Origin of the sequence: Methylobacterium sp. NFXW15, from assembly GCF_049887755.1 — a bacterium.
In the GTDB taxonomy this organism is placed as follows: Bacteria; Pseudomonadota; Alphaproteobacteria; order Rhizobiales; family Beijerinckiaceae; genus Methylobacterium.
Genome location: NZ_JAGEKG010000008.1, coordinates 170,504 through 279,652, shown reverse-complemented (window position 1 = coordinate 279,652; position 109,149 = coordinate 170,504). Strand labels below are relative to the sequence as shown.

92 protein-coding genes, 1 tRNA gene, 1 rRNA gene, 1 other RNA gene and 2 riboswitches (1 of these 97 running past the window's edge) are annotated in these 109,149 nt (G+C 68.8%); of the genes, 54 read left to right on the top strand and 41 right to left on the bottom strand.

The features are described 5' to 3' along the window. Positions 1-113 (top strand): 5S ribosomal RNA (rrf, locus tag J4O73_RS18900); the annotation flags it as partial. A 62-nt stretch (positions 114-175) separates the two neighbouring features. Beyond that, positions 176-251: transfer RNA gene (locus J4O73_RS18895), tRNA-Ala, on the top strand. Between the two features lie 65 nt (positions 252-316). Here J4O73_RS18895 and J4O73_RS18890 read toward each other — a convergent pair. From J4O73_RS18890 to J4O73_RS18880, 3 genes are all read right to left on the bottom strand, one after another. Then, positions 317-547, bottom strand: a complete 231-nt coding sequence (locus J4O73_RS18890; RefSeq protein WP_426219810.1) for a hypothetical protein — start codon at positions 545-547, stop codon at positions 317-319. Positions 548-1,274: 727 nt separating this feature from the next. Continuing rightward, positions 1,275-2,003, bottom strand: a complete 729-nt coding sequence (locus J4O73_RS18885) for a sugar transferase (protein WP_426219808.1) — start codon at positions 2,001-2,003, stop codon at positions 1,275-1,277. A gap of 1,557 nt (positions 2,004-3,560) precedes the next feature. Then, on the bottom strand, positions 3,561-4,379 hold the full coding sequence (locus J4O73_RS18880; RefSeq protein ID WP_426219806.1) for a hypothetical protein: 819 nt from the start codon (positions 4,377-4,379) through the stop codon (positions 3,561-3,563). A gap of 393 nt (positions 4,380-4,772) precedes the next feature. Here J4O73_RS18880 and J4O73_RS18875 point away from each other — a divergent pair, with 393 nt between their 5' ends. The 9 genes from J4O73_RS18875 to murD all read left to right on the top strand — a co-directional run bounded on the left by J4O73_RS18875 (position 4,773) and on the right by murD (position 15,048). Continuing rightward, the gene (locus J4O73_RS18875) at positions 4,773-5,213 is read left to right on the top strand and encodes a VOC family protein (RefSeq protein WP_426219805.1); all 441 of its coding nucleotides are present in this window, start codon (positions 4,773-4,775) and stop codon (positions 5,211-5,213) included. A gap of 52 nt (positions 5,214-5,265) precedes the next feature. Further along, positions 5,266-5,659: RNase P RNA component class A (gene rnpB / locus J4O73_RS18870), an RNA gene on the top strand. A 403-nt stretch (positions 5,660-6,062) separates the two neighbouring features. Next, entirely contained in the window at positions 6,063-7,109 is a 1,047-nt protein-coding gene (gene rsmH / locus J4O73_RS18865; protein ID WP_426219834.1) for a 16S rRNA (cytosine(1402)-N(4))-methyltransferase RsmH, read from the top strand. After that, entirely contained in the window at positions 7,106-7,516 is a 411-nt protein-coding gene (ftsL, locus tag J4O73_RS18860; RefSeq protein WP_378973395.1) for a cell division protein FtsL, read from the top strand. Before rsmH ends, ftsL begins: the two co-directional genes overlap by 4 nt. Positions 7,517-7,643: 127 nt before the next feature. After that, positions 7,644-9,428 carry a peptidoglycan D,D-transpeptidase FtsI family protein gene (locus J4O73_RS18855; protein WP_426219832.1) on the top strand — a complete coding sequence of 595 codons (1,785 nt, stop codon included), beginning with the start codon at positions 7,644-7,646 and terminating at the stop codon, positions 9,426-9,428. Continuing rightward, positions 9,425-10,885 carry a UDP-N-acetylmuramoyl-L-alanyl-D-glutamate--2,6-diaminopimelate ligase gene (locus J4O73_RS18850; protein ID WP_426219803.1) on the top strand — a complete coding sequence of 487 codons (1,461 nt, stop codon included), beginning with the start codon at positions 9,425-9,427 and terminating at the stop codon, positions 10,883-10,885. Before J4O73_RS18855 ends, J4O73_RS18850 begins: the two co-directional genes overlap by 4 nt. Continuing rightward, the gene (locus J4O73_RS18845; RefSeq protein WP_426219830.1) at positions 10,882-12,342 is read left to right on the top strand and encodes a UDP-N-acetylmuramoylalanyl-D-glutamyl-2,6-diaminopimelate--D-alanyl-D-alanine ligase; all 1,461 of its coding nucleotides are present in this window, start codon (positions 10,882-10,884) and stop codon (positions 12,340-12,342) included. The genes J4O73_RS18850 and J4O73_RS18845 overlap by 4 nt, the downstream gene beginning before the upstream one ends. A 46-nt stretch (positions 12,343-12,388) precedes the next feature. Further along, a complete protein-coding gene (gene mraY / locus J4O73_RS18840; RefSeq protein WP_426219801.1) occupies positions 12,389-13,474 on the top strand; it encodes a phospho-N-acetylmuramoyl-pentapeptide-transferase in 1,086 nt (361 codons plus the stop codon). Between the two features lie 212 nt (positions 13,475-13,686). After that, positions 13,687-15,048, top strand: coding sequence for a UDP-N-acetylmuramoyl-L-alanine--D-glutamate ligase (gene murD, locus J4O73_RS18835; RefSeq protein WP_426219799.1), 1,362 nt, complete (start codon positions 13,687-13,689; stop codon positions 15,046-15,048). Between the two features lie 8 nt (positions 15,049-15,056). Here murD and J4O73_RS18830 read toward each other — a convergent pair whose 3' ends face one another. Beyond that, a complete protein-coding gene (locus J4O73_RS18830) occupies positions 15,057-16,529 on the bottom strand; it encodes a methyl-accepting chemotaxis protein (RefSeq protein ID WP_426219797.1) in 1,473 nt (490 codons plus the stop codon). Between the two features lie 171 nt (positions 16,530-16,700). Between J4O73_RS18830 and J4O73_RS18825 the strand changes: the two genes are divergently transcribed. From J4O73_RS18825 to J4O73_RS18770, 12 genes are all read left to right on the top strand, one after another. Then, entirely contained in the window at positions 16,701-17,876 is a 1,176-nt protein-coding gene (locus J4O73_RS18825; protein WP_426219795.1) for an FtsW/RodA/SpoVE family cell cycle protein, read from the top strand. After that, a complete protein-coding gene (murG, locus tag J4O73_RS18820) occupies positions 17,873-18,982 on the top strand; it encodes an undecaprenyldiphospho-muramoylpentapeptide beta-N-acetylglucosaminyltransferase (protein ID WP_426219794.1) in 1,110 nt (369 codons plus the stop codon). Before J4O73_RS18825 ends, murG begins: the two co-directional genes overlap by 4 nt. Positions 18,983-19,024: 42 nt before the next feature. Continuing rightward, positions 19,025-20,428: a UDP-N-acetylmuramate--L-alanine ligase gene (murC, locus tag J4O73_RS18815; RefSeq protein WP_426219792.1), complete on the top strand. Its 1,404-nt coding sequence runs from the start codon at positions 19,025-19,027 to the stop codon at positions 20,426-20,428. A 223-nt stretch (positions 20,429-20,651) separates the two neighbouring features. Next, positions 20,652-21,578 carry a UDP-N-acetylmuramate dehydrogenase gene (gene murB, locus J4O73_RS18810; RefSeq protein ID WP_426219790.1) on the top strand — a complete coding sequence of 309 codons (927 nt, stop codon included), beginning with the start codon at positions 20,652-20,654 and terminating at the stop codon, positions 21,576-21,578. A 34-nt stretch (positions 21,579-21,612) separates the two neighbouring features. Continuing rightward, positions 21,613-22,533, top strand: coding sequence for a D-alanine--D-alanine ligase (locus J4O73_RS18805; protein WP_426219789.1), 921 nt, complete (start codon positions 21,613-21,615; stop codon positions 22,531-22,533). Next, positions 22,500-23,462 (top strand): cell division protein FtsQ/DivIB, encoded by a 963-nt coding sequence (locus J4O73_RS18800; RefSeq protein WP_426219787.1) that lies wholly within the window; start codon positions 22,500-22,502, stop codon positions 23,460-23,462. Before J4O73_RS18805 ends, J4O73_RS18800 begins: the two co-directional genes overlap by 34 nt. Positions 23,463-23,521: 59 nt before the next feature. Next, entirely contained in the window at positions 23,522-24,844 is a 1,323-nt protein-coding gene (ftsA, locus tag J4O73_RS18795) for a cell division protein FtsA (RefSeq protein WP_426219785.1), read from the top strand. Between the two features lie 95 nt (positions 24,845-24,939). Then, on the top strand, positions 24,940-26,727 hold the full coding sequence (gene ftsZ / locus J4O73_RS18790; RefSeq protein ID WP_426219783.1) for a cell division protein FtsZ: 1,788 nt from the start codon (positions 24,940-24,942) through the stop codon (positions 26,725-26,727). Positions 26,728-27,144: 417 nt separating this feature from the next. After that, entirely contained in the window at positions 27,145-28,092 is a 948-nt protein-coding gene (gene lpxC / locus J4O73_RS18785; RefSeq protein ID WP_426219782.1) for a UDP-3-O-acyl-N-acetylglucosamine deacetylase, read from the top strand. A 210-nt stretch (positions 28,093-28,302) separates the two neighbouring features. Further along, entirely contained in the window at positions 28,303-29,184 is an 882-nt protein-coding gene (locus J4O73_RS18780) for an outer membrane protein assembly factor BamD (RefSeq protein WP_426219780.1), read from the top strand. A 180-nt stretch (positions 29,185-29,364) separates the two neighbouring features. Further along, positions 29,365-31,032 carry a DNA repair protein RecN gene (gene recN / locus J4O73_RS18775; protein ID WP_426219778.1) on the top strand — a complete coding sequence of 556 codons (1,668 nt, stop codon included), beginning with the start codon at positions 29,365-29,367 and terminating at the stop codon, positions 31,030-31,032. Positions 31,033-31,170: 138 nt separating this feature from the next. Then, positions 31,171-31,368 (top strand): hypothetical protein, encoded by a 198-nt coding sequence (locus J4O73_RS18770; RefSeq protein WP_426219776.1) that lies wholly within the window; start codon positions 31,171-31,173, stop codon positions 31,366-31,368. 5 nt (positions 31,369-31,373) lie between these two features. Here the strand turns inward: J4O73_RS18770 and J4O73_RS18765 are convergent, their stop codons facing one another. Continuing rightward, entirely contained in the window at positions 31,374-31,619 is a 246-nt protein-coding gene (locus J4O73_RS18765) for a hypothetical protein (protein ID WP_426219774.1), read from the bottom strand. A 320-nt stretch (positions 31,620-31,939) separates the two neighbouring features. Here J4O73_RS18765 and pstS point away from each other — a divergent pair, with 320 nt between their 5' ends. From pstS to phoB, 6 genes are all read left to right on the top strand, one after another. Further along, entirely contained in the window at positions 31,940-32,980 is a 1,041-nt protein-coding gene (gene pstS / locus J4O73_RS18760) for a phosphate ABC transporter substrate-binding protein PstS (protein WP_426219773.1), read from the top strand. 100 nt (positions 32,981-33,080) lie between these two features. Beyond that, the gene (gene pstC / locus J4O73_RS18755; protein WP_426219771.1) at positions 33,081-34,055 is read left to right on the top strand and encodes a phosphate ABC transporter permease subunit PstC; all 975 of its coding nucleotides are present in this window, start codon (positions 33,081-33,083) and stop codon (positions 34,053-34,055) included. A 13-nt stretch (positions 34,056-34,068) separates the two neighbouring features. Beyond that, positions 34,069-34,962 carry a phosphate ABC transporter permease PstA gene (pstA, locus tag J4O73_RS18750; protein WP_426219769.1) on the top strand — a complete coding sequence of 298 codons (894 nt, stop codon included), beginning with the start codon at positions 34,069-34,071 and terminating at the stop codon, positions 34,960-34,962. 71 nt (positions 34,963-35,033) lie between these two features. Then, positions 35,034-35,816 (top strand): phosphate ABC transporter ATP-binding protein PstB, encoded by a 783-nt coding sequence (pstB, locus tag J4O73_RS18745; protein WP_378975626.1) that lies wholly within the window; start codon positions 35,034-35,036, stop codon positions 35,814-35,816. A 31-nt stretch (positions 35,817-35,847) separates the two neighbouring features. Next, positions 35,848-36,561: a phosphate signaling complex protein PhoU gene (gene phoU / locus J4O73_RS18740; protein ID WP_378973435.1), complete on the top strand. Its 714-nt coding sequence runs from the start codon at positions 35,848-35,850 to the stop codon at positions 36,559-36,561. Positions 36,562-36,771: 210 nt separating this feature from the next. Beyond that, the gene (gene phoB / locus J4O73_RS18735) at positions 36,772-37,467 is read left to right on the top strand and encodes a phosphate regulon transcriptional regulator PhoB (RefSeq protein WP_426219767.1); all 696 of its coding nucleotides are present in this window, start codon (positions 36,772-36,774) and stop codon (positions 37,465-37,467) included. Position 37,468: 1 nt separating this feature from the next. On the opposite strand, the gene J4O73_RS18730 is transcribed toward phoB, so the two are convergent. Genes J4O73_RS18730 through J4O73_RS18715 form a run of 4 tightly spaced genes read right to left on the bottom strand, consistent with a single transcriptional unit; the run spans position 37,469 to position 42,636 of the window. Further along, the gene (locus J4O73_RS18730; protein ID WP_426219765.1) at positions 37,469-39,613 is read right to left on the bottom strand and encodes a protein-disulfide reductase DsbD family protein; all 2,145 of its coding nucleotides are present in this window, start codon (positions 39,611-39,613) and stop codon (positions 37,469-37,471) included. A gap of 31 nt (positions 39,614-39,644) precedes the next feature. After that, on the bottom strand, positions 39,645-41,471 hold the full coding sequence (locus J4O73_RS18725) for a M24 family metallopeptidase (RefSeq protein WP_426219763.1): 1,827 nt from the start codon (positions 41,469-41,471) through the stop codon (positions 39,645-39,647). Positions 41,472-41,513: 42 nt separating this feature from the next. Further along, the gene (locus tag J4O73_RS18720; protein ID WP_426219761.1) at positions 41,514-41,687 is read right to left on the bottom strand and encodes a ribosome modulation factor; all 174 of its coding nucleotides are present in this window, start codon (positions 41,685-41,687) and stop codon (positions 41,514-41,516) included. A 31-nt stretch (positions 41,688-41,718) separates the two neighbouring features. Then, positions 41,719-42,636, bottom strand: coding sequence for a 50S ribosomal protein L11 methyltransferase (locus J4O73_RS18715; protein ID WP_426219759.1), 918 nt, complete (start codon positions 42,634-42,636; stop codon positions 41,719-41,721). 533 nt (positions 42,637-43,169) lie between these two features. Here J4O73_RS18715 and modA point away from each other — a divergent pair. From modA to J4O73_RS18690, 5 genes are all read left to right on the top strand, one after another. After that, positions 43,170-43,979, top strand: coding sequence for a molybdate ABC transporter substrate-binding protein (gene modA, locus J4O73_RS18710; RefSeq protein WP_426219757.1), 810 nt, complete (start codon positions 43,170-43,172; stop codon positions 43,977-43,979). 234 nt (positions 43,980-44,213) lie between these two features. Further along, on the top strand, positions 44,214-44,906 hold the full coding sequence (modB, locus tag J4O73_RS18705; protein WP_426219828.1) for a molybdate ABC transporter permease subunit: 693 nt from the start codon (positions 44,214-44,216) through the stop codon (positions 44,904-44,906). After that, the gene (modC, locus tag J4O73_RS18700) at positions 44,903-46,015 is read left to right on the top strand and encodes a molybdenum ABC transporter ATP-binding protein (RefSeq protein ID WP_426219755.1); all 1,113 of its coding nucleotides are present in this window, start codon (positions 44,903-44,905) and stop codon (positions 46,013-46,015) included. Before modB ends, modC begins: the two co-directional genes overlap by 4 nt. Before the next feature lie 115 nt (positions 46,016-46,130). Further along, positions 46,131-46,598 (top strand): TadE/TadG family type IV pilus assembly protein, encoded by a 468-nt coding sequence (locus tag J4O73_RS18695; protein ID WP_426219754.1) that lies wholly within the window; start codon positions 46,131-46,133, stop codon positions 46,596-46,598. Then, a complete protein-coding gene (locus J4O73_RS18690) occupies positions 46,595-48,238 on the top strand; it encodes a TadG family pilus assembly protein (RefSeq protein WP_426219752.1) in 1,644 nt (547 codons plus the stop codon). Before J4O73_RS18695 ends, J4O73_RS18690 begins: the two co-directional genes overlap by 4 nt. Positions 48,239-48,424: 186 nt before the next feature. On the opposite strand, the gene J4O73_RS18685 is transcribed toward J4O73_RS18690, so the two are convergent. From J4O73_RS18685 to J4O73_RS18670, 4 genes are all read right to left on the bottom strand, one after another. Next, entirely contained in the window at positions 48,425-49,585 is a 1,161-nt protein-coding gene (locus J4O73_RS18685; RefSeq protein ID WP_426219826.1) for a M20 aminoacylase family protein, read from the bottom strand. After that, positions 49,585-50,805: a GNAT family N-acetyltransferase gene (locus J4O73_RS18680; RefSeq protein ID WP_426219750.1), complete on the bottom strand. Its 1,221-nt coding sequence runs from the start codon at positions 50,803-50,805 to the stop codon at positions 49,585-49,587. The genes J4O73_RS18685 and J4O73_RS18680 overlap by 1 nt, the downstream gene beginning before the upstream one ends. 231 nt (positions 50,806-51,036) lie before the next feature. After that, positions 51,037-51,786: a glycerophosphodiester phosphodiesterase family protein gene (locus tag J4O73_RS18675; protein ID WP_426219748.1), complete on the bottom strand. Its 750-nt coding sequence runs from the start codon at positions 51,784-51,786 to the stop codon at positions 51,037-51,039. Next, positions 51,783-52,259: a RidA family protein gene (locus J4O73_RS18670; protein WP_426219746.1), complete on the bottom strand. Its 477-nt coding sequence runs from the start codon at positions 52,257-52,259 to the stop codon at positions 51,783-51,785. The genes J4O73_RS18675 and J4O73_RS18670 overlap by 4 nt, the downstream gene beginning before the upstream one ends. A gap of 253 nt (positions 52,260-52,512) precedes the next feature. On the opposite strand from J4O73_RS18670, the gene J4O73_RS18665 reads away from it, so the two are divergent. From J4O73_RS18665 to J4O73_RS18650, 4 genes are all read left to right on the top strand, one after another. Next, positions 52,513-53,703: an aspartate aminotransferase family protein gene (locus J4O73_RS18665; RefSeq protein ID WP_426219744.1), complete on the top strand. Its 1,191-nt coding sequence runs from the start codon at positions 52,513-52,515 to the stop codon at positions 53,701-53,703. Positions 53,704-53,728: 25 nt separating this feature from the next. After that, positions 53,729-54,712 (top strand): ornithine carbamoyltransferase, encoded by a 984-nt coding sequence (gene argF / locus J4O73_RS18660; protein ID WP_426219742.1) that lies wholly within the window; start codon positions 53,729-53,731, stop codon positions 54,710-54,712. Positions 54,713-54,818: 106 nt separating this feature from the next. Beyond that, positions 54,819-55,808: an Hsp33 family molecular chaperone gene (locus J4O73_RS18655; RefSeq protein ID WP_426219740.1), complete on the top strand. Its 990-nt coding sequence runs from the start codon at positions 54,819-54,821 to the stop codon at positions 55,806-55,808. A gap of 226 nt (positions 55,809-56,034) precedes the next feature. Beyond that, positions 56,035-57,276: a hypothetical protein gene (locus tag J4O73_RS18650; protein ID WP_426219738.1), complete on the top strand. Its 1,242-nt coding sequence runs from the start codon at positions 56,035-56,037 to the stop codon at positions 57,274-57,276. Between the two features lie 50 nt (positions 57,277-57,326). On the opposite strand, the gene speG is transcribed toward J4O73_RS18650, so the two are convergent. The 3 genes from speG to apaG are packed head-to-tail and all read right to left on the bottom strand — an operon-like array spanning position 57,327 to position 59,510. Next, entirely contained in the window at positions 57,327-57,893 is a 567-nt protein-coding gene (gene speG, locus J4O73_RS18645; RefSeq protein ID WP_378973473.1) for a spermidine N1-acetyltransferase, read from the bottom strand. Further along, positions 57,890-59,059, bottom strand: a complete 1,170-nt coding sequence (argE, locus tag J4O73_RS18640) for an acetylornithine deacetylase (protein ID WP_426219736.1) — start codon at positions 59,057-59,059, stop codon at positions 57,890-57,892. The genes speG and argE (J4O73_RS18640) overlap by 4 nt, the downstream gene beginning before the upstream one ends. Positions 59,060-59,117: 58 nt before the next feature. Then, positions 59,118-59,510, bottom strand: a complete 393-nt coding sequence (gene apaG / locus J4O73_RS18635) for a Co2+/Mg2+ efflux protein ApaG (RefSeq protein WP_378973477.1) — start codon at positions 59,508-59,510, stop codon at positions 59,118-59,120. A 224-nt stretch (positions 59,511-59,734) separates the two neighbouring features. Here apaG and J4O73_RS18630 point away from each other — a divergent pair, with 224 nt between their 5' ends. Then, positions 59,735-60,832 carry a 2'-deoxycytidine 5'-triphosphate deaminase gene (locus tag J4O73_RS18630; RefSeq protein ID WP_378973479.1) on the top strand — a complete coding sequence of 366 codons (1,098 nt, stop codon included), beginning with the start codon at positions 59,735-59,737 and terminating at the stop codon, positions 60,830-60,832. Between the two features lie 7 nt (positions 60,833-60,839). Here J4O73_RS18630 and J4O73_RS18625 read toward each other — a convergent pair whose 3' ends face one another. The 7 genes from J4O73_RS18625 to J4O73_RS18595 all read right to left on the bottom strand — a co-directional run bounded on the left by J4O73_RS18625 (position 60,840) and on the right by J4O73_RS18595 (position 71,727). Next, a complete protein-coding gene (locus J4O73_RS18625) occupies positions 60,840-61,823 on the bottom strand; it encodes an HD-GYP domain-containing protein (RefSeq protein WP_426219734.1) in 984 nt (327 codons plus the stop codon). A gap of 176 nt (positions 61,824-61,999) precedes the next feature. Continuing rightward, on the bottom strand, positions 62,000-62,725 hold the full coding sequence (gene pgl, locus J4O73_RS18620) for a 6-phosphogluconolactonase (RefSeq protein WP_426219732.1): 726 nt from the start codon (positions 62,723-62,725) through the stop codon (positions 62,000-62,002). A 23-nt stretch (positions 62,726-62,748) separates the two neighbouring features. Continuing rightward, positions 62,749-63,729: a phosphogluconate dehydrogenase (NAD(+)-dependent, decarboxylating) gene (gnd, locus tag J4O73_RS18615; RefSeq protein WP_426219730.1), complete on the bottom strand. Its 981-nt coding sequence runs from the start codon at positions 63,727-63,729 to the stop codon at positions 62,749-62,751. A gap of 179 nt (positions 63,730-63,908) precedes the next feature. Continuing rightward, positions 63,909-66,758, bottom strand: coding sequence for a bifunctional transaldolase/phosoglucose isomerase (locus J4O73_RS18610; RefSeq protein ID WP_426219728.1), 2,850 nt, complete (start codon positions 66,756-66,758; stop codon positions 63,909-63,911). A gap of 237 nt (positions 66,759-66,995) precedes the next feature. Beyond that, positions 66,996-69,071: a transketolase gene (gene tkt, locus J4O73_RS18605; protein WP_426219726.1), complete on the bottom strand. Its 2,076-nt coding sequence runs from the start codon at positions 69,069-69,071 to the stop codon at positions 66,996-66,998. A 21-nt stretch (positions 69,072-69,092) separates the two neighbouring features. Then, positions 69,093-70,952 (bottom strand): glycoside hydrolase family 15 protein, encoded by a 1,860-nt coding sequence (locus J4O73_RS18600; RefSeq protein ID WP_426219724.1) that lies wholly within the window; start codon positions 70,950-70,952, stop codon positions 69,093-69,095. Between the two features lie 88 nt (positions 70,953-71,040). Further along, positions 71,041-71,727, bottom strand: coding sequence for a hypothetical protein (locus tag J4O73_RS18595; RefSeq protein ID WP_426219722.1), 687 nt, complete (start codon positions 71,725-71,727; stop codon positions 71,041-71,043). A 197-nt stretch (positions 71,728-71,924) separates the two neighbouring features. Here J4O73_RS18595 and J4O73_RS18590 point away from each other — a divergent pair, with 197 nt between their 5' ends. The 8 genes from J4O73_RS18590 (at position 71,925) to cysG (ending at position 83,152) form a co-directional block, all read left to right on the top strand. After that, on the top strand, positions 71,925-72,512 hold the full coding sequence (locus J4O73_RS18590; protein WP_426219720.1) for an ANTAR domain-containing response regulator: 588 nt from the start codon (positions 71,925-71,927) through the stop codon (positions 72,510-72,512). Then, positions 72,509-73,498, top strand: a complete 990-nt coding sequence (locus J4O73_RS18585) for a CmpA/NrtA family ABC transporter substrate-binding protein (RefSeq protein WP_426219718.1) — start codon at positions 72,509-72,511, stop codon at positions 73,496-73,498. Before J4O73_RS18590 ends, J4O73_RS18585 begins: the two co-directional genes overlap by 4 nt. 151 nt (positions 73,499-73,649) lie before the next feature. Next, a complete protein-coding gene (locus J4O73_RS18580; protein WP_378973491.1) occupies positions 73,650-73,799 on the top strand; it encodes a hypothetical protein in 150 nt (49 codons plus the stop codon). A 293-nt stretch (positions 73,800-74,092) separates the two neighbouring features. After that, on the top strand, positions 74,093-75,361 hold the full coding sequence (locus J4O73_RS18575) for an NAD(P)/FAD-dependent oxidoreductase (RefSeq protein WP_426219716.1): 1,269 nt from the start codon (positions 74,093-74,095) through the stop codon (positions 75,359-75,361). Positions 75,362-75,371: 10 nt separating this feature from the next. Then, positions 75,372-77,159: a NirA family protein gene (locus J4O73_RS18570; RefSeq protein WP_426219714.1), complete on the top strand. Its 1,788-nt coding sequence runs from the start codon at positions 75,372-75,374 to the stop codon at positions 77,157-77,159. Then, positions 77,156-78,760 (top strand): sulfite reductase subunit alpha, encoded by a 1,605-nt coding sequence (locus tag J4O73_RS18565; RefSeq protein WP_426219712.1) that lies wholly within the window; start codon positions 77,156-77,158, stop codon positions 78,758-78,760. Before J4O73_RS18570 ends, J4O73_RS18565 begins: the two co-directional genes overlap by 4 nt. 165 nt (positions 78,761-78,925) lie before the next feature. Further along, positions 78,926-81,586 (top strand): molybdopterin-dependent oxidoreductase, encoded by a 2,661-nt coding sequence (locus J4O73_RS18560; protein ID WP_426219710.1) that lies wholly within the window; start codon positions 78,926-78,928, stop codon positions 81,584-81,586. A 90-nt stretch (positions 81,587-81,676) separates the two neighbouring features. After that, positions 81,677-83,152: a siroheme synthase CysG gene (gene cysG / locus J4O73_RS18555; RefSeq protein WP_426219708.1), complete on the top strand. Its 1,476-nt coding sequence runs from the start codon at positions 81,677-81,679 to the stop codon at positions 83,150-83,152. Positions 83,153-83,179: 27 nt separating this feature from the next. On the opposite strand, the gene J4O73_RS18550 is transcribed toward cysG, so the two are convergent. The 4 genes from J4O73_RS18550 to J4O73_RS18535 all read right to left on the bottom strand — a co-directional run bounded on the left by J4O73_RS18550 (position 83,180) and on the right by J4O73_RS18535 (position 87,621). Next, a complete protein-coding gene (locus J4O73_RS18550; protein ID WP_426219706.1) occupies positions 83,180-84,634 on the bottom strand; it encodes an MDR family MFS transporter in 1,455 nt (484 codons plus the stop codon). Between the two features lie 7 nt (positions 84,635-84,641). Then, positions 84,642-85,910, bottom strand: a complete 1,269-nt coding sequence (gene purD, locus J4O73_RS18545) for a phosphoribosylamine--glycine ligase (protein ID WP_426219704.1) — start codon at positions 85,908-85,910, stop codon at positions 84,642-84,644. Positions 85,911-86,006: 96 nt separating this feature from the next. Beyond that, on the bottom strand, positions 86,007-86,315 hold the full coding sequence (locus J4O73_RS18540) for a hypothetical protein (RefSeq protein ID WP_426219702.1): 309 nt from the start codon (positions 86,313-86,315) through the stop codon (positions 86,007-86,009). Positions 86,316-86,394: 79 nt separating this feature from the next. Beyond that, complete coding sequence (locus J4O73_RS18535; protein WP_426219700.1) at positions 86,395-87,621, bottom strand: oxalate decarboxylase family bicupin; 1,227 nt, start codon at positions 87,619-87,621, stop codon at positions 86,395-86,397. Positions 87,622-87,783: 162 nt separating this feature from the next. Here J4O73_RS18535 and J4O73_RS18530 point away from each other — a divergent pair, with 162 nt between their 5' ends. Further along, positions 87,784-89,040: an efflux RND transporter periplasmic adaptor subunit gene (locus J4O73_RS18530; RefSeq protein ID WP_426219699.1), complete on the top strand. Its 1,257-nt coding sequence runs from the start codon at positions 87,784-87,786 to the stop codon at positions 89,038-89,040. Between the two features lie 12 nt (positions 89,041-89,052). Here the strand turns inward: J4O73_RS18530 and J4O73_RS18525 are convergent, their stop codons facing one another. From J4O73_RS18525 to J4O73_RS18505, 5 genes are all read right to left on the bottom strand, one after another. Next, positions 89,053-89,988, bottom strand: coding sequence for a dihydrodipicolinate synthase family protein (locus J4O73_RS18525; protein ID WP_426219697.1), 936 nt, complete (start codon positions 89,986-89,988; stop codon positions 89,053-89,055). A gap of 161 nt (positions 89,989-90,149) precedes the next feature. Beyond that, positions 90,150-92,390, bottom strand: a complete 2,241-nt coding sequence (locus J4O73_RS18520; protein WP_426219695.1) for a xanthine dehydrogenase family protein molybdopterin-binding subunit — start codon at positions 92,388-92,390, stop codon at positions 90,150-90,152. 10 nt (positions 92,391-92,400) lie between these two features. Next, complete coding sequence (locus J4O73_RS18515; RefSeq protein ID WP_426219693.1) at positions 92,401-93,441, bottom strand: FAD binding domain-containing protein; 1,041 nt, start codon at positions 93,439-93,441, stop codon at positions 92,401-92,403. After that, positions 93,438-93,929: a (2Fe-2S)-binding protein gene (locus tag J4O73_RS18510; protein WP_426219691.1), complete on the bottom strand. Its 492-nt coding sequence runs from the start codon at positions 93,927-93,929 to the stop codon at positions 93,438-93,440. Before J4O73_RS18510 ends, J4O73_RS18515 begins: the two co-directional genes overlap by 4 nt. Positions 93,930-94,061: 132 nt before the next feature. Next, positions 94,062-94,319, bottom strand: a complete 258-nt coding sequence (locus J4O73_RS18505) for a hypothetical protein (RefSeq protein ID WP_426219689.1) — start codon at positions 94,317-94,319, stop codon at positions 94,062-94,064. Positions 94,320-94,471: 152 nt separating this feature from the next. On the opposite strand from J4O73_RS18505, the gene J4O73_RS18500 reads away from it, so the two are divergent. The 3 genes from J4O73_RS18500 to J4O73_RS18490 all read left to right on the top strand — a co-directional run bounded on the left by J4O73_RS18500 (position 94,472) and on the right by J4O73_RS18490 (position 97,529). Further along, complete coding sequence (locus J4O73_RS18500) at positions 94,472-95,728, top strand: sensor histidine kinase (protein ID WP_426219687.1); 1,257 nt, start codon at positions 94,472-94,474, stop codon at positions 95,726-95,728. A gap of 201 nt (positions 95,729-95,929) precedes the next feature. After that, entirely contained in the window at positions 95,930-96,343 is a 414-nt protein-coding gene (locus tag J4O73_RS18495) for a hypothetical protein (protein WP_426219685.1), read from the top strand. Positions 96,344-96,368: 25 nt separating this feature from the next. Continuing rightward, a complete protein-coding gene (locus J4O73_RS18490; RefSeq protein WP_426219684.1) occupies positions 96,369-97,529 on the top strand; it encodes a hypothetical protein in 1,161 nt (386 codons plus the stop codon). A 194-nt stretch (positions 97,530-97,723) separates the two neighbouring features. Here J4O73_RS18490 and J4O73_RS18485 read toward each other — a convergent pair whose 3' ends face one another. The 6 genes from J4O73_RS18485 to J4O73_RS18460 all read right to left on the bottom strand — a co-directional run bounded on the left by J4O73_RS18485 (position 97,724) and on the right by J4O73_RS18460 (position 104,037). After that, positions 97,724-99,367 (bottom strand): DEAD/DEAH box helicase, encoded by a 1,644-nt coding sequence (locus J4O73_RS18485; protein ID WP_426219682.1) that lies wholly within the window; start codon positions 99,365-99,367, stop codon positions 97,724-97,726. Continuing rightward, the gene (gene cobF / locus J4O73_RS18480) at positions 99,367-100,176 is read right to left on the bottom strand and encodes a precorrin-6A synthase (deacetylating) (RefSeq protein ID WP_426219680.1); all 810 of its coding nucleotides are present in this window, start codon (positions 100,174-100,176) and stop codon (positions 99,367-99,369) included. Before cobF ends, J4O73_RS18485 begins: the two co-directional genes overlap by 1 nt. Positions 100,177-100,189: 13 nt before the next feature. After that, positions 100,190-100,315: a hypothetical protein gene (locus J4O73_RS18475; protein WP_426219824.1), complete on the bottom strand. Its 126-nt coding sequence runs from the start codon at positions 100,313-100,315 to the stop codon at positions 100,190-100,192. 90 nt (positions 100,316-100,405) lie between these two features. Then, positions 100,406-101,527 (bottom strand): DSD1 family PLP-dependent enzyme, encoded by a 1,122-nt coding sequence (locus tag J4O73_RS18470; RefSeq protein ID WP_426219678.1) that lies wholly within the window; start codon positions 101,525-101,527, stop codon positions 100,406-100,408. Positions 101,528-101,545: 18 nt separating this feature from the next. Further along, positions 101,546-102,682 (bottom strand): pyridoxal-phosphate dependent enzyme, encoded by a 1,137-nt coding sequence (locus J4O73_RS18465; protein WP_426219677.1) that lies wholly within the window; start codon positions 102,680-102,682, stop codon positions 101,546-101,548. 95 nt (positions 102,683-102,777) lie between these two features. Next, the gene (locus J4O73_RS18460; protein ID WP_426219675.1) at positions 102,778-104,037 is read right to left on the bottom strand and encodes a D-amino acid dehydrogenase; all 1,260 of its coding nucleotides are present in this window, start codon (positions 104,035-104,037) and stop codon (positions 102,778-102,780) included. A gap of 66 nt (positions 104,038-104,103) precedes the next feature. Continuing rightward, positions 104,104-104,220, bottom strand: a riboswitch (glycine riboswitch). Position 104,221: 1 nt separating this feature from the next. Continuing rightward, a riboswitch (glycine riboswitch) is annotated at positions 104,222-104,323 on the bottom strand. A gap of 132 nt (positions 104,324-104,455) precedes the next feature. On the opposite strand from J4O73_RS18460, the gene J4O73_RS18455 reads away from it, so the two are divergent. Continuing rightward, complete coding sequence (locus tag J4O73_RS18455) at positions 104,456-104,923, top strand: DoxX family protein (RefSeq protein WP_426219673.1); 468 nt, start codon at positions 104,456-104,458, stop codon at positions 104,921-104,923. Between the two features lie 128 nt (positions 104,924-105,051). Here the strand turns inward: J4O73_RS18455 and J4O73_RS18450 are convergent, their stop codons facing one another. Together J4O73_RS18450 and argE (J4O73_RS18445) are read right to left on the bottom strand one after the other, a co-directional pair. Further along, positions 105,052-105,660 carry a glutathione S-transferase gene (locus tag J4O73_RS18450; protein WP_426219671.1) on the bottom strand — a complete coding sequence of 203 codons (609 nt, stop codon included), beginning with the start codon at positions 105,658-105,660 and terminating at the stop codon, positions 105,052-105,054. A 72-nt stretch (positions 105,661-105,732) separates the two neighbouring features. Continuing rightward, positions 105,733-106,905 carry an acetylornithine deacetylase gene (gene argE / locus J4O73_RS18445; protein ID WP_426219669.1) on the bottom strand — a complete coding sequence of 391 codons (1,173 nt, stop codon included), beginning with the start codon at positions 106,903-106,905 and terminating at the stop codon, positions 105,733-105,735. Positions 106,906-107,054: 149 nt separating this feature from the next. On the opposite strand from argE (J4O73_RS18445), the gene J4O73_RS18440 reads away from it, so the two are divergent. Beyond that, positions 107,055-107,693 carry a L,D-transpeptidase gene (locus tag J4O73_RS18440; RefSeq protein ID WP_426219667.1) on the top strand — a complete coding sequence of 213 codons (639 nt, stop codon included), beginning with the start codon at positions 107,055-107,057 and terminating at the stop codon, positions 107,691-107,693. 135 nt (positions 107,694-107,828) lie between these two features. Next, positions 107,829-108,059 (top strand): hypothetical protein, encoded by a 231-nt coding sequence (locus J4O73_RS18435; protein ID WP_426219665.1) that lies wholly within the window; start codon positions 107,829-107,831, stop codon positions 108,057-108,059. Between the two features lie 10 nt (positions 108,060-108,069). Here J4O73_RS18435 and ggt read toward each other — a convergent pair whose 3' ends face one another. Further along, positions 108,070-109,149 carry the 3' portion of a gamma-glutamyltransferase gene (ggt, locus tag J4O73_RS18430; protein ID WP_426219663.1) on the bottom strand. The gene runs 690 nt beyond the window's last position, so only the last 1,080 of its 1,770 coding nucleotides appear in the window; its start codon lies off the right edge, out of view; the stop codon is at positions 108,070-108,072.

The following is a 109,149-nucleotide window of genomic DNA, read 5'->3' as shown; positions in this document are numbered from 1 at the left end:
GGTGGCTCGAGCGGCGTGCCCAGAACCCGATCCCATCTCGAACTCGGCCGTTAAACACGCCAGCGCCCATGGTACTGTGCCTCAAGGCACGGGAGAGTCGGTCGCCGCCAGACCCGCACAACGCAAGAAACAAACCATTCCCTCTTATCGGATTTCGCCTCTGGGCGAAAAGGTTGGGGCCTTAGCTCAGCTGGGAGAGCGCTTCCATGGCATGGAAGAGGTCATCGGTTCGATCCCGTTAGGCTCCACCAATCCTTCACGATTGTAGACATCCTCACTACGAGGCGGCCTTGAGCCGTTGGCGGTGCGTTGGACCTCAGGTCTCGCCCGGCAACGGCCGCATCAGCATGCCGATGAGGAAGGCCAACTCGCCGCAGACGAGCAACATCACACCCCGCCGGACGCCCGTGCCGAAGCCGAGATTGTAGACGGCATAGCCGTAGGCGAGTTCGGCGCATACGATCGGAACGAAGACCGCCAGCATCCAGACGGCACCGAACCGGCCGAGCACCAGCCCGACCAAGGTGTTCAGCAACATCCCCTTCATGCCGTACGCAACTCCCGGAAGGTTTCGCTGGCGTCCTTGAGCCGCCGATGAATGGATAGGCGCGAGAGGGTGGAACTCTCTCGCTGGATCATGCGTAGGAGGAGAGGAAGGACGGCCTTACAGACCCCTTCTATCGTCGGCTGGGCGCGTGCGCCATTTCAGGAACTTACCGACCGCGACGCCGAGAGGCACCGACAGGGCGACCCACATTCGGGCAAAGCGCAGAACTTTCCGCATGTATGTCCCTCGACTCAGCTTAGAAGCGCCGGCGGTGCCGACTGCGATTCTCTGAAAGGCGAACAATCGGATTTGGACGGTGTTCCTCGATCACGAACAAAGAGCGGTCCCACCCCCCTGGGAGCCGCCGTCGCGTAAGGCGGAGGCCAAACGGAAGGAGAATGCAGCCATCGCGCTCATCCTTCTGGTCACGATATTTTGCTTAATTTCACCCGTCGCCGGTGGAACTTTAGTGGCAATGATTGTTGCCCTTTCGGGACATTGAGGGCAGAATCCCACGCAACGAAACGTCAAGCTTTCGCGCGTTAAGCGACGAAGCGACATCGCGGGGGGGCAACGTCAATGCACTGGACCGCCGTTATCCTGGCGGCTTATGCGGCCTGTTTTCTGGAAATTTGGCGTCTCTGCGACCAGGCCCCAACGGCTCCGGAGGATCCGACCGGAGGACTTTAGCCTGTAAGCGTCATCTCGACGCTCGCGTTTGGCCGCCTCAGCGGCTGCCGCGCTGAGCGAAGACGATCGGGATGGTCTTGAACAGGATCACAAGATCCCGCCGCAGGCTCCAGCGGGCGGCATAGTCGAGATCGAGGGCGACACGCTCCTCGTAGGACGTGTCGGAGCGACCCGATACCTGCCACAGGCCGGTGACGCCCGGCGGCACCGAGAAGCAGGTGTTAAAGGCAGAACCATAGCGCGCCACCTCGGCCTGAACGATCGGCCGGGGGCCGACGAGGCTCATGTCGCCTCGCAGCACGTTGATCAGTTGAGGCAACTCATCGAGCGAAGTCTTGCGTAGCACCCGGCCGAGCGCGGTCACACGCGGATCGTTGGTGAGCTTCTGCGTGGCGGCCCATTCGGCCCGCGCCGCAGCGTTGTCCGCAAGATGGGTGGCCAGCGCTGCTTCGGCATCGACGACCATCGTGCGGAACTTCAGGCAGCCGAAGGGACGCCCCCCGCGGCCGAGGCGTCGATGGCGGAAGATCGGTGACTTACCATCCCCCATCCACACTGTTACGGCGACGAAAATCAGAAGCGGCAGGAGTAGGAACAGAGCCGAGCCCGCGACGGCAACATCGATGAAGCGCTTTGCCGCAACGCTCAGGCGCCGCTCGAAGCCGGAGACAGCCCGGGGCGTCTTCAGCGAGCCGTTTAAGAAGGAGAAGATGGGCTGCGACGCAAGTGCGGACCGGACTGTCGACTGTCCGTTGGAACGCGGCATGTTCGCAGATCCTCTCGCGGCCGGGAGACGGTTAAGCCATTCTTAATTAGCGCTCCATAACAAACGTGATTGCACTGCACAAGCTAACAGGATGAAATCTGTCCAGTCGTGCCGTGATAGTACTTGGTTGAAATCGGCAATCGGATAGAGATCGATCGCCACAAAGTTCGACATGACTGTAAATAATTCAGAGGCACATTGCCCTTCTTGAGGGTCGTTTTCGCAGTAGCGAGCCCAAGGGGCAATCATGTGTTCGCTCTGTTGCCACTCTCGACCTTCGCTGGAGACGAGGGCGGCATCTCAATGCCGAATCCTATACGCCCGGTGGTATGATTGCGTCTGTCTGCAACTTCGCATTGCAATCACGATGGCGTGCGCCTCTGCACGTTTTGGCTCTCAGTAATAAATACGTATGCGCTCTTCGACTGAGCGGAGGTTAACGCATGTGGCCAATTTAGGGCTGCATTTCGAACGCGCCTCTCGTGACGGAACGGCGTGCGTACTTCGACACAGCTTCAACACCTAAGCATTGGCTGAACGGATCCCGCCGCGATTTCACGGGGGATAGTTCGCAAAGCGCATTTAAAACTTGGATCAATTGCGAGGCATGAATCGTGTGACGGGCGAGCCATCGGCTTAGTCGCCCGGTCTCATAGGCTCGAATTCATCCGATCGGCAGGTGAAGGCTCGCGGTGGGCGGTGCAGCGTGCACGGTTCTATTGATTCCACTTCCAGAGTACGGGCTCGACCAAAGTGTGAAAGGCCACGCCCTGCAAGTGTGATCTTTAATCAACATAAATCTATGAGGCCGGAAAACAGGTAAGAGCCTTCCTTGTGTTGAATGGTTCGCAAAAATAGATCTTATTGAGAAAAAGCCGCCGTCGTTATCCCGTGAACGGGATTTTGTCTGTGAAGTATGCCGCCCCACGGAGCATTACATAGTGTAAATCATTGTCGGTTCCAACGGCGGCTGCGTTCGTGGCAGGCACGTCTCATAGAATCAGAAGGCCACAAACCCACCGATCATGGAGGAAAGCTCACTCTGGACTGTCACGGCAGATCAACGCTTTCGGATCACCTGACGCTCGGGCATGCTTCTCTAGATCCGTATCCGACCGCGTTGAGCCGCCCCCGTCGATGGATTCCCGGCCGTCTTTGCGAGCGCAGCGAAGCAAGCCAGGGAGGCGTACCGTTCTCAAGCGTCCCGCTGCCCTGGCTTGCTTCGCTGACGCTCGCAAAGACGGAGGCACGTGAGCCAGCTTGGTGGAAGACGGCTCTAGCAGGGGCTCAAGGAGCCAAGAACCGCCCGAGTCCATGCGGGCCCCGACCTCTTCGGCATGAAGCTCGTTGACGCCGATCGCCTCGACGATGCGTTGATCGCATCTCTGACGGAGAAGACTCGCGAAGCCGCATGACCCGCTGGAAGCGAAAGGATTGAGCCGTTTGGGTGCAGGGGAGGGCAGGCCGATCGTAAAGGTCCCGCTGTGATCCAAAGCCGCCGCTGCCGGGCGGCTCCGGTAAGAGACGAGGGGCCGTCACCGCTCCCGGCACGGCCGTTCACCGGGTGACCACGCTCGGCTCCTTCGCATTGTGTCGCGGCTGCAGAGCGAGAAGCCCGGCCGAGTAGATCAACGAGATCAGCAGGGCTGTACTCAGGGCGTACGCGGCACCGAAGGACCGGACAGTCAGGTGAAGCGTGAGCAACGTCAAGCCGAAGCCGAACACGCCGCGGATTGCAAGGCTGGCCAATCGGGCCATCGCGGCTCCGCCGAGGCGACGATGCAGGATCACGAAGGTGCTCGTAAGGGTCACCGGGAAGGCGGCGACGATTCCGGTCCGCGCGGGACCCAAAGCCGAACTGACAGCCAGGACGGCAGTGACGAAAAGCGCCACGGCCGCTGCCCGGACGAGGAGGTCGAGCGGTCTTGGTCTGGCGACGACGGGGCTTCTGACCAGCGAGGTTCGCACCGCCATCCGGGTCGAGACGATACCCACCCCATAGACGAGCACGTTGAGCAGAAGCGCCGTCAGAGACGTCCACGACACGGCGGAGATGGCGCAGGCCGCCACAAGCCATGCCAGTGTCGCAGGACCAAGGACCGCCACGAGACCACGGCCAGCAGCCCGCAAAGTGTAGACGGTAAGGAACAGGCCAGTCGCCGCGTTCGCTGCAAAGCCGTTGAGGGCTGCTCTGGCGACGAAGTCAGTATCGTGCTCCAGCGCCATGAACACGTAAGCCGGTCCCGCCGAAACCGGCAGGCTGACGATGAGAGCCCCCCAGACCGGTCCAAGGATCTCCGCCAGCACGGAGGCGAGCACGACCACGGTCCCAGAAATCAATGCCCGGACGAGGGCGGTTACCCAGATGACGGTCAAGGCTGTTCCCAAGCATCGTGTGGCCAACCGTGACCGGCTTCGGATCTCCGGCTTCGCTATAACGAGCGATGAGCAGGAGCCAAGCACCGGATTGGGCTTACGGCCATGGCCGTCTGACGTGGTCCTCTTGCGCCTATGCAGCGGGAATGAGCCTACCTTCCTCCGGAACGAGCGCTAAAGCCGTATCCGACTTGATTGCCTCAGGCCGGAGGCTCTAGCCCATTGTTTTGACGCGCATTCTTGCGACGAACCGGTATCCACTTCGTCGGAATGCGCTCTAGCTAGCAGAAGGATCGCCGTCTTATCCGAAGCGATGGCCCACCCGCGGCGGGCGGGTCAGCGTCGTGCCGGGAAGCAAGACTTCTTATACAACAGCAAGAGGATAGCCTCGCGATGGAATACCTGCACACGATGGTGCGCGTCGCCGACCTCGACCGCGCTCTGGCCTTCTACGTCGATGCGTTCGGACTGCAGGAAGTCCGGCGCGTCGAGAACGAGAAGGGCCGCTTCACGCTGGTGTTCCTGGCGGCGCCGGGGGATGTTGCCCGCGCCCAGGAGACCAAGTCGCCCCTCGTGGAGCTGACCTACAACTGGGACCCCGAGACCTACACGGGCGGCCGGAACTTCGGGCATCTCGCCTACCGGGTCGATGACATCTACGCCCTCTGCGACAAGCTTCAGAAGGCGGGGATTACGATCAACCGTCCGCCGCGCGACGGTTACATGGCCTTCGTGAAGTCCCCCGACGGCATCTCCATCGAGATCCTGCAGAAGGGCGAGGCCAAGCCGCCGCAGGAGCCGTGGGCGTCCATGGAGAATACCGGCACGTGGTAAGGCGGCTTGGCCCTTGACCGCCGGGGCGGCAAGGGCCCATGTCGCCCCCGGATCAGTCGGCCGGGCGGCCGCTCCGGGCTCGCCCGGGGAGGAAAGTCCGGGCTCCATGGAGAGACGGTGCCGGATAACGTCCGGCGGGGGCGACCCCAGGGACAGTGCCACAGAGAGCAGACCGCCCCGGATCCGTCCGGGGTCAGGGTGAAAGGGTGCGGTAAGAGCGCACCGCGGACGCGGCAACGCGGACGGCACGGCAAACCCCACCGGGAGCAAAACCGAATAGGGGCGGCGCGTCCCCCGCGAGGGGGGCAGGCCCGCTCTCCAGGCCAGTCGCCCGGGTTGGTTGCTCGAGGCGGTCGGCAACGACCGTCCCAGAGGAATGGCTGCCACGTCGGAAGGCCCTCGGCCTTCCGGCCCTACAGAACCCGGCTTACAGGCCGACTGATCCGCATATTCACCGAAATCCCCGCATCGTCAGCATGTTGAGCCGCGAAGGCCCTGCGGGAGCCTGGGTGGATTCTCGGGAAAAACACACCATCGGTTAACCTTGCCGGGTTCTAGATCGGCGGACGGCGGGCGCGTCCGGCGCGCGTTGACGACCTTCCGAGGCCCATGATACCCGGCTCCCTCCCGTCAGCGGCGACTATCGGATCGCCGGGCGTCACCTGCGGACCCGCAGGGGTCGTCCGTTCGCGGGTGACTGCGCCCAGCGCCTCCGTCGCCGCTCCCGTCATGCGAGCCGCCCCCGCGCGGTCCGGACCAGGGCGACATGAGAGTGACCGCACGTCCCCACGCTTTCACGACCGTCGTCGGGTGGCCCATGCCGTCCGCTCGTCAGCCCGGTTCACCGACATGAAGGCCCGGCCCGGCCGCGCGCCCGTTCCGGCGTCCGACGCGCCGCACATTCCCGTTTTGCTCGACGAGGTGATCGCGGCCTTGAGCCCGGCCGGCGAGGGCGTGATCATCGACGGCACCTTCGGCGCGGGCGGCTACACCCGCGCCCTGCTTGCCGCTGACCCGGGCCTCCATGTCCTCGCCATCGACCGCGATCCGAACGCGATCGCCGGGGGGCAGCCCCTCGTCGCGGAAGCGCAAGGCCGCCTGAGCCTGATGCCGGGCCGGTTCGGCGACCTCGACGCCCTCGCCGAACAGTCGGGGAAGGGGCCGGTCTCCGGCGTGGTGCTCGATATCGGCGTGTCCTCGATGCAGCTCGACACGCCTGAGCGCGGCTTCTCCTTCCGCCACGACGGTCCCCTCGACATGCGCATGGGCGCCGAGGGGCCGAGCGCGGCCGACATCGTCAACGAGACGGACGAGACCGAACTCGCCGACATCATCTACCATTACGGCGAGGAGCGCCGGTCACGGGCCGTCGCACGTGCGATCCACGAGGCGCGCCGCCGGGGCCGCATCGAGACCACGGCGCAGCTTGCCGAGATCGTGGCGGGCGTGGTCCGGGTCGAGCCCGGCAGCCACATCCACCCGGCCACGCGGACCTTCCAGGGACTGCGCATCGCGGTGAACGACGAACTGGGCGAACTCGTCCGGGCGCTGCACGCCGCCGAGCGGGTGCTGGCGCCGGGCGGACGCCTCGCCGTCGTGACCTTCCACTCCCTCGAAGACCGCATCGTGAAGCAGTTCTTCGCCGCGCGGAGCGGACGCTCGTCGCAGGGCTCGCGGCATCTGCCGTCGCAAGGCGCGCCGGAGCCGCGCAGCCTTCAGCCGGTGACCAAGGGGCCTGTCCTGCCGGACGAGGCGGAACTGGCGCGCAACCCGCGCGCGCGCTCCGCGAAGCTGCGCGCCATGGCGCGCACCGACGCCCCCGTCCCACCGCCGCTGAGCGCCATCGAGACCCTGGCGAGCCTGCCCGACCAACGCCGCGGAGGCGCGCGCCGATGATCCGCCTGCTCAACCTGCTGGCGATTGCCGGGCTCGTCGCCTCGGCGATCTACGCCTACTCGATCAAGTACGACACGCTGTACCAGATGGGGCAGGTGTCCAAGGTCCAGACCGCCCTGCACAAGGAGCGGCAGGCCATCGCGGTGCTGCGGGCGGAGTGGCAGTTGCTCACCCGGCCGGACCGCCTCCAGGCGGCGGTGGAGAAGCACCTCGCGCTGGAGCCGATCGGCATCAGCCATCTCGGCCGGATCGCGGACCTCCCCGCCCGGCAAGAGCGCGGCGATGAGATCGGCCGCCTTCTCGCGGCGACGGCCACGCCCAAGGAAAAGGGCACGCCCGAGCCACGCACCACGGGCGCGATCAGCCGCACCGTGACGACGACCCGTACCCCGACCGCCACGAGGTAATCCCTTGTCCGACGCGCAGGATCATTCGGAGCGCCGGGAGCCGGTTTTCGGCACTGAGGGCGAACAGGTTCCGGCCGCCGCGCCGGAGGCGTCTCCGCCCGTGCCGGAGCAGGACGCCGCGCGGCTGATGCAGGCCGTCGAGGAGGTCATGGCCCCGCGCGATCCGCGCCGGGTGCGCCTGCGCCGCCTTGCCCGGGACATGTTCCGCCTCGCCATCGAGCGCTCGCATGTGCGCGTCGCGCTGGTCGGGCTCGTCTTCCTCGGCGTGTTCGGGGCGATCTCCGCGCGCCTGCTCACCATGGCGATCTTCGGCGAGCCGCCGAGTCAGGAGCACCGGGCGGCGGCCTCGTCCTCGACCGCCTTCCGTCCCGATATCGTGGACCGCAACGGCGAGATCCTGGCCACCGACATCCGCACGGTCTCGGTCTTCGCCGAGCCCGGCAACATCTACGACAAGGACGAGGCGGTCGAACTCCTCACCGCCGTCCTGCCTTCGCTCAACGCCTCGGAACTGCGCGCCAAGCTCGCCTCCCGCAAGGACCGCAAGGGCGCGGGCTTCGTGTGGGTCAAGCGCGAGCTGACCCCGAAGCAACAGGCCGAAGTGCATCGCCTCGGTATTCCCGGCATCGGCTTCCTGCCCGACCACAAGCGCGTCTACCCGAACGGCACGGCCGCCGCCCACATCCTGGGCGCGACGAACCTCGACGGCGTCGGCATCGCCGGCATGGAGAAGTACATCGACTCCACCGGCCTGCAGGCCCTCAACAGCTTCGGCCTCGTCAACAAGCAGGCGGATCTCAAGCCTATCCAACTCTCCCTCGACCTGCGCGCGCAATTCGCCGTGCGCGACGAGCTGGCCAAGGGCATCGAGCACTTCAAGGCCAAGGCGGGCGCCTCGATGATCCTCGACGTGAAGACCGGCGAGGTCATCGCCCTGGTCTCCATGCCCGATTTCGATCCGAACGACCCGAAGGACGCCCTGGCGCCCGACCGGATCAACCGGATGAATGTCGGCGTCTACGAGATGGGCTCGACCTTCAAGGCGATGACGCTGGCCATGGCCCTCGATTCGGGCAAGTACAACGTCAACTCGACGTTCGACACCCGGGGCGGCGTGCTCAATTGGGGCCGCCAGAAGATCCACGAGTATCACGGCACCAACCGCGTCATCACCATGCCGGAGGTGTTCACGCACTCGTCCAACATCGGCTCGGCCAAGATGGCGCTCGGCGTCGGCGTGCCCGGCCACAAGGCCTTCCTGAAGAAGATGGGCCTGACCGACCGCCTGCGCACGGAGCTGCCCGAGAGCGCGGCGCCGATCGTCCCGTCGCGCTGGAGCGAGATCAACACCATCACCATCGCCTTCGGCCACGGCATCGCGGTGGCGCCGCTTCAGGCGGCCATGGCGGTGGCGGCCATCGTCAACGGCGGCGACCTCATCACGCCGACCTTCCTGAAGACCGACCCCGCCTCGATCAAGGATCGCTCGACCCACGTGCTCTCGGCTCAGACGTCCGAGGCGATGCGCTACATCATGCGCCTCAACGCCTTCGAGGGCTCGGCCAAGAAGGCTTCGGTTCCGCTCTACTTCGTGGGCGGCAAGACCGGTACGGCCGAGAAGGTGATCGGCGGGCGCTACAACAAGAACCGGCTGTTCACGACCTTCATGGCGGCGGCGCCGATGAACGACCCGAAATACCTGTTCGTCACCATCATGGACGAGCCGCAGGGCCTGCCGGAATCCGGCGGCTACGCTACCGCCGCCTGGAACTCCGGTGTCGTCACCGGCAAGGTGATCGAGCGCGTCGCCCCGATCCTCGGCCTGCCGCCGCAATTCGAGGCGCCGGTCAGGCCCTTCCCGCAGATGGTGCGGCTCAACGCCTACCACGTGAACCAGCTGGGCGGCCCGTGACCCGGCTCGGCGACCTCTTCCCGGAGGCCACCGGCCCGGCTGCGGATGCGTCCGTCTCCGGTCTGACCGCCGATAGCCGCCGCGTGAGCGCAGGCGGCGTCTTCGTCGCCGTGCCCGGCACGAAGGCCGATGGGCGTCTCTTCGCGGCAAAGGCAGCGCAGGCCGGTGCCGTCGCCGTGGCGGGGGAGGGCGAGCGGCCCGCTGACCTTCCCGAACCGACGGCTTGGATCGCCGTTCCCGATGCCCGCCGCGCCCTGGCGCTGGCCGCCGCGCGCCTCTGCGGCCGCCAGCCGGAGACGGTGCTCGCCGTCACCGGCACCGCGGGCAAGAGCTCGGTGGCCGATTTCGTCCGCCAGATCCTTTCCCGGCTCGGCCGCGACTCGGCGAGCCTCGGGACCGTCGGCATCGTCACGAACCGGGGCGCGCAATACGGCTCGCTCACGACCCCCGACCCGGTCACCCTGCACGAGACCCTGGCCCGTCTCGCCGACGAAGGCATCACCGAGCTCGCCATGGAGGCCTCGTCCCACGGGATCGAGCAGCGTCGCCTCGACGGGGTGCGCCTGAGCGCGGCGGGCTTCACCAATCTCGGCCGCGACCACCTCGACTACCATGCCGACATCGAGGAATACCTCGCGGCCAAGCTCCGGCTGTTCACGGACCTGCTGCCTGCCGGCTGCCCGGCGATCGTCAACGCGGACGGCGCCTTCTCCGACCGTGTGATCGCCGCGGCGGAAGCCGCCGGGCGTCCGGTGCGCACCACCGGCCGGGCCGGGCAAGACATCCGCCTCGTCGCAGCCCGTACGGAGGGCTTCGCACAGGCGCTGACCGTCGAAGCCGGGGGCCGCCGTCACGCGTTGCGCCTGCCCCTCGTCGGCGGGTTCCAGGTAGAGAACGCCCTGGTCGCGGCGGGCCTCGCCCTGGCGGCGCCGGCCGGTGCCGCCGACCCGGACGGCGTGTTCGCCGCCCTCGACCATCTCACCGGCGTTCCCGGCCGCATGGAGCGGATCGGCCTCGCGCGCGGCGGCCTCTGTCTCGTCGATTACGCTCACAAGCCCGAGGCGTTGGAGCAGGTGCTGACCGCGCTGCGCCCCTTCGCGACGGGCCGTCTCGTCGTGGTCTTCGGCTGCGGCGGTGACCGCGACCGGGGTAAGCGCCCGCTGATGGGCGCCATCGCGGCCCGCTTGGCGGACCAGGTGATCGTCACCGACGACAATCCCCGCACGGAGGAGCCAGCCTCCATCCGCCGGGCGATCCTCGATGCGGCGCCGGACGCCGTGGAGATCGGCGACCGCGAGGAGGCGATCCGCCGGGCCGTCGGCGGCCTGGGCGAGGGCGACGTTCTGGTCGTGGCCGGCAAGGGTCACGAAACCGGCCAGATCGTGGGAGATCGGGTGCTTCCGTTCTCGGACCATGAGGTCCTTCGCGCCGCGATCGCCGCGCTTGCTGGGGGCTGACCTTGACCGCACTCTGGACCCCGGACGCCCTTGAAGCGGCCACGGGCGGACGCTGGATCGGCGCGCGCCGTCCGGTCTCGGGCGCCTCCATCGACACGCGCACCCTGGGCGACGGCGACCTGTTCTTCGCGATCCGCGGCGAGGCCCGCGATGGGCACGATTTCGTCGCGCAGGCGCTTCAGAAGGGCGCCGCTGCGGCCGTGGTGAACGAAGAGAAGGCGGACGCCCTCTCGGCGGCGGGTCCCGTCCTGGCTGTGCCGGGGGAGGGTGCCGACCCGGTTCTTACCGCGATGGAGCGGATCGGCCGTGCGGCCCGCGCCCGAAGCGACGCGGAGATCGTCGCCGTCACCGGCTCGGTCGGCAAGACCGGCACCAAGGAGGCCTTGCGCCACGTCCTGTCGGGACAGGGCGCGACGCACGCCTCGGCGGCCTCCTACAACAACCATTGGGGCGTGCCGCTGACACTCTCCCGGATGCCGCAGGACACGCGCTACGGTGTGTTCGAGATCGGCATGAACCATCCCTACGAGATCCTGCCGCTGACGCGCATGGTCCGGCCGCAGGTGGCCCTCGTCGTCACGGTCGAGCCTGTTCACATCGAGCATTTCGCGTCGGTCTCGGCCATCGCCGACGCCAAGGGCGAAATCTTCGCCGGGCTCGAACCCGGCGGGGTGGCGGTGATCAACCGCGACAACCCGCATTATGCTCGCCTCGCCGCCCATGCCATGGCCTCCGGTGCGGGGCGGATCGTGAGCTTCGGCGAGCATCCCGAGGCCGATGTCCGCGCCAACAGGATCGTTCTCCGCCCGGACCTGTCCGTGGTGGATGCGGTCGTGATGGGCGAGCCCGTCACCTACAAGCTCGGCACGGCCGGGCGGCACAGCGCCCTCAATTCGCTGGGCGTGATGGCGGTGATCCATTCGCTCGGCGCGGACCTTGCCGCCGCCGCCCTCTCGCTCGCAGCCCTCTCGCCTCCCGTGGGCCGGGGCGAGCGTACCGCCCTGGAGCTGCCCGGCGGCACCGCCTGGCTGGTCGATGAGAGCTACAACGCCAACCCGGCCTCGGTCCGCGCCGCCCTGGCGACGCTCGCCGGGATCGAGACCGGACCGCGCGGGCGCCGCATCGCCGTGCTCGGTGACATGCTGGAACTCGGACCGACCAGTCCCGACCTGCATCGCGGCCTCGCGGAGGCGGTCGAGGCGGCACGGATCGACCTCGTCTTCGCGGCCGGGCCGCTCACCCGCAACCTCTACGAGGCCCTGCCCGTCAGCCGCCGTGGGGCGGTGGCCGAGACCTCGGCGGACCTCGTCGAGCCCCTGACGCGAATCCTGCGGCCCGGCGACGCCGTGATGGTGAAGGGCTCCAACGGCAGCCGCATGGGCCGGATTGTCGAGGCGCTCAAAGGCCGTTACGCCGCAGCGCACACGCGCCGCGAGTCCATCGTCGCCATTCCCTGAGCGGTTTCGCCGCCACCCTGCCTGAACAGAGGGGCCGAGCGCCCGGATGCTTTACCTTCTCTCGGAACTGAGCAGCACCTTCACGCCGCTCAACGTCTTCCGCTACATCACCTTCCGCGCCGGCGGTGCGATGTTCACGGCGGGCCTGTTCGTGTTCTGGTTCGGGCCGTGGATCATCTCCCTGCTGCGCCTGCGCCAGGGCAAGGGCCAGCCGATCCGCGAGGACGGCCCGCAGACCCATCTGCTGACCAAGCGCGGCACGCCGACCATGGGCGGGCTGATGATCCTGGCGGGCTTCGTGGTGGCGGTGCTGCTCTGGGCGAATCCGCGCAACCACTACGTCTGGATCACCCTTGCGGTGACCCTCGGCTTCGGCGCGATCGGCTTCTACGACGACTACCTCAAGGTAACGAAGCAGTCGCACAAGGGCTTCTCGGGCAAGTTCCGCCTGGGCCTCGAAGGACTGATCGCGCTCGCCGCCTGCGTGACGATCTCGGCGTATTCTCCGCTCTCGCTGCAGAACCAGCTCGCCTTCCCCGTCCTGAAGGACGTGCTCCTCAATCTTGGCCTGCTCTACCCGCTGTTCGGCGCCTTCGTGATCGTCGGCTCGGGGAACGCCGTGAACATGACTGACGGGCTCGACGGCCTCGCCATCGTGCCGGTGATGATCGCCTGCGCGACCTTCGGCGTCATCGCCTACCTCGTCGGCAACTCCTTCACCGCGAGCTACCTGCAGGTGAACTACGTCCGCGACACCGGCGAACTCGCCGTGGTCTGCGGCGCGGTGGTCGGGGCGGGCCTCGGCTTCCTGTGGTTCAATGCGCCCCCTGCCCAGATCTTCATGGGCGATACCGGCTCCCTGGCGCTCGGCGGCCTGCTCGGCACCATCGCCGTCGCGGCCAAGCACGAGATCGTGCTGGCGATCGTGGGCGGGCTGTTCGTGCTGGAGATGATGTCGGTCATCATCCAGGTCGCCTCGTTCAAGCTCACGGGCAAGCGCGTCTTCCGCATGGCGCCGATCCACCACCATTTCGAGCAGAAGGGCTGGAAGGAACCGCAGGTCGTGATCCGCTTCTGGATCATCGCCGTGATCCTGGCGATGGCGGGCCTCGCCACGCTCAAGCTGCGGTGAGGCTTTTTCGACGCGCGGGCGTGGTGTAACACCTTCCAACTACGGCCATTCCCGGCACTCGACCTCATTCTGAGGTGCTGCGGAGCAGCCTCGAAGGAGGGTTCGAGCGTGCGCGGCGATCCCTGGAGCCCTCCTTCGAGGCCCGCGATGCGGGCACATCAGGATGAGGGTGGAAGGCGGGATGCGTCTTCATCGCCTTGTGTGAGTTCCCCATGACCCCCGTCACCACCTTCGCGGGCCAGAAAGTTGCCCTGTTCGGCCTCGGCGGATCGGGGCTCGCCACGGCGAGGGCCTTGATCGCGGGCGGCGCGGAGGTCGTGGCCTGGGACGACGGCGCCGAGGGTGTCGCCAAGGCGCAGGGGGAGGGGATCTCCACCGCCGACCTGCGCGAGCAGGACTGGTCCGGCTTCGTGGCCCTCGTGCTCGCGCCGGGCGTGCCGCTGACCCATCCCGAGCCCCATTGGAGCGTGCGGCGGGCGCAAGAGGCGGGCGTCGAGATCGTCGGCGACATCGAATTGTTCTGCCGGGAACGCCGGGCCATCGCGCCGGGCGCGCCGTTCGTCGCCATCACCGGCACCAACGGCAAGTCGACCACCACGGCCCTCATCGCCCATGTCCTGCGTCAGGCCGGACGTGACGTGCAGATGGGCGGCAATATCGGCACCGCGATCCTGTCGCTGGAGCCGCCGGATGCCGCCCGCGTCCACGTGATCGAGATGTCCTCGTTCCAGATCGACCTGACGCCCACCCTCGATCCGAGCGTCGGCGTGCTGATGAACGTGACGCCCGACCATCTCGACCGCCACGGCACGATGGAGCAATACGCAGGCATCAAGGAACGGCTGATCCGGGGTGCGGACCTCGCGGTGGTCGGCATCGACGATGCGCCGAGCCGCGCCATCGCCGACCGTCGCGCCGAGCGGCTGGTGCGGGTGCATGTCGGCGCCGGTCCCACGCAGGGCGAGGGTCTTCGTGCCGAGGCCGGGATCATTCGCGATGCCGCCGGGGCAGATCTCGCCGACGTGAACGGCATCGGCTCCCTGCGCGGCGCCCATAACTGGCAGAACGCCGCCGTCGCTGTCGCCGTCGCCCAGGCCCTGGGCTTGAGCGCGGACGAGATCCGCGCCGGTCTGGCCTCATTCCCCGGCCTGCCTCACCGGATGGAAGAGGTCGGACGCCGGGACCGGGTCCTGTTCGTTAACGATTCGAAGGCGACCAACGCCGATTCTACCGAGAAGGCGCTTACCGCCTTCCGGGACATCCACTGGATCCTCGGCGGCAAGGCCAAGGACGGGGGCATCTTCCCCTTGGTCCCCTATTTCGAGCGGGTGGCGCATGCCTACCTGATCGGCGCCGCCTCGGACGCCTTCGCCGCGACGCTCGAAGGCGCCGTACCCTATACCCGCTGCGGCACCCTCGACGTCGCCGTGGAGAAGGCCGCGCAGAACGCCGCTGCCTCCGGCGCCCCGGAGCCGGTGGTGCTACTCTCCCCGGCCTGTGCGTCCTACGACCAGTTCCGCAACTTCGAAGTGCGCGGCGACCGGTTCCGGGAGCTGGTGCAGGCGCTCCCGTAAGAACGGGTTCAACGCGCCAGCACCTGCGCCGCCTGCCGCGTGGTGCCGACAGCCTGATTGACCTGCGACACGGCGGCGCCGATCGCGCCGATATCGTCCGTGATGCCCGCGACCGATTGGGCGGCCTCATGCATGTTCCGGGACAGGTCGCGGGTCACCGCATCCTGCTCCTCCACCGCGCCCGCCGTGGTCATGACGTGCTCGCGCATGATTCCGACCGAGGAACGGATCGAATCGAGGGCCGAGACCACCTCCTGCGACACGCCCTGGACGTTGGCGATCTCCGCATTGATCTGGTCGGTCGCGCGGGCGGCTTGGCTCGCCAGCGCCTTGACCTCGCTCGCCACCACCGCGAAGCCGCGTCCCGCGTCGCCTGCCCGGGCCGCCTCGATGGTCGCGTTGAGGGCGAGCAGATTGATCTGCCCGGCGACGGTCTGGATCAGGGAGACGATGCCGCCCATTGCGTCGGTCGCGTCGGTGAGACGGCGCGTATGCCCCTCGACCGCCTCGACCTGCCCCACCGCCGCGTCGGTCGCCTCCCGCGAGCGGACCATGCTCTGCGAGATCTCGCCGACCGCCGCCGCCAGTTCCTCGGAGGCCGCCGCCATGGTCTGCACGCTCATCGACGCCAGGCCCGCCGCCGCCCCGGCCGAATGCGAGGCGCTGCCCGCATGGGACACGGCCGCGTCGATCTCCGCGAAGTTCCGGTCGATCAAGCAGCGCAGATCTTCGAGGAGGCGCATCTGTGCCGTGATGTCGGTGGCGAATTTGACGACCTTTACCGGTCGCCCGCTCGGGTCGAAGATCGGGTTGTAGGAGGCCTGGATCCAGACCTCACGTCCGCCCTTGGCAATGCGCCGATACTGCGCTGCCTGAAACTCGCCGGAGCGCAGACGGTCCCAGAAGGCTTGGTATTCCGGGGTCTCGGCATGCCCGGCCGGGACGAACATCGCATGGTGCCGACCGACGATCTCCTCGCGCTCGTATCCGACCACGGCCAGGAAATTGGCGTTCGCGGACAGGATGTGTCCGGTCAGATCGAACTCGATGATCGCCTGGACCCGATCGAGGGCCGCGAGCTTGGCCGCGTCGTCGGTCTGACGAACGATCTGATCCGTGATATCGGTGGCGAACTTGATCACCTTCACCGGACGGCCCTGACGGTCGAAGATCGGGTTGTAGGAGGCCTGGATCCACACCTCCCGTCCGCCCTTGGCGATCCGGCGGTATTGTGCCGCCTGGAACTCGCCGGAGCGAAGCCGGTCCCAGAAGGCCTGGTATTCGGGCGAAGCCGCGTAGTCCGGCGGGACGAACATCGCGTGGTGTCGTCCGATAATCTCGTCTTGGTTGTATCCGATAACGCCGAGGAAATTGGCGTTCGCGGTCAGGATGCGCCCGGTGAGATCGAATTCGATGATCGCCTGAACGCGGTCGACGGCAGCGAGCTTGGCCGCGTCATGGGTCCGGTGAGCGAAAAGCATGGTCGGCCGGTCTCTCAGGTCTCACAACCACAAATTGAATGCTTTATGTTAAGACCGGGTTACGCTCATCCAGTTGCTGGCTGAGGCCTCTACCGTAGGGAAGCATTTACCATTCGGGGACACTCTCCCGGCTCGCGCCGCAGGACGGCGCCGGGAGGCACTCGCACGCCCATGATGTCTCGCGCCGAACGCACCCCGCTCACGGATTGGTGGTGGACGGTCGATCGCGGCCTCCTCGCCGCGCTCGTCGCGCTGATGGTGGCCGGGCTGGTCTTCCTGATGGGCGGCGGCCCGCCGGTGGCCGAGCGAATCGGCTTGCCGACCTTCCACTTCCTCAACCGCCAGGCGATGTATCTCGCGCCGACGGTCGTCATCATCTGCGCGGTCTCGTTCCTGAGCCTGCGCGGCATCCGTCGCCTCGCTCTGTTCACGTGGCTGATGGGGGTGGTCTTCTGCCTTCTCGCCGTGAAGATCGGGCCGGAGATCAAGGGCGCCCATCGCTGGATCCAGATCGGCTCCTTTGGTCTCCAACCCTCCGAGTTCGTGAAGCCGGCCTTCGTGGTGGTGGCCGCCTGGGCCTTCTCCGAGGGCGCCCAGCGTCGCGACATGCCGGGGGGCATCCTCGGGCTGCTGATCCTGCCGGTGACCATCGTCCCGCTGCTGCTCCAGCCGGATTTCGGGCAGACCATGCTCATCACCATGACCTGGTCGGCGCTGCTCTTCGTGGCGGGCCTGCACCTGATCTGGGTCGGCGCCCTCGGTGTCTTCGGCCTTGCGGGCGTCTTCGCCGCCTACACGTTCTTCCACCACGTGCGGGAGCGGTTCAACAAGTTCCTCGATCGGGGCGATGACGGTTCGGGCGGCGGCTTCCAGGAGTTCTGGTCGCGCGAATCGTTTCGCTCGGGCAGCTGGTTCGGCACCGGGCCGGGGGAGGGCGTCGCCAAGCGCCACCTGCCGGATGCGCATACCGACTTCCTCTTCTCGGTGATCGGCGAGGAGTTCGGCGTCATCGTCTGCCTGTGCCTCGTGGCCCTGTTCGCCTACATCGTGCTGCGTGGCCTCAAGCTCGCCCGGCGCACCGATGACACGTTCTCGCGGCTGGCGATCACGGGGCTGACGACCCTGTTCGGCCTTCAGGCGTGCATCAACATGGCGGTGAACACTCAGCTCATGCCGGCCAAGGGCATGACGCTTCCCTTCGTTTCCTTCGGCGGCTCGTCGATGTTCTCGCTGGCGCTGGGCACCGGCTTCCTCGTGGCCCTCACCCGTAAGCGGCCGCGCACGGTGCTGCTCAGCCAGAAGCCCCCCGGGACCGCGCCGTCCAACGTCGCCGGGGTGATCCAGTGACCGTCCTGACGCCCACCATCCTGCTCTGCGCGGGCGGCACCGGCGGCCATCTCTTCCCGGCCGAGAGTCTCGCCCACGCCCTCCGGGCGAGGGGCGTGCGCGTCGCCCTCGCCACGGACGCGCGGGTCGATTCCATCGCCACGGGCTTCCCGGCCTCGGAGGTCGTCACCATCCGCTCCGCGACGCCGTCCGGCCGCAGCCTGATCAAGCGGGCCACGGCGGTGGTCACCCTCGGCCGTGGCTTCGGCGATGCGGCCAAGGCGATCCGGCGGATCAACCCGGCGGCGGTGGTCGGCTTCGGCGGCTATCCGACCGTGCCGCCGGTCCTGGCGGCGCAACTTCTGCGTGTGCCGACACTGCTCCATGAGCAGAACGCCGTGATGGGCCGGGCCAACACCTTCCTGGCCAAGGGCGCGCGCACCATCGCCACCGGTTTCCGCGAGGTCCGGGGCATTCCCGACAAGGCGACCGCACGGCGCGTCCACACCGGCAATCCTCTCCGTCCGGCCGTGATCGAGGCGATGCGCATCCCCTATCCCGCCTTCGCGGAGGGCGACGTGCTCCGGATCCTCGTGTTCGGCGGCAGCCAGGGCGCGCGGGTCATGGGCGAAGTCGTCCCGCCCGCGCTGGAGCGCCTGCCCGCCGATCTGCGGGCGCGGCTCCACGTGACGCAGCAGGTGCGCGCCGAGGATCTGACGGCCGTGCAGAACCAGTACCTCGCCATGGGCCTCGCCGGGCTGGAGGCGGCGCCGTTCTTCAAGGACTTGCCCGCGCGGATGGCGGCGAGCCACCTCGTCGTCTCGCGCTCCGGCGCCTCGACCGTCTCGGAACTCGCGGCGATCGGCCGCCCGTCGGTGCTGGTGCCCCTGCCGGGATCGCTCGATCAGGACCAAGCGGCCAACGCCGCCACCCTGGAGGCGATCGGCGCGGCCCTGGTCCTGAAGCAGCCCGCCTTCACCCCGGACCGCCTCGCCGCGGACCTCGTGGAGATGATCGAGAACCCGGCGAAATTGACCCGCGCCGCCGATGCGGCGAGAAGCGCAGGCATACACGACGCCGCCGAGCGGCTGGCCGAAGTCGTCATCGAGACGGCGGCCCATCCCTGATCGCCGCTCAACAGCGGCCGGTCCCGCACAGGTCTGAACCCCATGAAGCTGCCCGAACAACTCGGACCCATCCACTTCATCGGCATCGGCGGCATCGGCATGTCCGGCATCGCCGAGGTGATGCGCAACCTCGGCTACACGGTGCAGGGCTCCGATGCCTCGGACAACGCCAATGTCCGGCGCCTCGCCGACAAGGGCATCCGCACCTTCGTCGGCCATGAGGCCGCCAATGTCGAGGATGCCGCCCTGGTGGTGGTCTCGACGGCGATCCGCCGGGACAATCCCGAGCTTCAGGCCGCCCGCGAGCGCCGCCTGCCGGTGGTGCGCCGCGCGGAGATGCTGGCCGAGCTGATGCGGTTCAAGTCCTGCGTCGCGGTGGCGGGCACCCACGGCAAGACCACGACGACCTCGCTGGTCGCGACTCTCCTCGACGCGGGCAATCTGGACCCGACCGTCATCAACGGCGGCATCATCAACGCCTACGGCACCAATGCCCGCATGGGCGCGGGCGACTGGATGGTGGTGGAGGCCGACGAATCGGACGGCACCTTCCTCAAGCTCCCGGCCGACGTGGCGATCGTCACCAACATCGACCCGGAGCATCTCGACCATTTCGGTTCGTTCGATGCGATCAAGGACGCGTTCCGGCGCTTCATCGACAACATCCCGTTCTACGGCTTCGCGGTGATGTGCATCGACCATCCGGTGGTGCAGGACCTCGTCGGCCATATCGAGGACCGGCGGATCATCACCTACGGTGAGAACCCTCAGGCCGACGTGCGCCTGATCGACGTCGATCTGCGCGGCGGCCAGAGCAAGTTCCGGGTGATGATCCGTGACCGGCGCCCCGGCTACCGGATGGAGCTGGAGGACCTCGTGCTGCCCATGCCGGGCAAGCACAACGCGCTGAACGCCACCGCCGCGCTCGCCGTCGCCCACGAACTCGGCGTCCCGGCGGACGCGATCCGCAAGGCGCTGGCCGGTTTCGGCGGCGTGAAGCGCCGCTTCACCCGCACCGGCGAGTGGAATGGCGCGGCGATCTTCGACGATTACGGGCACCATCCGGTGGAGATCAAGGCGGTGCTGAAGGCCGCCCGTGCCTCGACGGACGGTTCGGTGATCGCGGTGGTGCAGCCCCACCGCTACAGCCGCCTGCATTCGCTGTTCGACGATTTCTGCACCTGCTTCAACGATGCGGACACGGTGATCGTGGCCCCGGTCTACGCAGCGGGCGAGACGCCGATCGAGGGCGCCGACCGGGATGGCCTCGTCTCGGGCCTGCGCTCGCGCGGCCACCGCGACGCTCGCGCCCTCGACAGGCCGGAGGATCTGGCGGGCATCGTGGCCGACCTCGCCAAGCCCGGCGATTACGTCGTGTGTCTCGGCGCGGGCACGATCACCCAATGGGCCTACGCGCTACCGGGTGAGTTGGCCGCTCGGGGGTGAGCGACACGTGCGAGAAGACATCGGTCGTGCGGGACACCATCCTCGCCGCGCTTCCCCCCTCTCCCCCCAGGCGGGGAGAGGCAAGCCCGAAGGGCGACGGTGAGGGGGCTTGCCGCGAGACTCGTTCGTCACCGCCCCCTCACCTTCGGCTGCCGCCTCGTTTCGCCGACGACGAGGTCGGCAAGACTCTCTCCCCCCAGGCGGGGAGAGGGGGAGAACACATATGAACGCTCTGCACGACACGATCCGCGCCGCCGCCCCCGATCTTCGGGGGCGGCTGGTGGCGGGCGCGAGCCTGGCCGACCTGACATGGTTCCGCGTCGGCGGCCCGGCGGAGGTGCTGTTCACCCCCGCCGACGAGGACGACCTTGCCGCCCTGCTCGCGGTGCTCGATCCCTCCGTGCCGGTGACGGTGATCGGGCTCGGCTCGAACCTGATCGTGCGTGACGGCGGGATTCCGGGCGTGACCGTGCGGCTCGGCGGCAAGGCGTTCGGGACCATCGCCGTAGACGGCGAGACGATCCGCGCGGGCACGGCGGTGCCGGATATGCGCCTCGCCAAGGCCGCCGCCGAAGCGTCCCTCGACGGGCTCGCCTTCTTCCGGGGCATTCCCGGCTCGGTCGGCGGGGCACTGCGCATGAATGCGGGCGCCCATGGCGGCGAAACCACGGACGTGTTCGTGGAGGCGAGGGGTATCGACCGGCGCGGCGCCCTGCACGTGTTCGACTCGGCTCAGATGGGCTTCGCGTATCGCCACTCCTCCGCGCCGGAGGACACCATCTTCACGCAGGCCGTGTTCCGCGGCCGTCCAGGGGATCGCGGGGCGATCGAAGCGGAGATGGAGCGCGTCACCGCCGCGCGGGAGGCCGCTCAGCCGATCCGCGAGCGGACCGGTGGCTCGACCTTCGCGAACCCCGAAGGCGGCAAGGCGTGGCAACTCGTCGACGCCGCCGGATGCCGGGGCCTGACCCGTGGCGGGGCGCAGGTCAGCGAGATGCATTGCAACTTTCTCATCAACCGCGGCGGCGCCACGGCGGCCGATATCGAAGGGCTGGGCGAGGAGGTCCGTCGCCGGGTCCGCGAAACCAGCGGTGTGGAGTTGCGCTGGGAGATCAAGCGGATCGGCGTGCCCCTGCCGTCCGCATCCTGAGACCGATTCGAACAAGACGACCGGAGCCCGCCCCATGACCCGTCACGTCGCCGTCCTGATGGGCGGAACCTCCTCCGAGCGGGAGGTCTCGCTGAATTCCGGCAAGGCCTGCGCCGATGCCCTCGAAGGCGAGGGGTTCAAGGTCACGCGCATCGATGTCGGGGCCGATGTCGCCACCGTTCTCAGCGCGCTCCGGCCGGACGCGGCGTTCAATGCCCTGCACGGGCCGGACGGCGAGGACGGTACGATCCAGGGCCTGCTCGAAATCCTGAAGATCCCCTACACCCATTCCGGCGTGCTCGCCTCGGCGCTGGCCATGGACAAGGAGCGCGCCAAGATCGTGATGCGGGCGGCGGGCGTCGACGTGCCCGGCGGTCGGGTCGTTAACCGAATGGAGGCCGCCAGCCAGCACGTCCTGCCGCCGCCTTACGTGGTGAAGCCCATCGCGGAAGGTTCGTCGATGGGTGTGATCATCGTGCGTGACGGGCGCTCGCATCCGCCCCAGATCCTCGCCTCCGACGAATGGCGGTTCGGCGAGCAAGTCCTTGCAGAACCTTACATTGCGGGCCGTGAACTGACCTGCGGCGTGATGGGCGACAAGCCGCTCGGCGTCATCGAGGTGAAGGCTGCCACCGAGTGGTACGATTACGACGCCAAGTACGCACCGGGGGGGTCCATCCATGTCCTCCCGGCAGAACTTAAACCAAATGTTTACCACCGGGTCCAAGAGTTGGCGTTAACGGCGCATCGCGCGCTGGGCTGTCGGGGCGTCAGCCGTGCCGACCTTCGCTACGACGACACGCCGGGTGGAACCGGGGCGCTCGTCGTTCTCGAGGTCAACACGCAACCCGGCATGACCCAGACGAGCCTTGTGCCGGATATGGCGGCCCATGCGGGCCTGAGTTTCGGTGAGCTCGTCCGATGGATGGTGGAGGACGCTTCCCTGAATCGCTGAACCCGGGTCCCGCCCGGGCCGCGGGGGTATCCGCGCGGCTCGCCGGCAACCCGCTTCTGCGATTCGCCTCGCGCTTCCCCTCCCGCGCCCTCTCGGTGCGGCGGGTCCGCGGCGGCCAGTCGATGGCCGACCGCCTGCCGCGCGGGACGGGTCTCGTCATCGTCTCGGTCTCCTGCGCGGCCCTGTCGCTGGCGGGTTTCGTCGCCAGCGGGCGCTACGACGCCTTCGTCGCGGAGCAGGGGCGCCCCCTGGATGTCGCCGCGCGGATCGCCGGGTTCGGCGTGAAGCGGGTCACGATCACCGGCATCTCCCGGATGTACGAGCGCGAGGTTCTGGCCGCCGCCGGGATCGACTGGCGCTCCTCCGTGCCCTTCCTCGACGTGAACGAGGCGCGCGAACGGCTCCTGCGGGTGCCGCTGATCGCCCAGGCCTCGGTGCGCAAGATCTACCCCAACGACATCGCCATCACGCAGATCGAGCGCGAGCCCGCCGCTCTCTGGCAGAAGGACGGTGTGATCAACGTGATCGCCGCCGACGGCACGGTGATCGACGCCATGCGCGACGACCGCTACGCGACTCTGCCCCTGGTGGTCGGCGAGAACGCCAACGCCAAGCTGCCGGAATATCTGGCTCTGGTGGCTGCCGCCGGTCCCCTCGCGGAGCGAATCAAGGCGGGCACCTACGTGTCCGGCCGCCGCTGGACCCTCAAGCTCGATGGCATCGACGTGCGCCTGCCGGAGGACGATCCGGCCGGGGCGCTGGCCCGGCTGGTGCGTCTGGAGCGCAACGAGCGCCTGCTGGAGAAGGACATCATCGCCGTCGACCTGCGCATGGCCGACCGGGTGGTGGTGCGCCTGACCGAAGAGGCCGCCGCCGCCCGCGCCGAGGCACAGCAGCAGAACAAGAAGAAGCCGGGGGCGCCGACATGATGCCCCGTACCGCCCTCAGACTTTCCGTCCGTCCCGCCTTTCGCGTCCGGTAGCGTTTCATGCACAGCCAACACGGCCTCACGCCGCGTCTGAAGCCGCTCTCGGCCCGCCGTTCGACGATCCTCTCGGTCCTCGACATCGGTACGAGCAAGGTGGTCTGTCTGATCGCGGAGCTTCAGCCCGCCGAGGCGCTCTCGACGCTCAAGGGGCGCACGCACCTCGCGCGGATCATCGGCATCGGTCACCAGCGTTCGGTCGGCCTCAAGGGCGGCGCGATCGTCGATCTCGAAGCGGCCGAGAACTCGATCCGTCAGGCGGTGCATGCCGCCGAGCGGATGGCCAAGGTCGAGGTTCAGTCGGTCATCGTGAACATGTCCGGCGGGCGTCTCGCCTCGCAGCATTTCCAGGCGCGGGTGAATGTCCGCTCCGGCAGCGTCACCGGCTCGGACGTGGAGCGCGTGCTAGAGACGGCGAGCGCCCATGGCGTCAGCCCCGGCCGGGCCGTGCTGCACGCCCTGCCCACCGGCTACGCCCTGGACGGGCAGGGAGCCGTGATCGACCCCTCGGGGATGATCGGCGAGGCGCTCGGCGTCGACCTACACGTCGTCACCACCGAACTCGCCGCTGCGCGCAACGTCATGCTGGCGATCGAGCATTGCCATCTGGGCGTCGAGGCGGTGATCGCCACCCCCTACGCCGCCGGCCTCTCGGCTCTGGTGGACGACGAGGCCGAGATGGGCGTCTGCGTCGTCGACATGGGTGGCGGCACGACGAGCGTCGGCGTGTTCTCGGGCGGCCATCTGGTCCATTGCGACGCGGTCGCCGTGGGCGGGCACCACGTGACCATGGACATCGCGCGGGGCCTTTCCACCCGCGTCGCGGCGGCCGAGCGGCTGAAGACCCTCTACGGCTCGGCGATCTCGTCTCCGTCCGACGAGCGCGACATGATCGCGGTCCACGGAGTCGGCGAGGAGGAGGGCGACGCCCCGGCGCATATCCCGCGCTCGCAGCTCGTGCGGATCATCAAGCCGCGCGTCGAGGAAGTGGTGGAGCTGGTCCGCGACCGGCTCCGCAACGCGGGCTTCGCCGCCCAGGCCGGGCGCCGCGTGGTGCTGACGGGCGGGGCGAGCCAGCTCGTCGGCCTGCCGGAGGTGGCCCGGCGGGTGATGCAGGGGCAGGTGCGTATCGGTCGCCCCCTCGGGATCCGGGGCCTGCCCGAGGCGGCCAAGGGTCCGGCCTTCTCGGCGTCGGTCGGCTTGCTCGTCTACCCGCAGGTCGCCCACGCCGAATACTTCGAACCGCGCGGCCACGGCGTCTTCGCCGCGACCGGCACGGACCGGTACCTGCCGCGGGTCGTCCGCTGGATCAGGGACAGCTTCTAGGGTTCCGCGCCCCGCGAGGGGCGGGGGCTCAGACGAAAAAACCGGCGCCGCGAGGCGCCACGCGACACACCGAAGTTCAGCAGAGGCTCGACACCATGGCCATCTCCCTCCAGGCGCCGGACATCCGGGAACTCAAGCCCCGCATCACCGTGTTCGGCGTCGGCGGCGCCGGCGGCAACGCGGTCAACAACATGATCGAGGCGGGCCTGCTCGGCTGCGAGTTCGTGGTGGCCAACACCGATGCCCAGGCGCTCACCTCCTCGAAGGCCGAGCGGGTCATCCAGATGGGCCTGAACGCCACACAGGGCCTCGGCGCCGGTTCGCATCCGGAGGTCGGCTCGGCCGCCGCCGACGAGGTGATCGATGAGATCCGCGACCAGCTCTCGGGCGCCCACATGTGCTTCATCACCGCCGGCATGGGCGGCGGCACCGGCACCGGCGCGGCTCCGGTCATCGCCCGCGCGGCCCGCGACATGGGCATCCTCACCGTCGGTGTCGTGACGAAGCCGTTCCAGTTCGAGGGCGTCCGCCGGATGCGCACGGCCGAAGCCGGCATCCAGGAGCTTCAGGCGGCGGTCGATACCCTGATCGTCATCCCGAACCAGAACCTGTTCCGGGTCGCCAACGAGAAGACCACCTTCGCCGACGCCTTCGCGATGGCCGACCAAGTGCTCTATTCCGGCGTCGCCTGCATCACCGACCTGATGGTCAAGGAAGGCCTCATCAACCTCGACTTCGCCGACGTGCGCGCGATCATGCGTGGCATGGGCAAGGCGATGATGGGCACCGGCGAGGCGTCCGGCGAGAAGCGCGCCAACCGCGCCGCCGAGGCCGCCATCGCCAACCCGCTCCTCGATGACGTGTCGATGAAGGGCGCCCGCGGCCTGCTGATCTCGATCACCGGCGGCTCGGACCTCACCCTCTACGAACTCGACGAGGCCGCCACCCGCATCCGCGAGGAGGTCGATCAGGACGCCAACATCATCCTCGGTGCCACCTTCGACGAGAGCCTGGACGGCATCATCCGCGTGTCGGTGGTCGCCACCGGCATCGAGCCGGCCCTGATCTCCGCGAACTCGCCGAACAACCCGGCCGTCGCCGAGACCGAGCAGCGCATCGCCGAGGTGGCCGAGCGCCTGCGCGCCGAGGCCCGTGCCCGCGCGTCCTCGCCGGTCCCGAGCATCCGCACGGAATCGAGCTTCGCCCAGGCCCCCGCTCCGGCTCCGGTCCAGGCTCCTGCCGCCCCGGTCGCCGCCGCCCCGGCCGCGCCGGTCATGGAACCGCGCCACGAGCTGCGTCCCGAGCCGACTCCGGTCACGACCCGCGACGACGTGCTTCTCGCCCCGGTGCCGGCCCGCGCCGCGACCCCGTTCGTGCCGGCTCCCGCCGCGCCGCGCATCGAGGCCGCCCCGCAGATCCATAGCGGCCCGTTCGTGCCGCCGCGTGCCGAGGCTCCCGTCGCGGCTCCCGCCGTGGCCCGCGCCCCGCGCATGCCGCAGATCCACGAGCTTCCCCCGATCGCCCAGACCCAGCTGATGGCGAACCGGGCCGCCGAGGAGGCCGCTCCGGAATCCAAGCGGACTTCGCTGCTGCGCCGTCTCGCCACCGTCGGCTTCGGCGGACGGCGTGACGACGAGACCGCCCCGGCCCCGCGCAACGCCGCGATGCCCACGGCTCCTCAGGCTCCGGCGCCGTATCAGGCTCCGGCCGCCTACCAGCCGCCGATGCCCCAGGCGCCCCGCGCCCCGGTGCCCCCGGCTCCGCAATACCGCCCGGCCCAGGGCAGCCTCGACGGTCAGGGCCGCGCCATGCCGCAGCAGCCGCGGATGATGGACGACGATCAGCTTGAGATCCCGGCCTTCCTCCGTCGCCAAGCCAACTGACGGCTCGCCGACCATCAGAAACCATCCCGGTCTCACGGCCGGGTCGATTCAACCTCACGTTGTGTACTCCTCCCGGAGTGCACGGCGTGAGATCGTTTCGTCAGCTTTATGGCCTGTGTGTATGATGCATGCGTGCCACAGAACGACCGCCGATCCGCCCCGTGTTAACCATTTTTTAAACCCTTGTACGGCCTGCGATTTATGCCGATTCCGATCCGGCTAGGCTTGTAACAAGTGGTAAGAATCCGTGATTTGGCTGGCTTGCGGAGCGCGGCTATAGCTAATCCGGTAAGAACGAACGTACCGCGGGGATACAACCTGTCAGCGGTATAGGGGCATCAAGCAGCGGACGGATCGAGCGCACGCCATCACCCGCCACCGGGTTGGCGACGCCGGATTGCGGCCGAGGGCTCAGGAATGCGAACGAACAATCAGACCACCCTCAAGGCGGCGGCCACCCTCACAGGTGTAGGCGTCCACTCCGGAAACCCCGCCGCGATCACGATTCGTCCCGCTCCCGCCAACCACGGCATCGCCTTCCTCCGAACCAGTACCCCCCTCGGCAACGACCGCCTGATCAAGGCCCATCACGCCCTCGTTTCCGCCACCGAACTCTGCACCGTCATCGGTGACGTCGAGACCGGGGCCGTCGCCACCATCGAGCACCTGATGTCCGCCCTGTTCGGTCTGGGCGTCGACAACGCCCTGATCGAGATCGACGGGCCCGAGCTTCCCATCCTCGACGGTTCGGCCAAGCTCTTCGTGGAGGCGATCGACCGCGTCGGTCTCGCGTCCTGTGGCGCCCCCAAGCGCTGGCTCAAGGTTCTCCGTCCGGTTCGTATCGAGGTCGGCCGCGCCTTCGCCGAACTCCGTCCGATCGACCGGGGCTTCCGCCTCGATGTCGAGATCGATTTCGACAACCCGGTGATCGGCCGCTCGCGCAAGGCCATGGACCTGTCGCCGGCGACCTATCGTCGTGAGGTCGCGGATGCCCGCACCTTCGGCATGATGAAGGACGTGGAGAAGTACTGGAAGGCGGGCTTCGCGCTCGGCGCCTCCCTGGAGAACACCGTCGCCGTCGGCGAGAACGGTGTCGTGAACCCCGAGGGGCTGCGCTTCCCCGACGAGTTCGTCCGCCACAAGATCCTCGACGCGGTGGGCGACCTCGCCCTCGCCGGTCTGCCGATCCAGGGGGCGTACCGCTCCTATTGCGGCGGCCATCGCATGAATGTCGGCGTCCTGTCCGCCCTGTTCTCGGATCGCGCCAACTACGCCATCGTCGAGGCCGCCGCCGGCACCCGCCAGGGCACCCTCGTCGATCTGGGCGCGAGCCTCGGTCTCGCAGCCTTCGCCGCCGACGTCTGAGGCGGCATCCGGGGTCGTCCGGGGCTGTGTCCGGTGGAGCACACTGCACAACCGATGCGGGCCGCCTCACCATCGCCCCTTTCACGCCCAAATCGAGCGTCACGGTTTAACCGCCCGTAAACGGCGGGCTCGGCTCCCTGGAGCCGGAGACCACCACGGGTTGGCATCCCGGCGGCGAAAACCGCTCCGGGTGGGGGAAAGAGCGCGAGAATGCCTGTCACCATTCGTCATCGCGGCCTCGCGGCCCTGGCGGCTCCGCTCGTGGCCGTGCTGGGCCTCGGCCTCGGCGGCTGCGACTTCGATCCCACCGGGATCTTCTCCGAGAAGTACAAGCCGGAAGTCATTCCGGATGTCCCCGCCGACAAGCTCTACAGCGAGGGCTTGGCGAAGATGGAGGACAGCGACTACGAAGGCGCCGTCAAGAAGTTCGACAGCCTCGACAAGACGTACCAGTATTCCGACTGGTCGCGTAAGGCGCTGTTGATGACGGCCTACGCGAATTACGAAGGACAGAAGTACGACGACGCGATCAACGCCTCGAAACTGTACTTGCAGCGGCATCCGTCCAGCAAGGATGCGGCCTACGCGCAGTACCTGATCGCCATGTCGAACTATAAGCAGATCCCGGACGTGACCCGCGACCAGGACCGTTCCGAGAAGGCGCTCGCCGCCCTTCAGGAATTGATCCAGCGGTATCCGACCTCGGAATATGCATCCGACGCCAAGTCGAAGATCCAGATCACCCGCGACCAGCTCGCCGGCAAAGAAATGGATATCGGCCGCTATTATCTGGAACGGCGCAACTTCCCGGCGGCGATCAACCGCTTCCGTGACGTGGTGTCCAAGTACCAGACCACCCGACACGCCGAGGAGGCGCTGGAGCGCCTGACCGAGGCGTACTGGGCGCTCGGCATCCCGCAGGAGGCGCAGAACGCCGCCGCCGTGCTCGGGCACAACTTCCCCGACTCGCCATGGTACAAGGACGCGCATGCGCTCCTCGCCAATAACGGCCTGGAGCCGCGCGAGGAGAAGTCCTCCTTCCTGTCGAAGGCGTTCCGCTCCATCACCGGGCGCACCGCCTCGGCCGAGTAACGACGCATCCAGTGTGTGCGCGAAGGCCCGGAACGAAGGTTCCGGGCCTTTTGCGTTCGGAGCGCCGCGTACGGACGCCGCGAAGTTTTCGGGTGAAACCTATCTCGGCCCGGCTTATGTACGCACTCCGTTCCGGGAAGCGTTTCCGGTTCCTCTCGACTCTGGGATGCCCGCCGCAGCATGCTCGCGCAGCTCGCGATCCGCGACATCGTTCTGATCGACAAGCTTGAGCTGAATTTCCGCGAGGGCCTCAGCGTCCTCACGGGAGAGACCGGCGCGGGCAAATCGATCCTGCTCGATGCCTTCGCCCTGGCGCTCGGCGGGCGCGGCGATGGCCGCCTCGTCCGCTCGGGTGAATCGCAGGGCGGCGTCACGGCGGTGTTCGATGTCGCCCTCGATCATCCGGCCCGGCGGATCGCTGCCGAGGCCGAGATCGACACCGAGGGCGACCTCATCCTCCGCCGCACGCAGATGGCCGACGGGCGGACTCGGGCCTTCGTCAACGATCAGGCAGTGGGCGTGCAGGTACTCCGGGCGATCGGCGCGGCCCTGGTGGAAATTCACGGCCAGCACGACGACCGGGCGCTCGCGGATCCCGCCTCCCACCGGGCGATCCTCGACGCGTTCGGGGGGCTTCAATCGCAGTCGGCCAAGGTCGGGACTGCCGCCCGCGCCCTGCGCACGGCCCGCACCGCCTTCGCCGAGCACAAGGAGAAGGTCGAGACCGCCCGGCGGGAGGCCGACTTCCTGCGCCACGCCGTCGAGGAACTGAGCGAGCTGAACCCGCTCCCGGGGGAGGAGGCGAGTCTCGCCGAGCGGCGCACGGTGATGCAGCAATCGGAGAAGGTCGCCCGCGAACTCAACGAGGCGCTGGACGCCGCTGGGGGCCCGCATTCGGCCGTGCCGCACCTCTCGGCGGCCCTGCGCAAGCTGGAGCGCCGGGCGTCCCTACTGCCCGCTCTGGTGGAGCCGTGTGTCAACGCCCTCGATGCCGCCCTCGTCGCCCTCGACGAGGCGCGTGCGGCCATCGAGAACGCGGTGGCGGAATCCGAGTTCGACCCGCGCGAACTCGAGCGCGTGGAGGAACGGCTCTTCGCCCTGCGCGCCGCTGCACGCAAATACAACGTCGCGGCCGACGATCTTGCGGACCTCGCGGGGCGCTTCGCCTCCGACGTGGCGGCGATCGACGCGGGCGAGGCGGAACTCGCCGTCCTCGCGGCGGCTCAGGACAAGGCCGAGGCCGCCTATGCCGCCGCGGCCGAAGCCCTGAGCGCGGGGCGCAAGAAGGCCGCGCGCAAGCTCGACGCGGCGGTGCAAGCGGAGTTGCCGCCTCTGAAGCTGGAACGCGCCCGCTTCATCACCGAGCTCGTCACCGATCCCGCCTCTCGCGATGCGGCGGGAATCGACCGCGTGGAGTTTTGGGCACAGACCAACCCCGGCACCAAGCCCGGACCGATGATGCGCGTCGCCTCGGGCGGCGAGCTGTCCCGATTCATGCTGGCCCTGAAGGTGGTGCTGGCCGACAAGGGCTCGGCCCCGACCCTGATCTTCGACGAGATCGATACCGGCGTTGGCGGCGCGGTCGCGGATGCGATCGGCCTGCGCCTCGCTCGCTTGGCGGACACGGTGCAGGTCATCGCCGTCACCCATGCACCGCAGGTCGCGGCACGGGCGGCGACACATCTGTTGATCGCCAAAGCGCCGGTCAAGGGAGCGGGGAGGGTAGCCACCCGCGTCTCGACGCTGCCGGTGGAGGATCGCCGCGAGGAGATCGCCCGCATGCTCGCGGGCGCCACGGTCACCGACGAGGCCCGCGCCGCCGCCGCCCGGCTGCTTCAGGGGGCGTGAAGAGGCCTTAGTGTCGCAGTCAGGTCGTTAAGCTTAACGACAGGTTGACGGTAACGAGGAATTAACCAACCTGATCGACGGTGTCCGTCGCTCATTCCGGAAGGAGAGCGAGACGGTTTTCGGTGCGGGATTAAGACCATGAGCCGGATTGTCGCCGAGTCACGGACGCAAGCCCCCTCCGCCAAGTCGGGAACGGGCGTGGATACCGGCCATCTCGGGCAGAGCCTGCGCCGTGTCTACGAGGGTAGCATCGACACGCAGCCGATTCCCGACTCCCAGGTCGATCTGCTGCTGCGCCTGCGCCACAAGGAGCGTGAGCGCCGTCAGGCGGTCTGATCGCGCTACCAGCGCCTCGCGCCGGGTTGGCGGCCGTATTCCGCCGCCCGGATCCGCGTGAGCACCCGATCGAGGTTCAGGAGAAGCCCGGCTTCCTCGCGTGCCGCCTCGTCGGCCTCGGCATCGTCCTTCGCGATCCGCTGCCGGGTCTGGACCAGGGCCAAAGCCCGTTCCAGCGCCTCGCGCTCCTCGTGAAGCTCGCGCCAGGCGGCGTCCGGATCCTGTCCCTCCTGCGCCGTCCCTGTCACCACGCTCCGCGTCCTTCTCGGCCCCATCTCCCGCGGCTTCGGATCCGCGAGTCGATGCGACATCAACGCAGAGGCCCGCGATAGCGTGCCATCCTCTGGAACGCGCCCCGCCGAAACTACATGTCCGATCGGTTTCCAGGCCAGATCGAATCGGAAAATCAGTTTCTTACCGCAGCGCGGAAGGATGCCGCGGGCCAGCTTGTCATAGGCCTGTCATACGACCTTCGTATCGCCCCCGAGCCCGGCCGGAGCTTTCCGCGCCCCTTGGATGTGCGCCGTATCGCCCCAGGGCAGCGGCGCGACTGACCGAGACGGAGACACCCTTGAAACCCTTCGCTTACGCGCTCGCCCTCGGCCTCGCGACGGCCCAGCTCGCCTCTGCGGCCCTGGCGGCCGACATCACCGGCGCTGGCGCCACCTTCCCCTTCCCGGTCTATTCCAAGTGGGCGGAAGCCTACCGCAAGGAGACCGGCACCGGCTTGAACTACCAGTCGATCGGCTCCGGCGGCGGCATCAAGCAGATCCAGGCCAAGACCGTCGATTTCGGCGCCACCGACGCCCCTCTGAAGGGTGAGCAGCTCGCCAAGGACGGCCTCGTCCAGTTCCCGACCGTGATGGGCGGCGTGGTCACCGTGGTGAACATCCCCGGCATCGAGCCCGGCAAGCTGAAGCTGACCGGCGAACTCATCGCCGACATCTACGCTGGCAAGATCGCCAAGTGGTCCGACCCGCGCATCGCCAAGCTGAACGAGGGCGTGAAGCTCCCCGACGCGAACGTGACCCCGGTCTACCGCTCGGACGCCTCGGGCACGACCAACATCTTCACGACCTACCTCTCCCAGGCTTCTGAGGCCTGGAAGAAGGAATTCGGCGCCGCCACCACCATCTCCTGGCCCGTCGGCCAGGGCGGCAAGGGCAACGAGGGCGTCACCGCCACCGTGAAGCAGGTCCCGAACTCGATCGGCTACGTCGAGTCCGCCTACGCCAAGCAGAACAAGCTCGCCTACACGCTGATCCAGAACAAGGACGGCCAGTTCCCCGAGCCGACCGACAAGGCGTTCCAGGCCGCTGCCGCCAGCGCCGACTGGAAGGCCGCTCCGGGCTTCGGCATCTCGCTCACCAACCAGGCGGGCGCCGAGGCCTGGCCGATCACGGCCGCGACCTTCATCCTCGTCTACAAGGAGCCGGCCGACTCGGCGAAGGCCGCCGAGGTGCTGAAGTTCTTCGACTGGGCCTACAAGAACGGCGACAAGCTCGCTTCCGACCTCGACTACGTCCCGCTGCCGGACAACGTCGTCGGCCTGATCCACGACGAGTGGAAGACCATCAAGGGCAAGGACGGCAAGCCCGTCTTCGGAATGTGATCCGGGATATGTGATCCGGGCCGGGAGGGGGCGACACGCCCCCTCCCTCGCATCGCGGACACCTCCGCGATAACAGTCCATCATCTTCAGAGAATCGCGGATGTCCGCCTTGACGCAGTCCCTCGCCAGCGCCGAGACGCGCGCCACCCCGCGCAAGGGGCCGAGCCGGGGCCTCGATGCGTTGTTCCGCGCTTCCTCCTACGGCGCCGCTTTGGTGGTGCTGCTGGTGCTCGCCGGGATCCTCGGCTCGATCATCTACGGCGGCTGGCCCGCCTTCCGCGAATTCGGCTTCGGCTTCCTCACCTCGAGCGCCTGGAACATCGGCACCGAGCAATACGGCGCCCTCGTCGCCGTCATCGGCACGGTCGCCTCGGCGGTCCTCGCCCTGCTGATCGGCGTGCCGGTCTCGCTGGGCATCGCGATCTTTCTCACGCAGCTCTGCCCCGGCTGGGCTCGCAAGCCCGTTGCGATGACGATCGAGCTGCTCGCGGCCGTCCCCAGCATCATCTACGGCATGTGGGGCCTTTTCGTGTTCGCGCCGCTCTTCGCGCGCTTCGTGCAGATCCCGGTCTCGAACCTCGTCGAGGGCATGCCGATCATCGGCACGCTGCTCTACGCCCGCGTTCCTTCGGGCGTCGGCATCTTCACCGCCGGCATCATTCTGGCGATCATGATCGTGCCGTTCATCGCCTCGATCGCCCGCGATATGCTCGACCAGATCCCCACGGTCCTGCGCGAGAGCGCCTACGGCATCGGCTGCACCACCTGGGAGGTCGTGCGCCACGTGCTCGTGCCGGAGGCGGCGGTCTCGATCATCGGAGCCATCATGCTCGGCCTCGGCCGCGCGCTCGGCGAGACCATGGCGGTGACCTTCGTGGTCGGCAACGCCAACCGGCTCTCGGCCTCGATCTTCGATCCCTCGTCCACCATCGCCTCGCGGATCGCCAACGAGTTCAACGAGGCGGACGGGCTTCAGCTCAACGCCCTGATGGCGCTCGGCTGCATCCTGTTCGTCATCACCTTCATCGTGCTGATCATCGCGCGGCTGCTGACCCGCCGCGTTCGGGCCGCCTGAGGAGACCATCGCCATGGACGCGACCAATCCCCTCGTGACGGCTCCGGCGCCGCAGCGCGCCAGCCGCGTCCGGCCCGGCCGCCGGGTGGCGGACCGGATCCTGCGGGTCTCCTGCCTCGTGGCCACGGTGGTCGGGGCGATCGTCCTCGGCTCGATCCTGCTGATGCTGATCGTCCGGGGCGTCCAGGGGTTCACCCCGTCCCTGTTCACGCAGCCGACCCCCGGCCCCGGCTCGGAGGGAGGCGGCATCGCCAACGCGATCCTGGGCAGCCTCGTGCTCACCACGATCGGCATCGTGGTCGCGACGCCGATCGGCGTGATGGCGGGCACCTATCTTGCGGAATACGGGCGGAATTCGAAGCTCGCGGATCTGATCCGCTTCCTCAACGACATCCTGCTCTCGGCGCCGTCCATCCTGATCGGCCTGTTCGTCTACACCCTGATGGTGCGGCCGATGGGGACCTATTCCGGCTGGGCCGGCGGCGTGGCGCTGGCGATCATCGCGGTGCCGGTGATCGTCCGCACCACCGAGGATATGCTGCGGCTCGTGCCGGGCACCCTGCGCGAGGCCGGCGCGGCGCTCGGCGCGCCCCCCTCCGTCGTCATCACCAGCGTGACGTGGAAGGCGGCCTCGGCGGGCATCGTGACGGGCATCATCCTGGCGCTGGCCCGCATCGCGGGCGAGACCGCGCCGCTCCTGTTCACGGCGCTCAACAACAATTCCTGGTTCTCGGCCAACCTCATGGGCGGCGTCGCGAACCTTCCGGTGATGATCTACCAGTTCGCGCTTTCGCCCTATCCGAACTGGCAGGGTCTCGCCTGGGCCGGCGCCCTCCTGATCACCGGGACCATCCTGGCCCTGTCGATCGTCGCCCGCATCGTGATCAAGCCCCAGCGTTCCCGCTGACCCCGCGTGACGTACGATCCCACCACGAGGACATGACGATGAACGCCGCCTCCGCAAGGCCGACAGGTGCCATGGGCCACAACGCCCCTGCCGCCGGCCGGGCCGTCCGCATCGCCGTGAAGGACCTGAACTTCTACTACGGGTCGTTCCACGGCCTGAAGAACGTCAACCTCGACTTCTACGATCGGCAGGTGACGGCGCTGATCGGCCCCTCGGGCTGCGGAAAGTCGACCCTGCTGCGGTGCTTCAACCGCATCTACAGTCTCTACCCGGAGCAGCGCGCCGAGGGGCAGATCCTGCTCGACGGGCGCAACGTGCTCGATTCGAACGTCGACCTGAACGAGCTGCGGTCACGCATCGGCATGGTGTTCCAGAAGCCGACGCCGTTCCCGATGTCGATCTACGACAATGTCGCCTTCGGCCTGCGCCTCTACGAGAAGCTGCCCAAGGCGGAGCTCGACGTCCGTGTCGAGGAATCCCTGCGCAAGTCCGCCCTCTGGGACGAGGTGAAGGACAAGCTCAAGCAGCCCGGCACCGGCCTTTCCGGTGGCCAGCAGCAGCGCCTCTGCATCGCCCGCACCGTGGCGCAGCGTCCGGAGGTGATCCTGTTCGACGAGCCGACCTCGGCCCTCGACCCGATCTCGACCGGCCGCATCGAGGAGCTGATGGAGCAGCTGCGCGACGAGTTCACCATCGTCATCGTCACGCACAACATGCAGCAGGCGGCCCGCATCTCGCAGTACACGGCCTTCATGTATCTCGGCGAACTGGTCGAGTTCGACCAGACCAACAAGATCTTCATGAACCCCACCGAGCGCCGCACCCAGGACTACATCACCGGCCGCTTCGGCTGAGCCACAGATCAGGATTCGCGGAGGTCTCGCCATGCCCGGCCATATCGTCACGTCCTACGACACGGACCTAGAGGACCTGCGCCGGTCGATCTCGGAGATGGGCGGCGTCGCCGAGAAGATGACCGGCGAGGCGACCCTCGCCCTCGCCCGCAAGGACGAGAACCTCGCCCAGGCGGTGATTCTGGCCGACAAGCGGCTCGACACGCTCCAGCGCGAGATCGAGGAGAAGGCGGTCCTGCTCATCGCCCGCCGCCAGCCCATGGCGGTGGACCTCCGCGAGACCATCTCGGCCATCCGCGTCTCGGGCGATCTCGAGCGCATCGGCGACCTCGCCAAGAACGTCGCCAAGCGTGTCACCGCCATCGCCGACCAGTCGCCCGCGCAGAAGATCGTGCTCGGCGTACGCCACATGAGCGACCTCGCCGAGGGGCAGCTCAAGGACGTGCTGGACGCCTATGCGAGCCGTGACATCAAGGCCGCCCACGACGTGTGGGAACGGGACGGCGAGATCGACGCCCTGTACAATTCCCTGTTCCGCGAACTCCTGACCTACATGATGGAGGATCCGCGCAACATCTCGTTCTGCACGCATCTCCTGTTCTGCGCCAAGAACGTGGAGCGCATCGGCGATCACACCACCAACATCGCCGAGACTATCCATTATCTTCAGACCGGCGAGATCTTCATGGGCGAGCGCCCGAAGAACGACGCCTCGAACTACACGACGGTCGTGCCGGGCGCCTAAGAGCTCCTCATAGAACTCCCGTTCACCGGGAGTTCTCCCCCTGGCCTCGACGGCTTAGCGGGAATTTTGTGAGAGGCTCTCAGGCCCGGCAGGACCTGACCCATCGACGGCGCGGCCCTCGCTCAGGAAGGCCGCGCGGCGTAACAGCGTTGCCCGGACCCCTCGGTCGCCTTCGGCCGGGGGCATCCGGCGTGGAATGGACCACCGGCCATGCGTGTCCTGATCGTCGAGGACGAAGAGGCGCTCACCACCCTCCTGCGGTACAATCTGGAGGCAGAGGGCTTCAGCGTCGATTCCGCCGCGCGGGGCGACGACGCCGAGTTGCTGCTCGCCGAGCGCACCCCCGACCTCGTCCTGCTCGACTGGATGCTTCCGGGCCTGTCGGGCATCGAACTCTGTCGCCGCATCCGGGCGCGTCGCGAGACCGAGCGTCTGCCGGTCATCATGCTCACCGCCAGGGGCGAGGAAGGCGACCGGGTACGCGGCCTCGGCACCGGTGCGGACGATTACATCGTCAAGCCGTTCTCGGTGCCGGAATTGCTGGCGCGGGTGCGCGCCCTCCTACGCCGCGCCAAGCCCGCCCATGTCGCCGACCGGTTGGCGGCGGGTGACATCGAGCTCGACCGCACCGGTCATCGCGTCCGGCGCGGCGGCACCGAACTCCATCTGGGGCCGACCGAGTTCCGGCTGCTCGAATTCCTGATGCTCAGCCCCGGCCGGGTCTTCTCCCGCGAGCAATTGCTCGACGGCGTGTGGGGCCACGACGTCTATATCGACGAGCGCACCGTGGACGTGCATGTCGGCCGCCTGCGCAAGGCGCTCAACGGGCCGCGCCAGACCGACCCGATCCGCACCGTGCGCGGCTCGGGCTACGCCTTCGACGAGACCTTCTCCCTCGAAGCGTGATCTAGCGGACCGCGGCCGTGCGGTCGGGGATGGCGGACAGGGCGTCCAGCACTGTGCCCTCCGTGAGGATCTGCGGCAGCACCTGCGGCTCGCCCTGCGTGTAGAGCAGGTAGAGCGGCACGCCGCTGCGGCCGTGTTCTTCGAGCAGACGGGTGATCTCCGGGTTCTGGTTGGTCCAGTCACCCTTCAGGTAGGTGACGCCCTTGGCCCGCATCGCCGCCTGAACGGACGGTCGCGACAGCGAGGTGGTCTCGTTGACGGCGCAGGTGATGCACCACGCCGCCGTCAGGTTCACGAAGACCGGGCGCCGCGCGTCGCGCAAGGTATCGAGCCGCGTCCGGCTGAACGGCTCGGTGCCCTCGGAAGCGGCCTGCGCCGTCGACAGGGCAGGCTGCTGCGACAGGCCGAAGCCCAAAGTCACCACGGCGATGACCGCGAGGCCGGCCAACCCCTGGAAGATTCGCTCCCCGAGGGGAGTCGCGTTGCGGCTGCGTTCCCAGGCCCAGGCCGCGAAGCCCACGAGCACGACGCCGATGAGCGCTGCGAACAGGCCGCGCGCATCGACCTGCTGCGCCAGCACCCAGATCAGCCACGCCGCCGTGGCATAGACCGGGAAGGCAAGCGCCTGCTTCAGCGTCTCCATCCATGCGCCGGGGCGGGGAAGGATCCGTACGGCGCCGGGCCACAGGGTCAGAGCGAGGAAGGGCAGCGAGAGGCCGAGCCCGAGGGCGGCGAACACCGCCAGCGCCACGGCGGGTCCCTGCGTCAGCGCGAAGCCCACCGCCGCGCCCATGAAGGGAGCGGTGCAGGGAGTGGCGACGAGCGTTGCGAGCACGCCGGTGAAGAACGAGCCCGAGAGTCCGGCCCGGCGGGTCAGGCCGTCGCCGATCCCCGCGAATCGCCCGCCGAGGGAGAACACCCCCGACAGGCTCAAACCCACCGCGACGAGCAGATAGGCAAGACCGGCCACGACCGGCGGCGATTGCAATTGGAAGCCCCAACCGAGGCTCGCCCCGCCGCCCTTCAGACCGATCAGCAGCCCGGCAAGCCCAAGGAAGCTCGCGAGCACGCCCGCCGTGTAGGCGAGGCCGTGAAGCCGCACCCGCCCCAGACTCTCGCCCGACTGGCGGACGAGGCCGAGCACCTTGATCGAAAGGACCGGGAAAACGCAGGGCATCAGGTTGAGAATAAGCCCGCCGAGCAGCGCGAGACCGATCGCTGCCAGGAGCGTCGGCTGGTCCGCCGGCTGGGAAGGGGCGCCGGAGGATGCGGGAGTGCTCGCGGACGGCATGGCCGAGGGCACCGCCGCGGGCTCGTCGCCATAGGCGAAGGCGAGGCGCACGACGCCGTTGCCGGTCTCTTCCTCCACCGTCAGCACGCCGGGCAGGGACCCGGGGAAGGTCTTGTCGTCCCCCCGCGCCAAGGTGAGATGCAGACCCTGGTCATCGACGCTCAGCGTCTGTTCGGCGGCGTTGTCGATCGCCGTCTCGCCATAGGGGAAATAGGCAGCGGATTTGATCGAATCCGGCTTCAGGCCGCTCGCGGCGAAATCCAGGCGGATCCGGTCGCCCTCGCGGGAAAGACGCTGTGGCCAGACCGGCGCGACGGGCAGGGCGGCCCGCGCGCGGGCGAACAGGGCAGCGTTGGCCGGATCGGGCGTCGCCTTGCCGACCGGCAGAGTCAGGCTCAGATCGGCCGAGCCCGGAATGCACTCCGTCTCGCAAACGAGATAGGTCAGCTTGCCCGCGAGCCGCACCGGTTCGGCCGGATCGAGGCTCGGCGGCGGCGAGACCGGCACGAGGAGCGTCACCTCGCCCTCGTAGCCGTAGTTCATCAGCGTCGCGATCGGGATGCGGTGCGGCGCGGGCCAGCGGAGGCCCCCGGTGCCGAACCCGGCGGGCAAAGTCCACGTGATCTCCGGCGGAAGGCCGGAATCGCCGGGATTGCGCCAGTAGACGTGCCAGCCGGGCTTCAGCGTCATCGTGACGGCGAGGGTGAAGGGCGTGCCGCCCGCAACCGCCTGCGGCTCCGCCGCGAGGCTCGCCCGCACGAGATCGGCGGGCGGACGCAGGCCCTGAGCCTGGGACGGGCCGAGACTCGAAGCGAAGCCGAGGCAGGCAAGGAGCAGGAGAAGGCGGGCGATCATGCGAAACTCTTCGCGCCGGATTGGGGCCGCATCATGCGCCGAGCGGGGCCGTCGCCGTCTCCAGCCAGTCCCGCGTCGGCGCGTCGAGGAGCGGCGCCAGCGCCTCCCGCACCCGCGCGTGGTAGGAGTCGATCCAGGCGCGCTCGCTCGTATCGAGCAGGGCCGGTTCGATGAGACGGCGATCGTAGGGGGCGAGGGTCAAGGTCTCGAAGCCGAAGACCGGCCGCTCCCCGCCCTCCACCGCACGCGGCTCGACGAGGACGAGGTTCTCGATGCGGATGCCGTAGCGCCCGGTCGCGTAGTAGCCGGGCTCGTTCGAAAGGATCATGCCCGGCTCCAAGGCCACGGTGCCGGTCTTGGCGATGCGTTGCGGCCCCTCGTGCACGGAGAGGAAGGCGCCAACGCCGTGGCCGGTGCCGTGGTCGAAATCGAGCCCGGCCCGCCACAGGGGGAGACGGGCCAGCGCATCGATCTGCGCGCCGGTCGTTCCTTTCGGAAACACCGCGCGGGAGATGGCGACGTGGCCCTGCAGCACGCGGGTATAGCGGTCCCGCATCTCGGGGGTTGGTTCGCCGATGGCGAGCGTCCGGGTGATGTCGGTGGTGCCGTCGGGATATTGCGCGCCGGAATCGACGAGAAACAACTCGCCTGGGCCCACCGCACGGTCGGTCTCCCGCGTCACCCGGTAATGGACGATGGCGCCGTTCGCGCCCGAGCCGGAAATGGTCGGGAAGGACACGTCGCGCAGGTCGCCGCCCGCCGCGCGGAAATCCTCCAACGCTTCGACGGCGGCGATCTCGGTGAGGTTGCCGGAGGCCACCGCGCCGTCGAGCCAGGCCAGGAAGCGCACGACGCTCGCCCCGTCGCGCAGGTGAGCGGCACGGGTGCCCGCGATCTCGGCCCCGTTCTTGACTGCCTTCATGGCGGTGATCGGGTCCTTGCCGACATCGACCGTGCCGCCCGAGGACTCGACGCGCTCCTTCAAGGCGACGGCCCCCGTCGCTCCGTCGAGGCGCACGCGAGCCCCTGAAAGGGCGGCGATCCCCTCATCCAAGTCGAGGCGGGGGCCAATCTCTGCGACGGCTTCGAGGGCCGCATGCAAGGCCGGGTCGATCTCGCCCGAAACGAGATAGAGCCGCGCCCGGCCCTCACGGGGTAGGATCGCGTAGCCCAGCGCCAGGGGCGTGTGGCCGATATCGCCGCCGCGCAGGTTGAAAGCCCAAGCAAGGTTGTGGGGGTCCGAGATCACCAGGGCGTCGCAGGAATCGGCGACGAGTGCCGCCCGCACCCGCGCGAGCTTGTCCGCCGATGATTCCCCGGCCAGGGTCTCGGGCTGGATCACGACCCGCCCGGCGGGAGGCTTCGGGCGGCCCGCCCAGCAGGAGTCGACCGGGTTCTCGGCCAAGGCTCGCAGGGTGCCCCCGGCCTTGGACGCCGCCCGTTCGAGGCGGGCGACGCCGTCCGGCGTGTGCAGCCAGGGATCGTAACCGAGCACTCGGTCCCGGCCGAGATGCTCGGCGATCCACGCCTCGGCATTGCTCTCCGCCAGGGGCACGACGGTGATCAGGCCGGTATCGACCTGCGCGGGCGCCTGGAGGGTATAACGCCCATCGACGACGAGCGCGGCGCTGTCGGCGAGGATCACCGCCGTTCCGGCTGAGCCCGTGAAGCCGGTGAGCCACGCGAGCCGCTCGGCATTGTCGGGGACGTATTCCGATTGATGCTCGTCGGCGCGGGGGACGACGAAGCCGTCCACTCCCGCCTCGCGCAAGGCGGCGCGGAGGGCGGCGATCCGCTCGGGCCCCTTGCGGTGGCCGGGATCGTCGAAAGTCTGAAAGCGGCGGCGGGTCTCGGTCATGACGTGAATCTATCGCCCGGGGCCACCCTCGGGCAACGGATGTCAGGACGCGTCCGGCGTCGGAGTAGTGGGCATCCCGTCATAGCCTTCGAGCCATTCGACCCGCTCGCGCGATTCCGCCGGATAGGGGCATGCATCCTTCGGGCGGCCATGGGTACGGGCACGGGCGCCCTCGGCGATCGGATCGGGCGTCTCGGAGGCGGGTGTGTCGGTCATGTCTCTTGAGATGAGAGGTCTCACCGCCGGGTCAACGTCTCCGCGGCGCCGCGCCGCCCCGGCGCAGGACGAGATGCACCCATCCCTCGATCACGCCGCGCTTCGAGAGCGCGAAGCCCTGGTGGCGATAGGCCGAGAGCACGCCCGGCACGTCCCGCTCGATCAGGCCCGACAGGACAAGCGTACCGCCCTCGGCCACCACCCGGGACAGGCTCGGGGCGAGCATTCGCAGGGGCTTGGCGAGGATGTTGGCGAAGACGAGATCGAAATGGCGGCTGCGGTCGGCTATGCGGTGCCGGGTTCCGGCGGCATGGTAGAGCTTCAGCCAAGGTCCCAGCCCGTTGAGCCGGGCGTTCTCCCGCGCGGTGATCACCGCCTCGACGTCGAGGTCGCCCGCCACGACCGGCTGGCGCAGGTCCTTGGCGGCGGCGAAGGCGAGGATGCCCGTGCCGGTGCCGACATCGAGCACATGGCGCGGGCGGCGGCGCTTGCGCTCGGCCACCAGGGCGCGCAGGCAGCCGAGGGTGGTGCCATGATGGCCGGTGCCGAAGGCAAGCGCGGCTTCGATCTCGATGGCGAGGTCGTTCGTCCGACGCACCTCCCGATCGTGGGAGCCGTGGATCAGGAAGCGGCCCGCGCGCACGGGCTTCAGCCCCTCCAGCGACGCGCGCACCCAATCCTGCTCGGCGATGGTGCGGAACTCCGCCTCGTCGGCCTGTGGGCCGATCACCGGCCGAATCAGTTCGCGGATGAAGGCCTCGTCCGGCTCGTCGGCGAAATAGGCTTCGAGCCGCCACGTCTTGCCGTCCGCATCCTCGAAGGCCGCGACCGCCGTCTCGGTCGGATCGAACATCTCGCCGAGCAGGTCGGTCATGGCCCGCGCCGACCTCTCATCGGTGTCGAGGCGCAGAATGTGAGTCGGTCGGTGGGGAGGCAGACCTTCGAGCATGGCCGCCCTGTTAGCGTGCCTGCTCGCTCTGTCACAGGGGCCTGCGCAAAATCGGGCCAAGTGCGGGACGAGTGCGGGCCATGTGACGGACCGGACTGCGATTCTTTCGCAGCGCTGCCCAGGATTGCGGCATCGTGGTCGGCCGTTGATTAAATGAGCCGGGAACTGCCGCCCGAGGCCGACGTTTTCGGGGGCTTCGGCACGAAATCGTTCAAGGGAAGAGGAAAAGTGAAGCGTTCGAGTCGTCCCCTCCTTGGCCAGACCGGCCCGCATGGGCCGATCGTTCTCGCGCGGAACCCGAATCGCCGCCGCGACGCGCGCTTTGGGGCGCCCCTGCCCGATTCGCCGCTACCGGGCCGCCTTCTGGTCGCCCTTAGTCGCCTCCACCGGGCCGAAACCGCCCCGCCTCACGCAAGTGGCTCCTCGCGGGATGAGACCTGAGCCGACATGACCTCTTGCCGGAATCACGGCCGGTCGTAAGATCACCGCCATAGCCGGCCGGATATAACGGTCGGCGCGGAAGGGGTCCGGCGATGGCGATCACACGGCGCATCTGGCTCGCGGCGGCGCTTACGGCATTGCCGCTGGCATCGAGCCTCCCTGCACGGGCGGCCGAGCCTGTGGTGGTGTTTGCCGCTGCGAGCCTCAAGAACGCTCTCGACGAGGCCTCCGCCCTTTGGACGAAGGATGCGGGCAAGGCGGCGCCACGGATCTCTTATGCCGGCTCGAATGCTCTCGCGAAGCAGATCGAGGCGGGCGCGCCGGCCGATCTCTTCATCTCCGCCGACGAGGCGTGGATGGATTATGCCGACAGGGCCGGGGCCATCCGGCCGGGCAGCCGCTTCAATTTCCTGCGTAACACGCTGGTGTTGATCGCCCCGGCCGATGGTTCGGCCGCGTCCGGGGTGAGCCTCGCGCCCGGTCTCGGCCCGAACCTCGCCAAGGCGCTGGCCGGGGGCAAGCTCGCCATGGCGAATACCGAGGCGGTTCCGGCGGGGAAGTACGGCAAGGCCGCGCTCGAAAAGCTCGGCGGGTGGGACGCCGTGAAGGGGCAAGTGGCGCAGGCCGAGAACGTGCGCGCGGCCCTGCTCCTCGTCGCGCGAGGCGAGGCGCCCTTGGGCATCGTCTACGCCACCGACGCCGCCGCCGATCCGAAGGTGAAAGTGGTCGCCACCTTCCCCGCCGACAGTCACCCGCCCATCGTCTACCCGGCGGCCCTCATCAAGACGTCCACGAACCCGGATGCCGAGGCTTTCCTCGCCTTTCTGAAGAGTGCTCCCGCCCGCGCTTCCTTCCAGAGCCAGGGCTTCACGGTGATCGACGCTCCCGGCGGCGGACTTTGAGGTCGAGACGGGCGGCCCTTCGATCCCGCTCTCTTCCGAACCTTCCAGAGCGGTGGCCAACCGGGTTGAGCCATTCCCGTCGATCAATCACAGGTCGTCATTGCTTCGCTGCGCTCGCAATGACGGAGGTCCGTGAGCCATCGTTCGGATACGGCTCTACGCCGCTTCGCAGCGCCTCAGGATGCGGTAGGTGAGGGGGATCCTGTTGGCGGTGGCAGTGAAACAGACTCCATGATGCTCGGCCTCGGCCCCGAGGAATGGCAGGCCGTCCTTCTCAGCCTGAAGGTGGCGGCCTGTGCCACGATCGTCTCCCTGCCCCTGGGGCTCGGTGTCGCGTGGATGCTCGCCCGCCGCCGCTTTCCCGGCCGGGCGCTGCTCGACGGGCTCGTCCATTTGCCGCTGATCCTGCCACCCGTCGTCACCGGCTACCTGCTGCTCCTGGCCTTTGGCCGTCGCGGCGTGTTCGGCGCGCCGCTGGCCGAGGTCGGAATCGTCTTCGCCTTTCGCTGGACCGGCGCGGCCCTGGCCTGCGCCGTGATGGGGTTTCCGCTGATGGTGCGGGCGATGCGTCTCTCCATCGAGGCGGTGGACGCCCGCCTTGAGGATGCGGCCGGGACCCTCGGGGCCTCGCCGCTCATGGTGTTCCTCACGGTCACCCTACCGCTCAGCCTGCCAGGCTGCCTCGCGGGGGCCGTGCTCGCCTTCGCCAAGGCGATGGGCGAGTTCGGAGCGACGATCACCTTCGTCTCGAACATCCCCGGCGAGACACAGACCCTTCCGTCCGCGATCTACACTCTCACCCAGGTGCCGGGCGGGGAGGGGGCTGCGCTCCGCCTCACCCTCGTCTCGGTCGCCCTGTCGATCGCAGCGCTCCTCGCCTCCGAGGCCCTGGCGGCCAGGGCCGGACGGCGGCTGGGGGCCGGATGAGCGGTGAGCCTGCCATCACCGTGGATGTCCGCTTCCACCGGGGGGATTTTACCTTGGAGGCGGCCTTTTCCGCCGGGCCCGGGCTCACGGCCCTGTTCGGGCGCTCCGGCTCGGGCAAAACCACGCTGATCGATCTGATCGCCGGGCTCGCGCGGCCCGAAGGGGGCCGGATCGCGGTGGCGGGTCACGTCCTCGTCGAGACGCAGCGGCGGCTGTTCCTGCCGCCTCATCGCCGCCGGGTCGGCGTGGTGTTTCAGGATGCCCGGCTGTTCCCGCATCTCACCGTCGCGCAGAACCTCGCCTATGGCCGGGTCTTCGCACGCCTGCCCCATGACCGCGCGGAATTCGCGGCCGTCACGGGCATGCTCGGCATCGAAACGCTTCTCACCCGCCAGCCCGCCGGACTCTCGGGAGGCGAGCGCCAACGGGTCGCCATCGGCCGTGCGCTTCTGGCGCGGCCCCGGCTCCTGCTCATGGACGAGCCGCTGGCCGCCCTCGACGACGCCCGCAAGGCCGAGATCCTTCCCTATATCGAGCGACTGCGCGACGAGGCGGGGGTGCCGATCGTCTATGTCAGCCATTCCGTCGCGGAGGTGGCGCGGCTCGCCGCCACCCTCGTCGTGCTCGACGGGGGCCGGGTCGCGGCGTCCGGGCCCGCCGAGGCGATCCTGCGCCGAGCGGACTTGATCCCGCTCCACGGTGAGCCCGGCGCCCTGCTCGACATGGTGGTGGAGGGCACGGACGAGGCGAGCGGCCTGACCCGCCTCGTCGGCCGGGCGGGGCATCTGCTCGTGCCCGACCTCGCCCGCTCCATCGGTGCGGCGGTCCGCGTGCGGATCCCCGCCCGCGACGTCCTCGTCGCCACGCACGTCCCGCAGGGGCTCTCGGCTCGCAACGCCCTGCCGGGACGGATTGCCGCACTCGTCCCAGACGGAAAGGGTGTCCTGATCGAGATCGACTGCGGGGGGGCCATCCTTCTCGCCCGCCTCACGGAAGCCGCCGTACGCGACCTCGCCCTCGTGCCGGGCCGTGAGGTCTACGCCGTCGTCAAGAGCGCGGCCTTCGACCCGGACGGCTTCGGCACGACCCGCCCCGCTGTCGCGATCTGACGCGATGCTCGGATTTCGGCGCCATAACCTTTAGGCGAGCATACAACCATAAATTAGGATTCAGATTCCACTCTGGGTTGTATTACGCCCAGGTGGCGGCGGCTGGAGCCGACCGATGCGAGTATCCGCCCGACCTTTCGGAAGCCTGAAATCCGATCAGAATCCCTTGCGCGGATGGAGCCGTTGCCGACGGGGCGGATCGGCGGTCGAGTTCGCGCTGATTGCTCCGATGCTGCTTGCCATGGTGGCAGGCATTCTCACTTTCGGCATCCTGCTTGGTGCGGCGCACAACCTGCGGTTGGTAACGGCGGAAGCCGCCCGCGCGTCGATCGCCGGGGTCACCGATGCCGAGCGCGCCACGATTGTGCGGGATACGGTCACGCGCAGCCTCTCCAACGGAGCAATGTTCCGGCCTGGCAGCGTCTCCGTGCAGGTCGGCACGGATGCGACCGACCCGAACGTCACGGTCGTGACGGTGACCCTCGACGCCACGACCCTCGGCCTCGGCCTGTTCTCGCGCCTGCTCCCGTACCTGCCGAATGTGATGTCGAGCACGGTCACCGTCCGACGGGGCGGCCTGTGAGGAACACGCGACTTCTCGGCCGGATCGCGGGGCGATGGGGCTTTGCGCGGGCGAAGGGCGGCAACGTTGCCATCCTCGTGGCGCTGAGCTCCACCATGATCATGGGTGCCGCCGCTGTGGGCATCGATCTCGGCGTCGCGGTTCACATGAAGCGCAAGGCGCAAGGGGCGGCCGATGTGGCGGCCATGCTGGCGGCTGTCGATATCGCCAACGCCGCCCCTCTGGCACGCCGCTCTCTGGCCGATAACGGCTTCGGCACCGCGGCGGCGACGGTCAATCTCGGCACCTACGATTCCACCGCCGCTATCGGCGCGCGCTACACGGATGGCGGCGGGGCCGGCAACGCGGTGCGCGTGAAGCTCACCACCACCGCGCCCGCGACCTTCGTCCGCTTCGTCGGATTGCCGGGGTCCGTCCCGATCACGGTCACCGCCACGGCCGCGACGGCGCAGTTCGCCGCCTTCACCGTTGGGTCGGGCATTGCGGCCGTCGATGGCGGCATCGCCAATGCCGTTCTCGGCTCCCTGCTCGGGGTCAAGCTGTCCCTGCGGGCGGTGGATTACGATGCGCTGGCGGGTGTCCGGATCGATGGCTTGCGTGTCCTCGACGCGCTCGGGGCCAGCCTGGGCCTTCAGAATGCGGGCTACACGCGGATCCTCGCGAGCAACGCCAGCATCGGCCAGATCGTCATGGCCTTGCGGGTCGGCGCGCAAGGCAACAGCACCGCCGTCGCGGCGCTCACCTCCATCCTCAATGCCATGCCCAATCCGGGCAACCTCGTACCCCTCACCCAGCTCGACGCCCTGGCCGATGCGGTCTCGGTGGCACCGGGGCCGGGCCTGCCCGGGCCCTCGGAGCCGTTGATGAGCGTGCTCAGCGCCGCAGCCTCCATCGCCAACGGCCAGAACCAGATCGCCCTCGATCTCGGCGTCGCGGTGCCCGGCCTGCTCTCGACGAAGCTGACTCTCGCCATCGGAGAGCGGAAACGCAGTTCCGGCTGGGTCCGGCCCGGGACCGCCAACGCCACGGTGCGGACGGCGCAGACACGCCTGCTACTGGAGACGACGCTCGCGGCGCCCCTCGGCCTCGGCCAGTTGAACCTGCCGCTCTTCGTGTCGGCTGCTCCGGCCAAAGGCACCTTGCGCAGCCTCACCTGCGGCTCATCCGGCCGGCAGGTGGTGATCGACGGCCAGACCGGGCTCGCCACGCTGGCCATCGCCGAGATCCCACGCAGTGCGATCAACACGGGGGATCTGGGGCCCGACCTGTCGAAACCTGCGACACTCCTGGCCCTGCCGCTTCTTCAGGTGACCGGACGCAGCCAGCTCGTTCTCGGCACGAACACGCAGTCCCTGACCTTCAACGAGGCCGACATCGCCGCCTTCCGGGTTCGCAGCATCGCCTCCGGCGCCATCGCACAGTCGCTGACGAGCAGTCTGCTCGGGAACCTCGTCCTGTCGCTCAATGGGCTCGGGCTCACCCCCCTGTTGCAGCCCGCCCTGTCGGCGACCCTGCTCGCGACGGCTCCGGCCCTCGACCTCGTCCTCGGCTCGGTGATGAAGGTGCTCGGCCTACGCCTCGGCTATGCCGACTACGGCATCGACGGCACCCTCTGCGGACAGGCCGTTCTGGTGCAGTGAACCGAGGCTCAGCCGATCTGCGTCAGGAGGGTGAGTGCGCCGAAGATCAGCACGGCGGCCACGGAGATGCCGAGCAGGATGAGGCTCGCCCGCGATTCCCGCATGTCGGCCGACATGGCGTCTCCCCTTGTTCTTCTCTGGCGGGAAGTGTCCCACCCGCCCCGTGTCCTGTCGAGTCCGTCCCGCTCACGCGGCGGTGCGGCGCTCCACCATTCGCGCCAGAAAGGCGCTGCCGATCGGGATGATCGAATCCTCGAAATTATAGGCGGCGTTGTGCAGCCCCGCGCCCGGCCCCGCTCCGAGCCAGACATAGGCGCCGGGCACGCGCATGGTCATGTCGGCGAAGTCCTCGCTGCCCATGCGCGGGGTGGCGTTGGCATCGACATTCTCGGACCCGAGCAGTTCGGCGGCGACCGCGGCGGCGGCGGCGGCCTGCTCCGGCGCGTTCTCCAGCACCGAGAACACGTCCCGCAGATCCACCTCGATCTCGGCCCCGTAGGCGGCCGCGAAGCCCGCCGCCAACTCGCGGATGCGCGTGCCCGCGAGCTTGCGCACCTCTGCATCGAAGGTGCGGACCGTGCCCGCCATCTGCGCCGTCTCGGGGATGACGTTGTAGGCCGAGCCCGCCATGATCTTGGTGATCGACAGCACGATCGACTTCAGCGGATCCGCGTTGCGCGAAACGATGGATTGCAACGCCTGGGCGAGGCCGGTGGCGACGATGATCGGATCGTTGCCCCGGTGCGGCTGCGCCGCGTGAATGCCCCGACCCCGGATGCGGATATCGAAGAAGTCCGCCGCGGCCATGATCGGGCCGGGGCAGAGCTTGATCTGCCCGAGGCGACCACCCGGCTGGTTGTGCAAGCCGTAGATCTCGTCGCAGGGAAAGCGATCGAACAGCCCGTCCTTCAGCATGGCGCGGGCGCCGCCCAGTCCCTCCTCGGCGGGCTGGAAGACGAACACCGCCGTCCCGTCGAAATCGCGGGTCTCGGCGAGATAGCGTGCGGCGCCGATCAGCATGGTCGTGTGCCCGTCATGCCCGCAGGCGTGCATCTTTCCGGGCACTGTCGAGCGGTAGGGGAGGTTGGTCTCCTCCTCGATGGGCAGGGCATCCATGTCGGCGCGCAGGCCGATCCGGCGGCCGTTGTCGCTGCGGCCCTTCAGCAGCCCGACGACCCCCGTGCCGCCGATGCCGCGATGGACCTCGCAGCCGAATTTTTCGAGGAGGTCCGCAACGATGCCGGAGGTGCGCACCTCTTCGAAGCCGATCTCGGGATGGGCGTGGAAGTCCCGCCGCAGGGCGGTGAGTTCGTCGGCAAAACCTTGGATACGCTCGATCGGGTTCATCATGCCTGCTCGTCGGGGGTGCCGCGCCGGAAGGGGGTGAGGGTGTCGAGGACATCGACCGCCTCGGCCACATGGGCGCGCTCGCGCTGCAAGTAGTCGGCCACCGCCTTCCGCAGGGACGGATCGGCGATGTCGTGGGCGGAATGCATCAGCACCGGGCGGTAGCCGCGGGCGAGCTTGTGCTCCCCCTGCGCCCCGGCCTCGACCCGCTTGAGGCCGCGTGAAATCGCGAAGTCGATGGCTTGGTAGTAGCAGACCTCGAAATGCAGGAACGGGTGGTCCTCGACGCAGCCCCAGTTGCGGCCGTAGAGGGCGGTATCGCCGATCATGTTGATGGCGCCCGCGATGTAGCGGCCCTCGCGCTTGGCCATGATGAGCAGCACGCGGTCCGCCATCCGCTCGGTGAGCAGGGAGAAGAACTTCCGGTTCAGGTAGGGGCGGCCCCACTTGCGGGCCCCCGTATCCATGTAGAACCCGTAGAAGGCATCCCAGACCGCCTCGGTGAGGTCGGCGCCGGTCAGATGCTCGATGGTGATTCCGGGGAGCAGGGCGTCGCGTCGCTCCCGCTTGATCGTCTTGCGCTTGCGAGAGGAAAGGGCGGCGAGAAAATCCTCGAAGCTCGCGTAGCCGTCATTCTCCCAGTGGAATTGCTGATCGGTGCGCTTGAGGAAGCCCGCCGCCCCGGCGCGCTCCCATTCGGCCTCGCGCATGAAGGTGACGTGGATCGAGGACGCCTCGACCTCGCCGCGCAGGGCGCGCAGGCCCGCAACAAGGCCGGCGGTCGCCTCGTCCGGATCAGCGCCGGGGGCGATGAGGAAGCGCGGCCCGGTCACGGGCGTGAAGGGCACGCTCACCTGAAGCTTCGGATAGTAGCTGCCCCCCGCCCGCTCGAACGCGTCGGCCCAGCCGTGGTCGAACACGTATTCGCCCTGACTGTGGGATTTGAGATAGCACGGCGCGGCGGCCAGGAGCGTGCCCTCGCGCTCCACCACCACATGCACCGGCAACCAGCCGGTGCGGCGCGAGACGCAGCCCGATTCCTCCAGCGCCGAGAGGAAGGCGTGGGTGACGAAGGGATTGTGGGTCTCGTCCCCCGCCGCCAGGGTCTCGGGGGACAGGGCGCAGGCATCCCAGGCTTGCGCACCGATCTCCTTGAGCCCCGGAAGGGCTCTCACCGTGAGGGGGGCGGCGTCCGGCGGCGGCGCGGAGGCTTGCTTCATGTCCGCCAGTCTAACGGCCGCCGGGGACGGGGCAAGCGGCGGATCGTTGCAGGAGGGATGAGTCGTTCGGGAAAAGGATCGCTTCGATGTCCCGCGCCCCGCGAAGGACACGCAACACGCCTCTGACAGGCCGATGCTATCGTCTCGCCGTCATTGCGAGCGGAGCGAAGCAATCCAGCAGCGCCACGTTTCGAGGCGTCCCGCCGCCGTGGATCGCTTCGCCGACGCCCCTCAGGGCATGAACCCCTCGAACACCATCTGGTCCGCATGCGCTTGCGCGTGCGCGCGCTGGTCGGGGTTGCGCACCGTCCAGGCCATGACCGGGAGCCCGGCGAGCAGGCGGCCGAGATAGGTCGGCGCGCAGGGGAGGTCGTCCACCCGCCAGGAGAGGAAGTCGGGCCGCGTCTCCTCATAATGCAGGAGGTCGCGCAGGCTGCGGCGCTGGCTATCCGGCATCGTCACGTAGACCGGATCACCCTGATTCGATTCCGCCACGATCCCGCGCGGGATGCGGGCGGGCAGCCCCTCGCGGAGCGTGGCGACAACCTCCGGATCGAAGGATTTCAGTGCCACCAGTCCGTCATAGGCGGCGGCGATCTCGGCCGTGCGGCGGGCAAGGCGCAGGTCGCCGTCATAGGCCGACTTGATCTCCACGATCACCGGCACGGCGCCCGCCACCGCCGCGAGGAACTCCGGCAGGGTCGGGATGCGTTCGGACGAGCCCGCCACGGCGAGCCGTCCGAGATCCGCCGCCGGGGTGTCGCTGACCCGCTCGGTCGCCCCGGTGAGGCGTCCGAGGGCGGAGTCGTGGAACACCATCGCCTCGCCATCGGCGCTGATCTGCACGTCGCACTCGATCGCGAAGCCCCCCGCCACGGCCGCGCGGGCGGCGGCGAGGGTGTTCTCCGGTCGGCCCGCCGCGCGGTCGTGCAGCCCGCGATGGGCGATCGGCCGGGCGGTGAGCCAGCCGAAGCCGGTCATCCCTTGACCTCGAAGATCGCCTCGACCTCGACGGCGGCATCGAGGGGCAGTTCCGCCACGCCGACGGTGGAACGGGCATGCCGTCCGCGATCGCCCAGCACCTCGACCATCAGGTCCGAAGCGCCGTTCATGACGCCGGCCACCGCCGAAAAGCCCGGCGCGCTGTTGATGAAGCCGCCGAGGCGCACGCACTGGACCACCGCCCGGTCGAGGTCGCCCACCGCCGCCTCGAGCTGCGAGAGCAGGTTGAGGGCGCAGAGCCGGGCGGCCTCCTTGCCGGCTTCGGCCGAGACGTTGCCGCCGACCTTGCCGGTATGCTCGGGCGCGATCTTGCCGTCGGCGCCGAAGCAGACCTGACCGGAGATCACCACGAGGCTACCCGTTCGCACGAAGGGGACGTAATTCGCCACCGGCGCCGCCGCCTTGGGCAGGCTCAGACCGAGGGAAGCCAGACGTTCCTTGACCGTGCTCATGCGGATGTTCTCCCAACCGAATCCGCGGGCTCTGGAACACGGGGAGGGTGGCCCGCGCAAGGGGCGGGGCCTGCGCGGCACGGTGCGGTCCGGCCTAGAACAGGGCTGGGTCGCACCCGGCACGGGGCCTACAGGACCCTTGTGCGATTGACAGCACCGGCTCGATTCATAGTAATCGCGCGCGTGCCGCCCGGTGACCGAGGCGGCCTTTTCATTTGGTGCCGCCGACCCCTCGCGCGACGGAGACCGGAACGTGACATCCGCCCTTCTGCCGAACTATGCCCGGGCTCCGCTCGCGTTCGAGCGAGGCGAGGGCGCATGGCTCGTCACGCAGGACGGGCAGCGCTACCTCGATTTCGGGGCGGGCGTCGCCGTGAACGCCCTCGGCCACGCCCATCCGCACCTCGTCTCCGCCCTCACCGAGCAGGCGACCAAGGTCTGGCACGTCTCGAACCTGTTCCAGATCCCCGAGGGCGAGCGGCTAGGCCGTCGCCTCGTGGAGGCGACCTTTGCTGAGGTGGCCTTCTTCTGCAACTCGGGGGCCGAGGCCAACGAGGCCGCGATCAAGATCGCGCGGAAGTACCATGCGGCAGGCGGCCACCCGGAGCGCTACCGGATCGTGACCTTCGAGGGCGCGTTCCACGGGCGCACCCTCGCGACCCTCGCGGCGGGCGGGCAGCAGAAGTACATCGACGGCTTCGGCCCGAAGGTCGAGGGCTTCGATCAGGTGCCGACCGGCGATTTCGCGGCACTCGAGGCCGCGATCGGCCCCGAGACGGCGGCCCTGATGATCGAGCCCGTGCAGGGCGAGGGCGGCGTGCGCGTCATCCCCCCCGCCGATCTGCGCCGTCTGCGTGAGATCTGCGACCGGCACGGCCTCCTCCTGATCATGGACGAGGTGCAGACCGGCATGGGCCGCACCGGCAAGCTGTTCGCCTATGAATGGTCGGGCATCGCGCCGGACATCCTCAGCGCGGCCAAGGGCATCGGCGGCGGCTTCCCGCTCGGCGCCTGCCTCACCACCAAGGAGGCTGCCCGCGGCATGGTCGCGGGCAGCCACGGCTCGACCTTCGGCGGCAACCCGCTCGCCATGGCGGTGGGCAATGCCGTGCTCGACGTGGTGCTGTCGGACGGCTTCCTCGATCGCGTCGCCCATACCGGGCTCGTGCTGAAGCAGAAGCTCGCGGCCCTGCGGGACAAGCATCCGCAGGTCATTGAGGACGTGCGCGGGGAGGGGCTGATGATCGGCCTCAAGCTCGGCGTGCCCAACACCGAATTCGCCGCGGCGGCACGGGAGGCCCACCTCCTCGTGATCCCGGCCGGCGACAACGTCGTGCGGCTGATTCCGCCGCTGATCGTCACCGAGTCGGATGTCGACGAGGCGGTCCGGCGGCTTGATGCCGCCGCGACCGGTTTCGAAGCGCTGCGCGGGGCGGCCGAATAAGGCGCCGCCGGAAAGTCCCTACCCCATGACCTCGAAGACCAACGGCCGGGCCAAGGCCCCGGCCAGTCCCGGCGGCGTTTCCGTCCAGACCCGCCACTTCCTCGACCTCTCGGATTTCTCCGGGCCCGAGATCCGCCGCATGCTCGATTCCAGCGCTGCCATGAAGGCCGCGCGCCGGAAGGGCGAACGCTCGGCCGACCGGCCGCTCGTGGGCAAGACGCTGGCCATGGTGTTCGACCGCCCCTCGACCCGCACCCGCGTCTCCTTCGACGTGGCGATGCGCGAGCTCGGCGGCGAGACGCTGATGCTCACCGGCTCCGAAATGCAGCTCGGTCGCGGCGAGACCATCGGCGACACGGCGCAGGTGCTGTCCCGCTTCGTGGACGCGATCATGATCCGCATCCTCGACCACGGGCAGATGCTGGAACTGGCCGAGCATGCCACCGTGCCGGTGATCAACGCCCTCACCAAGCACTCGCATCCCTGCCAGATCATGGCCGACGTGCTGACCTTCGAGGAGCATCGCGGGCCGATCAAGGGCCGCACCGTCGCGTGGTCCGGGGACGCCAACAACGTGCTGGCGAGCTGGGTCCACGCCGCCGCCCGGCTCGACTTCACCATGAATGTCGCCTGCCCGCCGGAACTGGCACCGCCCGCCTCGCTGATCGCCTGGGCGAAGCGCGAGGGCGCGCGCCTCAACGTCACCTCCGATGCGCGCGCGGCGGTGGACGGTGCGGATGCGGTCGTCACCGATTGCTGGGTGTCGATGGGCGACGACGACGAGAGCCACCGGCACAACCTGCTCTCGCCCTACCGGGTCGATTCCAAGCTCATGGCGGCGGCCAAGCCCGATGCGATCTTCATGCATTGCCTGCCCGCCCACCGGGGTGAGGAAGTCACCGCCGAGGTGATGGACGGGCCGCAATCGGTGGTGTTCGACGAGGCCGAGAACCGGCTGCATGCGCAGAAGGGTATTCTGGCCTGGTGTCTCCAGGCGAACGGCGCTTGAAGACTGCGACCCCAGGGGCGCTGCCCCTGGATCCCGCTGGAAGGGCGCAGCCCTTTGGGAACCCCATGCCGAGTCACCATATGACGGGGGTATTCACGGAGAGACCATGACCGCAGGAACCGAGACCCCCGGCGTCGATGATGCAGTGCTGCCCTTCGCCGTCGAAGCCCTCGATGTGCGCGGACGGGTGGTGCGGCTGGGGCCTTCCATCGACACGATCCTGCGCCGCCACGGCTATCCCGATGCGGTGGCCCGGCTCCTCGGCGAGGCTGCGGCGCTCACCGTGCTGCTCGGAGCGTCGCTGAAATTCGAGGGACGGTTCCAGCTCCAGACCAAGACCGATGGCCCGGTCGAGATGATCGTGGTCGACTTCGAGGCGCCCGACCGGCTTCGCGCCACGGCGCGGTTCGACGCCGCGCGCGTCTCGGCCCTCGGAACCGGCCCGGTGCGCGATGCGGACCTGATCGGCAACGGCCACCTCGCCATGACCATCGACCAGGGTACGGCGGCGAGCCGCTACCAGGGCGTTGTGCCGATGGAGGGCCAGAGCCTTGAGGAGGCGGCCCACCAGTATTTCCGGCAATCCGAACAGATTCCCACCGTCGTGCGCCTCGCCGTCGCCGAATCCGTCGGTGAGGCAAGCGGGGCGTGGCGAGCGGGCGGCCTGATCGTCCAGTTCCTGCCCCAGTCCACCGACCGGGCGCGCCTCGCCGACCTCCCCCCGGGCGACATCCCGGAGGGCCACGTCCATCTCGGCGAGGGTGCGCCGGAGGACGACGCCTGGGTGGAGGCCCGCTCACTGGCCGCGACCATCGAGGACCACGAACTCGTCGATCCCAACGTAACCAGCGAGCGGCTGCTCTACCGTCTGTTCCACGAGCGCGGCGTTCGCGTCTTCGATCGCCAGCCCGTGCATGAGACTTGCCGCTGTTCCCGCGAGCGGGTGATGGGCATGATTCGGTCCTTCAGCCCGGAGGAACGGCGGGAGATGGTGGCCGATGACGGGCGCATCGTCATCACCTGTGAGTTCTGCTCGCGCCGCTACGACCTCGATCCGGCGGAGGTCGAGGCCGAGATCGCGAGCAACGAGGGCTGAGCCTCATCGGGGAGAAGCCCTGCCCTCTCCCTTGGTCGCCGCGTCTTTGGCTCTTCCACGAAGACAAGGCGCAGCCAGACTACGCAGAACCGGCCGATATGGCCAAGCTTACCTCGCGTAACGCTCAAGTCATCGCAAGTGTTGCATGATTTTCTGCGTACGAAAACTTGAACCGTTTTTATGCCCTCGGCGTTGCGAAGCATAATTTTCGACGTGAGGGAACCCCATGACTCAATTCACCACGCGACTGTCCGTGAGCCTTGCCGCGCTTCTGCTGAGTACGTCGGTCTATGCCCAGCAGGGCATGGGCGGCGAGCGCGGTGGCGCCGCCGGCGGACAGGGTGGCCGCCCCGAGGCCGGCATGAAGGCCGAGGGTGGTGCCAAGGCGGGCGGCAACACGGGCGCGATGTCCGGAGCCTCGTCGCAGAAGGAGATGGGCGGCGCAGACCGTCAGGCCGATCGTCAGTCGGGCGGCCAGATGGGCCAGGACCGCGCAGGCCGTGAGGGCGCGAAGGCGGATCGCTCCGCCGACCGCAATGCCCAGGGTGCCGATCGGGATCGCTCCGCTGCCAACGGCCGCAACGGCGAGCGCGACAACGACCGGACGGCTCGCAACGGTAACGACCGTGGCGAGCGCATGGGCCGCGACCGCCGTGACGGCGACCGGGCCGAAGGGCGCAGCGAGTTCCGTGGCAGCCGCACCCAGATCGACAGCCGCAGTGCGCGCTTCGAGGGCGGCTTCCGCCGTGAGGGCCGCTTCGTGTTCATCGGTGGCCAGCGGGTCGTCTATGGTTCGCCGGAATACCGTCGCCTGATCGTCGAGCATCGCGGCCCGCGCGAGCGGTACGTGGTGATCCGTGGCCAGCGGGTCGTGTACGGCTCGCCGGAATATCGCCGTCTCGTCAGCGTCCGTGAGGGTGGCACCCGCACACGCTACGTGACCATCCGTGGTCAGCGCGTCCTGTATGGGTCGCCCGAGTACCGCCGTCTCGTCAGCATTCGCGAGACCGGTCCGAGCGAGCGTTGGGTGGTGATCCGCGGCCAGCGCGTGCGTTACGGCTCGGCCGAGTACCGTCGCCTTTCCGGGGGCGTGGTCGGAGCGAGCTTCGGCACCGAAACCCGCGCGGGAATCCGGACGGATCGCGAGCGCAGCAGCTTCCGCAGCGAGCAGAACCGCCGCGGCGACGTCCAGGCTCGTGGCGAAAACCGCGGCGAGAACCGGGGCGACATGAAGCGCGACGCCAAGAATGACATGAAGAACGACGGTGCCCGCAATGCCGGGATGCGCGGCGAGGGTGATCGCCAGAACAACACGCGCAACGTCTCCGACCGCGACAACGGCGGTCAGCAGGGTGGCATGGAGCGCGGCAATCGCGGTAACGGCGGCGAGATGCAGCGCGGCGGTCGTGGCGGCGCCGAAGGCGCTGGCATGAAGGCCGGCGGCGCGGCGGGCGGTCAGGCCCGCTAAGCCAAGCCAGTCGCGAATGAGAAGGGGTCGGGCGAACGCCCGGCCCCTTTCTATGTCTTCAGCACGGGCTCGTTCGGATCGCCGCCACCGCGCGAGGACAGGTAGTCCGGCTGGAACAGGCACATCCTGATGGCGTCGCGGTAGCGCCCATTCACGAAGAATTCGTCCTTCAGCACGCCCTCGGGGCGGAAGCCGCAGCGCTCGTAGATACGCACCGCCCGTTGGTTCTCGCGATCGACGTGCAGGTAGAGCTTGTGGATGTTCAAGACGCTGAAGGCGTAATCCATCACGATCCGCGTCGCGCGCCACGCATAGCCATGTCCCTGGAAGGACGGGTGAATCGCGATCTGGAACTCGCACCGGCGATGGAGATGATTGATCTCGACCAGCTCGATCAACCCCGCCGGCTCGCCATCGGGCGCGGCGACGATGAAGCGGCGCTCGGTCTGGTTGTGGATGTTGCGCTCGTAGAGTTGCTGCAGTTCGGCGAAGGATTCATAGGCCTCCTCGAACCAGTAGCGCATGATGCTGTCGTTGTTGTTGAGCTGGTGCACGAAGCGCAGATCCTCGCGCTCCAGCGGCCTCAGCTTCACGTGCTCGTTGGCCCGGATGGTCATGCCGCGCACTCCGCGATCAGCCTTCGCAGGAAGGCTTCGCCCGCCGCCAGGGCGTCGAGGGTAATGAATTCGTCGGGCTGGTGAGCTTGGGCGATATCGCCGGGACCGCAGACGACGGTCGGGATCCCGGCCGCCTGGAAGCGGCCCGCTTCCGTGGCGTAGGGCATGGCCACCGTTCGGTTGCGACCGGCGATCCGCAGGGCGAGGCGTTCGGCCTCCGAACCCGGATCCGGCGCGAGGCCGGGAATGTCCACCTCTTCCAGCGTGTCGATGCGGCCGTATTCGCCGTAGCGGTTGAGGCGACGTGCGGTGACCTCGTCCACGGCCTTCGCGAACAGGGCCGGTATCTCGCGCGGATCGAGATCCGGAAGGCCGCGATACTCCCAGTGGAACCGGCATTCCCGCGCCAGGATGTTGCGGGCGGTCCCGCCCTGGATCGTCCCGACATGGATCGTCGTCGCGGGCGGGTCGAACCGGCCGGAGGGGTCACCCCGCTCGATCATCCGGTCGGCGATGCGGTTGAGCGCCGCCACGAGATCGCAGGCGGCGGAGACCGCGTTGGCGCCGAGTTCCGGCCGGGAGGAATGCGCTTCGCGGCCATGGACGGTGGTGAGGCAGGTGACGATGCTCTTGTGCGCGTCCGCCACGTCGAGGCCCGTCGGCTCGCCGACGATGCAGGCGCCGGGGCGGGGCACGTCCTCGCCGAACCGGGCGATGGCATCCATCGGCCCGAGACAGGTGGTCTCCTCGTCGTAGGAGAGGAGCAGGTGAATCGGCCGCGCGAGATCGGCGGCGAGCATGTCCGGCACGAGGGCCAGCGCGGTCGCGCAGAAGCCCTTCATGTCGACCGCGCCGCGCCCGTAGGCCCGGCCGCCCGCGACGCGCAAGGTGAAGGGGTCGGATGTCCACGGCTGGCCCGCTACCGGCACCACGTCGGTGTGGCCCGAGAGGACGATGCCGCCCTCGCGCTCGGGGCCGAGGGTTGCCAGGATCGCGGCCTTCGTGCCGCTTGCATCGGGAAACCGGCGAACGGGCACGCCCCATCCGTCCAGATAGGCGCAGACCGCATCGATCAGCGCGAGATTGGATTTGTCGCTCTCGGTGTCGAAGGCGACGAGCCGTGCCAGCATCTCGAGCGGTGTCAGCCGCTCGCCGTTCGAAGCCATGATCCCTCCGGGGCCGCCCGTCTCACGCGCTCCCCGACGGTCGGCGCGGCGGCTGGTCTCAGTGGAGGCTGCGGCGGACGTGCGGGCTATCGAGCGAGAAGGCGGGAATCTCGGCCTCGAAGCTCTCGCCGGCCACGGTCGCCATGGTGTAGCTGCCGGCCATCAGCCCGTCGGGAGTCGTGAGCGGGCACCCGCTCGTGTAGCAGAAGGACTCGCCGGGCTCCAGAACGGGCTGCTTGCCGACCACACCGACGCCACGCACCTCCTGGCAGGCGCCGCGCCCGTCGATGATGCGCCAATGGCGCGAGCGGAGCTGCACCTGCTCTTCGCCGTTGTTTACGATCTCGACCGTGTAGGCAAAGAAGTAGCGGCTCTCGTTCGGGGAGGATTCCTCCTCCACGAAACGCGGCTGCACCGTCACGCTAATTCCCCGGGTCTCGGCCGTGTACATTGCCTTACAGGGTCCCTCGAGACAGGCGACTCGGCGATGACAGCCTTCGCCGCATCACGACCTTGGTGGTAGTTGGCGCGTGAATCGGCGTCAATTGCGGCGGATTACGTCGCAGCGCAAGGCTAGGTTCCACCCCGCTTCGGCACCGCACGCATTAAATGAGCCTTAGGGATGTGGGCGGACAATGAGGGGCGCGGTCGGCCGCCGCGCGACGGGAGCGGGCGATGCAGGCGGGCGCGAATTCGATGGGGGAGGGCATCCTCCCGGCCCAGGCGATCGACGCGCTCACCCGCGCGGGCGGCATCCTGCCCGCTACTCCGTTCGCGCCGGACCAGATCCAGCCCGCAAGTCTCGACCTTCGCCTCGGGCAGCGGGCCTACCGGGTGCGCACGAGCTTCCTGCCCGGCGCATCGCGCAGCGTCGAGACCTGCGTCCAGCACCTGTCTTTCCACGCCATCGACCTGCGGCCGGGCGCGGTGCTGGAAACGGGCTGCGTCTACATCGCGGAACTGCAGGAAAGCCTCGCGCTCCCCGCCGATCTCGCCGCTTCGGCCAACCCCAAGAGCTCGACCGGCCGGATCGATGTGTTCACTCGTGTGATCACGGACCGGGCCGAGGCGTTCGATCAGGTCGCGCCGGGCTATTCCGGGCCGCTCTATGCCGAGATTTCGCCCCGGACCTTCCCCGTCCTGGTGCGGACGGGTTCACGCCTTTCGCAGATCCGTTTTCGCCGGGGCCAGCCTCGTCTCGGCGAGGCGGACCTCGCCGCCTTGCACGCGCGCTCGCCGCTGGTGAACGTCGCCTCGCCCTCGCTTCAGGGCGGGGTGGCTGTCTCGGTCGACCTCGCGGGCTTCGACGGGCTGATCGGCTACCGCGCCAAGCGCCATACCGGCCTCGTGGATGTCGATGCGCCGGGCAAGCACGGCATCGACGCCTTCTGGGAGCGCCTGCCCTCGGATGGCAGCGCGAGCCTGATCCTCGATCCCGGCCAGTTCTACATCCTCGCCTCCAAGGAGGCGGTTCAGGTGCCCCCGGACCATGCTGCCGAGATGGTGCCGTTCGATCCGCTGGTGGGCGAGTTCCGCGTTCATTACGCAGGCTTCTTCGATCCCGGCTTCGGCCATGCCGAGGCGGGGGGATCGGGGGCGCGGGCGGTCCTGGAAGTGCGCTCCCGCGACGTTCCCTTCCTGTTGGAAGACGGCCAGATCGTCGGCCGCCTCGTCTACGAGCGCATGGCCGAGAAGCCCGCAACCCTCTACGGGGCGGGCGCGGGCTCGAACTATCAGGCGCAAGGGCTGAAGCTGTCCAAGCACTTCGTGTGAGACGTCGCTACCCCTGCGACACGGCCCGTCCGAAGGAATGGACGAGGGCCATGTCGAGCTTGCCCTCCATGCCGCGCATGACGGCGAGGGCCTCCTCGGTCGGCATCGGTGCGCGATAGGGGCGGTGCTCCACCAGCGCCGCGTAGATATCGCAGACGGTGATCAGGCGAACGATGTCGGGAATCGCGTCGCCCGCCAGACCATCGGGATAGCCGCTGCCGTCGAGCAATTCGTGATGGTGCCGGACCACGGCGAGGATCGAATCGTCGTAGCCGCCGGCCTCCACGAGGATGGCGTGGCCGAGTTCGGCATGGGTGCGCATGATCGCCCGCTCCTCGGCATCGAGCGCCCCGGCCTTGTTCAGGATGGCGATGGGGATGCGCGCCTTCCCGACATCGTGGACGAGGGCCGCACGCACCAGATGCTCTCGGTCGCGGCGGCCGAAGCCGAGTTCGATCGCGAAGGTCGCGGCCAACCCCGCCACGAGCAGGCAATGCTGGTAGGTGGCGTCATCATAGACACGCACCGTGTCGAGCCACGCCCCGAGCCCGGCCTCGCCGACTGCTCCGAGGATCGGGTCGAGCCCGTGCTCGACGAGCATCGGATCAACCTTCCCCGTGAGCCGGGCCGAATCGAGCATGCCCGCCAGGACAGCCCCGGCCTCGTCGGCAGCCTGCGCGATCACCGCGCTGCGTCCCTGCTGCCGGGTGCTCCGGACGAGGTCGGGGAGGGGGCTTTCCAGATGCGCGCGCATCGCGTCCGCCACCAGATCGGCGGGCGTATCGACGGGAAGGCTCAGGCAGGCGCCCAGGCTGCGGGCTACGGAGAGGCTGCGCTCGCCGAGGTTGCGCATCAGAAACACGCGCGGCAGGTGCGGCGCCTCGGCGATGAGCGCGCGCAGGCCGCGCAACTGCAACGGCTGCAACAGGTCGAGATCGGCGACGAAGCCGATGCAGTCGCCAGCGGGCGCCACGGCGGCCGCGTCGCGCACATGGCAGGGAGCGATCTCCCCCAGCGCCCGCACGAGGTCGAGGTGCTGACCGGGCCGGTCGGTGAAAAGGACGAGCGTACCCAGGCGCGGCGCCTTCGAAGAAGCGGCCGACGACGACGTTCGCCGGCCTCGATGGGCGACGCTACCGCAGCATCCTTAAGCGAGGGTAGTGGCGGCTAACCCGCCGCCGCTTCGTCGAGCAGCCACGCCACCTGGGCGCCCCGCACATGCCCGGCGGGGAGGTCCTCCCCGGCGGCGAGGCGGGCGAGCGGTGTGCGCTTGCCCTCCCCTGTGACGAGAAACAGCACGTGTCGGGACGAGAGCAGGGCAGGCCGGGTCAGGCTGATGCGCGGCACGAAGGGAGCGAGGCCCGCTTCGGGCACCGCCACGGCCAGGGCGCTGCTCTCCCCCGCCTCCGGCTTGCCCGGGAAGAGCGAAGCGGTGTGCCCGTCCTCGCCAAGGCCGAGTAGCACAAGGTCGAACAACGGTCTGGCCGGGTCCAGCGTGTCGGCGCCGTAGAAGTCGAAGAGCGTCTGCTCATAGGCCCGCGCGCCGGCCTGGACACCCTCGTCCGAGGGGATGAAGTGCAGATGGGTCGGCGGAATCGGGCTGCCGTGTCCAAAGGCCTCGCGCACCATGCGCACATTGCTGCGCTCGTCGTCCCACGGCACGGCGCGGTCGTCGCCGAAGAACCAGTGGACCTTGGTCCACGGCACCCGTGCCGCGTATTCGGGCCCCGCCAGTAGCGCATAGAGGCGCTTGGGCGTCGAACCGCCCGAAAGGCAGATCGCGATGCGCTCCCCTCCGGCCTCGCCGCAGGCGGCGATCAGGCGCTCGGCGGCCTCACGAGCCACCGCGTCGGCATCGGGCAGGACATGCGTTCCATCGGGGAGCGTCGCCATGCAATCCTCAAGACTGTGATTGTTCAGGACTTTTTGGGTTCCTGGTGGCCGCCGAAGCCCTTGCGCATCGCGGAGAGGAGCTTGTCCGCGTAGGAGGCATCCTCCCGCGAGCGGAATCGGCGATAGAGGGCTGCCGAGAGGACGGTGGCCGGGACGGCCTGTTCCACGGCGGCGTTGATGGTCCAGCGGCCCTCGCCGGAATCCTCGACCCAGCCGGAGAAATCCTCGAGGCTCTCGTCACCGGCCAGAGCCTGGGCGGTCAGGTCAAGGAGCCAGGACGAGACCACGCTACCCCGCCGCCAGACCTCGGCTATGTCGCCGAGGTTGAGGTCGAAGCGCCGTTCCTGCGGCAGGGACTCGGCGTTGGCGTGGCGGAGGATGTCGAACCCCTCCGCATAGGCCTGCATCAGACCGTACTCGATGCCGTTATGGACCATCTTCACGTAATGGCCCGCGCCGGTCGGCCCGGCATGGATGTAGCCCTGCTCCGCGCGGGCATCGCGTCCCTCGCGTCCCGGCGTGCGCGGCACGTCGCCGATGCCCGGCGCCAGGGTCGCGAAGATCGGATCGAGCCGGTCCACGGCGGACTTGTCGCCGCCGATCATCATGCAATAGCCGCGCTCCAGGCCCCAGACGCCGCCGGACGTGCCGACATCGACGTAGTGGATGCCCTTACCCTTGAGTTCCTGGCCCCGGCGCACGTCGTCGCCGTAGAAGGAATTCCCACCGTCGATGATGCAGTCGTCGGATTGCATCAGGGACCCCAGCGACTGCACCGTTTCCTCGGTGATCGCGCCCGCCGGAAGCATCACCCAGGCGGTGCGCGGCACCTCGAGCTTCGACACGAGGTCTTCGAGACTCGTTGCGCCGGTCGCGCCTTCCTTCACCAAGTCCTCGACGGCTTGCGTGTTCCTGTCGAACACCACCGCCTTATGCCCGTCCCGCAGCAGCCGCCGGACGATGTTGCCGCCCATCCGGCCGAGGCCGATCATGCCGAGTTGCATCGTGTGGCCTCCTTACGAAGGGGATTCCCGGACACGGTTCGAACCCGAGACGACCCCGTCATTGCGGGCGGAGCGACGCAATCCAGCAGCGCCCCCGCCGAAGATGTCCCGCCGCCCTGGATCGCTTCGCTTGCGATGACGGCGGCGGGGGAGTGGCCGGGGGAGCCCCCGGCTGTCGTCTAGGCCACCGCGGCCTTCAGCGCCGCCGCGATCCGGGCCAGTCCGGCCTCCGTCTGACCGGCCTTCAGATGGACCCGGAGCGCCCGTCGTCCGCGCTCGGCCAGCACCGCGAAATCGCCCCGCGCCTGCGCGGCGACCACCGTCGAGAACCCGAGCGAACGCCCGGGGATCGGCAGGTCCTCCCTGGCATCGCCGGTGATCTGCAGGAACACGCCGGTGTTCGGTCCGCCCTTGTAGGCCTGGCCGGTCGAGTGGAGGAAACGCGGCCCAAATTCGAGGCAGGTCGCATACCGCTTCGCATCGCGGATCGCGAGCCGTGCCTCCTGAAGCACGGCGTGGTTAGCCTCGTTGCGGGGGATGTAGGCGAGGAGGGCGACGTAATCGTCTTGCCGCGCCCGCGCGAGATGGGCCCTGATGGCGACGTCGAGCCCGTCCCGCGCCTGCGGCAGGGCCTCGGCATTCTTCGGATCGGCGTAGAGGGCCAGCACCTCGTCCTCGAAGATCGGCGTCTCCGAGGGGAGGGCACCGCTCTTCTCGGCCTCGGCGAAGAGCTTCTTCGTCTCGATCTTACTCGCTTCCACGTCCGGCTGATCGAACGGATTGATCTCCAGGATCGCTCCGGCCACCGCCGTGGCGATCTCCAGCCGGTAGAATTCCTGCGGCAACTGCTCGACGCCATCGAGGCCGATCCGGGCGATCGGGTGCCCATCCTTCTCCAGGGCGGAGAGGGCGGCATCCTGAGCGGCGTCGGCTTGGCTGTCGAGGCGCAGGTACAGGAAGAACCGGTCGTGCCCGTAGACGGCCGGGACGCCTGCGGGCTCCCCGTCCACCGGGATCAGGCCCTTGCCGACCTTGCCGGTCGATTCGGCGATGAGCTGCTCGGCCCAAGCGCCGAAGCTCGCGATGCCGGGGGAGGCGATCACTGTCACCTTGTCCCGGCCCTTGAGCGCCGCCGTACCCATGGCGGCGCCGAGCAGCACGCCGGGATTGTTGTGCGGCGGCACGGCCGGACCGCAGGAACGGACCATGATCCGCGCCCGGTCGAGCAGATCCTTGACGTCGAGGCCCATCGCGGCGGCCGGCACGAGTCCGAAGGCCGAGAGCACCGAATAACGCCCGCCGATCTGCTTCTTGCCGTAGAAGATTTTTTTGAAGTTTTGGGCCTGAGCAGCCCGCTCCATATCGGAGCCGGGATCGGTGACGGCCACGAAATGGTCCCCGACCTTCTCGCCGATGGTCTGCTTCACCCGGTCGTAGAAGTAATCGCGAAAGACGTTCGGCTCCAAGGTCGAACCCGACTTCGACGAGACGATGAACAGCGTCTTGGCGAGGTCGATCTCGGCTTCGACCGCGCGCACTTCGTCCGGATGGGTCGAATCGAGGATGCACAGCGCCGGATAGCCCGGACGCTGACCGTAGGTGAGGCTCAACACCTCCGGGCCGAGGCTCGACCCGCCCATGCCGAGCACCACGGCATGGGTGAACCCCTCACTCTTCACCCAATCGGCGAAGGCGGCGTAGTCGGCGGCCTTCTCGAGCTCCTCCTCCACGATGTGGAGCCAGCCGAGCCAGCTCGCCTCGTCGGCGCCGGTCCAGACCGTGGCGTCCTTGGCCCAGAGGCGGCGGATCGCACCGCTGGCGCGCCACGCCTCCACGGCCTTGGCCGCATCGGCGCTCAGGATATCGCAGAGGGCGAGCGCCTGCGGGTCGAGGCGGGCGCCGAGGAGGGCGACGCGCTTGCCCGCCACCGCGCCGAGCAGGTTGTCGGCGGCGTCGATGAAGAGCTGCACGCCCTCCTCGACCAGTTGCCGGGCCACGGCCTCGATGTCGATGCCCGCGCGGGCAAGGCCGTTCATCACTGCCTCGGCGCCGGGCACGTCCTCCTCGATGGTCGCGCGGACCTCACCGTGGTCGCGGAAGGCGGCCATGGTCGCGGGGGGCATGGTGTTGACGGTGTTCGGGCCGATCAATTCCTCGACGTAGAGCACGTCGGAGTAAGCCTTGTTCTTGGTGCCCGTGGAGGCCCAGAGCAGACGCTGCGCCTTGGCGCCCTTCTCGGCGAGGGCCTGCCATTGCGCCTCGGCGAAGATGCGCTTGTAGCGCTGGTAGGCGAGCTTGGCGTTGGCGATCGCGACCTTGCCCTTGAGGGAGCCGAGCGCGATCTTTTCATCGGGGTCGTTCGCAGCGGCGATCTTCTCGTCGAGCATCTTGTCGACGAGGCTGTCGATGCGGCTGATGAAGAAGCTCGCCACGCTCGCGATGCGCGAGACGTCATGCCCCCCCTTGGCCCGCTCCTCGATCCCCGCCACGAAGGCACGGGCGACGGCCTCGTAGGCCTCCTGCGAGAAGAGCAGTGTGACGTTGATCGAGATGCCTTCGGCGGTGAGTTGCCGGATCGCCGGGATCCCCTCCGGCGTGGCGGGCACCTTCACCATCAGGTTGTCGCGAGCGACGGCCTTGTGCAGGCGGCGGGCCTCGTCGAGCGTCGCCTGCGTATCGAGGGCGAGGTAGGGGGAGACTTCGAGGCTCACATAGCCGTCGGCGCCGTCGCTCGCCTCGTAGACCGGGCGCAGCACGTCGGCGGCGGCCTGGATGTCGGCGATGGCCAGCCCCTCGTAGAGGTCGATGACGCGGCTGTCGCCGGTTTCCTGAACGGCCTTCAGGCTGGCATCGTACTCGTCCGAGTGGCCGATGGCCTTCTCGAAGATCGCCGGATTCGAGGTGACGCCGCGCAGGCCGTCCTCCTCCACGAGCTTCTTCAGCTCACCCTTCTCGATGAACCCTCGGGCAACGAAGTCGAGCCAGACGGCCTGATCCTGTTCTGCGTGCAGGGCCTTGAGCGCGTTCATGTCCGAGCCTCGTCTATCCATCGCAACTCACCCACGAAGGGGGCATTGCGAACTTCCGGTCTTCGTGCCCATCCCGCCCTTCACCTCATCCTGAGGTGCGGCTTAGCCGCCTCGAAGGAGGCCTCCAGAGATCGTGGAGCCTGCTGAAGCCCTCCTTCGAGGCCCGCCAAGGCGGGCACCTCAGGATGAGGAGAAAGGTTGGGACGGGCGTCGCTCCCGTCCCGGGGGTGGATGTCCTCAGTGCTTGTGCTTGGCCACCTGCGCCTTCGCGGCCTCCAAAACCTTCTCGGGGGTAAACCCGAACTTGGTCAGGAGATCCTTCAGGGGCGCGGAGGCGCCGAAGGTGTTCATGCCGATCACCGTACCCTCCGAGCCCGCATAGCGGTCCCAGCCGATCACGCTACCCTGCTCGACGGCGACGCGGGCCTTCACGGACGGCGGCAGCACCGAATCGCGGTAGCCCTGGTCCTGACGCTCGAACAGGTCCCATGAGGGCATCGAGACCACGCGGGCCTTCACGCCCTCGGCCTTCAGCGCCTCGTAGGCGCCGATGCAGAGCTGAACCTCGGAGCCGGAGCCCAGCAGGATCACCTCCGGCGTGCCTTCGCAGTCGGCGAGCACGTAGGCGCCCTTCGCCGTGCCGGCGGCGGCTCCGTATTTCGACCGGTCGAGGGTCGGCAAGGCCTGACGCGACAACGCGAGGACGGCGGGCTGATTCTTCAAAGAGAAGATCACCCGATAGGCTTCCGCCACCTCGTTGGCATCCGCCGGGCGCAGCGTGACGAGGCCCGGAATGCAGCGCAGGGACAGCAATTGCTCCACCGGCTGGTGGGTCGGTCCATCCTCGCCCACGCCGATCGAGTCGTGGGTGAAGATGTGGAAGATCGGCAGTTCCATCAGCGCGGCGAGCCGCACCGGGGGACGCATGTAATCGGCGAAGACGAGGAAGGTCGCGCCGTAGGCCCGCAGGCCCACGAGGCCGAGGCCGTTCACGATCGAGCCCATGGCATGCTCGCGCACGCCGAAATGGACGTTGCGGCCGCCCGGGTTGAGCGGGGTCAGCGAGCCCGCGCCCTCGAAGGTCAGGTTCGACTTGTTCGACGGGGCGAGGTCGGCCGAGCCGCCGAGCAGGAACGGCACGTGCTGCGCGATGGCGTTGAGCACCTTGCCGGACGATTCCCGGGTGGCGAGACCCTTGGCATCCGCCTCGAAGACCGGGATGTCCTTGTCCCACCCCTCGGGGAGGCGGCCTTCGAGGAACGCGTCCAACTGCTCGGCATGGGCCGCGTCGGAGTCCTTCGCCTTGGCGAACAGGCCCTGCCATTCGTCATAGAGCGCCGCGCCGCGCTTGCCGATGCCGTCCCGGAAATTCTCCTGGACGCCGTCCGGCACGAGGAACTGCGAATCTTCCGGCCAGCCGTACGCGCGCTTGGCGCCTTTCACCTCGTCCTCGCCCAGCGCATCAGAGTGCGCCTTGGAGGTGCCCTGCTTCTTCGGGGCGCCGTAGCCGATCACCGACTTGAGGATGATCAGCGTCGGCCGGTCACGGTTGCTCACGAAGGTGTCGAGGGCGTTCGTGATGGCGTGGATGTCGTTGGCGTCGGCGACACGCAGCACTTCCCAGCCATAGGACAGGAAGCGGGTGGCGACCTCCTCACCGAAGGCGAGTTCGGTATGACCCTCGATGGTGATGGTGTTGTCGTCGTAGATCCAGCACAGGTTCGACAGGCGCAAGTGCCCGGCGATGGAGGCGGCCTCCGACGCGACGCCCTCCATGAGGTCGCCGTCCGAGCACAGGGCGTAGACGTTGTAATCGAACAGCGGCAGCCCCGGCCGATTCAGGTGCTTACCGAGGAAGCGCCCGCCCATCGCCATGCCGACGGAGTTCGCGACACCCTGGCCGAGGGGGCCGGTGGTGGTCTCGACGCCGGTGGTGAAATGGTATTCCGGGTGGCCCGGCGTGCGGCTGTCGATCTGGCGGAAACGCTTGATCTCATCGAGGCTCACGGCTGGGGCGTTGCCGCCGTCCTTCTCCGCCACGTTGGCGAGATGGAGCAGCGCGTAGAGCAGCATCGAGGCGTGGCCGCAGGAAAGCACGAACCGGTCGCGGTTCGGCCAATGCGGGTGTGCCGGGTCGTAGCGCAGGTAGCGATTCCACAGGGTGTAAGCGACCGGCGCCAGCGCCATCGGGGCGCCGGGATGGCCCGAATTCGCCTTCTGCACCGCGTCGATCGTCAGGGTGCGGATCGTGTTGATGCAGAGCGTGTCGATCTCGGCAAGCTCGGCGCGGGCGGGGGTATCGGCTCCGCTCATGATGTCACGTCGTCCTATTCTCTAGCTCGACCGCCGCGCCGCCTCGCGGCGGTGTACGGCGGGGGGCGCACCGTCAGATTTACCGCCCTGTTTCTCGGCCGGCCCTTCGCCACGGGCATAGCTGAGGAGCGTGTTGACGAGGGCCACGTGGGTAAATGCCTGCGGGTAATTACCCACAAGTCGCTCGGCTTGCACGTCATACTCCTCGCTGACGAGCCCGAGATCGTTACAGATCCCCAGGAGGCGGTCGATCAAGGCGCGGGCTTCTTCGCGCCGCCCAAGGCCGATGAGGTTGTCAGCATACCAATAGGTGCAGGGCAGGAAGGCTCCCTCGTTGCCCGATAAACCGTCAGTCGTCTGTCCCTCGGTCTCGTAACGCAGGATGAACCCGTCGCGCATCAGCCCCTTTCCGATGGCCTCGACGGTGCCGACCACGCGTGGGTCGTGCTGCGGCAGGAAGCCGGTATGGGCGATCAGGAGCAGGCTCGCATCGAGGGCCTTGGCGCCGTAGTACTGCACGAAGCTGTTGAGCTCGCGGTCGAATCCCTTCTCGCAGACCTCGGCGTGGATCTCGTCGCGAATCGCCCGCCAGCGCGAGATCTGCTCCTGCGTGGCGCTGCCCACGTTGAGCTCCTGCATCCGCAGGGCGCGGTCGAAGGCGACCCAGGCCATGACCTTGGAATGGACGAAGTGGCGGGATCCACCGCGCACCTCCCAGATGCCCTCGTCCGGCAGGCGCCACGCCTTCTCCAGGTGGCCGAGCAGGGCGAGGCCGACGCGGCGCCCGTCCTCGCTCACCGGCAGGCCGCGGGAATGGGCTTGGTAGAGCGCGTCGAACAGCTCGCCGTAGACATCGAGCTGGAATTGCGCGGCGGCGGCGTTGCCGATGCGGACCGGCTTCGAATTCTCGTAGCCCGGCAGCCAATCGAGGGTGATCTCGGGCAGCAGGCGCTCGCCCGCGATGCCGTACAGGATGTGCGCCTGTTCCGGGTTGCCCGCCACCGCGCGCAACAGCCAGTTCAGCCACGCGCGGGCCTCCTCGATATAGCCTCCGTCCATCAGGGCGATGAGCGTGAGGGTCGAATCCCGCAGCCAGCAGAACCGGTAATCCCAGTTGCGCTCGCCGCCGAGCCCTTCCGGCAAGGAGGCGGTGGGCGCCGCGACGATGCCGCCGGTCGGCTGGTAGATCAGCGCCTTGAGGGTCAGGAGGGAGCGCTGGAGCAGCCCGTCCCAGGGCGTTCCTCCCACGCACCGCTTCGACCAGGCGCGCCACGCGCGGTCGGTATCCGCCAGCATGTGCCGGGGCTCGATCGGCGGCGGGTCGGGCTCGTGCGAGGCGCCGTAGCTCAGGACGAAGCGGCGATGCTCGCCCGCATGGATCGTGAACTCCCCGAGCGTCGTCTGGCGGTCGGTGCCGTGCAGGGGCACGTCGGTCCGCATCACGACCTTGTGTGGCCCGGAGATCGCCCGTAGGTCGCCGAGTTCGGAATGCGAGACCCAGGGCACGGCGGAGCCGTAATCGAACCGGACCGCCAGTTCGCTGCGCATGGCCACCCGGCCGTGAAGGCCCTCGACGAGGCGCACGAGATGCGGCCCGTCGCCGGTCGGCATGAAATCGGTGACGAGGACCTCGCCCTGGCGGGTCTTGTGGCGTGTCTCGAGGACGAGGCTGCCCTCGCGATAGGCCCAGGACGTCTCGACGTGTTCGGCCTCCGGGCGGATCTCCCAGAAGCCGTGCTCATGGGTGCCGAGGAGGGCGGTGAACAGAGCGGCGGCATCGAAGCGCGGCCAGCACAGCCAATCGACACTGCCACGGCGGCTCACCAGCGCGGCCGTGCGGCCGTCGCCGATCAACGCGTAATCCTCGATTCGTTCGGCCATCAGGCCAGTCCCCCGTCCGCTGAGCGCGAACTAGGCTCATGCGGCGCGGGGTCCAGGGGGCGCTTGCCGCAACGCGGCATCGGCCCCGTCAGAACAGCCGGTCGCCGAGGACGCCGATCGAGCCCTTCACCACCGCCTGGGAGCCTCGGAGCAGATCACCCGCGCCGCCGGAGATCTGCTCGACCCGCGAGCCGACCTCGCGGGCGACGGGCACCACGGCCTCGACCACGGATTCCGCGAAGGGGAGGGCACTCGGAATTCGGGTGGGCGACGCCTCCTCGGAGGCTGTGCGCGCCGGCTGGAACGGATCCTCGGCCGGAGCGTGGTCTTGCACGGTCCCCTCCGTGCAGCGACGGCCGGGGCAGGCGCGTCGGATGGAGGAGGTGGTCGCGACCTTGCGCGGGGGCCGGGGCGCGACGACGGCGGCATTGGCCGAATGAGCGGGCAGGGCGGAGGTCGTCACCGGGTCGGCGACCAGCGGATAGATCTCGGAGAAGGCGATCACGGCCGGGGGCCGGGCGGGCGGCTCTGAGGTGGGCGAGACCGGGGCCGTCATGGCGAGGCTCGCCCCGCCAGAGGCCGGGATCATCCGCGCCGTCGGCGCAGGCGCGGGCGCATCGCCCTTGGTGCAGTAGACGGAAGCCGCCGCCAGGAAGGCGATGGTGAACAGGGTCGGCACGAAGGGCATCGTCATTCGCCCGCCGCCATCGGCCAGGGCAGGCCGGTCCTGTGACCGGCAAGGCAGCGCCACCGAATTGCGATCAGGCCCGCGCATCCGCTTTTCGACCCTCTCTGTCGTCTCAGGGACACAGGAAGCAGCCGCATTGCGGCAGAAGCTAGACCGAAAGGTTACGTGGCGGTAACCGGGCGGAGATCGGGGAAACCTTGGCCGGAGGCACATCCCTTGCTTACGCCATCGCGGTCCTGCATCGGCGGGATCCGGGCGGAGCGCCCGCTCCTGAACACGCCGCGATGACCGAATCGAGCCTCACCGTCGCCGTGATCGATCCCAGCCAGGCCCGCGCCGCGATCCTTGAGGAAGGACTTCGCGCGGCCGGGATCGGGCGGATCGTCGTCCTGCCGGATTCCGCCGACCTTCACGAGCGGGTGAGTGTCCTGAAGCCCGACGTGGTCGTGATCCACTTGGAAAGCCCGAGCCGGGACATTCTGGAGCAGATGTCGGCGGTCTCCCGACATGCCGAGCGGCCCGTGGCGATGTTCGTGGACCGTTCGGACAGCACCATGATGGAGGCCGCCGTCGATGCAGGCATCTCGGCTTACGTGGTCGACGGCCTGCGGGCGGAGCGGATCAAGTCGATCATCGACATCGCGATCCTGCGCTTCAACGCCTTCGCCCGGCTTCAGCGGGAGCTTTCGGAAGCGAAGGGAGAATTGGCCGACCGCAAGCTCATCGAGCGGGCGAAGGGCATCCTGATGAACCTCAAGGGCCTCTCGGAGGAGGAGGCCTACCGGCAGTTGCGGCGCAAGGCCATGAACGAGAAGCGCAAGATCGCGGACATCGCCCGCGCCATCGTCACCACGGCGGATTTGCTCGGATGAGGCTCCGGATCGGCTACGTCCCGCTCTGCGATGCGGCACCCGTGATCCTGGCGCGGGAACTCGGCTATGCCCGCGACGAGGGCATCGACCTCGACCTATCGGCGGAGCCGTCCTGGGCGACCCTGCGCGACCGTCTGGCGCTCGGCCATCTCGACGGCGCGCATATGCTGGCACCCCTGGCGCTCGCCAGCGCGCTCGGCCTGTCGGGCCCGCCCTCGGACCTGACGGTCGCCCTGCCGCTCAGCCTCAACGGCAACGCGATCACCTTCTCGAATGCGCTGAGCGAGGCCGTGCGCGACGGGGGCGGAGAGAGTGAGGACTGGCGCGCCATCGCCCGGGCCTTCGCGCGTGTCGCGGCGGCGCGACGCTCGGCGGGCAAGCCGGTGACGATCGGCATCGTCCACCCCTTTTCCTGTCACGCCTATCAGGTCCGCCTGTTCGCGCAGGCCGGCGGGCTCGACCCTGCAAACCTGCGCACCGTGGTCGTGCCGCCGCAGCACGGAGTCGAGGCGCTGTCTCGCGGGCTGGTCGACGGATTCTGCGCGGGCGCACCCTGGAACGGAGTCGCCCTGGCGGCGGGTGTCGGGCGGGTCGTCGTCCTCGGAAGTGAGATCGCCCCGGACGCGCCGGAAAAGGTTCTCGCCGTCTCGGCCCGCGTCGGGGAGGCGAGGGCGCCTCTGGTCCGGGCGATCGCGCGGGCGGGTCTCTGGTGCGCCGATCCCGATCATCGCGACGAACTCGTTCATCATCTCCAGCGCCGCGCCCGGGTGGACCCGGAACTGAGTGGCGTCGCCCGCGCCTTCGAGCAGAGCGCAGAGGACAGGACGGGCCGCTGGCTCGGGCACTTGCGCCTCGGCGCGGAGGCGCAGATCGCGACGCCCGAACGGCTCGCGTGGCTGCTCGAGCAGATGCACGCGGCGGGGCAGATCGAGGACGGCTTCGCCTGGGAGGCCGCCGCGAGGGCGCTCTACGGGCTCGACTCGTAGAGCGCCCAGCGTCCCGCGCCCAGCTGCTGTCTTGGCCATGCACTCGGCGCGTGGAACGTGCTCAGGGTTGAGCCGTTGAGCAGCTACCATGCCCGGTTGCCGCAAATTCGACGCAGCGTCGCTCCCGCCAGCCCCACCCCAAAGGGTGGAGTTGCAACGCTACGTCCGCACCGGACGCCGCGCCCCACGACCTGCCAACGACAACCGCCGCCTCAGCGCCCCGAGCGGCTGGTATTGGGTCGTCGTCGTCGGTGCCATGCCGACTGTCGGCCTGCTCGTGGCCCTGTCGGCGCTTCTCTAAGCTTTCTCCGCCCCACCATCATTCGATGCGCTGACGCCTTCGTCGGCAGCCGCCTGCCGTTTGTGCAGTCACGCGGCATGATGCCGGGCCTCCGCCTCGCGGTGGCACCTGGCACGATCCCTGCAATGCATCTCGCGTCCGTCAACGGCGACGGACAGCGCCGTCAGCGAGGCCGCTGATCCGGTTCTCCTGGGGCCCCTGACCGGCTGTCCTGGGACGATGTCCGGCAGCGGCTTTTTCGTGGGCGGTCCGCCGACGATCCCTGGATTCGAGGTTCGAGACGCGACCGATCGATGTCGACATACCTTTTGGACACCGCGATGCCGGAGGCGCGGGGCACGGATGGGGGGGCGCGCGAGCGGCTCGTCGTCGTGGGCAACGGCATGGCATCGCTGCGCTTCCTCGAGCGCCTCACCGAGGCCTGCCCCGGCCGCTATGACATCGCCTGTGTGGGCGCCGAGCCCCAGGCCGCCTATAACCGCGTGCTTCTCTCCTCGCTGCTCGGCGGCGAGATCGACGAGGCAGCGACCGCCTTCCGCGGGCTCGACTGGTACGAGGCGCACGGCATCCGCCTGATCACCGGCGCTCCCGTCACCGCCATAGACCGTGAGAACGGTCTGGCCATCGTGGGCGAGACCCACATCCTTCCCTTCGACAAACTGGTCCTTGCCATCGGCTCCCAGCCGATCCGCCTGCCGAAGCCCGGCATGGACCTGCCCGGCGTCATCACGTTTCGCGATCTCGCCGACGTGGCGGCGATCCGCCGGGCGGCCGTGCAGCATGCCAAGGCCATCGTCATCGGCGGTGGCCTGCTCGGGCTCGAGGCCGCCGCAGGGCTCGCCCGGCTCGGAATCGACACGACGCTGCTTCACGTCATGGACCGGCTGATGGAGCGCCAACTCGATCACGAGGCCGCCGGGCTCGTGAAGCGGGCCATGGAGGAACGCGGCATCAAGGTACTCCTGGGCGCCGACACCGCCGCGGTCGAGGGCAAGGGCAGGGTCGAGCGTCTCCGTCTCGCGGATGGCACCGTCCTCCCCGCCGACTTGGTGGTGATGTCGGTGGGCGTGCGGCCCGCCGTGGCGTTGGCCCAGGACGCGGGCCTCGCGATCGGGCGTGGCATCCTCGTCGACGACGCGATGACGACCTCGGATCCGCGCATCTTCGCGCTGGGCGAATGCGCCGAGCACCGGGGTCTCGTCTACGGCCTTGTGGAGCCCGCCTACGAGCAGGCCGACACCCTGGCCCGCCACTTCTCCGGGCAGGAGGCCGCCTATCTGGGCACCCATCTCGCCACCAGCCTCAAGGTCTCGGGGCTTCCGGTCTTCTCGGCCGGGCTCGTGGACACCCCGGCGGATGCCGAGGCGGTCATCCTCTCCGATCCCGGCGCGGGCCTCTACCGCAAGCTTTTGCTGCGGGATGGCCGCCTCGTCGGCGCGGTCTTCGTCGGCGACATCGCCGAGCAGTCGGCCTGCAAGGCCCTGATCCGCTCCGGCGAGCCCGCCGGGGACGTGGATGACCTGATGTTCGGGCGCCCCGCGCCCCAGCCACTCGCAGCGTAAGGAGGCCAGCATGGCGGAAGAATTCAACGCCGAGCAGCGGCGCTACCTCGAAGGCTTCGCAGCGGGCATCGGTGCCGCGCGGATGACCGGCGGTCTCGCGAGCGGACCGGCCGCCGCGCCCCCTGCCGAGCCCACCGGCCCGGATGCGATCCACATCAAGGCGCAGGACGCGACCGTGAAGGCGGGCGGCAAGCTCGTCGATCAGGAGAAATGGAAGCGCGCCGAGAGCCCGTTCGATGGCCACAACCGGCTCAAGGCCGAGGCGGCACAGGGCAAGGCGCCCAAGCCCGAGGACAATTTCCGCTGGCGCTACCATGGGATGTTCTGGGTCGCGCCCAACCAGGTGAGCTACATGTGCCGCCTGCGCATCCCGAACGGGGTGCTGCACCATTGGCAGTTCGCGGGCGTCGCCGACCTCGCCGACGCCCATGGCGGCGGATACGTCCATGTCACCACCCGCGCGAACCTGCAGGTTCGCGAGATCACCCCCGAGCACGCGCAGCCCTTCCTCGACGGGCTCAATGATATCGGCCTCGGGGCGCAGGGGGCGGGGGCGGACAACATCCGCAACGTCACCGGTTCGCCCACGGCGGGCATCGACGGGCAGGAACTCCTCGACACGCGGCCGCTCGCCAAGTCGTGGAACAACTGGATCATCAACGACCGCTCGCTCTACGGCCTGCCGCGCAAGTTCAACGTGGCCTTCGACGGCGGTGGTGTGATGCCGGTGCTGGAGGAGACGAACGATGTCGGCTTCCAGGCCGTCGAGGTGCTGGAGGGAGCCTCCGTCGCCCCGGGCATCTGGATGCGCCTCGTCCTCGGCGGCATCTCGGGGCACCGGGACCTCGCCAGGGACACGGGCGTGGTGCTGAAGCCGGAGGAGTGCAATCAGGTCGCCGACGCGATCATCCGCGTCTTCATCGAGAACGGCGACCGGACGAACCGTAACAAAGCGCGGATGAAGTACGTCCTCGATGCCTGGGGCTTCGACAAGTACCTCGCCGCTGTCGAAGAGAAGCTCGGCCGCAAGCTGGAGCGGGTCGATCCCGCCCATATCGCGCCGCGAAAAGCCACGAACCGCTACAGCCATGTCGGCGTCCACCCGCAGAAGCAGGATGGCCTGAACTGGGTCGGCGTCGTGCTCCCCGTCGGCAAGATGCTGAGCGACGAGGTGCGGGCGCTGGCGAAGATCGCCCAGGAATGCGGCGATGGGCAGATCCGCCTGACCGTCTGGCAGAATTTTATTTTCTCCGGCGTGCCCGATGCGAAGCTGGAGGAAGTCGAGCGGCGGGTGGCCGAACTCGGCCTCTCGATCAAGGCGGAGGGTATCCGGGCGGGTCTCGTGGCCTGCACGGGGGCGCGGGGCTGCAAGTTCGCCGCCTCGGACACCAAGGGCCACGCCCTGCTCATCGCCGAGCATGTCGAGCGGACGGTGATCGATCTCGACGTGCCGGTGAACGTCCACCTCACCGGCTGCCACCATAGCTGCGCCCAGCATTACATCGGCGATATCGGCCTGATCGGCGCGAAGGTCGTCGTCTCGGAGGAGGGCGACACCGTCGAGGGCTACGACATCGTGGTCGGCGGCGGCTTCGCCGAGACCCCGAAGATCGGCACCGAGATCTGGAAGGCCGTGAAGGCTGAGGACGCGCCGCTCCGCGTCGAGGCGCTGCTGCGCACCTACCTCGCGGGCCGCCAGGGCAAGGACGAGACCTTCCAGGCCTTCACCGCCCGCACCGGACCGGAGGCCCTGCGCGCCGCCGCCGAAACCGTCCCTGCCCTGAGGGAAGCCGCATGACCCAGCACGTCGCTCCTCCTCTTGTTCTCATTCCCGAGACCGCCCCGTTCAACGACGATCAGCGGGCCTGGCTCTCGGGCTACTTCGCGGCTCTCCTCGGCCCGGCCATCGAGGGCGCCACTGCGCTGGCGCCGGGTGAAATCCCCGGCGGCGAGTCCAAAAAACTCGCCGACAACGACGACGCGCCCTGGCACGACCCGTCCATGCCGTTGCCCGACCGGATGGAGATGGCCAAGGACCGGCCGGAGCCGCAGAAGCTGATGGCCGCCATGGCCCAACAGGATTGCGGTCAGTGCGGCTACAATTGCGCCGACTATGCCAATGCGATCTTCCTGAAGAGCGAAGCGCGACTGAACCTCTGCCAGCCCGGCGGCAAGGAGACGTTGCGGATGCTCAAGAAGCTGGACGAGGAGTTCGGCGCCGCCGGGGGCGCTGCGCCCGCCGCCGCCGCGCCGGCCGCCGAGGCGAAGGAGCCGGACCTCGGGCCGCTCGGCTATTGCCGCGAGAACCCGGTGGAGGCCCTGTTCCTGTCCCGCCGCCGCCTCAACGATCCGGGCGGCGAGAAGGAGACGTGGCACGTCGAGATCGGCCTCGACGGCACGCCGATCGAATACGTCGTCGGCGACTCTCTCGGCCTGTTTCCGGCCAACGCCCCGGCGCTGGTCGATGCGGTGATCGCCGAACTCGGCGCCCGCCCGGAGCGGATGATCGGCGGGCGCACCCTGCGGGAGCGGCTGCTCGCCGACTATTCCCTCGGCGCCGCGCCGGACAACCTCTACCAGCTGCTCTCGCTGCTCACCTCCGGCGAGGCGCGCAAGAAGGCGCAGGCGCTCGCCTCCGGCGAGGATCCGGATGGGGACGCCGCCTATCTCGACGTGCTCGGCGCCCTGCACAAGTTCCGGGCGGCACGGCCCGATGCAGAGGTGTTCCTCGAAGCCCTCGATGAGCTCCAGCCCCGGCTCTACTCGATCTCGTCTTCGCCGAAGATGGATGTGGGCCGCGTGTCGCTCACCGTCGATGCGGTGCGCTACAACCACCGCTCGCGGCTTCGGCTCGGCGTCGCCTCGACCCATCTCGGCGAGCGCCTGCCCGAGCAGACCAAGGTGAAGGTCTACCTGCAGAAGGCCCACGGCTTCGGCCTGCCGGAGGATAATTCCAAGGACGTGATCATGTGCGGCCCCGGCACCGGCATCGCGCCGTTCCGGGCCTTCCTGCGCGAGCGCGCGGCAACCAAGGCGCCCGGCCGGAACTGGCTGTTCTACGGCCACCAGCGGCAGGCTTCGGACTTCTTCTACAAGGACGAGCTGAACGGGCTGAAGGACGACAAGGTGCTGACCCGCCTGTCGCTCGCGTGGTCGCGCGATGGCACGGAGAAGACCTACGTCCAGGACCGGATGCGCGAGAATGGCGCCGAGTTGTGGAAGTGGCTGGAGGGTGGCGCGCATTTCTACGTCTGTGGCGATGCCAAGCGCATGGCCAAGGACGTGGAGCGCGCGATCATCGACGTCGCTGCCCAGCATGGCGGCAAGAGCGCCGAGGACGCGGTGGCCTACCTCGCCGGGCTCAAGAAGGCCGGGCGGTACCAGGCCGACGTCTATTAGACCCCTACCGTCATTGCGAGTGAAGCGAAGCAATCCAGGGATCCGCCGTGTTCGGAGAAGTCCCGCTTCCCTGGATTGCTTCGCTGACGCTCGCGATGACGGCGCGTCTTCGGCCCCGGCCCGCCTCTTGCCTCACCGACGAGACCAACACCCGAGGAACCCGTCATGACCGCTGAGGTCCGCACCACCTGCCCGTATTGCGGCGTCGGCTGCGGCGTGCTGGCGACGCCCGACGGGCAGGGCGGCGCGAGCGTCGCGGGCGATCCTCAGCATCCCGCCAATCTCGGACGGTTGTGCTCCAAGGGCTCGGCGCTCGGCGAGACCCTCTCCCTCGAAAACCGGCTGCTGCATCCGCAGCTCAACGGCGAGCGGGTCTCGTGGGACGCGGCGCTCGGCACCGTCGCAGCGGAGATGCAGCGGGTCGTTGACCGGCACGGGCCGGAGGCCATTGCCTTCTACCTGTCCGGCCAGCTCCTCACCGAGGATTATTACGTCGCCAACAAGCTCGCGAAGGGCTTCGTCGGCACGCCGCATGTCGAGACCAATTCACGCCTGTGCATGTCGAGCGCGGTCGCGGCCCACCGCCGGGCCTTCGGCTCGGATACGGTGCCCGGCTGCTACGAGGATCTGGACGAGGCCGACCTCATCGTCTTCGTGGGCTCGAATGCGGCGTGGTGCCATCCCGTCCTGTTCCGCCGCATGGCGGATGCCAAGGCGCGGCGCGGCACGAAGTTCGTGGTGATCGACCCCCGCCGCACCCAGACCGCGCAGGAAGCCGACCTGTTCCTCGGGCTGAAGCCCGGCAGCGACGTGGCGCTGTTCTCCGGCCTCCTCGTCTATCTCGCCGAAAACGGCTTCAGCGACCGCGCCTTCGTGGACGAGCACACGGCGGGCCTCGACACCGCCCTCGACCGCGCCCGGCAGATCGCCCCGAATCGTGCCGCCATCGCCGCCGCGACGGGCTTGAGCGAGGGCGAGATCGGCGCCTTCTTCGACCTGTTCGCGCGGACGCGCCGGGTCGTCACCGCCTTTTCCATGGGCGTGAACCAGTCGATGCAGGGCACCGACAAAGGCAACGCCATCATCAATTGCCACCTCATCACCGGCCGGATCGGCGGGGTGGGGCAGGGGCCTTTCTCCCTCACCGGCCAGCCCAATGCCATGGGTGGACGCGAGGTCGGCGGCCTGTCCAACATGCTCGCCGCGCACATGCATTTCGCGCCGGAGGAGGTCGACAGGGTGCGCCGCTACTGGAGCGCCCCCCGGATCGTGACGGGCGAGGGGATGAAGGCCGTCGCCCTGTTCGAGGCGATGCACGCGGGCAAGATCAAAGCCCTCTGGGTAATGGGCACGAACCCGCTCGTGTCCGTCCCCCGCGCCGACCGGGTGCGCGAGGCCCTGGCCGGGCTCGATCTCCTCGTCGTCTCCGACATCATGGCCGATGCGGATACCGCCCGCGCGCGCGGGCGCACCACCGTGCTGCTCCCGGCCCTCGGCTGGGGTGAGAAGGACGGCACGGTGACGAACACCGAGCGGCGGATTTCGCGCCAGCGCCGGTTCCTGCCGAGCCCCGGCGAGGCGAGGGCCGACTGGGCGGTGCTGGCCGAGGTCGGCCGACGCCTCGGCCATGGCAAGGCGTTCGACTTCCCCAACGCGGCGGCGGTGTTCCGCGAGCACGCCGCCCTCTCGGCGTTCGAGAACAACGGCACGCGCGACTTCGATATCGGTGCCCTCGCCGAGCTCACGGAGGGCGCCTACGAGGCGGCCGCGCCGGTGCAATGGCCCCTGCCGAAACGGGGGGGTAAGCAGGGCAAACCACGCTTTTTCGCGGATGGGCGCTTCTACACGTTCGACCGCCGCGCCCGGTTCGTGGCGGTCCAGCCCCCTGGCCTCGCCGAAGTGGCGGGCGGGGAGACGCCTTTCGTGCTCAATACCGGCCGGGTGCGCGACCATTGGCACACCATGACGCGCACCGGCAAAAGCCAGCGCCTCTCGGCTCATCGCGCCGTGCCCTTCGTCGAGATCCATCCCGACGACGCAGCGACGTACGGGCTCGCGGAGGGCACCATCGCCCGCGTCGCGACAGCCCACGGCGCGGCCGAACTCGAAGTGATGATCACCGATGCGGTGGCGCCGGGCCAGCTGTTCATGCCGATGCACTGGAACGGCGCCTACGCCTCCGCGGCGCGGGTCGGGGCTCTGGTGCGCGGCGTGCCGGATCCGGTCTCGGGCCAGCCCGAGCTGAAGGCGACACCCGCCGCGATCGAGGCCGTCGCCTACCGGGCGCGGGGCTTCGTGCTGTCGCGGAATCTCGTGCGCGTGCCCGAGGGCTGGTGGTGGGCGCGGGCCGCAATCAGCGGCGGATGGGGCGTTCAGTTCGCCACCCATGACGGCTCGCGCGAGGTCGCCCTGGCCCTGCGTGGGCTGATCCAGGGAGCGGGCTTCCAGCTCGCCGAATACGCCGATCATGCGCGCGGCCGCTATCGCTGCGCCGTCTATGATGGGGCGAGCCTCGTCGCGAGCATCGCCGTGGGGCCTTACGAGGCTCGTCCAGATTGGGAGGCCGCCAAGGCCCTCTTCGCCACGGGCGAGCCGGAAGCGGCCGAGCGCCGCGCCCTTCTCTCGGGCCGCGCGGCCACGGAGGCGGCGGGCCCGGTGGTCTGCGCTTGCCACGGCGTCGGCCTCGATGTCATCGCCGCCGCCATCCGGGAGGGGGCGGGCACCGTCGAGGCGGTGGGCGCCGCCTGCAAGGCCGGGACGAATTGCGGCTCGTGCATCCCAGAGATCCGCAAGCTGCTGAGCGTCGGGGCCGCACAAGCGGCGTGATTGGTGCTAGATTGTCTGGGAGAAATGTGCCCGTCCCACCCGCCACCTCAAGAGGATGTCGGGGTCGGGTCAGGCCCTTGGACCCTGCCCGTGACTGCTGATCCGATCACCCCCCGTCCCCAGCGCGCGCCCCGCGAGACCCGTTCCGCCGGGCTCGAACCCCTGGCCGTGCTGCCGGTCTTCGTGCCGCTGCGTGGCAAGCGGGTGGTGCTGGCGGGTTCCTCCGGCGGGGCGCCGTGGAAGGTGAAGGTGCTGGCGGCCGCCGGCGCCCATGTCGATGTCTACACTCCCGAACCCTCGGATGAGTTGCGCGGCGTGCCGGGCGAGATCGTCGACGGCCATGTCACCCTGCATGAGCGGCACTGGACTCCGGACGATCTCTGGGGCGCCGCCTTCTGCGTCGGTGCCATGGAAGACGAGGTGGATGCGGTGGCCTTCGTTGCCGCCGCCCGCGCGACGGGCGCCATCGTCAACGCCGTCGATCGGCCGCATCTCTGCGATGTGAAGTTCGGCGCCATCGTCAACCGCTCGCCGCTGGTGGTCGGCATCTCGACCGAGGGCGCCGCCCCGGTCTTCGGGCAGACCGTCCGCGCGCGGATCGAGGCGATGCTGCCGCGCGGCTTCTCCCGCTGGATGGAGGCCGCCAGGGATTGGCGTGAGCGCGTCACCGGCCGCTTCCCCGGCTTCGCCGACCGGCGCTTCTTCTGGGAGCGCTTCACCGAGCGCGCCTTCGCCGAACCCGACCGCACGCCGCAGGACAGCGACCTCGCGGAACTGCTCGGCGAGACCGAGGTCGCGCCGAAGGGCGGGGCCGTGACCCTGGTGGGCGCCGGGCCGGGCGATGCCGAACTCCTCACGCTCAAGGCCCTGCGGGCGCTGCGCAATGCCGACGTGATCCTCTACGACGACCTCGTCGCCCCGGCGATCCTCGATTATGCGCGCCGCGAGGCCCGCACCATGCTCGTCGGCAAGACCGGGCACGGCCCGTCCTGCCGACAGGACGACATCAACGCGCTGATGGTGCAGCTCGCCCGCTCGGGCAAGCAGGTGGTGCGGCTCAAATCCGGCGACCCGCTGGTCTTCGGCCGGGCCGGTGAGGAAATCGAGGCATGCCGTCAGGCGGGCATTCCGGTCGCGGTGGTGCCCGGCGTCTCGGCGGCGCAGGGTGCGGCGGCTTCCCTCGGCCTCTCGCTCACCCATCGCGATGCGGCGCGGCGGCTGCAATACGTCACCGGCCACGACCGCAAGGGCGGGCTGCCGGACGACCTCAACTGGAGCGCGCTGGGCGATTCCAGCGTCACCACCGTGGTCTATATGCCCAAGCGGACGCTCGGCGCGCTGCTCGGCCGAGCGGTCGAGGAAGGGCTCTCGCCCGAGACCCCCGCGCTCCTGGTGTTCAACGCCACGCGTCCGAACCAGGAGGTGGTGCGCGGCACGGCTGCCGACCTCGCCGCGCGGGTCGAGGCGGCGGGGCTGGAGGGCCCGGCACTGCTCATGGTCGGGCGGGCGCTGGCCGAGGCGGAGGAGAGCCGCGTGGTGGCGGAGGATGAGCGCCGGGCGGTTTAGAGCGCCTCGCAAAACTCCCGGAGACTTTTAGCCCTTCGCCGGGCGCTCGCCGAGCGGTCGCTCTTCCAGCAGCGCCAGGAAGAGGAAGGTCAGGGCTAGGCAGCCACAGGCCGCGAGGAAGACATGCCGGAACCCGGCCGCGAGCAGGGTCGGGTCCGCGCCGCGCAGCAAGCTTTCGAGGTCGGCGCCCTTCTGGCCCGTCGCCGCGCCCAGAACGATGGTGCCGAACACCGCCACGATCAGCGCCCCGCCGAGGGAGCGGAAGAAGTTCATGGCGGCCGTCGCGATGCCGAGCTGGTGCGGCGCGACGGCGTTCTGGATCGTGATGGTCGAGAGCGGCAAGATCGTTCCGACGCCGATCGACAGGAAGGCGAAGGCGATCTCCATCAGCCAGAAGGGCAGGGTGTCGCCATAGACGGCCAGCAGCGCGCAGGCGGCGAGGCTCACGCCCATCATGACCAGCGGCACCCGCTTGTAATGCCGGAAGTACAGCATCGAGCGGCCCGAGAGGGTCGCCCCTGTCACGGTCCCGATCATCAAGGGCACCAGAGCGAGGCCGGATTGGCTGGCACTCAGCCCCACCACCCCTTCGAGGAAGATCGGCACGTAGATCGTGAGCCCGATGAACGTGCCCATGGCGAAGCACGCCGAAAGCGTGGCGCAGGCCACGACCGGGTTCGCGAGCACGGCCGCCGGGATCAGCGGCTCGGCCGCCGTCATGAGCCGCGCCACGAAGCCGCCGCCGAAGACGAGGGCGGCCGCCATGAGGCCGAGTACCGTGGGCGAGGTCCAGGCTTCGTGCACGCCGCCCCGGCTGAGGGCGAGGAGAAGGGCGGTCGAGCCGAGCACGAGGAGCACCGCACCGGGATAATCGAGCCGGTGGCGCCGCTCGTTGCGCGGGAGGAGCTTCAGCTTGTCGTTCGTGAGCCAGAAGGCCAGGAAGCCGATGGGCAGGTTGATCCAGAAGATCAGCGACCAGTGGACATGTTGCGCGAGCACGCCGCCGAGCAGCGGCCCGGCGACGGAGGCGGTGGCGAACACCCCGGCGATATAGACTTGATACCCCGCCCGCTCGCGGGGCGACATGATGTCGGCGAGGATGGTCTGCGACAGCGCGATCAACCCGCCGCCGCCGATGCCCTGAAGGGCGCGGGCCAGAGCCAGGGCGATCATGGTCGGGGCGAGGGCGCAGGCGAGCGATCCCAGGCTGAAGATCACGATGGCGATGAGCAGCATCACCCGCCGCCCGTGGATGTCGCTGAGCTTGCCGTAGAGCGGCGTGACGGCGGTCGAGGCGAGCAGGTAGGCGGTGACGATCCAGGGCAGGTTCGCGGCATCGCCGAGATCGAGCCCGATCGTCGGCATCGCGGTCGCGACGATGGTCTGATCGAGGGCGGCGAGCAGCATCGCCGCCATCAGCCCAGCCACGATCGCCCGGATCTCGTGCCGGGCGAGCCCGCCAGCCGTCGCCTGTTCTGTCATGCGGACTCTATGAGGCTTCCCGGGCGATCGCGCGATAGCCGATATCCCGTCGGCAGAAGCCTTCGGGCCAGTCGATCCGGGCCACGGCCGCGTAGGCGCGGGCCTGAGCCTCGGTGACGCTGTCGCCCAGCGCCGTCACCGCGAGCACGCGCCCGCCATCGGCGAGGATCTTGTCGCCCTCGGCGCGGGTCCCCGCCTGAAAGACGTGGACGCCCTCGCTTTCGGCCGCCTCGATGCCCCGGATCACCGAGCCGCGCACCACGGCGCCGGGATAGCCCGCCGCCGCCATCACCACGGTCAGGGCCGTGCGGCAGGGATCGGATTCGAGCGTCACGCCCGTCAGGTCGCCGTCGCAGGCCGAGAGCAGGGCGGGCACGAGGTCCGAGGCGAGGCGCGGCATCAGCACCTGCGCCTCGGGATCGCCGAAGCGGGTGTTGTACTCGATGAGCTTCGGGCCATCGTCCGTCAGCATCAGCCCGGCATAGAGGATGCCGGTGAAGGGGCATCCCTTGGCGCGCATGCCCGCGAGCGTCGGGTTGATGATTTCGGCCATCACCCGCGCTTCGATCTCGGGCGTCACCACCGTGGCCGGGGCGTAGGCGCCCATGCCGCCGGTGTTCGGGCCGCGATCTCCGTCGAAGACGCGTTTGTGGTCCTGGGCGGTGCCGATCGAAATGGCGCGGGTGCCGTCGCACAGGGCGAAGAAGCTCGCCTCCTCACCGAACAGACACTCCTCCACCACGACCTCCGCGCCGGGCTCGGCGAAGAGGGCGTTGAGCGCGTCCTCGGCCTGATCGAGGCTTTCGGCCACGGTCACGCCCTTGCCGGCTGCGAGCCCGTCCGCCTTCACGACGATGGGTACGCCCTTCTCGCGGACATAGGCCAGCGCGTCGTCGAGGCCCGTGAAGCGGGCGAATGCGGCAGTGGGGATGCCGTATTCAGCGCAAAGATCCTTGGTGAAGCCCTTCGAGCCTTCGAGACGCGCGGCGTCGCGGGTCGGCCCGAAGGCGCGGATCCCCGCCTCCGTCAGGTCGTCCACGAGGCCTGCGACGAGGGGCGCCTCCGGCCCGATCACCACGAGGCCGATCCGCTCGGCCCGGCAGAACGCCGCGACCGCCGCATGGTCGGAGACCTTGAGGTCGGGCAGGTTGGTGCCGTGACGGGCCGTGCCCGGGTTGCCGGGGGCAGTGTAGAGGTCCGCGCAGAGGGGACTCTGCGAGAGGCGCCATGCGAGCGCATGCTCGCGGCCACCGGAGCCGATCAGGAGAATTTTCATGTGCGAGCCATCATCGCACTCGGTTCTGAACCGATCGCGCCCGCGAGGGAAGGGCCTTTCTAGACTTGTCCCGTCCCCCGCCCGGACTGATCTAGATCAACACCCGGTGCAGATGCTGGTGTTGAGCCCGTGTCGCCGCCCCACCGCCCGGTGGCCGCGCCGCCCGAGCGGCGCGTAGAGGCCGGGATCGACCACGGCGGGCGGGCTGAACTGGACGTTGCGCTGCACCTGCATGGACAGGGTGTTGAACTCGGAGGTCCGCTGCTGGTTCATGCTGCGGAATTGACTCTGCAAGGCGAAGGAGTTGTTCGCCGCATTCGGGTTGCCGGGCTGGACCTGCGCGAGGGCAGGCCCGGCCGGGAGGCCGAAACACAGGACGGTACCGAGGACGAAACGGGTGCGCATGGGAGCCTCCCGACGAGACCGTGGCGTGGTGATGATCCTACAACCGACTCGCGTGCCCCGCACCCGGTTCCAGGGCGCGTCATCCGGGCACGACGGGATTCTTACGCGAGGACAGGCCGTCGATCTGCGCACGATCGAGCTTCGTATGAGCCTGGACCAGGGCATGCGGGGTGAGCGCCATCCATTGGGCGAGTGAGATGTCGGCGTAGCGCGGGCTCTTGAACATCTCGAGGAAGGTCAGAGGCTCGCGCCCCGTGTTCTCGATGTAATGGCCCATGGCGAAGGGCACGTAGCCCACATCGCCCGCGCGGTAATCGAAGGTGCGCGCCTTCGATTCCGAGCCGAACACCGTCATCCGGCCCTGACCCGACAGGTAGTATTGCCACTCGTCGCCGTTCGGATGCCAATGCAGTTCCCGCATCCCGCCGGGCTCGATCTCCACCAGCGCCGCCGCGATGGTGGTCGAGGCCGGGAAGTTGCTGGAGTCGGTGATGCGCACCGTGCCGCCCCGCGTGCGGACCGGCTCCTGCGCGAGCATCCTGTGGCTGAACGAGGTCGGGATGGGGCCTGCGCCGCCGAGCTTGTCATCGGCGAGAGGGCCGGGCTTCGGCCCGGGGAAGATGTAGAGTTCCTTCTCGGGAATGTTTGCGAAGGCAGCTTCGGGCAGGCCGAAATTCTTGGCGAGCACGTCGCGTGGGGTGTGCGCCAGCCAATCGGTGATCAGGAAGGTCGAGTCCTCCGAGAAACCGCCATCGTCGAAGACGAGGAGGAACTCGCAGCCATCCTCCGGCCCTGCGAGGCCCTGGATCGAGTGCGGGATGCCGGAGGGGAAGTACCACAGGTCGCCCTCACCCACGTCGTCGGCGAAGGTGCGTCCCTCCTGATCAACGGCGGTGATCCGGGCGCGTCCCTTGATCATGTAGGCCCACTCGGCTTCCTTGTGCCAGTGCATTTCCCGCACCGCATTGGCCTTCAGGCGCATGTTCACGCCGGCCATTGCCTTCGAGACCGGCAATTCGCGGATCGTCGTCTGTCGCGCCCAGCCCCCGTCCTCCAGCCGCATGTGACTGTCGGCGAAGGACCATTTCAGGTTCGGCATGGTGCCGTGGTCGGTGGCGGGCGGCGCCAGCGTCCAGGGGTCCTGCGCGTCGCGCGCGAGGTTCTTCGGCCCCAGCACGTCGGCCCCCTTGCCGCCGCGCTCCGGCAGGGGAGCGGCGGGGGAGGGCGCCTGTGAGGCGGCGGGTGACGCCGCGAACGCGGTGCCAGCCGCAGCGGCGATCAGGCCACGTCGGGACAAGTCCGTCATAGGGAGATCCGTGTCATGCTGCGAGGGCGCGCCGCGCCCGAGAGAGGACCCGGAAACGGCCGGGCATCCGGCTTTGTTCGCACGAGCGGAAAATCGTCGCGGACACCGGTCGGAAACACGCCTGCCCTAGATTGACCTCTTGGGCTCGGACCGGCGGAATCGATGGCGGACGCGGAGGCAGCCGGACGGAGCACGATGCGCGGCACGACGTGGCTCGTCCTGATCGCCCTCGCGGGGGCAGGATTTGTCGGCTACCGGACGTGGTCCGAGCCGTCTCGCGCCGCCGTGCCCTCCGAGGCGGCGCGGCGCGGGCCCGTTACCGTCCGGGTCGCCATCGCCAAGCGGGCAGGGGACACCCTCGACCTGACGCAGACCGGCACCGCCCAAGCCTTCGACACCGCGAGCCTCTACCCGCGCGCCACCGGCTATATCGCCGAGCGACGGATCGATATCGGTTCGCGGGTGAAGACGGGCGACCTGCTGTTCCGCATCAGCGCTCCCGATCTCGACCAGCAATTGGCGCAGGCCCAATCGCAGGTGGTGCAGCTTCAGGCCGCCCTCGCCCAGGCCAAGGCGATGGTCGATCAGGCCGAGGCGAACCGCCACCTCGCCGACGTCACCAACAAGCGGACCTCGACGCTCGCGGGCAGCGGCGCCGCCACGGCGCAGAACGCCGACACGGCCCGCGCGGGGGTGCTGACGCAGGGCGCGAACCTCGCCGCGGCGAAGGCAGCGGTGAAGGTCGCTGAGGCCAACATCACCGCGCAGGAGGCGCAGGTCGCGCGGCTGAAGGTTCTGACCGGCTTCGAGGACATTCGCGCCCCGTTCGACGGGGTGGTCACGGCGCGCAACATGGATATCGGCGACGCCGTGACGGCCGATACCAATTCCGGCACGCCGCTCGCCACCCTTGTCCGGGATGACACGCTGCGCATGGCGGTCAACGTGCCGCTCTACGCCGCCGACGGCGTGCGCGATGGGCTTCCCGCTCGAATCGAGGTCGCGCAGATGCCGGGGAGGGTGTTTCCCGGCACGGTCTCGCGCTCCTCCTCGTCACTGCTCTACGCCTCGCGTATCCTGGCAACGCAGGTCGATATCCCGAATCCGGACCACGCCCTGCAGCCCGGCCTCTACATCACCGTGACACTCGCGATCCCCCGCCCCGCGCCCGTGGTGAGCGTGCCCGGCGACGCGCTGATCTTCGACCAGAACGGTACCCGGGTGGCCGTGCTGGAACCCGCAAGCCAGGACGCCTTCGTGGTGCGGATGCGCCCGGTGACGATCTTCCGCCAGGGCGATTCCGGCGTCGAATTGCGGAGTGGCCTGACCGGCGGCGAGCAGGTCGTGGTCGGCCCCTCGGCCTCGCTGCGCGACGGCGATACTGCCGTGCCACGCAAGGATGCCAAGGCCGGCACCTGACCAGCTGAATGGCTAACCCGGCAGCTTGGCCCGACCGTCCGTCCGGGCGAGGCGGGCGAGCAGGTACTCGACTTCCTCCCGCGCCTGAGGGCTCAGCGCCTGGGACGGCTTGCGCTGCGCGTCGGAGGTGAAGATCCCCCGCCGCATGAACACGTATTTCCGTACGGCGAGTCCCAGCGGCCCCTGCTGCTGCTCGTAGCGCAGATAGGGCAGGTGGGCGTCGAACAGGTCATGCGCCTCGTCCCGGCGGCCCGCCTTGGTCAGGCGCACCACATCCACCAGCATCTCCGGGAAGGCGTAGCCGGTATTGGCACCATCGACGCCGCGCTCCGCCTCGAAATCGAGGAACAGGCCGCCATTGCCGACGAGGATCGCGATGCGCCGCATCGACCCGTCCGCCTCGAAACCGCGCAGGGTGGTGATCTTCTCGAGCCCCGGCCAATCCTCGTGCTTGAGCATCACGCAGGACGGATTCTCGGTCACGATCCGGCGGATCACGGCTGGTGACATCACCACCGAGAAGGTCAGCGGATAATCCTGAAGCACGAAGGGAACATCCGGCCCTAACGCCTCGGCCGCATTGCGAAAATAGGTGACGATCTGGTCGTCTGTGCGGAGCGTGTTCGGCGGGGCGACCATCACGCCGCCAGCACCCATGGCCATGACTTCGTGGGCCAGCGACCGCATGGCCGCGAAGCCCGGCGCCGTGACGCCGACGATGACCGGAAGCCTCGTCCGGCCGATCACCCGCTTGGCGATCGCCGTGCCTTCGGCATGGTCGAGTTTGCCCGCCTCGCCGAGTTGGCCGAGGATCGTCAGACCGTCGACGCCCGCGCCCTCGAAGAAGTCGACCATGCGGTCGAGGGACGCCTCATCGATCCGCCCATCCGGATGGAACGGCGTCGGCGCGATCGGCACGACGCCGCTGATATCGCTGGTGAGGGGCATGGGAATCCTCGGCTCGCCACAGGGCGGGGAGGGGTTCTAGCAGGCCCTTCGCCGACTTTGCGAGCCATGCGAAGGATCCAGGGAAACGGAACGCCCCGGGCTACGGCGTTTCCCTGGATCGCTTCGCTGCGTGCGCGATGACGGGAGGAGGGGGAAGCCCCTCACCCCAGCAGCTTATCCAGCGTGATCGGGATGTCGCGCACCCGTACGCCGGTGGCGTGCCATACGGCGTTGGCGATGGCGCCTGCCGTGCCGGTGATGCCGATCTCGCCCACACCCTTCACGCCCAGCGCGTTCACCACCGAATCCTCCTCGGGGATGAGGATCGCCTCCATGGGCGGAATGTCGGCGTTCACGGGCACGTGGTACTCGGCCAGGTTGTCGTTGAGGAATCTGCCGGTGCGAGGGTCCATTTCCGCCCGCTCGTGGAGCGCGAAGGAAATGCCCCAGATCATGCCGCCGTAATACTGGCTGCGCACGAGGTGCGGGTTGATGATCCGCCCCGCCGCGAAGGCGCCGACAAGACGGCTCACGCGGACCTGCCCGAGATCGGGATCGACCTTCACCTCCGCGAAGACCGCCCCGTGGGCGTGCATCGCGTAGGAGTTCTGCGCGGCCGGGTCGGCGCCTGCCTTGCCCTTGCCCTCGATCTTCGATTGGCCCGCCCGGTTGAGGATGTCGGCGAAGGACTCGCTACGGCTAGTATCGTCGCGGCGGGTCAGGCGGCCGTTGGCGGCAGTGACGCCCGCATTGCCCGCACCGAACAGCGGCGAGGCTTGGTCGTTGACCGCGAGCGCCGTCAACTGGTCGATCACATCCTTGGCCGCCGCGTGAATCGCGTTGCCCGCCGTAGCCGTGTGGCCGGAACCGCCCGCGATGCCCGCATTCGGCAGGTCGGACGAGCCCATGCGGAAGGTCAGGGTCTCCATGTCGAGGCCGAGCCCGTCGGCCGCGATCTGGGCGAGGGCCGTCCAGGCGCCCTGGCCCATGTCGAGGGCGCCGATCTCCACCGTGCCCGAACCGTCAGCCCGGATCTCCGCGCGGGCCATGCCCTCGAAGATCAGAGCTGGGAAGGTCGCTGTACCGACGCCCGTGCCGACGAGGAACCCGTCCTTGTCCCGCGTCTGGCGCGGCTTCAGCGGGCGACCGGCCCAGCCGAAGGCCTGGGCGCCGCGGGCATAGCAGTCTCGCAGGGCCTTGGAGGAGAAGGGTTTGCCGGTGAAGGGCTCGACCTCGGCATAGTTGGCGAGCCGGAACTCCAGCGGGTCCATGTTCAGGTCGAAGGCGAGTTCATCGAGCGCGCTCTCGATCGCGACGCTGCCCGAAGCCTCGCCCGGTGCGCGCATGAACAGCGGCGTGCCGGTGTCGAGGCGCACCGCCTCGTGGCGGATCGCGGTCGCCTTGCTGGCGTAGAGGGTGGTCGTCACCCGGCCCGCCGGTTCGAAGAAGTCGTCGAAGCTCGATGAGGCGGTGAGGATGTGGTGATCGAGCGCCGTCAGCTTGCCGGCCTCGTCGGCGCCCAGGCGCAGTGTCTGCCGGGTCGGGCCGCGATGGCCCATCGGCCCGTACATCTGCGAGCGGGTTGGCACGAGCTTCACCGGCTTGCCGACGAGCTTGGCCGCCATGCAGGCAAGGACCTGCGGACCTGCCGGAACACCTTTCGAGCCGAAGCCACCGCCGAGATAGGGGCTCTCGATGTGGATGTCGGTGGGCTTGATACCGAAGAGGGCGCCGAGCCGCCCCTGCGCGATGGCGAGCCCTTGCGTCGGCATGAACAGGTTCAGCTTGTCGCCATCCCAACTCGCCACCGCCGCGTGCGGCTCCATGGCGTTGTGATACTGGGCCGGCGTCTCGTAGGTGCCGGTGAAGGTCTTGGCCGCCGAAGCGAGACCCGCCTCGACGTCACCGTCGATCTGCTCGGCCGGGGCGCCGACACCCACGGAGGGCGGCGTGAACACCTCACCCGCATCGAGGCCGATGCGCGGGGCCTCCTCCTCGTAGGTCGGAGCCAGCAGCCGCGCGCCCTCGGTCGCGGCTTCGAGCGTCTCCGCGATCACCACCGCGATCGGCTGGTTGGCGTAGCGGACCTTGTCGTTCTGCAGGACGTCGATCTTGAAGGTGAAGGGAACGTCCTTCACGTCAGGGTCCTTCGCGAGCTTCGGCGCATTCTCCGGCGTCATCACCTTGACGACGCCGGGATGGGCTTCCGCCGCCGCAACATCCAGGCTCTTCACCCGGCCGCGGGCGATCTTCGCCACACAGAGGGCCGCGTGGAGCGTGCCGGGCGGAAGGTTGTCGGCGGCGAAGCGCGCTTGGCCCTTCACCTTCAACGGGCCGTCCCGGCGGGTAAGGGGCTGGCCGATGCTCGATCCGTGACGGACCGGTTCGCTGGTCGAGGTCATGAGACGATCCTCAGACGATGCCGAAGGGGGAGGCGGGGAGCGCGGGGATGCGCGCGGGCGTGCCCGCTGCCGCCAGGGTGAGGGCGCGCACCGCCACGCGGCGGGCGAGCTCGATCTTGAAGGCGTTGGCCTCGCCCGTGGGCTTGGCTCCGTCCAGCGCCACGCGTGCGGCTTGCGCGAAAGCCTCGGGGGAGGGTGCTTGACCGGCGAGTACGGCCTCGGCCTCCTTCACCCGCCAGGGCTTCAGAGCAAGGCCACCGAAGGCGAGGCGGGCCTGCCCGATCATGCCGCCATCGAGCGTCATCGCGGCGGCGGCCGAGACGACGGCGAAGGCGTAGGAAGTACGATCCCGGACCTTGAGGTAGCGGGCGTGACCGGCGAACTGCGCCGCCTCGGCGGGGAGGGTGAGGGCGGTGATGAGTTCGCCCGGCTCCAGCACCGTCTCCCGCTCGGGATGATCGCCGGGCAGGAGATGGAACTCGGTGAGCGGCACGGAGCGTTTGCCCCCCTGCCCCTCGATCTCGACCGAGGCATCGAGCGCGGCTAGCGGGACGCAGAAGTCCGATGGGTGGGTGGCGATGCAGTGCTCGCTCCACCCTTGGACCGCATGGATCCGGGTCGCGTGGCCGAGGGCCGCGCAGCCCGAGCCCGGCTGCCGCTTGTTGCAGGGGGAGACCGCGTCGGTGAAGTACTGGCAGCGGGTCCGCTGCATCAGGTTGCCGCCGACGGTCGCTGCATTGCGCAGCTGCGCCGAGGCGCCCGCAAGGAGGGCTTCGGCCACCATCGGGTAGGCCTTGGCGATGAAGGAATCATCGGCCACGTCGCTATTGCGGGCGAGCGCGCCGATGCGCACCGAGCCGCCCGCCTGCTTCTCGATCCCCGACAGGCCGGGGAGACGGGTGATGTCGATGACCCGCTCGGGCGTCGTGACACCGCCCTTCATGAGATCGACGAGGTTGGTCCCGGCCGCCAGGAAGGCGGCGCCGGGTTGGCGCGCGGCACCGATCGCCTCGGCGACGGACGAGGCGCGGGTATAATCGAAGCGGATCACGCGGCGTCCTCCCGATGCTCCATGCGGCCGCTCGCGTCCTTCACGGCCTCCAGGATGCCCGCATAGGCGCCGCAGCGGCAGATGTTGCCGCTCATGCCCTCGCGGATGCGCTCGGGATCGGTCCCGGCTTTGCCCTCGCGGATCAGGCCGACCGCGCTCATGATCTGCCCCGGCGTACAGAAGCCGCACTGGAATCCGTCATGGGCGATGAACGCGGCCTGGACCGGGTGGAGGGCGTCGCCCTCGGACAGACCCTCAATGGTCAGCACCTCGGCTCCGTCGAGGCTGACGGCGAGTTGGACGCAGGAATTGATCCGGCGCCCGTCTACGAGAACGGTGCAGGCGCCGCACTGTCCACGGTCACAGCCCTTCTTGGCGCCGGTCAGGCCGAGCCGCTCCCGCAGCAGATCGAGAAGCGTGATGCGCGGATCATCGAGATCGATGTCATGCAGCTTCCCGTTCAGGGTAAGCCTGATGGGTATCGTCATGGTGGGGTTCCGGCAGGTGTAGGCTGGAACGGTTACAAGTAGATGAGCGGGTTGGAGCGACGAGCCCACTTGTCCGAGAAATGTGCGCAATCTCACAGAACGCGCCGGGGTTCTCGCACCCGCTCACGTTTCTCAGCGCACGGCCCCGCGCAGCGCCTCCACCATCACCTCGACGGCTTCCTGGACGTCCTTACCGAGGTTGATCTCCGTCTCGCCCGCCTCGGCGAGACCGCGCTCGGTCAATTCCTCGACGCCCTTCGGATCGGCCTCATGGCCGTTGCCGTCCTTGCGCACTATCGAGGTCACGCGCTCGCCGCTGACCAGCCGGTGATAGGCTGCAAAGGCCAGGATCGAGAGAGCGTGGTCGGATAAGCCCTTCACATCGGCCATGTGCGCGGTCCCTGGGGTCTCGTCAGTGATGTGCGCGCAACGTCCCGGCCCCGTTCGGGGTCCCGGCTAGGACGAAACGCCGCGCAGCCCATGATTCCGCCGCCGATCCACGATATCGCCCCGCAACGTCCTGGTGTAACCGATCCGTTACCATGCCTGCCCGTCCCGATGAGCCACGTATCGAGGAAGCCACCGAGGACGCTTCGGTCGCGCCCCGCAGCCCCGCCGATTTCGAGGCGCGACTGCGCCAGCAGGTCATCCTGTCCGAGTTCGGCGTCGAGGCGCTGCGGGGCAAGGATTTCAACCTGCTGCTGCAGCGGGCGACCGAACTCTGCGCGGAGGGGATGCGCGCCGAGTATTGCAAGGCGCTCGAATACCTGCGCGGCGAGGATACGCTGCTCGTGCGGGCAGGGGTGGGCTGGAAGCCGGAGGTGATCGGCCATGCGACGGTCGGCGCGGACCTCGCCTCGCCGGCCGGCTTCGCCCTGAAGACCGGGCGGCCGGTCATCTCGAACCATCTTGCGGACGAAACACGCTTCCGCACCCCGCAATTGATGGCCGATCACGGTATCCGCCGGGCGATCAACGTGCTGATCGAGAACCGGGACGGGGCCTTCGGCGTGCTGGAGGTCGATGACAGCCGCGAGGGCAAGTTCGATGAGGCGGATATCGCCTTCATGCAGGGCTTCGCCAACCTGCTCGGCAGCGCCATCGAACGGCATCGCACGGAGGAATTGCTGCGCGCCTCCCTCGCCCGGCAGGACCTTCTCGCCCGTGAGATGAGCCACCGGGTGAAGAACAGTCTCGCCATCGTCGCGAGCCTCCTGACCCTCCAGGCGCGCTCGGCCGAGGGCGAGCCCGCCGTGCTCGCGGCCCTTCAGGATGCCCGCAGCCGGGTCGAGGCCATCGCCACCGTCCACGATCAGCTCTGGCGCCAGGGCGACCTCGCGGAGAAGGACGGGGCAGGGGAGGCGGTCCCCGGCGAGATCGACCTTGCGCCCTTCCTCGACAAGCTCGTGCTGAACCTCGCGAGCGGCGCCCCCACCCACCGCCTGACCTGTGCCGCCGATCCCCAGAAGCTCTCGGCCGACCTTGCCATCCCCATCGGGCTGCTCATCAACGAGCTCGTCACGAACGCCCTGAAATACGCCTACCCCCTCGCCCGCTTCCCCTCCGGCGGCGAGATCCGGGTGCGGGCCGAGCGCAAGAACGCGACGCTCGTCGTCGAGGTGGCCGATGATGGGATCGGCCTGCCTGAGGGGTTCGAGATCGGCCGCAGCTCGAAGAGCCTCGGCACCCGCGTCATCGCGAGCCTCGTCCGCCAACTCGGCGGCACCCTCACCCTCCCGCCGAAGGAGCATGGTGCCCAGTTCCACCTCGCCGTGCCGTTGGAGAAGGGAATCGGTTGATTCGCGGCTAGTCCGTCCTCATGCGATGAGCGAGGTTGGCGAATTAAACCACTGGCAGAATTGCTATTTGATGGCACAACTTAAGGCATCGGTTGATGTCGCAAAATCGGCCGGGGAGGGGCCTTCGCACCGTGAAACGCTGGTGCCTCCGGCGGGCGCCGCCTATCCCATGGACCTCCCCGTCCCTGGAAGATGGCCCGTATGATGATCCGGCTCGCCGCCGCCCTCGCCACGACCCTTGGTGCCGATCCTTCCGTCGGAGCGCTGCCCGCCGCCTCCCCGGTCTACGATCTGGAACGGATCGTCCCGTGCGGCGAAGCGCGGACGATCGCCTTCTACGCCTCGCTCTTTCCCGATTGCACGCCGCAGGGGCCGGTGGTGATCCGCGTGCTGTCGCAGCCGCACCATGGAAAGGTGACGATCGAGACGGCACAATCCTTCACCAGCTTCGTGACCTCCTCGCCGCTCGCAGAGTGCAACACGCGGAAGGTGTCCGGCCAAAAGATGGTCTACCAGGGGGCGGAGGGGTACGAGGGGGTGGATTCGTTCCGCATCCTCGTCATCAATCCCGACGGGACAGGCTACGAATCCACGGTGAGGATCGCGGTGCGCTGACGGCGCCCGGCGGCACAAGGGCTCGATGGACGCCATAACCGAGCGAGAGCTGGGAAGCGGAACGGAGTCCGGCGCGGCCGCCTCCCTTGCGGAGCGGCTCCATGGCTTCCGCAGCCTCGGCGACAATTGCGAGTTCGGCTTCGTCCAGCGTTACGGCGGCGTGGAGCCCTCCGGCCTGCTGCGCTTCGCCTACACGCCGATGGAGGACCTGATCCGCGGTCTGCGTTGCGGCTTCGAGGATCTCGGCGCTCCGGGTGACCTGCACCTTTCGGTGAGCCAGGGCGGCACCTTCTACTGCCACAGCCGGGCCTACAACATCTGGGCCAATACCGGGCAAACGCCCGACAGCATCACCCCGGAGACCTTGCTCGACCGGGAGTACGGCCGCCTCGCCCATCTCAAGCGCAAGATGCTCGATGAGTTGGCGACCGGCTCGCACATCTTCGTCCGCAAGGTCGCACAGGATGAGCCGCAAGCGGATTTCGACCGGCTTGCCGAGGCCGTGTGGGCGCATGGTCCCTCGACGCTGCTGCGCGTGACGGAAGCGGGTCCCGACTGGCGGCCGGAGCCGGTGCGGCGGGCCGGGGACCGTCTGATCGAGGGGAGGGTGCGCCGCTTCGCGCCCCTCGATACGGCCTGGGAGACCGATCTCGAGCCCTGGATGCATCTCGTGGATTCCGCTTGGTCGCTGGTGCGGGGCGCGCCCGCCACGGAGCTAGGCGAGGGCGCCTTCGAACCCGCGATGCTCCTGCCCGGCGGCCTGCGCCGCCATGCGGGCCGCCGCCGGGAGCCCGGCTTCCACGGCTTCACGCGGATGGTCGACCGGGCTGCGTTCGATCCGCAGGCGATCTACACCTTCGCCGCCTGGATCTGGATCCCCGAGGCGTTCTCCGGCACGCGGATTCAGGCCGCTGCGGGCTATGCCCGGATGTCGGGGCTCAATGCCGATCTGACCCGGCGCAGTTGCTGGCAGAAGGTCTGGGCCTCGGGCCACCTCACCCATGCCGAGCGCGAGCCGGTCGGTCTCGCCATGGTCGGCAGCCGCCGCGACCATTTCTGGTCGGCGGGAGCCCGCTTCGTGCGCGGACCGATCCCGGAGCAGGGGCGGGCACCACACTGGCCGACGCCGCCCAAGCCGTTGTCGCTACGAGACCTTTTCGCGAGGCTTCAAGCCCGGTTGGGATAGCCCACAGGTACCGATCCAGAGTTCGCATAAGATATATTATGGAACTTAAATGGTGTGGCGGGGCTGCGGGGAGGGGTATGGTTAATAGTGTTAACCATACCTGCTCGAGGTTGCGGATTGCTGAATTGCCCCACTGACGCTCACGACAAGGCCGGACTTTCCGTGCGGGTGAGGGCTGTGGGAGCCCCCTGCCCTCAGGCGGCGCGTTCGGCGAGCCGGTGCACGTCGGCGAGGATGCGGCCGTCGGCGGCGCGGCAGGACAATTCACGGGACAGGGCTTTGTCGGACAAGCGGATCTCCGCCGGGCCGGTCAGGGCGTCGACGCCAGCCAGGAAGCCCGCCGCGTCCGCGGGCGCGTCCCGGCCGCCGCCGAGGCCGCGCCACCACAACACGGCTTTCTCGCGCTCGTAGCCGCGCCCCTCCGGCCGCAGCCGCACCCGCCAAGAGCCGTCGGCCCAGGCCAGCACCACGTCGAGCCCACCCGGCACCGCTTCGAGGCTCCATTCCGTCACGGGATGCCATGCTCCGTCCGCGCGCGGCGCCGGGGCGAGGGCGGAGTCCGAGAGGATCGCCAACTCATCCTCGGCGGCCGGGTCGTGCCCCGGCTCGCGCTCGGCCTCCGGCTCGGTCCAGCAGGCCTCGCAGGTCGAGGCGTTGAGGGCGATGAGCGCGCCGCATCCGGGGCAGGGCTTGGCACGCAGGCCCCCTGCCCCGCCGCGTACCGCCTCTGCGGTGCGGACGGTGACGGAATCGACCGGGCCGTGCATCCGCACCAGCCCGGCATAATCGAGGATCAGCGCGTCGTCCTTGCCGGGCGCCCGGCGCAAGGCTCGACCGACCTGTTGGACGTAGAGACCGGTGCTCCGGGTCGGTCGCAACAGCGCCACGAGGTCGACCTCCGGCGCGTTGAAGCCGGTGCCGAGCACGCCGACCGATGTGAGGCAGCGGATCCGGCCCGCCCGGAACTCCGCGACGATCCGGTCGCGCTCGCGCTTCGGCGTACCGCCATCCACGGTCTCGCAGGAATAGCCCTCCGCGCGCACGGCATCGCGCACGGCGGCGGCATGGGCGAGTCCGGCACAGAAGGCGAGCCAGGAGCGGCGCTTTGTGCCGTATTCCGCCATCTCGGCCACCGCCGCGCGGGTGATCCAGTCGCGATTCACGGCGGCTTCCAGCTCGCCGGGGATGTAGTCGCCTCCGCGACGGCCGACCCCGGTCACGTCGAGTTGCGTCAGCGTCGCCTTGGACACCAGCGGGGCGAGATAGCCCCGGCGGATCAGGTCGCCGGTATCGGCCTCGTAGGCGATGCCGGTGAACAGCCGCCCCGCCCCCTCGTCGAGCCGCCCGGAATCGAGCCGGTAGGGCGTCGCTGTGAAGCCCACGACGCGCATCGACGGGGTGAGGGCGGCGAGGCCTGCGAGAAAGCGGCCGTAGCGGGTCTCGGCCGAGCGGGGGATGAGATGCGCCTCGTCCACCACGACGAGGTCGCGCGGGCCGATGGCGTCGAGCCGGTCCGCCACGGACTGGATCGAGCAGACCAGCACCTGTGCGTCCGCCTCGCGCCGCCCGAGCCCGGCGGAAAAGACGCCGGCGGGCGCTTCGGGCCAATGGCGCTTCAACTCCGCGAGGTTCTGCGCGACGAGTTCGCGACTATGGGTGACGATCGCGACACGGGTGAGGGGCTCCCGCTCCAAGGTCTCGCGGGCCAGCGCCGCGATCACGAGCGACTTGCCTGCCCCGGTCGGCAGGACGACGAGGTGACCCGCCTCCCCTCCCCGCGTCCAGGCATGCTCGAGCGCATCCAGACTCGCCCGCTGATAGTCCCGTAAGCGCAGCATCAGGGGCTCCCGAAGGACGAGCCCTTCTGCGGGCGCAAGGCGGAACCCCGCGAAGCCTGCGACAGCAGGTAAATATCCATGATCCATCCGTGCCGCGCCCGCGCCTCCGCCCGCAACCGGCGGATCTCCTCAGCGACGCTGCCGAGCCGCCCGGCGACGAGGATCTCGTCCGCGCTGCCGAGATAGGCGCCCCAATGGATGGTCAGGTCCGGGTCGAGCCCGGCGAAGCTCGGATCTCCGTCGAGCATCACGACGACGCTCTCCGCGCCCTCCGGCCATCCCGAAGCGAGGCGTCGGCCGGTGGTGATGCAGATCGCCCCGCCGATGGCGTTCAGGGGCACGGCGTGGCGGGCGCAGAGCACCTGAACGCTCGAAATGCCGGGGATGACCTCGCAGGCGAGGGGTATTCGACCCCGCGCCGCGATCCGCTCCAGGATGCGTAGCGTGCTGTCGTAGAGGGCGGGATCACCCCAGACGAGGAGGGCGCCGACCTCCCCTTCCCCCAACTCCGCGAAGGCTGCTTCCAGCCGCTCGGCGCGGGCGGCGTGCCACGCCTCGACGGTCGCGCCGTAATCGGTCGGGTTCCGCTCGCGGGGCGGGTCGTCCACGCGCACGAGTCGGTAGGGGCGGGCGATATGCGCCGCGCAGATCCGCTTGCGGATCGCCACGAGATCGGCGGTCTCGGCCCGCTTGTCGAGGACGAACACGGCGGCCACGTCGGACAGCGCCCGCACCGCCTGCAACGTCAGGTGCTCGGGATCGCCCGTACCGATGCCGACGACGCGGAGGGTTCTGACGTGCTCGCTCATGTCGGAGCGCTGACTAGCGCGCTGCGTCGGCCTTGGCGAGGATCGTCCGCGCGATGGAGAGATCCTGCAGGGCGATGCCGGAGGGGTCGAACACCGTGATCCTCTCGGCCGAGGTGCGCCCCCCCTCCCCGCTCGCCAGCAGGTCGCCAGGGGCCTGCTAGCGGGTCCCGCCGATGAGGATCGGCGGGTCTCGCCCTGGGGAAAACAGGGCGAGACCCGGCCCTGGCGTTTAGAGGCACGCCCCACGGGCCGTCACGGGCCACAGAGCCTCGACGCGGCCGTTCCGCACGCCCACCAGCCAGTCGTGGACGTTCACGGTCGGATCGCAATGGCCTGGGATCAGGCGCAGCCGGTCGTTGAGGCGGAGCACGTTGCCGGGATCGGCGATCACGCCGTGCTCGTCGGAGGCCTTCAGGTACTCGACGTCACTGCGGCCGAACACCACCGGCATGCCGCTATCGACGCTCTGCGCCTTGAGGCCCGCGTCGCAGATCGCGACCTCCTTCTTCGCCTTGCTCATCACCGAGGTGAGGATGAACAAGCTGTTCTCGAACGCGGAAATCGGCTTGTCGCCCGCGTCGCGGACACGCTGGTAGTCAGCGTCCATGAAGACGTAGGAGCCGCATTGCAGCTCGTTGTAGACACCGCTCGCCCCTTCCATTTCGAAGCTGCCCGTGCCCGCGCCCGCGACGATATCGCAAGCCAAGCCCTCGGCTTTGAGTAGATCGACGGTGCGCTTCGTGTCGTCGATGGCCTGCTGGATCAGCGTCCGCCGCTCGCCGTGCTCACGGACGTGCTGCGCCTTGCCTTGATAGGCCTGGAGCCCGGCGAACGTGAGGCCCGGCCGGTCGGCGATGCGCCGCGCGATCGCCACGGCCGGCTCACCCGGCGCGACGCCGCAGCGGCCCGCCCCGACATCGATCTCCACGAGGCATTCGAGGGTCACGCCATACTTCACGGCCGCCGCCGAGAGGTCATCGACGTTGCCAATATCGTCCACGCAGACCAGCACCCGGGCGCGGGTGGCGAGTGCGGCCAGCCGCTCGATCTTCTTGGGCGCAACCACTTGGTTCGACACGAGTACGTCGCGGATGCCCGCGCTCACCAGCGCCTCGGCCTCGCTCACCTTCTGGCAGCAGACGCCGCAGGCGCCACCGCGCTCCATCTGGATCATCGCGATGTCGGAGGATTTGTGCGTCTTGGCATGGGCCCGGTGACGCAGCCCGTGCTCCTTCATGTAGCGGCCGAGCTTCTCGACGTTCCGCTCGAAAGCATCGAGATCGACCACGAGACAGGGGGTATCGACCTCTTCGACCGGCATGCCGACAGCGGCGGGAATCGTGTTGGCCATGGGGTTTCTCCCACTCTCTCAGGAAGCGACGCCGATGAGCTCGGCGATGCGGGGCGTGGCCTTGATGCCGGTGCCGGTGAGCACCACGACATTCGTCTCATCGGCGCGGATTGCGTCGCGTCCGGTCAGGTCGGTCAGCGCCGCCGCCGCCATGGCGCAGGTCGGCTCGACATAGAGGCCGGAGCGGGCGAGCGTGTGCAGGGCGGCCTCGATCGCCGCCTCCGACACGGCGACGGTGCCGCCGCCGGAGCGGCGAAGCGCTGCCAGAACCTCACGTCCGCGCACGGGCTTGGCGATGGACGCACCCTCGGCCAGGGTCGGGCGCGGCTCGATGGGCAGGGCCTCCTCCGCGCCCGCCGCGAAGCCCGCATGGAGCGGCGCGCAATGGGCGGGTTGGACCGCGTAGAGGCGGGGCAGGCGGTCGATCTCGCCGCGGCGCAGCAGTTCGCGGAAGCCGATATCGCAGCCGAGGATGTTGCTGCCCGCGCCGCAGGGAATGATGACCGAGTCCGGTGCGCGGAAGCCGAGATCCTCCCACAGCTCGTAGGCCAGCGTCTTGGTGCCCTGGAGGAAGTGTGCCTGCCAGTTATGGCTGGCGTAGAAGATCGATTCTGCCTGAGCCTCGGCCGCCTCGGCGGTGGCCTGCCGCGTGCCGGGGATGAGTTCGATCTCGGCGCCTGCCGCGCGCATCTGCACGGTCTTGGCCGGGGAGGTCGAAGCGGGCACGAGGATCTTGGCGCGCATCCCGGCGGCCGCCGCATAGGTCGCCACCGCCGCGCCGCCGTTGCCGGACGAATCCTCCAACACGGCCTCGATCCCCTGCTGCCGCAGGATCGAGAGCATCACCGAGGCGCCGCGATCCTTGAAGGAGCCCGACGGGGCGAACCATTCGAGCTTGAAATGCGCGTGGCCGCCGTTCCAGGGGCGCCGCACCAGCGGGGTACAGCCCTCGCCCAAGGTGATGGGATCGGTCACCGCCACCGGCAGCGCCTTGGCATAGCGCCACAGAGATCGCGTGCCGGTGGCGATCCCGTCCCGCCCGATGCCCGGCAGGTCGGTGATCATCAGCGGGCGTCCGGCCTCCGAACGCCAGCGGGGCGTGTCGATCGGATAGGTCGTCTCGTCGATGGGATCGAGATAGGCGGGCAGCGTCATTGTCAGGCCTCGGCGGCGATGCGCTTTGAACTCATAATACAGAATTTCTGCGCGGCGCACCGCCCCCGTTGGGGCGATGGCCAAAGCGGCGGCTCTCAAGCCGCCAGGGCGTAGCCGGTAGCGACAGCCTCGTGCTCGGCCGCCACGGCCTGCGCGATGAGTTCGGCCGTCGCCCCGGACAGGGTCCAACCGAGATGGCCGTGGCCGGTATTGTAGAACACCCCCGCCCGGCGTCCCCGTCCGACCTTGGGCAGCATGCTGGGCAGCATGGGCCGCAGGCCGCTCCAGGCGATGACGCGATCGGTGGCGACGCCGGGGAACTGCTCTCGCGTCCAATCGATCAGGGGTTGGATCCGGTCGTGGCGGATGTCGCGGTTGAAGCCGTTGAACTCGGCGGTGCCCGCCACACGGAACCGGTCGTCCCCGAGGCGGCTGGTGACGATCTTCGTCGCCTCGTCGAGGATGCTGACCTGCGGCGCGGCGGCCTGGGCCTCCGGCGTGTAGAGGTTCACGGTGATCGAGTAGCCCTTCACCGGATAGACGTTCACCCGGTCGCCGAGCATGGCCGCGAAATGGCGGCTCGCCGTGCCTGCGCAGATCACCACCGCGTCCACGGCCTCGTCACGCTTTTCGCCTCGCGCGCCCTCGTGCCAGGAGACGACGTGGCCCCCCTTCCCACCCGGCTCGATCGCCTCGACGGTCGCGTCATGGACGAAGCGCACGCCCTTGCGGGCGCAGGCCGCCGCGAGGCCGCGGGTGAACTTGTGGATGTCGCCGGTGGCGTCGGAGGGGGTGAAGAAGCCGCCGAAATAGTCGCCTGCCAGCGTCGGCTCGATGGTGCGGATCTCCTCCGGCGTGACGGCGTGGCGCTCCAGGCCGCCCTGCTGCAACAGGGCATTGACGCCCTCCGCCTTCCGGAAGGCTGCCTCGTCCCGGTAGAAATGCAGGATTCCGCGCGTCTTGAGGTCGAAATCGATTCCCTCGTCGCGGGCCATGGCGAACAGGGCCTCCCGCGCCTTGATCGCGAGCCGCACCGTCTCGACGGTGTTGGCCCGGTAATGGGCGATCTCGCGGACGAATTCGGCCATCCACGACAGCTTGTGCCAGGAGGGGGTGGGATTCATCAGCAGCGGCGCGTCGCGCCGGGTCATCCAGCGCAGGCCCTGGATCACCGTGGAGACCTTGTTCCACACTTCGGCGTTGCAGGCCGAGAGCTGGCCTCCGTTGGCGAAGGAGGTCTCCATCGCGGCGTAGCGCTGCCGGTCGAAGACGGTGACGCGATAGCCGCGCTGAACCAGGGCATAGGCTGTCGTCACGCCGGTGATGCCGGCGCCGATCACGGCGACATGGGTCATGGGTTTGGAACTCCGGAACATCTGGACGCAGAGAACCGGCCTAGTGTGAAGCCGGTCGGTTGCGCCCCATCTGTCCCGGTTGCCTGAGAGCTTGATCCGGCGCCGCCCTGGCGAGGCGGGTGAGCACGGACGTCCCCTTCGGCGGGTGCAGGCGGATCGACCGCTGCACCGCTCTCCAGATTGCCCCGACGACACGGTTCTGGTGCCTGAGAGTTTCCGGGGCGGTTGCTCCGTCGGCGCCGGGCCGTCTCTGACGGACGGTCCCGGTCTCTCCCGCATCATCGTGAAGGGCGGTGCGACACTAACGCAGGGCTCGCCCATGCTGAAGCCCGATTCAGCGCCTTTCCTGCCGATCTTCCTTGCAATCGGCGACGCCTGTCACACCTGCTGACCCGGAACCCTCGGAGCCGCCGACCGGATGACAAGCCTCAGCCTCGCCATCGCCTTCGGAACCCGCCTGCTCCTCGTCCTGCTGTTCCTGCCCTTCAGCGCCCTCGACAAGATCCTGAACTTCAAGGGTGCCGTAGGGCAGGCGCGGGAGGCGGTCCATGCCAATGCCCCGGCGGTGGCGCTGATCCTGATCGGGCTCACGGTTGAGATCGGCATGTCGGCCTGCATCCTCACCGGAGCCTTCGACCGGGCGGCGGCCTTCGTGATGGCGGGCTATTGCGGCGTCACGGCGCTCCTGTGGAAGCAGTTCTGGAAGCCCGGCGATTTCTGGTCCGGCGGGAAGGGACGCGAGCTGTTCTGGGACTTCCTGAAGAACTTCGCCCTGGCCGGCGGCTTCCTGCTCATCACCTTCGGCACGGGGGCGAACACGGTGGAGAGCTTCTTCGCCGACCCCCTCGCCTCTTCGCATCCGTACGCAGTGACAACGCCGCACTAGTTTGCGGCGTACGGCCCTCCACGTGTCTGTGCGAGCAAAGCGACGCCAATCCAGGGAAACGCCATTTCCGAAGGCGTCCCGCTGCCCTGGGTCGCTTCGCTGCGCTCGCAATGACGAAGGAGGCGAGATTAGCCCTGAGGCGGCACCGTCGCCGTCATCGACGGGCGGCCCTCGAACACCGCGTACCACGCTGCCGTGGCCGGGCGACCGTCGCGCCAGGCGAGTTCGGGGAACCGGAAATCGAGGTAGCCCAGGGCACAGGCGATCGCGATGGTGCCGATATCGAGCACGGGCATGTCGGCGACGATCGCTTCGATCCGGTCGAGACCGGCGGTGATCTTGGCGACCTGCCCCGCATCCCAAGCGTCCCAGCGAAGGGTCTCGGGCCGCAGGGCGCGCTCATAGCGGGCGCTGAGGGCGGCATCGAGCATGCCGTCCGCGAGGGCTTGCCGGGCCAGGGCGTCCCACCGTTCGGCCCCCTCGGGGAACAGGTGCGTGCCTTCGGAACGCATGTCGAGGTATTCGCAGATCACCCGGCTGTCGAACAGGCAGGTGCCGTCCTCCAGGATGAGGGCGGGGACCTTACCAAGCGGGTTGTGGGGCGACACGTCGGGCGAGCCCGCCGTCGGGGAGACGCCGGCCGTCACGACCGCGATATCGCCGGCTTGGCCGGTCTCATGGGCCAGCACCAGCACCTTGCGGGCATAGGGTGAGGCGGGAGAGTAGAGGAGCTTCATCGGCCGGTCCCGTTTCCTTGGTTGGCGGCACAACGCACCGATCCGGCGCGGAAATCCAGCCCGCCGCCTCACCTATCCGCGGCATTCATCGATCAGGCGACGCAGGAAGCCGGTGCAGGCGTCGAGTTCGCCCCGCGTCACGTACTCGTCGGCGCGGTGGGCACGGGCGATCGAGCCGGGGCCGATTACCACGCTCGGAACTCCGGCGGCATCGAACAGACCGGCCTCCGTGCCATAGGAGACCTTGGCGTGGGCGTTCCGCCCGGCGAGGCGCTTGGCCAGCGTCGCGATTGTCTCCTCCGGGTCGGTCTCCAGGCCGGGATAGTCGATCAGCGGCTCCACCGTGATTCCGCAGGCGGGATCGACCGCGCGCATCAGGGGAGCGAGCACCGCCTCGGCATGGGCGACGGCCCCGGCCGCGAGCGCGCCCGCATCGTCAGCGCCGATGGCCCGCACTTCGAAATCGACGCTGCACGTGTCGGGAACGATGTTGAGCGCCGAGCCGCCGCGCACGACGCTCGACAGGGCGGTGGTGTGGGGCACGTCGTAGAGCCCGTCGCGCGCGCCTTCGCGGGCGAGGCCCTCGGCCATGAGCCGCACATGCTCGATGAACCGGGCGGCATATTCCACCGCGTTGACGCCCTGGGGCGCCAGGGCCGAATGGCAGGCGCGGCCCGTGAAGGTGACGCGCGCGGCGGACTTGCCCTTGTGCCCGAGCACGACCTCCATGCCCGTGGGCTCACCGACGAAGCAACCGAGCGGCTTCGGGAACAGCTCGCCCATCCGCGCGATCAGCGGGCGCACGCCGAGGCATCCGACCTCCTCGTCGTAGGAGATGGCGAGATGGAGCGGAACCGCGAGTTCCGCCGCCGCCATCTCCGGCAGCAGGGCGAGGCACACGGCCAGGAACCCTTTCATGTCCGAAGTGCCCCGCCCGTAGAGCCGCCCGGCCTCCTCCCGGAGCCGGAACGGGTCCGAACTCCACGGCTGGCCATCGGTGGGCACCACGTCGCTATGACCGGACAGGATGTAGCCCGGCCTGTCCGCCGGGCCGAGGCTGATCCACAACCCGGCCTTCTCGCCGGATTGGTCGGGCACCCGCGTGACGGAAGCGCCGTGGCGCCGGGCGAAATCCTCGATCCAATCGATCAGGGCCAGGTTCGAGCGGTCGCTCACCGTGTCGAAGGCGACGAGGGTCGCGAGAATCTGTGCCGCGTCCGGCGCCTGCGCCGCGTCCGTACCCATGCAATCCTCTCCGTTGTCCCCCTCGCGTGCCCGGGTCGACAGGGCGGGGGAGTGTAACTACGCGCTCAGGGAACCTAGGCTCCCGCGAGGCGTAGCTTGGCAGAATGCTTCGCGGACCTCTGCCGCCGATGCTTCATGGGGATCTACCGATGCGCGTCCGATCCGCCTTTCTTCTCTCCACCCTTCTGCTCACCTTCGCCAGCGCCCCGGCGCTCGCCGATGTGTCGATCACCGTCGACAAGGCGTCGCAGCGCATGACCGTCGCCGTCGACGGGACGCCGCGCTATTCCTGGCCGGTCTCGACCGGCGGGGGAAATTACGACACGCCTTCGGGCAGCTTCCGCCCGTTTCGCATGGAGCGCACGCACTTCTCCAAGGAATGGGACGACGCGCCCATGCCTTACGCGATGTTCTTCACGCGGCAAGGCCACGCCATTCACGGCACGAACCACGTCCGCAGCCTCGGCCGCGCAGTCTCTCATGGCTGCGTGCGCCTCTCCGTGCGCAACGCGGCGACCCTGTTCGGCCTCGTGAAGCAGCAGGGGATGAACCGCACCCAGGTGACGATCGAGGGCGAGGGCTCTCCCATGGCCGAGGGCGGACGGCGGACCCGGCCCGTCGTGCGCGGTGGATACGGCGTCGCGAATTACGATGACGACCAGACCGGTGCGCGCACGGTCTATTACGCCGTGCCCGCCCGCCGTCCGGTTCGCGGCCCGGCCTATGACGACCCGAGGGGAATCGACGGTTTCGGCCCCTCCCCCGTCGACATTTACGACGGGTACTGAGACGGGCCTTTAACCTACGGTAGAATTCGAGCTCGTTAACTCTCCTTCTAAGTGAAGCCTTTACGGGCGGTCGCGACGATGCCTCCGCATCACGACCGCCCGTGGCGGGTGGTGAGGAGAGGGGACGAACCGACGATGCGGCTCGCTGCATTTTCCACCGTGTGCCTCATGCTCGCGACGCCGGTCCTGGCGAGCACGAACGAAGGCGCCGTTTCCGCGCGAGGCCCACGCCTCGATGCATGGCTGCGCGGCGTCGATCCGGGCACGACGAGTTCCATCCAACCCAGTCAGGCCGCGCCCGCGAAGCCCGCCTGCCCGCCCGAGCGCCGTGTCGGCACGGGCGCGGGCTTCTGCATGATCAACTGATCCTCGGGTTCTACTCTCCGACCGCGGCCCCGGCCGGGCGGCGATTGTCGTTGGCGCCGTAGAGCAGCCCAGGCCGCATGCCCTGCGTGCGGGAGGCGTCGTTGCCGGACGACGCAGTCTCCGGCTCGGTCGCCCCGGCGCCCTTCACCGCGATGAGTTCCTGTGCCCCCCAGGGCTTCTGCACGCTCACGGCGTGGCCCATCGCCTTCAGGATGGCGAGGGTGTCCGCCGAAAGAGCGAAGGGCTCGGCATAGAGCGTGTCCGGCAGCCACTGGTGATGGATGCGCGGGGCATCGACCGCCTCCTGCGGCTGCATGCCGTGGTCGAGCATGTTCATGATCACCTGGGCGTTGATCGTGATGATCCGAGAGCCGCCGGGCGAGCCCACCACCATCACCGGCTTGCCGTCTCGCAGGACGATGGTCGGCGCCATGGAGGAGAGCGGGCGCTTGCCCGGCGCGATGGCGTTGGCGGTGCCCTGAACGAGGCCGAACAGGTTCGGCACCCCGACCTTCACGGTGAAATCGTCCATCTCGTTGTTCAGGAAGAAGCCGGTGCCGGGGGCCATCGCGCCCGAGCCGAAATAGCCGTTGATCGTGTAGGTCAGCGAAGCCGCGTTGCCGTTCCGGTCGAGGACGGAGATATGCGTCGTTTCCGGCTTCTCGCGGGGGGCCAGGAGGCTCGGATCGGGCCGCACCTGCACCGAGGGCGTCGCCTTCTCCGGGCTGATGCCCTCCCGCAGGGACCGCGCGTAATCCGGCGAGATCAGCCGCTCCACCGGATTGGCCACGAAGGCCGGGTCGCCCAGCGTCGCATTGCGGTCGGCATAGGCGCGCCGCATCGCCTCGACCATCAGGTGGACGGTGCGGGCCGAATTGAAGCCGGAGGCCGCGATGTCGTAGCCGTCAAGAATCGTCAGCATCTCGCACAGCGTCGTCCCGCCGGAAGACGGCGGTGGCGCCGAGAGGATCGTCGCGGCGCGGTAGGGACAGGAGAGCGGCGGATCGTCGGTGATCGTGTAGCCGGAAAAATCCTTCGCGGTCAGGATCCCGCCGCCCGCCGACGAGGCTGCCTCGACGGCACGGGGGAT

Coding starts and splice junctions, on each gene's coding strand:
- J4O73_RS18890 (WP_426219810.1), bottom strand. CDS start 547: ATGAAGGGGATGTTGCTGAACACCTTGGTCGGGCTGGTGCTCGGCCGG.
- J4O73_RS18885 (WP_426219808.1), bottom strand. CDS start 2,003: ATGCCGCGTTCCAACGGACAGTCGACAGTCCGGTCCGCACTTGCGTCG.
- J4O73_RS18875 (WP_426219805.1), top strand. CDS start 4,773: ATGGAATACCTGCACACGATGGTGCGCGTCGCCGACCTCGACCGCGCT.
- rsmH (WP_426219834.1), top strand. CDS start 6,063: ATGAAGGCCCGGCCCGGCCGCGCGCCCGTTCCGGCGTCCGACGCGCCG.
- ftsL (WP_378973395.1), top strand. CDS start 7,106: ATGATCCGCCTGCTCAACCTGCTGGCGATTGCCGGGCTCGTCGCCTCG.
- J4O73_RS18855 (WP_426219832.1), top strand. CDS start 7,644: ATGCAGGCCGTCGAGGAGGTCATGGCCCCGCGCGATCCGCGCCGGGTG.
- mraY (WP_426219801.1), top strand. CDS start 12,389: ATGCTTTACCTTCTCTCGGAACTGAGCAGCACCTTCACGCCGCTCAAC.
- murD (WP_426219799.1), top strand. CDS start 13,687: ATGACCCCCGTCACCACCTTCGCGGGCCAGAAAGTTGCCCTGTTCGGC.
- J4O73_RS18830 (WP_426219797.1), bottom strand. CDS start 16,529: ATGCTTTTCGCTCACCGGACCCATGACGCGGCCAAGCTCGCTGCCGTC.
- J4O73_RS18825 (WP_426219795.1), top strand. CDS start 16,701: ATGATGTCTCGCGCCGAACGCACCCCGCTCACGGATTGGTGGTGGACG.
- murC (WP_426219792.1), top strand. CDS start 19,025: ATGAAGCTGCCCGAACAACTCGGACCCATCCACTTCATCGGCATCGGC.
- murB (WP_426219790.1), top strand. CDS start 20,652: ATGAACGCTCTGCACGACACGATCCGCGCCGCCGCCCCCGATCTTCGG.
- J4O73_RS18805 (WP_426219789.1), top strand. CDS start 21,613: ATGACCCGTCACGTCGCCGTCCTGATGGGCGGAACCTCCTCCGAGCGG.
- J4O73_RS18800 (WP_426219787.1), top strand. CDS start 22,500: ATGGATGGTGGAGGACGCTTCCCTGAATCGCTGAACCCGGGTCCCGCC.
- ftsA (WP_426219785.1), top strand. CDS start 23,522: ATGCACAGCCAACACGGCCTCACGCCGCGTCTGAAGCCGCTCTCGGCC.
- ftsZ (WP_426219783.1), top strand. CDS start 24,940: ATGGCCATCTCCCTCCAGGCGCCGGACATCCGGGAACTCAAGCCCCGC.
- lpxC (WP_426219782.1), top strand. CDS start 27,145: ATGCGAACGAACAATCAGACCACCCTCAAGGCGGCGGCCACCCTCACA.
- J4O73_RS18780 (WP_426219780.1), top strand. CDS start 28,303: ATGCCTGTCACCATTCGTCATCGCGGCCTCGCGGCCCTGGCGGCTCCG.
- recN (WP_426219778.1), top strand. CDS start 29,365: ATGCTCGCGCAGCTCGCGATCCGCGACATCGTTCTGATCGACAAGCTT.
- J4O73_RS18770 (WP_426219776.1), top strand. CDS start 31,171: ATGAGCCGGATTGTCGCCGAGTCACGGACGCAAGCCCCCTCCGCCAAG.
- pstC (WP_426219771.1), top strand. CDS start 33,081: ATGTCCGCCTTGACGCAGTCCCTCGCCAGCGCCGAGACGCGCGCCACC.
- pstA (WP_426219769.1), top strand. CDS start 34,069: ATGGACGCGACCAATCCCCTCGTGACGGCTCCGGCGCCGCAGCGCGCC.
- pstB (WP_378975626.1), top strand. CDS start 35,034: ATGGGCCACAACGCCCCTGCCGCCGGCCGGGCCGTCCGCATCGCCGTG.
- phoU (WP_378973435.1), top strand. CDS start 35,848: ATGCCCGGCCATATCGTCACGTCCTACGACACGGACCTAGAGGACCTG.
- phoB (WP_426219767.1), top strand. CDS start 36,772: ATGCGTGTCCTGATCGTCGAGGACGAAGAGGCGCTCACCACCCTCCTG.
- J4O73_RS18730 (WP_426219765.1), bottom strand. CDS start 39,613: ATGATCGCCCGCCTTCTCCTGCTCCTTGCCTGCCTCGGCTTCGCTTCG.
- J4O73_RS18725 (WP_426219763.1), bottom strand. CDS start 41,471: ATGACCGAGACCCGCCGCCGCTTTCAGACTTTCGACGATCCCGGCCAC.
- J4O73_RS18720 (WP_426219761.1), bottom strand. CDS start 41,687: ATGACCGACACACCCGCCTCCGAGACGCCCGATCCGATCGCCGAGGGC.
- J4O73_RS18715 (WP_426219759.1), bottom strand. CDS start 42,636: ATGCTCGAAGGTCTGCCTCCCCACCGACCGACTCACATTCTGCGCCTC.
- modA (WP_426219757.1), top strand. CDS start 43,170: ATGGCGATCACACGGCGCATCTGGCTCGCGGCGGCGCTTACGGCATTG.
- modB (WP_426219828.1), top strand. CDS start 44,214: ATGCTCGGCCTCGGCCCCGAGGAATGGCAGGCCGTCCTTCTCAGCCTG.
- modC (WP_426219755.1), top strand. CDS start 44,903: ATGAGCGGTGAGCCTGCCATCACCGTGGATGTCCGCTTCCACCGGGGG.
- J4O73_RS18695 (WP_426219754.1), top strand. CDS start 46,131: ATGCGAGTATCCGCCCGACCTTTCGGAAGCCTGAAATCCGATCAGAAT.
- J4O73_RS18685 (WP_426219826.1), bottom strand. CDS start 49,585: ATGAACCCGATCGAGCGTATCCAAGGTTTTGCCGACGAACTCACCGCC.
- J4O73_RS18680 (WP_426219750.1), bottom strand. CDS start 50,805: ATGAAGCAAGCCTCCGCGCCGCCGCCGGACGCCGCCCCCCTCACGGTG.
- J4O73_RS18675 (WP_426219748.1), bottom strand. CDS start 51,786: ATGACCGGCTTCGGCTGGCTCACCGCCCGGCCGATCGCCCATCGCGGG.
- J4O73_RS18670 (WP_426219746.1), bottom strand. CDS start 52,259: ATGAGCACGGTCAAGGAACGTCTGGCTTCCCTCGGTCTGAGCCTGCCC.
- argF (WP_426219742.1), top strand. CDS start 53,729: ATGACCTCGAAGACCAACGGCCGGGCCAAGGCCCCGGCCAGTCCCGGC.
- J4O73_RS18655 (WP_426219740.1), top strand. CDS start 54,819: ATGACCGCAGGAACCGAGACCCCCGGCGTCGATGATGCAGTGCTGCCC.
- J4O73_RS18650 (WP_426219738.1), top strand. CDS start 56,035: ATGACTCAATTCACCACGCGACTGTCCGTGAGCCTTGCCGCGCTTCTG.
- speG (WP_378973473.1), bottom strand. CDS start 57,893: ATGACCATCCGGGCCAACGAGCACGTGAAGCTGAGGCCGCTGGAGCGC.
- argE (WP_426219736.1), bottom strand. CDS start 59,059: ATGGCTTCGAACGGCGAGCGGCTGACACCGCTCGAGATGCTGGCACGG.
- apaG (WP_378973477.1), bottom strand. CDS start 59,510: ATGTACACGGCCGAGACCCGGGGAATTAGCGTGACGGTGCAGCCGCGT.
- J4O73_RS18630 (WP_378973479.1), top strand. CDS start 59,735: ATGCAGGCGGGCGCGAATTCGATGGGGGAGGGCATCCTCCCGGCCCAG.
- pgl (WP_426219732.1), bottom strand. CDS start 62,725: ATGGCGACGCTCCCCGATGGAACGCATGTCCTGCCCGATGCCGACGCG.
- gnd (WP_426219730.1), bottom strand. CDS start 63,729: ATGCAACTCGGCATGATCGGCCTCGGCCGGATGGGCGGCAACATCGTC.
- J4O73_RS18610 (WP_426219728.1), bottom strand. CDS start 66,758: ATGAACGCGCTCAAGGCCCTGCACGCAGAACAGGATCAGGCCGTCTGG.
- tkt (WP_426219726.1), bottom strand. CDS start 69,071: ATGAGCGGAGCCGATACCCCCGCCCGCGCCGAGCTTGCCGAGATCGAC.
- J4O73_RS18600 (WP_426219724.1), bottom strand. CDS start 70,952: ATGGCCGAACGAATCGAGGATTACGCGTTGATCGGCGACGGCCGCACG.
- J4O73_RS18595 (WP_426219722.1), bottom strand. CDS start 71,727: ATGCGCGGGCCTGATCGCAATTCGGTGGCGCTGCCTTGCCGGTCACAG.
- J4O73_RS18590 (WP_426219720.1), top strand. CDS start 71,925: ATGACCGAATCGAGCCTCACCGTCGCCGTGATCGATCCCAGCCAGGCC.
- J4O73_RS18585 (WP_426219718.1), top strand. CDS start 72,509: ATGAGGCTCCGGATCGGCTACGTCCCGCTCTGCGATGCGGCACCCGTG.
- J4O73_RS18575 (WP_426219716.1), top strand. CDS start 74,093: ATGTCGACATACCTTTTGGACACCGCGATGCCGGAGGCGCGGGGCACG.
- J4O73_RS18570 (WP_426219714.1), top strand. CDS start 75,372: ATGGCGGAAGAATTCAACGCCGAGCAGCGGCGCTACCTCGAAGGCTTC.
- J4O73_RS18565 (WP_426219712.1), top strand. CDS start 77,156: ATGACCCAGCACGTCGCTCCTCCTCTTGTTCTCATTCCCGAGACCGCC.
- J4O73_RS18560 (WP_426219710.1), top strand. CDS start 78,926: ATGACCGCTGAGGTCCGCACCACCTGCCCGTATTGCGGCGTCGGCTGC.
- J4O73_RS18550 (WP_426219706.1), bottom strand. CDS start 84,634: ATGACAGAACAGGCGACGGCTGGCGGGCTCGCCCGGCACGAGATCCGG.
- purD (WP_426219704.1), bottom strand. CDS start 85,910: ATGAAAATTCTCCTGATCGGCTCCGGTGGCCGCGAGCATGCGCTCGCA.
- J4O73_RS18540 (WP_426219702.1), bottom strand. CDS start 86,315: ATGCGCACCCGTTTCGTCCTCGGTACCGTCCTGTGTTTCGGCCTCCCG.
- J4O73_RS18535 (WP_426219700.1), bottom strand. CDS start 87,621: ATGACGGACTTGTCCCGACGTGGCCTGATCGCCGCTGCGGCTGGCACC.
- J4O73_RS18530 (WP_426219699.1), top strand. CDS start 87,784: ATGGCGGACGCGGAGGCAGCCGGACGGAGCACGATGCGCGGCACGACG.
- J4O73_RS18525 (WP_426219697.1), bottom strand. CDS start 89,988: ATGCCCCTCACCAGCGATATCAGCGGCGTCGTGCCGATCGCGCCGACG.
- J4O73_RS18520 (WP_426219695.1), bottom strand. CDS start 92,390: ATGACCTCGACCAGCGAACCGGTCCGTCACGGATCGAGCATCGGCCAG.
- J4O73_RS18510 (WP_426219691.1), bottom strand. CDS start 93,929: ATGACGATACCCATCAGGCTTACCCTGAACGGGAAGCTGCATGACATC.
- J4O73_RS18505 (WP_426219689.1), bottom strand. CDS start 94,319: ATGGCCGATGTGAAGGGCTTATCCGACCACGCTCTCTCGATCCTGGCC.
- J4O73_RS18500 (WP_426219687.1), top strand. CDS start 94,472: ATGCCTGCCCGTCCCGATGAGCCACGTATCGAGGAAGCCACCGAGGAC.
- J4O73_RS18495 (WP_426219685.1), top strand. CDS start 95,930: ATGATGATCCGGCTCGCCGCCGCCCTCGCCACGACCCTTGGTGCCGAT.
- J4O73_RS18490 (WP_426219684.1), top strand. CDS start 96,369: ATGGACGCCATAACCGAGCGAGAGCTGGGAAGCGGAACGGAGTCCGGC.
- J4O73_RS18485 (WP_426219682.1), bottom strand. CDS start 99,367: ATGCTGCGCTTACGGGACTATCAGCGGGCGAGTCTGGATGCGCTCGAG.
- cobF (WP_426219680.1), bottom strand. CDS start 100,176: ATGAGCGAGCACGTCAGAACCCTCCGCGTCGTCGGCATCGGTACGGGC.
- J4O73_RS18470 (WP_426219678.1), bottom strand. CDS start 101,527: ATGGCCAACACGATTCCCGCCGCTGTCGGCATGCCGGTCGAAGAGGTC.
- J4O73_RS18465 (WP_426219677.1), bottom strand. CDS start 102,682: ATGACGCTGCCCGCCTATCTCGATCCCATCGACGAGACGACCTATCCG.
- J4O73_RS18460 (WP_426219675.1), bottom strand. CDS start 104,037: ATGACCCATGTCGCCGTGATCGGCGCCGGCATCACCGGCGTGACGACA.
- J4O73_RS18455 (WP_426219673.1), top strand. CDS start 104,456: ATGACAAGCCTCAGCCTCGCCATCGCCTTCGGAACCCGCCTGCTCCTC.
- J4O73_RS18450 (WP_426219671.1), bottom strand. CDS start 105,660: ATGAAGCTCCTCTACTCTCCCGCCTCACCCTATGCCCGCAAGGTGCTG.
- argE (WP_426219669.1), bottom strand. CDS start 106,905: ATGGGTACGGACGCGGCGCAGGCGCCGGACGCGGCACAGATTCTCGCG.
- J4O73_RS18440 (WP_426219667.1), top strand. CDS start 107,055: ATGCGCGTCCGATCCGCCTTTCTTCTCTCCACCCTTCTGCTCACCTTC.
- J4O73_RS18435 (WP_426219665.1), top strand. CDS start 107,829: ATGCGGCTCGCTGCATTTTCCACCGTGTGCCTCATGCTCGCGACGCCG.